The organism is Pseudomonas sp. PvP009 (assembly GCF_017832995.1).
GTDB classification, from domain to species: domain Bacteria; phylum Pseudomonadota; class Gammaproteobacteria; order Pseudomonadales; family Pseudomonadaceae; genus Aquipseudomonas; species Aquipseudomonas syringae.
Genome location: NZ_JAFIBG010000001.1, coordinates 1,415,845 through 1,531,187, shown reverse-complemented (window position 1 = coordinate 1,531,187; position 115,343 = coordinate 1,415,845). Strand labels below are relative to the sequence as shown.

Here is a 115,343-nt window from a genome sequence, read left to right as displayed (position 1 = left end):
CGTGCAGGTGCAGGAACTGCCCGGCATGCTGCTCAGCCCCGGCCTGATCAACGCCCACGGCCATGCGGCGATGACCCTGTTTCGCGGGCTGGCCGATGACCTGCCACTGATGACCTGGCTGCAGGACCATATCTGGCCTGCCGAAGGCAAGTGGGTCGATGAAGACTTTGTGCGTGACGGCACAGACCTGGCCATCGCCGAGCAGCTCAAGGGCGGCATCACCTGTTTCTCCGACATGTATTTCTACCCCAAGGTGGCCGCCGAACGCGTCCACGCCAGCGGCATGCGTGCGCAGATCACCGTCCCGGTGCTGGATTTTCCGATTCCAGGTGCCCATACCACGGCTGAAGCCCTGCACAACGGCATCGAACTGTTCAACGATCTCGCCCATCATCCACGCATCAAGATCGCCTTCGGCCCGCATGCGCCCTATACCGTGAGCGATGAGAACCTGGAGAAGGTCCGGGTAATCGCCGACGAGCTGGACGCCACGATCCAGATGCACGTCCACGAGACCGCATTTGAAGTCGAGCAGGCTGTCGAACAGCGCCAGGAACGCCCCCTCGCCCGCCTCAACCGACTGGGCATGCTCGGGCCGCGCTTCCAGGCCGTGCACATGACCCAGATCAGCGACGACGATCTGGCCCTGTTGGTGGAAAGCAATACCAACGTCATTCATTGCCCGGAATCCAATCTCAAGCTGGCCAGCGGTTTCTGCCCGGTTGAACGACTGTGGCAGGCCGGTGTGAACGTTGCGGTGGGCACCGACGGTGCCGCCAGCAACAATGACCTGGATCTGCTCGGCGAAACCCGAACCGCCGCCTTGCTGGCCAAGGCTGTTGCTGGCTCGGCTACGGCGCTGGATGCACACCGCGCGCTGCGCATGGCAACGCTGAATGGCGCTCGCGCCCTGGGTATTCAGGCCGAGACCGGCTCGCTGGAGATCGGCAAGGCGGCGGACATGGTCGCTTTCGACCTGTCGGGCCTGGCCCAGCAACCGATCTACGATCCGGTATCGCAGCTTATATATGCCACTGGCCGCGATTGCGTGAGTCATGTCTGGGTGGCCGGCAAGCAATTGCTCGACGCTCGCCAGCTGACCCGCATGGATGAACACGCTTTGCGCGACACCGCGATCGCGTGGGGCCAGCGTATTTCCGGTAAAGCCGAATAATTCGATTCGGACCGAACACATGCCAGTCAGGCTTATCTATAACCCTGACTGATGAAAAAGAATTTTGAGTTCAAGAGGGACACCCATGAGCAACGTCGACCGCGCAGAAATCGCCAAATTCGAGGCCCTGGCCCATCGCTGGTGGGACCGCGAAAGCGAATTCAAGCCGCTGCATGACATCAACCCGCTGCGCGTCAACTGGATCGACGAGCGTGTCGGCCTGGCGGGCAAGAAGGTGCTGGACGTCGGCTGCGGCGGCGGCATTCTCAGCGAGGCGATGGCTTTGCGCGGCGCCACGGTGACCGGCATCGACATGGGCGAAGCGCCGCTGGCAGTTGCGCAGCTGCATCAGCTCGAATCGGGTGTCAGCGTCGAGTATCGACAGATCACCGCCGAGGACATGGCCGAAGAAATGCCCGAGCAATACGATGTAGTGACCTGCCTGGAAATGCTCGAGCACGTGCCGGACCCATCCTCGGTGATCCGCGCCTGCTACCGCATGGTCAAGCCTGGCGGCCAGGTGTTCTTCTCGACCATCAACCGTAACCCGAAAGCCTATCTGTTCGCCGTGGTCGGCGCCGAATACATCCTCAACCTGCTGCCACGCGGCACTCACGACTTCAAGAAATTCATCCGCCCTTCCGAGCTGGGCGCCTGGAGCCGTGACGCCGGCCTGCAGGTCAAGGACGTCATCGGCCTGACCTACAACCCGCTGACCAAGCATTACAAGTTGACCTCCGATGTCGGCGTCAACTACATGATCCAGACCCTGCGGGAGGCATGATTGATGCGCCTGAGAGCGGTTTTATTCGACATGGACGGCACCCTGCTCGACACCGCACCGGACTTCATCGCCATCGCCCAGGCAATGCTTGCCGATCGTAACCTGCCTGCGGTGCCGAACAAACTGATCCGCGACGAAGTTTCCGGCGGTGCCAGAGCCATGGTCGCGGCCAGCTTTGCGATGTCACCCGAAGATCCACAATTCGAGGCATTGCGCCTGGAGTTTCTGGAACGCTATCAGCGTGAATGCGCCGTCCACAGCAAACTGTTCGACGGCATGGACGAACTGCTGGCCGACATCGAAAAGGCGGGGCTGATCTGGGGTGTGGTGACCAACAAACCGGTGCGCTTTGCCCAACACATCATGGAGCGGCTCGGCCTGTCGGAACGCTCGGCGCTGCTGATCTGCCCTGACCATGTCACACACAGCAAGCCACACCCGGAACCGATGATTCTGGCCTGCCGGATGCTTGACCTGGACCCGGCCAGCGTTCTGTTCGTAGGCGATGACCTGCGCGACATTGAGTCCGGGCGCGACGCCGGCACAAAGACCGCCGCCGTGCGCTACGGCTATATCCACCCCGACGACAACCCGGATCACTGGGGTGCCGACGTGGTGGTCGATCATCCGCTGGAATTGCGCAAGGTGCTGGATAACGCACTGTGCAGCTGCTAAACGAGGCTTTACATGTTTGATTACTCCGCGCACCCGGAACTGCTCAAGGGCCGGATCATTCTGGTCACTGGCGCCGCTCGCGGCATCGGTGCCGCAGCCGCCAAAGCCTACGCAGCGCATGGCGCCACCGTCCTGCTGCTGGGCAGGACCGAAGCCAGCCTGGCGCAGGTCCATGACGAGATAAATGCAGCAGGCCAGCCGCAGCCGTTGGTCATACCCTTCGATCTGCAAAGCGCCGACCCTGCGCAGTATCAAGCGCTGGCGACCATGATCGAGCGCACAGTCGGCCGTCTTGACGGGCTGCTGCACAACGCCTCGATCATCGGCCCGCGTACCTCAGTGGAGCACCTGCCCGGCGAAGACTTCATGGAGGTCATGCACGTCAACGTCAACGCCACCTTCATGCTCACCCAGGCACTGCTGCCGCTGCTTCAGCGTTCGGAGGATGCATCGATAGCCTTCACCTCCAGCAGCGTGGGCCGCAAAGGGCGCGCACAATGGGGCGCTTACGGCGTGTCGAAGTTTGCCACCGAAGGTCTGATGCAAACCCTCGCTGACGAGCTGGAAGGCGTCAGCACGGTCCGCGCCAACAGCATCAACCCCGGCGCGACCCGTACCGGCATGCGCGCGCAGGCCTACCCTGATGAAAACCCGCAGAACAATCCGGCACCTGAAGAGATCATGCCGGTCTATCTGTACCTGATGGGGCCGGACAGCAAAGGCATCAACGGGCAGGCATTGAATGCCCAGTGAAGGGAAAAGGCCGTTGTGACGAAAAACCGTCACAAAGGCTGTTTCGAGCGGCTTTTTAAGTCAAGGAATTGCCGATCCGGGGCCACTGTCAGAGAGATGGCGTCAGCTAAACCACTGATTTTAATAAGTCTGGCCAAAAATGAACCGAATGGCACCACGTCCCCTCTAACCCAGCCAAGCCAGCAATATGTGCTGAGGAGCGAAGAGATGAATTTTCCTACCCAGACCCATGCAATCGATTTCGATACGGCTGAACTGCAGCGCCTGGGTTTTAGAAATCGACCTGACGCCGTGCTTCCCCCCCCGTCACTGCCCGAGCTGATCTATCAGCTTGGGCGACAATTGCAGACCAGTCTGGAAGCCGAGCGGATACTGACCCTGTTCTTTCAAGGCGTACAACGGTTCCTGCCATTGAGCGGTCTGATGTATCGACATATCGAAAGCGACTTGCACCTGCGTCTGGGCGAGATGTCATCCGACAGCGCCAGTTTTCATCTGCGTCACGAAGGCAAATGCATCGGCGAACTGGAGTTTCAGGGCTCCAGGCCATTCGATACGCGGCAACTGAGCGACCTCGAATCCCTGCTGGTGTGCCTGGTGTACCCGTTGCTGAATGCGCTGCTGTACCGCATTGCTACCCAGACTGCCCTGCGTGACCCGCTGACCAGCACCGGCAATCGCATCGCCATGGATCAGAGCCTGGCCCGTGAAATCGAGATTTCACGTCGCCACAAGCAACCCTTGTCCCTGCTGATGCTGGATATCGACCACTTCAAGAAAGTGAATGATGAATACGGTCATCACACCGGTGACGATGTGCTGAAGACCGTCGCGCAGAGCCTTAAGGCACAACTGCGCAATATCGACCGGGTGTTCCGCTATGGCGGTGAAGAGTTCGTGGTGATTCTTTCCAACACTGGCGCCGATTCTGCCGAACTGATTGGTCAGCGTCTGTGCCAGGCCGTGCGAAATCTCGAGTTTCGCGAGCTTAGCCCGGCATTGACCATGACTGTCAGCCTGGGTTGCTCGACACTGCTGCCGACTGAAACAGCCGACAGCCTGCTGCGTCGTGCGGACAATGCTCTGTACGTCGCCAAGCGCGAAGGCCGCAATCGTATCGCCATGGCAAGCTAGCACTCTCTCCTGCCGTCTCGCCCGTCCTTACGCCTCCAGCGCGGCAACACGTCCTCGCGGCTTGACCCTGTCCATCTGCATGCAACGTTCAAGAAACAGGTACATATAGTCGTAGCTTTTGGTAACGGCCTGACGCAGCTCGGCCTGCAATTGCACACTCGGCTTGCTACCCACCAACGTACAAATAATCTCGAGCGCCTCCCAAGGGTGCGCGTCGTCGTACTGTGCATGCATCTTGAGCCACTTCATGGCTTTCTTGCGTGTCTCTTCAGGAAAGGCTTCGGCGTACACACCGCTGGAGCAGACCACGGCCGACCATTCGCCGGTCGCCCCCTCAATGGCGTAGTTGGTAGCCGCCATCGCCACGGCCAGCGAATCTGACGAGCTGGTCTGCCAGCACCAGTGGCTCAGCGCGTGCAACTCTGGCGCTACCCGCTGATCGTGCAAGTCTTCAAGCGTCACTTCATGGGCCGCACACCAGTTCACCCAGTAGTCGGCATGATTGAGTTCGACACGGATATTGCGCATCAGCCAGCGGCGCGCCATGTCTTCACCCGGGTGACGACCGAAACGGGTCTTGGTGAGATTCTTGGCCATGTACACCGCAAACTGCTCGACGACTGGCCACCCGCCGATCAGGTAGTGACGCATGATCTGCGGACTCAACTTCGCGTCACGCATTTGCTGGTACAACTCGTGCTCGACCACCCGCGCTTTTGCAGCGCTGCAATCCTTGATCAAATGCTGCGCCCAGGCCGGATAACTGCTGGCTTCCATGAGCGGACCGGTTCTTTCGAAAGCGTCGATCACTGGGGTATCTCCTTATGAGGGTTTCAACTGATTAACGTAGCGTTCCTGGCGCGCCGAACATCAGGGGGTCAGGCCGTACGGGCTGAATATAAAGACTCTCGCAAGTGAACAATTCAGGGCGGGAAATCAGATAGCCCTGTGCAAAATCCACGCCCATTTCCTGCAACGCAGCTTCGATCTGCGGCGTCTCAACGTACTCCGCAATGGTGCGTTTGCCCATGACATGACCGATATTGTTGATCACCTCGACCATCGCCTTGTTGATCGGGTTGTCGAGCATGTCCTTTACAAAACTGCCATCGATCTTCAGGAAATCCACCGGCAAATGCTTGAGATAGGCAAAGGACGACATGCCCGAGCAGAAATCATCAAGGGAAAACTGACAGCCCAATCCCTTCAACTCGTTGATGAATCTGATCGCACTTTGCAGGTCGGCAATCGCACTGGTCTCGGTGATCTCGAAGCAGATCATCCCGGGCGATACGGCAAACGTCTCGAATTGCTGTTTCAGGTATTCGAGGAACGTATCATCTCCGATACTCGATCCTGACAAATTTATAGCACATAGCGCCTGTGGCACCTGATGCCGATCATCACTCTGGCACTGAGCTATGACTTTGAACACATTGTGTACCACCCAGCGATCCAGGGTGGTCATGAGTCCGTAGCGCTCGGCGGCCGGAATGAAATTGTCCGGGACGACCATTCGCCCGGACTCGTCGCGCAGGCGCAGGAGGATTTCAATGTGTCGTACTTCACCCGACTCGCCCTTTATCGAAGCGATTTCCTGCGCATAAAGGCAAAAGCGATTCTCGTCCATGGCCATATGCAGGCGCTGTATCCAGGCCATCTCGCCAAAACGCATCGACAGCGTCAGATCATCCACACTGTAGGCCTGGACCCGATTGCGACCTCTTTCCTTGGCCATATAGCAAGCCATGTCAGCGGCCGACAATGATCCTTCCAGAGACGCAGGCGTGTCGCCGAGGTGCACCAGGCCAATACTGACGGTAGCCATGAATGGCCGGCCTTTCCACATGAAATGCAGACGCTGCACCGCCTCGCGCAACGCCTCGGCAATATCGAGCGCCGTTTCGGCGGGACAATCGACCAACAACACACCGAATTCGTCACCTCCCAGCCGGGCCAGCGTGTCGCCGTCACGCAAACCCTGCGGCAAGGCCCGGCAAAGCTGACGCAATAGCTCATCACCCGCCGCATGGCCACCGGTATCATTGACCAGCTTGAACTGATCCAGATCGAGAAACATCAGGCAGTGGCTGCGGCCCTGACCGCAGTCTTCATCGAGCACTCGCTGCAAGCGGCGTTCGAATTCACTGCGGTTGACCAGCCCCGTCAGCGGATCATGGGCAGCCTGCCAGGACAGATCGGCGATGTACTGCTGCTCCTGGGTCATGTCATGCAGCACCAGCACCGCACCACTGATCACGCCTTCGGTGTAGATCGGCGTACCCACCAGCGCGACCGACACCGTGCTGCCATCAAGCCGCTGAATCAGCTTGCTGTTGGCGCTGCCGCCCTTGAGTTTGCCGGTGATGATCTGCTCGACCAGCGTTGACTGGTCCTTCTGATCGTTTTCATCCAGCAGATTGAACAGTGCAGCCAGAGGAAGCCCGCTGGCCTGAGTACTTTTCCAATGGGTGAGGCCCTCTGCGGCAGGGTTCATGTAAACAATGGCGCCGGCCACATCGATGGTGATCACCCCGTCGCCGATAGACTCCAGCGTGATCTGTGCGCGCTCCTTCTCCAGTTGCAGGGCATCGGCAAATACACGCCGCTGAACGATCAGACGTCGCACCCGCAGCAGCGCCAAGAGAATCAGTAACACGGCGGTGACCAGGTTGACCGCTATCAACAGGTTGAGGATCAGCCTGGAGCCTTCGCCCAGTGCATCACTGAAAGCGCGCGCAGCAGGCGTTACGCCTTCATCGATCACATTGATCTGCTCGCGCCATTGGTCGACCTCGGCGGCGCTCACAGCGCCCTGCCCGACCCGCTCATGAATATGACGCGCAAGCTCGTCGAGCTGCATGAGGTAGCCGTCACCCACTTCCCAGAAATGGATGACCTGCTTCATGAAGCTGAAGCTATGGAAATTCAGGTACATCCAGATGATGCCGTTTACATCGTCCGGGTGATTGCCGCCTTGAATGATTCCACTTCTGGCATCGGCCAGCGACGGGTTGGGCTGATCAAGGGCTTTGCGTAGCGCCTGGCCGCCCTGAGGTACGGAAAAGGCTTTTTGATACTTGAGGTAGTCACGCTCATCGTGACGGCTGGCGTACAGGCTCAGGTAGTGAATGGCGTCCTTCTGCCCCTTGGACCAGAGGCTCTCCCCCGCCACATAGCTGCGTACCGCAGACATGGTGTAGAGACTGACGCACCCCAGCAACGCCTGAAACAGGGCGACGGCAATGAAAGGCCACACGATGCCCAACAGACGGGGCTTGGAGAAGGTCCATGCTTGCTTCATGGGTTTCACGTCACCACATGCCTGAATAAACGTCTAGCGCAGAGACTAGGCTAAATTCGCCCGTGATGGCAGGTGATTCTCCCGCAATCGAGCCAACCTGTGCGCTGATCGAGGCTTCGCACATCAGATTTGTTGCAAATGTCCGTACAGTTTGGCGTACAGACCTCCATCGGCAATCAACTGCTGATGGTCACCGTCTTCAACAATACGCCCGCCATCGAACACCAGCACCCGGTCAGCCTGCTTCACGGCCGACAGGCGATGGGCAATGATCAGCGTCGTGCGGCTGCGTAGAAAACGTGCGAGCGCCTGATGCAGGTTGTACTCGGTGGCAGCGTCCAGCGCCGAGGTGGCCTCATCGAGGATCACCACTTTGGGGTCGGACAGCACCATGCGCGCGATGGCCATGCGCTGGCGCTGGCCACCCGACATTCTGACCCCAGAGCGTCCGACAACGCTGTCCAGACCTTGTGGCAGATCGCGGATCGCAGGGTCGAGTTGCGCAACCTCCAGCGCGCGCCAGCAGTCTTCATCGCTGCAGTCACGGCCCATGGTCAGGTTGGCGCGTACGGTGTCATTGAACAGGGCCGGATGCTGCAGCACCACGGCGACGTTCTCACGCACGGTCTCCAGGCCGATATCCTGCTGGCTGACGCCGCCAAAACGGATCACCCCGGTACGGGCCGTATAGAGCCCGAGCAGCAACTGCACCAGGGTGCTCTTGCCGCCGCCGCTGGCACCGACAATGGCGACCTTTTCTCCCGGCGCGATGTTCAGGTTCAACTGGTCCAGCACCAGGTCTTCGCCATAGCCGAAAGTCAGGCCACGCACTTCGACCCCTACTGTTTCCTTGCCCTCGAACGGGTCGGTGCCACCGGCATATTGCGGCTCGTCGGCACGCGCCAGCAGCTCGTTGATGCGCGTCAGAGCTCCGCCGGCTGCGTAGTAGGCGTATTGCAGGTTCAGCAGTTGCTCCACCGGCGTCATCATGAACCACAGGTAGCTGAACACCGCGAGCATCTGCCCAATGGACAGGTCCGAGAACAACACGGTAAGCATTGCCGCGGCGCGAAAGATATCGATACCGAACTGGAACAGCAGCCCGCTGGCACGGCCCGAGGCGTCGCTTTTCCATTGTGAATTGATTGCGTAGTCACGCACTTCCTGCGCGCGCACGCCCAGGCGCCCCAGAAAGAAGCCTTGTCGGTTCCCTGCCCTGACTTCCTGAATCGCATCCAGCGTCTCGCTCAGCGCCTGGGTAAACCGCGATGTGCTGTCGTTCTCCAGCTTCTTGAGGTGCTTGACGCGCTTGCCCAGTTTTACCGTAAGCAGGATGACCAGCGGGTTGAACAGCATAATCAGCAGTGCCAGCTTCCAGTGCATCCACATCAGAATGCCCGCGGTGCCTGCCAGGGTCAGCGTGGCCACCAGCAGACGACTGAGGGTTTCACCGACGAACTTGTCCAGCGTATCCAGATCGGTGACCAGGTGCGTGGTCACCGTGCCGCTGCCCAGGCTTTCGTATTCACGCAGGGAAATGCGCTTGAGCCGCTCGATCAGCCGCAGCCGGATACGATAGACGATGTCCTTGGCCAGCCCGGCGAACAGCCGCGCCTGCAACACATTGAACACCAGCGCTCCGACCCGCAGCACCAGCGTTAACGACAGCATCAGGCCAATGTAGCCCGCCGCCTTTTGCCAGCTGCCAGGCAGTAGGTGATCCATGACCTTGAGCGCAGCATCGCCACGGCCCAGCAACACCTCGTCGACCAGCAACGGCAGCAGCAACGGGATAGGCACACTGCACAGTGTGGCCAGCACCGCGACACCGTTGGCCAGCCACAGGGACTTTTTATGCCGCAAGGCGAGACGACGGATCTCGGCCCAGCTCAATGCATCGCTGCGCGTGGCGTGCGACGGTCGGGCAGCCTCAGTCACCTCATCCTGCACTGGCTGCACGCTCCAGCCATCGACCCAGCAAGGGCGAAAGGCTGCTCAGTGGCTGATAACCGTTGGTCAGCAGCGCCAGCTGACCATTGCGCTCGGCCAGCAGGGTCGGGAAGCCGGCAATGCCCAGATCCTGTGCCCAGGCAAAATCGGCAGCGGTGGCCGCTTGCCGCTGAGGACTTTCAAACTCATCGGCAAATGCCTGACGCGACAGCCCCGTCTGCTCCGCGAGCTCAGCCAGCAATGACGGACGCGTCACGTCACGGGCTTCGCTATAGAAAGCCCGCTGGATGAGTCCGACCAGTTGCCAGGCGCGATCCGGGTCCAGCTGCCGTGCCGCAGTGACGGCCAGGCAGGCAGGTGTAGTGTCGTAGACAAACCCTTCCGGCAGCGCACCTTCGCGACAAAACGGCTGACCGGTGGCCTCTTCTACCGCCTGCCAGTGTTCAAGAATGTAACGACGTTTGGCAGGCTCCAGCGCCGCACCTTCGGAGCGCAGCCCGCCCATCACCAGATGCAGCGGCACGCCCGCCGCCCGAGCCTGTTGCACCAACGCGTCGGCAACCGGGGCAAAGCCCCAGCACCAGGAACACATCGGGTCCATGACATAGATCAGGCGGGCAGACATGGCTCAGGCCTCGGAGGGTAAACGATAGTTGCGACCGATCGGATGAGGCTGGTTACGTGCCTTGGCCAGTTCGATCTGCTTTTGCCGGTCGATGGCGCTGCGACGCGTCTTCTCGCTCAGCGAATCCCAGCAATGCGGACAACTGACGCCCGGCGAGTAATGCTCGCTGGCGCGGTCCTCGGCACTGATAGGCGTACGGCAGGCGTGGCACTGATCATAATCGCCTTCGGTCAGGTCGTGTCGCACCGTGACCCGATTGTCGAACACGAAACACTCGCCGCGCCAGTGACTTTCCTGCTCAGGGACCTCTTCCAGATACTTGAGAATGCCGCCCTTGAGGTGATAGACCTCTTCGAAGCCCTCGCCGAGCATGTAACTCGACGCTTTTTCGCAGCGGATGCCACCGGTGCAGAACATGGCGACTTTCTTGTGTACTGCCGGGTCGAAATGCGCCTTGATGTATTCCGGAAACTCTCGAAACGACGTGGTTTTCGGATCGATGGCGCCCTCGAAGGTGCCGATCGAGACTTCGTAATCGTTGCGAGTATCGATCAGTAGTACTTCGGGATCGCTGATCAGGTCGTTCCAGTCCTTGGCCTCTACGTACGTACCGACGCTCTTGTTCGGGTCGACGCCTTCGACGCCCAGGGTCACGATCTCTTTCTTGAGCTTGACCTTGGTGCGATAGAACGGCTGCTCGTCGCAGTAGGATTCCTTGTGGTCGATGTCGACCAGGCGCGGGTCGTTCTTCAACCACGCCATCAGGCCATCGATGCCTTCGCGACTGCCGGACACCGTGCCGTTGATGCCCTCGTCGGCGATCAACAGCGTGCCCTTGATGCCGTTGTCGATCATCGCCTGCAACAGCGGCTCGCGCAGTTCCACGTAATCGCTGAGGGTAACGAACTTGTACAGCGCAGCCACGACGATCGGCTGAGTCATCGGCTCTTGAGTCATGTATCTCTCCAGTGGCGACCCTCGCAAAGGGCCTACCGGGTAAAAAATTGCGGACCAAAAAAACGCACCGGCCAGGCGGCGCGGTGCGGATTCTAGCAAAAACCGGAGTACAGCAGGCAGCTCGGCGGGGCAATCGCCCCAGCAAGGGGGCCGGATCAGTAAAAAGCCCTGATCAATGCCCGCCGGCACAGGTCGGCGAAGCAGGCGCTGCACCGATCTTCGACCATTCTTCAGGCGTGTAAGTGTGCAACGCCAGTGCATGAAACTCGCCCATGAGCGGGCCCAGCGTGGCGTAAACCTTCTGGTGCCGCTTGACCGAGTTCAGGCCCTGAAACTGATCACTGACCAGAACAGCCTTGTAATGGGTCTGCTGACCACGACTGTGCATATAACTCTCGTCGAGCACTTGCAGGTGATGCGGTTGCAGCAGCGCAAGCGCCGACTCGATTCGTTGTTGCATGGTCATGATGGAAATCGCCTGTCAGGGCTTTTTGGCCGGAGCCGGAGCAGCTGCCTTGGCAGGTTCCAGTTCGGCAGTCATGTCAGCCAGCAGCTTGTTGACGACCGGAACAGCGCTTTCCAGCTTGCTCTGGGTCAGTTGGGCCGACTGCTGAGCCAGCTCAGGCATCTTGGTCATCACTTTCTTGCCCAGTGGCGACTGGTAGAACGCAACCAGATCCTTCAGCTCGCTTTCGGTGAAGTTGGCGGTGTACAGCTTGACCATCTCAGGCTTGAGCTTGTTCCAGCCAATGGCTTGGTCCAGAGCGGTGTTGGCCTTGGCCTGATAGGTTTCAAGCAGGGCTTTTTTCGACGCAGGTGCCTTGGTTTCAGCAAAACGCTGAGCGAACATCTGCTGAACCTGAGCGTAGACCGGAGCGCCCAGGCGATCGGCGTTGGCAAGCTTCAGGAACGTTTCGGCGCTCGCGTTGTGACTGGCGGTGTCGGCGAAGACCTGGCCGCTGGCACAGACCAGGGCTACCGCGGTACAAATGGCACGAAGACGGGTCATCGAGTTTCCTTATCTAGCAAACGAGGCATTACCCCAGGGCCGACCATTCTGCGCTTATCTGGGCTTTTGGCTCAACCCCCGGTTCACCCAGCGGTTAAAAAGCACTGCGCGGGAACCCTGTGGGCATATGGACACCTAACCCTGCAACGTACTTAAAGGAGTAAGACCAGTGAGCCGCACCGAAACCGATAGCATTGGCCCGATCGAAGTCCCCGAAGATGCCTACTGGGGCGCGCAGACCCAACGCTCACTGATCAATTTTGCGATTGGCGACCAGCGAATGCCGCTGCCCGTCCTGCACGCGCTGACACTGATCAAGAAAGCCGCCGCACGGGTCAACGACCGAAATGGCGATCTGCCTGCCGATATCGCCCGCCTGATCGAGCAGGCCGCCGACGAAGTGCTCGACGGTCAGCATGACGCGCAATTTCCGCTGGTGGTCTGGCAGACCGGCAGTGGCACGCAGAGCAACATGAACGTCAACGAGGTGATTGCTGGCCGCGCCAACGAGCTGGCTGGCCAAGGTCGTGGCGGCAAGTCGCCAGTCCATCCCAACGATCATGTCAATCGCTCGCAAAGCTCCAACGACTGCTTCCCGACAGCCATGCACATCGCAACTGCCCAGGCGGTCAAGGAGCAACTGCTGCCCGCCATTGCCGAATTGTCCAGCGGTCTGGCCGAACAGGCCGCGCGGCACATGAAGCTGGTCAAGACCGGGCGCACGCACATGATGGATGCGACGCCGATCACCTTCGGCCAGGAGCTGTCGGGATTTGTCGCGCAACTCGATTACGCGGAAAAAGCCATTCGCGCCGCTCTGCCCGCCGTCTACGAGCTGGCTCAGGGCGGTACAGCAGTCGGCACCGGGCTCAATGCACCCAAAGGGTTTGCCGAGGCCATTGCCGCAGAACTGGCCGCGCTCTCAGGCCTGCCATTCGTCACCGCCCCCAACAAGTTCGCCGCGCTGGCCGGTCATGAGCCACTTGCTGCGCTGTCCGGCGCATTGAAGACGCTGGCCGGTACGCTGATGAAAATCGCCAACGACCTGCGCCTGCTGGGCTCAGGCCCACGTGCCGGGCTGGCAGAAGTCAGACTGCCTGCCAATGAGCCAGGCAGTTCGATCATGCCCGGCAAGGTCAATCCGACCCAGTGCGAGGCCTTGTCGATGCTGGCCTGCCAGGTCATGGGCAACGACGTGACCATCGGTTTTGCCGCCAGTCAGGGTCACCTGCAACTGAACGTGTACAAGCCGGTGATCATTCATAACGTTCTGCAGTCGATTCGCCTGCTGGCCGATGGCTGCAGCAATTTCAACGAGCACTGCATCGCGGGCATGGAGCCGGATGGCGAAAAAATGGCCGAGCACCTGGAGCGCGGCCTGATGCTGGTCACCGCCCTCAATCCGCATATCGGCTATGACAAGTCGGCGCAGATTGCCAAGAAAGCCTACACCGAAGGTCTGACCTTGCGCGAGGCGGCATTGGCGCTGGGTTACCTGACCGATGAAGAGTTCGACGCCTGGGTGCGGCCGGACAAAATGCTCGAGGCAGGCAGTAATGGCTGATGCCAGAAGCGGCGCAACGCCACTGGAAGGTAATGGCAAACGAATCCTGATGGTCTACGGCACGCCGAAGGCCATCAGTTTCTGTCACGCCCTGGGTGACGCCTATGCGCAGACCGCGCGTGGCGAAGGGCACGTGGTGCGGGTCATCAAGCTGGGCGAACTGGACTTCGATCCGATTCTGCACAACGGCTACGATCAGACTCAGACCCTTGAGCCCGACCTGCTCGAAGCCCAGCGTCAGATCCACTGGGCCGAGCATCTGGTCTTCGTCTACCCGGTTTGGTGGGGCGGCTTGCCTGCCTTGCTGACTGGCTTTTTCGACCGGGTACTGACACCCGGGTTTGCGTTCAAGGTGCATGGCCGCAAGCACTCATCCAATGAACTGCTTCGCGGCCGGACGGCGGAACTGCTGGTCGCCATGGACACGCCGCCGCGCTACTTTAAATGGATTTACGGCGCGCCGGCGCACCGCCAGATGGTGCGGACCATACTCGGCTTTTGCGGGATCAAGACCAAACGCCTGACCGAGTTTGCCCCGGTACACAGCGCCAGCGAACAGCAGCGCCAGGAATGGATTATTCAGGCGCAGGGGCTGGGCAGACGCTGATCTGCCCCACCACCCGCACGTCAGGCCTGCGCAAGCCGCGCCTTGAGGCCGGCGACCAGCGAAGGGCCAAGCGCAGTCAGCGCCGACCCGGCCACCACCAGCAGCGCACCGCCGTATCCCAGCATGTTCAACTCTTCAGCCAGCACGTAATCCGGCCACAGCCAGGCGGCAACCGCCACGGCGGTTAGCGTGACCAGGGGCGTCAGCGCCAACGTCGCACTAACCCGCGAAGCCTCCCAGTGCGCCAGCGCTTCGGCGAAGGCACCGTAGGCCACCAGCGTGTTCAGACAGCAGGCCAGCAGCAGCCAGCCTTGCAACGGGCTCAACAGCAACGCCTCGGCAGGGTGCGCCCACGGCGTGAGCAACAACGCGCAAAACAGGTAGATCACCATCATCACCTGCAGCGAATTCCATACCGTCAGGAGCTGCTTCTGACTCAGCCCATAAAACGTCCATATGGTCGAGGCCAGGAGCACCACCAGCACGCCCAGGGTGTAGTCACCCAACGAGGTGAAAAGCTCCACCAGACGCTGATTGAAAAAGAATCCGAAGCCCACCAGCAGTACCATCAGGCCGATACCCTGCCCCAGACTGAAACGCTCCTTGAACAGAAAGATGCTGCTGATCAGCAGAAAAATCGGACCGACCTGAACCAGCAATTGCGTGGTGCCCGGGCTCAGCAGGCGCAAGCCAATGAGGTACAGCACATAGTTGCCGACCAGACCGAACACAGCCAGCCCGACCAGCACCCTGCCCTTGCGCCCCAGCACTTTGAAGCTGGGCAGGCGCTTGACCGACGCCAGCCAGATGAACAACAGCGCACCGGACACAGCCAGGCGGAACCAGGTCACTGTCACAGGATCCATCACCTGCAGCACCTGCTTGAGCTTGATCGGCAAAATGCCCCACAGCAGCGCGGTCAACAGTGACAGACAAAGGCCATAGACCCAGCGACCAGACGAGATATGCATTGCAACTTCCGCAAGAGGGTTAAAACAGAACATTCATTCTAGGCGCTGATCGGCAAAGCAACAGTTACAGCTGGGTGCAGTTAACGGCGCGAATTGTGTTCCTTATCCCTGGCCGCCGTGATTGCGCTGGTAGGTCTCACTGCCCATGGCCTGAATCTGACCTTCGATCAACGCATCGAACGGCTTCAGCAACGCCTCGAACGAGGTGGGTGCTTCCAGCGTCTGCAAGGTATGCACGATGGCCTCGAGCGTCGACAAGGCCTCCGGGCCCGGCGCCTTGCGCAAGCGATAACGCGAAACAGGCACGTCGCCCGGCGTCACCCTTGGCAGCTCGGCGAGCAAGGGGTTGAGGTGCAGCAGCTTGCGCGCCTTGCGCCACGTGCCATCCGGCACGACCAGCAGCATGGGCAGTGAATCCTGCGCATAAGGCGTCAGCGTCTGCGCAGCCTCGCCCGGAAACAGCAATCGAGGCTGATAACCGGGAGGATTCAGAATCCGCTGCAGATCGTCGAACACTTCACCCACCAACAACTGCGCATTGACCAGACCGAGCGCGGCCAGTCGGGCGGTGTTCAAGGCATGGCTGACTTCATCGGGATGCTGCAGGATCAACACTCGCGTGCGACTGTCCAGCTGTGGAATCAGGGCGCACAGACAATGCGTGGCAGGACGCAGACAACGTTCACAACGGGCGCGGGACATCGATGGGTACTCGGTCAATCTCACAAGGTTAAAGAGGCTGCACTGCGCGATGAATCAGCGTTGCCGCAAACCGCCTGTCGAACAGCCAGGCATTTTAAACAAATCAGCCTCCCAACGGCGGAGCAATCCGCAGCCGCAACGGCGATTTGAGCTAGCCTCATGGGTCTGGGCTGGAGAAATGAAGTACGCCTGCTGTATCTGACAAGATCCACATCAGGGGCTTTCATGAATCGCGAAGAAATCAGGCAAAAGGTATTCGACGCCCTGGGTATCATTCTAGTGGACAAGAGCGCCATTCAGGATGACGCAACGCTCGCCGATCTGGCCCTTGATGACGAGGATATCGAGCGCTTTTTCAGCGCGCTGGAGGAAGCCTTCGATTTCACCCTCCCTGAAGCCATCAGAAGACAGGCAACCGCCAGACCAGATCAGTTTGCGCTGGACAGCATCGTCAAGCTGATTTTGCATGAGCTGAAAAAGGAACCGGGAAAGTCAGAGGAAAAGCACGGGCATCAGCATTGAAAGCTGGCCCTTGTATCGGGACGCCCTGTGCGCCCCGACGAAACTCAACATGCGCACTACCCTGTGGCCAGGGTCAGGCGAGAGGCTTACCGGCGTTGGCGGCGACGATCATCGTCGGCACGAACCGGAATGGGTTGCAGTTTTGGGCGTTCTATCAGACCCAATGCAACGCCTACATCGTGGAGCCATTCTTGCAGTTTGCTATTCATAGAGCCCCCTTGAGGGAAATACTCGGCAGTCGATCCGTACTCATCACTCACTAGAGATCATAGAAGCAAATGAACTGTTAGCCGAGTGCAACGAGAAACAATTTTCCCGATGGAGCCAATGTGACATTTGTGCAGGATCGCTTCTAGTCTTTGCGACGGACGGCCTGTTACTGAACATTACGCCGACGAGTCGACCAGACTCAGTCTGGCGGACTGATCAGGCCATCGCGGTCGGTCATCGCCCGCTCCAGTAAATCGGCGGGCAGACTCTTGCTGGCGCGCGCCCCCAGCAGTTTGAGCTGCTCGCTGCGGCTGATCAGGTTGCCACGCCCTTCTGTCAGCTTGTTGCGCGCAGCCGAGTAAGCCTTGTCCAGTTGTTGCAGGCGGTTGCCCACCTCATCCAGATCCTGGATGAACAATACGAACTTGTCGTACAGCCAGCCTGCGCGTTCGGCGATCTCACGGGCGTTCTGGCTCTGACGCTCCTGCTTCCAGAGGCTGTCAATCACCCGCAAGGTGGCCAGCAGGGTCGTGGGGCTGACAATCACGATGTTGCGGTCGAAGGCTTCCTGGAAAAGGTTCGGCTCGGCCTGCAGGGCGGCAGAAAAAGCGGCCTCGATAGGCACGAAGAGCAGAACGAAATCCAGGCTATGAAGCCCTTCGAGACGCTTATAATCCTTGCCCGACAAGCCTTTGACATGGTTACGCAACGACAGTACGTGCTGCTTCAGCGCAGCCTGACCAATGACCTCGTCATCGGCAGACACATATTGCTGGTAGGCCGTCAGGCTGACCTTGGCGTCGACCACCACCTGCTTGTCGCCCGGCAACATGATCAACACGTCAGGCTGAAAGCGTTCGCCGTCCGGCCCCTTGAGGCTGATTTGCGTCTGGTACTCACGGCCCTTTTCAAGCCCGGCATGCTCCAGCACGCGCTCCAGGATCAGCTCGCCCCAGTTGCCCTGGGTCTTCTGCCCCTTCAAGGCGCGTGTCAGGTTGGTCGCCTCATCACTCAAACGCTGATTCAACTGCTGCAGACGTTCCAGCTCCTTGGCCAGGGAAAAGCGTTCGCGCGCTTCGTTCTGGTAACTCTCCTCGACACGCTTTTCGAACGACTGGATACGCTCCTTGAGCGGCGTGAGCAATTGGCCCAGCTGCTGCTGGCTGGTCTCGGCGAAGCGCTGCTCGCGCTCATCGAAAATCTTGCCCGCCAGTTCAGCGAACTGCGCGCGCAGCTCATCCCGGGACCCCTGCAGATCGTTCAGGCGCTGCTGATGGCCATCCTGCTGTTCGCGCAGCTCAGCGTTAAGCGCTGCACACTGCGCATCAAGGCGACGCAACTCTGCCTCTCTGGCGGCACGCTCATGATTCCAGTCCTGTGCCGTTTCGCGCGCGTTATCGCTTTCCTGGCGCAACAACTCGACCTCGCGGCGCAAAGCCGCCAGATCAGCCTGCTTGGCGGCATTGGCCTGACTGAGGTCGCTGACCTCGTCACGGCACGCATCCAGCTGGGCGTTGAGACCTTCCTGCGCCATTTGCGCCATGCTCAAACGCTCATCGAGCAACGCGCTCTCGGCCTGACGAGCGGCCAGACGGCGCTGCAGATGCCAAAGCAGGCCCAGCAAGGGCAACGCTGCTGCGCCAAGCCCCAGTAACAGGCTGTTCAGGTCCAGTGCCATTAAAGACTCCATGCGGGCTGAATAATAAAGGCCAGCGGCAGATTGAGTAGAGCGTGATAGTGCAGCAGAAACATCATCTCGGGTGAGACGGGATCAACAGGCGGGGGCAAATCGGGGGAACGGATTGTACGCGCTTTCAGCACGGCACACAGCCCCTATTAGGGGGACATTTGCGCGGGACAATCCACAGAAGCTGTGGATAACTCAGTGGACAACCGCCCTTTAACTTCCGCAAACGCAAGCAGCATGGGGCCTGCGCTCAAACTGACGATTTTTTCACCAGCTAAAAAAAACGATGTTTTTCATTGACTTAATAATTCACCATCATAAATCAAACCCTTAGCTTCGCTTGTGACAGTGATGTCGCAGCTTGTGGCGCTAATGTGCACAACTCCTCATCAAGGCTGTTTTTGGTCATTTCATGCATCATTTATTGCGCGCCCGAACGCATCGCATTCTCAATGAATACAAGGCTTTCAGCAGGTTTTCGGTTTCTGGTTCGACATCGATGACGAGGCATTTTGCGCATTATTCAGGGCAATGAAAGCAACACAGGCGACAAATTGCACATAGTGCGGTCCAAGCACTGCCAAAAATGCTCCCCATCCTAATGAACCAAAGATTCAGTGAAGGAATCCATGAAGGAGATCGCCAAGTTCTTCCTGCTGTTGTTGGCTGTTTGCTTCGTCGCCCTGGCAGTCAGTATCGTGCTGCCACCCCCGGACGGCGGCGTGTTCGCCTACAGCGTGCTGCTGTCAGCGATCGCCCTGATGCTGATCATCTGCGGTGACCTGAGCAGCGGGCGCATCAACGCGACAGGCGACATCATGCGCGCCATCGAAAGCCGCAGGTCGCTGCGGCTTACTGTCACCGCCTACGTGCTGGGCTGCTCGATGGTTGCGTCAATCACCGTACTGATCTATAGATTGGCCGGGCACTGGTGAAGTTTTATACACTGCCACTTGCAATGTCCAGATGAGGCGGGTAATATCGCCGCCGTTAGTACCAAGCTGAAAATCAATTCCGGTCGACAAGTCCCCCGACAGACACTCCTCCATGCGACGAGAATGTTGGCAACAAGGGATCGACCACCTCGATGGTTTCCAGACATGAACCTTTCGCGCTGATGCACCATTTGGGGTGACAGTGCAGTCATGGCCCTCATGGTCTGCTTCAACCAGCCTGCAATTGATCAGGATCTTCACCCGGAGCGTAGAACCTTTGCTCCTGTTGTGTTGCCTGCCCTCCTAAGTACCTACCGGTCAGCCAGAGCGCCATACGATAAAGCGCGCTTCAACTGCCTGTCTTTGTTCCAGTCAGGTTCTCCGCCCAGCCAGGCTTTTGTATCAAATGTCGGCCCGCGTTTACTGGAATCTTTATTTTTGCACGGTATTGTTCCGTGTTGCTTCAGGAAACACCTTGAATATGAATACTCAGACTCAACATGCAATTCACACATTGACCAACGCTTTTGCCCCAATGAACTGCCTGATCATGGCCGCTCGCAAAGGCTGCTTCAGTTTCACCATCGTCAATGAACACGGCATCGCCCGCCACAGCGAACGCCTGTACCCCGATCAGTACGCCAGCGCCGAACCGCTGCAGGCCGTGATCGAGCGTACCCGTCAGGCCCTCATCGCCTGACGAAAACGTTGCACCGCAAGCCAAAAGCCCCGCACTGCAAAGGCGGGGCTTTTTTTATGCGCGCGTTATAACAGTGTCATTATGCGACGATAAGGCTCTGGAACTGCGCTAATTCGAAGCTCCTACTCCCTCGGCAGGATTGTCCTACAAGAATAGCTCTAAATCGGGCTCCTCAGCCTATAGCGCGCCGTCGAAAATGTTGGTAATTTTCGACCGGTGAACAACAAGGAGTTCTAATAATGAAAATAATGACAAAAGCACTGAACCGGACAACGCTTGGACTCGCACTGGGTCTGGCCTCTTCTCAACTGCTCGCTGCCGGCTTTGCCCTCAACGAACAAAGCATCAGCGGCATGGGCACCGGCTTTGCAGGTCGCTCCTCGTCAGCCGATGACGCAAGCACCGTATTCGGCAACCCTGCCGGTATGTCCCGCATCAAACGCGAACAAATCAGCGTGGGTGCAGCTGCAGTGATCGCCAAGACCGATATCGACAATGGCCGTGGCACATTTGGCGGCAGCAACGACGGCGACATGGTTCCGGTGGTCGGCGTACCCATGGGCTATTACGTCAAACCAATCGATGATCACTGGGCATTTGGTCTGGGCGTGTACGTACCGTTCGGCCTGGTCACCGATTACGAAAAAGGCTTCGCTGGCCGCTACTGGGGTGACAAGAGTCACGTCCAGGTCGTGACCTTCCAGCCGACTGTCAGCTATGCATTCAATGACAAGGTGTCCATCGGTTTCGGCCCGACGATCAACCGTATCGACGGCGAGCTGACGTCCGCTACATTGAATGGAAGAAGCCCGGGCCTCAACGACGGCAAGGTAAAGATCGAAGGCGATGACACCGCAATCGGCTTCAATGCCGGTATTTTGGTGCAGGCTACCGACACCACTCGCCTGGGCCTGACTTACCACTCCAAGGTCGATTACAAGCTCAAGGGCAAGACCAAGATCGAAGGTTCGGGTTTCGGACCTTTCGGCGGTCAGAAGTATGACGCTTCGCTCGACATCTCCACGCCTGAGTCCGTGGACTTCTCCATCACCCAGCAGATCGACGAAAACTGGACGGTCTATGCCGGCAGTACCTGGACTCGCTGGAGCCGACTGCAAGACATCACCGTCAACAACGATGGCGTCCCTGCCCTGCTGGGCGGTTCTGCCGGGCCGATCGGCACCATCAGCGAAGAACAGAACTGGCACGACACCTGGGCCCACGCCATCGGTGCTTCGTACAAGGTCAATAAAGAGTGGACGCTGCGCACCGGCTTCTCCGTTGATCAGTCGCCGACCAACAACGTCAACCGCTCCCCACGCATCCCGACGGGCGATCGCAAGATCATCAGCTTCGGTGCAGGCTGGAGCCCGACCGACGACCTGACCATCGACGTGGCGTACTCGTACCTGCGTGAAGACGAAACCAAGATCCGCGACTCCAGCGCGACCAAAGGTTCGTACAGCGCCGACTACCGCAACACCGCTCACGGCCTGGGCACTTCGGTTACCTATCGCTTCTGATAAGCAACTGCCAGGCTGAAAAAAAGCCCGCAACCAGTGATGGTTGCGGGCTTTTTAGTACGTGCCTGGTGCGCTCAGATCTGCATTGATTGACTACCGCACAGATACTCCACGTCATTGACTGACTATCGTGACGACGCTCAGCGTCGGCATGCAGTTCTGGACGCTCTGCGTCCTCTATGTGGCGCTCCGCGTCACACAAGGGCTCTGCGATGCCAGGTCGATTCAGACAAGACTCAAGCCGCCCTTTTTTGCCCCCTAAGGCTTAGACGCAATCGCCTTCTCAATGGCTGCGATCAGCTCAGGATCATCCGGCTTGGTCATGCTGGAGAAGTTGGCGATGACCTTGCCCTGGCGATCGACCACGTACTTGTAAAAGTTCCAGCGCGGCGCACTGCTTTGCTCGGCCAGCACCTTGAACAAATGGGTCGCATCATCACCGCGCACGGTCTGCGGCTCGGTCATGGTGAAGGTCACGCCATAATTGACGTAGCAGACCTTGGCAGTCTCCTCACCATCCTTGGCTTCCTGTTTGAAGTCATTGGACGGCACGCCCAATACTTCGAGCCCCTGCCCCTTGTAGCGCTGACTCAGCGCTTCAAGGCCTTTGAACTGCGGGGCGAAGCCGCAGAAGCTGGCAGTATTGACCACCACCAGCGGCTTGCCGGCAAAGCGCTTGCACAGGTCGATGTTTTCCTTGGCGCGCAGCTTGGGCAACTCGCCTTGCAGCAACGGCGGGCAGTCGGCGGCCATTGCAGCACCGCTCATGGCCAGCAGCAAAAGAGGGATCGAAAAAAAGCGAATGTTCATCATGACGGCCCTGAATATTGTTTTGGTCTGCCGACACGCTACCCCATGCAGGAGCGTCTGCCTAGCAAGCGCCCATTCCCAATTGCAATGCGCCCAGCCCGACATGCTGCCAGGCCCACCAGAGCAATCCCAGCACCACGGCGCCCACCAGCAGCGCCGCCAGCAGAGGCCAGCGCCGACTCATGCCAGACCGCCCTGCGCCTGCAATCGTGCCACCGGCCGCTCGCGCACCGGCCAGTTGAGCGCCGCGGCGAGCAGACTCAGGAGTATCGAGACTTGCCAGATCAGGTCGTAGCTACCGGTGCGGTCATACACCAGCCCGCCCAGCCAGCCACCGAGGAAGGCGCCTAGCTGGTGAAACAGGAAGACAATGCCGCCCAGCATCGACAGGTTGCGCACACCGAACAGTGTCGCGACCGTACCGTTGGTCAGCGGCACGGTCGACAACCACAGCAAGCCCATCGCCACGCCGAACAGATACGCTGTGGTCTGACTCAAGGGTATCCAGAGAAACAGCACGATCACCACCGCACGCAACAGGTAAAGCACGGTCAGCAGTCGGGGCTTGGACATGCGTCCGCCCAGCCAGCCTGCGGTGTAGGTGCCAAAGATATTGAACAGGCCGATCAGGGCCAGCACCGTAGTGCCGACCTTGGCGGGCAAGTGCTGATCCACCAGATAGGCCGGCAAATGCACGCCAATGAACACCACTTGAAAGCCGCAGACAAAGAACCCCAGCGCCAACAGCCAGAACCCCGAATGCGAGCACGCCTCACGCAGCGCCTCGCCCAGGGTCAATTCGACGCCGGTGGATACGCTCGGCGTATCCTTGAGCATACCCACCAGAGGCAGGATCAACGCCACCATCACGCCCAGCACCAGCAAGGCACCGGACCAGCCCAGCCAACTGATCAAGCCCAATGTACCGGGCAGCATGGCGAACTGACCGAATGAGCCGGCTGCGCTGGCGATCCCCATGCCAATGCTGCGTTTTTCCGCGGGCAGCGCTCGCCCCACGACACCGAGGATGACCGAAAACGATGTGCCGGACAGACCGATACCGATCAGCAGACCGGCGCTCAGTGAAAGGCTGAGGGAAGAGTCGGCGGTACTCATGCACAACAGACCCGCGGCATACAGCACACCGCCGACGAAGACGACTTTCGCCGCACCGAATCGATCGGCCAGCGCCCCGGCGAATGGCTGTGCCAGGCCCCACATCAGATTCTGCAGGGCAATGGCAAAGGCAAAGACTTCACGTCCCCAGCCAAACTCGGCGCTCATGGGTGCCAGAAACAGACCGAAGCCGTGCCGCGTGCCCAACGAAAGCGCAAGAATCAGCGCACTCCCCAGCAGAACCCAGCCACTGGTACGCCAGATCGATGTCATGGTTAAGCTCCCTGCGCTTTGTGTTACATGGTTTTACCCGCGATTCGCGAAGCTACGCGCTGCCGGTAAAAGCTGTCAACAAAGCGATGTGCAGGGTCTCAAAGCAGCGCCAGCGTCAGCAGCACCGCCAACTCCAGCAGCTCAAGCAGTGCCCCGGCTGTATCACCGGTGCATCCGCCCAGACGTCGCATCATCAGCTGCCGCAACCAGAAGAAGCAGGCGGCGCAGACCAGCAATACCATTACCCCTGACCAGCCGGCGAGCAGCACGCACGCAATGGCAGTGGCGAGCAAAACCTTGCGTCCAGGGCCACGCGACAGATGATCGGCCAGCGCCTGCCCCAACCCTCCGGAACGCACATACGGCGTCCCCAAAAACAGCCCAAGCATGGCAGCGCGCCCGATTACCGGTGCCAACAGCAGCCAGACACTGGCATGGCTCTCGATCAGCGCCAGAATCGCGGCAAACTTGAGCAGCAGCACCAAGACCAGCGTGACCACGGCGATAGGCCCGCTGCGTGGATCTTTCATGATCTTCAAGGTGCGTTCACGGTCACCGAAGCCGCCCAGCCAGGCGTCAGCACTGTCGGCCAGACCATCCAGATGCAGGCCGCCGCTGAGCAATACCCAGGCAGTGAGTACCAGCGCGGCGTGCAGCATCAGCGGCGCACCACTGAGCAGCGTATTGAAACCCAGCAGCAGGGTGCCGAACACCGCCCCCACCAACGGGTAGAACAGCAAAGAACGCCCCAGCTCTTCGGGACGCGGCATACCGGGCAGCCTGATCGGCAGGCTGCCAAGAAATTGCAGAGCGATCCAGAACGGCAGCATCTCAGATCTCCGTGAGTACGCGATCAGCAGCGACCTGAATCGACAACAGCGCGCCATGCCCGACCACCACCTGCAACAGTTGCTCACGCGGCAAACCACGCGCCTGCGCCACCAGCAGGCGCATGACACCACCATGACTGACCAGCAACACGCGCTCACAGGCATAAGCCTGATGCAGACGCTCAACGGCACTCAATACGCGGTTCGAGAAATCCAGCACCGGCTCACCGTTGGGAGGTGTGAAGGCGTAGGGATCCGCCCAGAACAGCCCCAGGCCCTCGGCATCGGTCTCCATGAGTTGCGCAGGGCTGTGCCCTTCCCAGTCACCGAAATGCAGCTCCTGCAAACCCGGCTCCAGGTGCAGAGGCAACGACAAGCGCTGCGCCAGCTCTTCGGAGAAACGGGCGCAACGTTGCAGCGGCGAGCTGACAATCCGCGTCCAGGGGCCGCCACCCGCCACTGCCGCACGCATCTGCTGCCAGCCAGACTCGGTCAGAGCATCGTCGATGCTGCCGCGCAGGCCGCCGCCCAGTTCGGTTTCGCCATGACGCAACAAGTCCAGGTGCAAGGTCATGCGGGACGATCCGCCACAGCCGCTTCGGCAAACGTCGCCATGCCGTTGTGCAGCTCGCACGCCAGGCGCACCAGCGGCACCGCCAGTGCGGCACCGCTGCCCTCGCCCAAACGCAAACCGAGGTCCAGCAACGGTTCGGCCTGCAGCGTTTCCAGCAGATGCCGATGGCCCGGTTCGGCGCCCCGATGACCGAACAGCAGCCAGTTACGGCAGGAAGGGTTCAGGCGCACCGCCACCAGCGCGGCCACGCTGCAAATGAAACCGTCGACCAGTACCGCAATTCCTTCCTGCGCGCAGGCCAGGTACGCACCAGTCAGTGCGGCGATTTCGAAGCCGCCCAGGCAGAACAGGCTGCTCAACGGGTCACCCGCCTGCTCGGCGTGCAATGCCAGTGCGCGCTCGATGACGTGGGTCTTGTGCTGAATACCCTCGGCATTCAGCCCGGTGCCCGGTCCGACCAGCAATGGCGCGGCGCACTCCAACAGTGAGCAGGCGACTGCGCTGGCGGCTGTGGTGTTGCCGATGCCCATCTCGCCACCGATGAACAGTTCGGTGCCGACAGCCTTGGCGCGCAATACGCTGTCACGCCCGGCCTGCAGGGCGGCGAGCCCCTGCTCGACACTCATGGCCGGCCCCTGGGCAAAATTGGCGGTGCCCGCGCCAATGCGCAGATGGCGCACCCCGGGCAGATCCATTGGCGACACGGTGCCCAGATCGACCACGTCCAGTTGCGCGGAGAGCTGACGCGCCAGCACGCTGATCGCGGCGCCGCCGTTGACGAAGTTGTGCAGCATCTGACCGGTGACTTCCTGTGGGTACGCCGACACACCTTCAGCGACGACACCATGATCAGCGGCGAAAATCGCGATCCACAGTTGATCCGCGGCCGGACGCTCACGTCCCTGCAGACCGGCCAGCTGTACCGCCAAGCGCTCCAGTTGCGCCAGCGAACCGGCGGGTTTGGTCAGTTGCTGCTGACGGGCCAGTGCCGCCTCGCGCATCGGCACATCAATGGCCTGTGCGGGCTTGAGCCACCAGGAATTACTCATAGCGCGGTTCCTTTCAACGTCAGGGGCAAGCCGGCAACGGTCAACACGACACGCTGGCAACGCTCGGCCAGCGCCTGATGCAACAGGCCGGCTTCATCGACATAGCGACGGGTCAGTTCGCCGAGCGGCACGACGCCGAGCCCGGTTTCGTTGCTGACAAAAATGATTTCACCCGGCAGCCCGGCAAGGCTGTCGAGCAGGGATTCACGTTCTTGAAGCAGGCGCTCGGGGTTGTCGAGCATCAGTAGATTGGTCAACCAAAGGGTCAGGCAATCGACCAGCAGGCAGCAATCGGGCGCCGCGTTTTCGCGCAGCACCCGCGCCAGTTCGATCGGCTCTTCGACCAACCCCCAGTGCTCGGGACGGCGTGCGCGATGACTGGCAACACGCTGATTCATTTCGCCGTCCAGAGGCTGACTGGTGGCGATGTACGTCACCCTCAGCGCGCTGTCGGCGGCCAGTTTTTCCGCCAGACGACTCTTGCCGGAGCGCGCGCCGCCGAGGATCAATTGCAGCATTCAGTTCGCCTCCAGGCCACACAGTTCACGAAGCAATGGACCGTCCAGGTGCTTTTCCACCAAGTCCGCCAGACGTTCGATGTCGCGCTCGCGCAAGGCGTGATAATCGACGGCCTGCACGTTCGTCAACCCCGCCCAGCGCAGCAACGCGCTACAGGCAGCAGGTGATTCGAACAGGCCGTGCAGGTAAGTCCCCAGCACCTGGCCGTCGGCACTCTGCGCACCATCGCAACGCCCGTCGTCCAGTTGCACGGCAGCCTGCTCCAGCGCCGGCCCTGTCGTTACCCCGGCATGAATTTCGTAGCCACTGACCTCGGCGTCTTCCAGGGTCAGACGACCGCGCACATTGCGCAGTTGCTTTTCCGCTTCCAGTACCGTGCTCATTGCCAGTAGGCCAAACCCTGGGCTGGACCCGGCTGCGCCTTCCAGCCCGAGTGGATCGTGTACCTGCTCACCGAGCATTTGCAGGCCACCGCAAATCCCCATCAGCTTGCCGCCATAACGCAAATGCCGCTCGATGGCGGTGGCCCAGCCATTGTTGCGCAGGTAGTTGAGATCGCTGCGCACACTCTTGGAACCGGGCAGAATGATCAGGTCCGCAGGAGGAATCGCCTGGCCGGGACCGATGAATTGCAGATTGACCTGAGGGTGCAGGCGCAACGGATCGAAATCGGTGTGATTACTGATGCGAGGCAGCACCGGGACCACCACGTTCAGCACATGCTCGACCTTGTCGGTCTGACGCTGGTCCAGGCCGTCTTCGGCCTCCAGGTGCAGATCCATCACGTAGGGCAGCACGCCAACCACCGGCTTGCCGGTGCGCGCTTCCAGCCAGTCCAGGCCCGGCTGCAACAAGGCGATGTCGCCGCGAAAACGGTTGATGATGAAACCCTTGACCCGCGCCTGCTCGCTGGGCGACAGCAACTCGAGCGTGCCGACCAGATGGGCAAACACCCCGCCACGATTGATGTCGGCAATCAGCAGCACCGGGCAGTCGACCGCCTCGGCAAAGCCCATGTTGGCGATATCGTTGGCGCGCAGGTTGATCTCGGCCGGAGAACCCGCACCCTCGACCACAATCACCGGATAGCTCTCACCCAGGCGCCGATGCGATTCCAGCACTGCCTGCATGGCGATCTCTTTGTAGCCGTGATACGCCACCGCGTTCATGGTGGTCACGGCGCGGCCGTGAATGATCACCTGCGCGCCGGTGTCACTGTTGGGCTTGAGCAGCACCGGGTTCATGTCGGTGTGCGGTTCGAGGTAGCACGCCTGGGCCTGCACGGCCTGTGCGCGACCGATCTCGCCGCCGTCTGCCGTCACCGCGCTATTGAGCGCCATGTTCTGCGGCTTGAACGGCACAACCTTGACGCCCTGACGAGTCAGCCAGCGGCACAGGGCCGTCACCAGGGTGCTCTTGCCGGCATCGGAAGTGGTGCCTTGTACCATCAGCGTGCTCATGGGTATTCCTTGCGGTATTCAAGCAGAACATCGTGCAGCCGCAGCCAGTCGGCCTCGTCGCAGGGCAGACCGAAACGCAGACTGGACGACTCGGAGCTGTCACCCTTGAACAGGCGCAGCAGCACGCCACGCTGCGCACAAAACTCATAGAGCGTCTGCGCTTCAGGGGTAACCAGCCATTGGAACAGCGCGCAGCCGCCTTGCGGGCTCAGACGGTAGCGGTCGAGCAACGCCACCAGCCGCTCGCGGGCCTGCTCACAGCGCTCACGCTGGCGCGTCTGCCCCTGCTGATCGCTAAGGCACACCTGACCGATGATCCGGGTTGGCCCACTGACCGACCAAGGCCCGATTTCCTGCGCCAGCATCCTCAACAGCACCGGCTCGGCCATGACAAAACCAAGCCGGACGCCGGCCAGGCCGAAAAACTTGCCAAACGAACGCAGGACAATCAGTCCGCTGCGCCACGTCTCGGCCGCCAGGCTCATGCCCGGCGTGTTATCCATGAACGCTTCATCGACGACCAGCCAGCCACCGCGCTCGGCCAGTCGCGCATGCCACTCCAGCAGGCGCTCGGCGCTCAGGTGCAGGCCGGTCGGGTTGTTGGGGTTGACCACCACCAGCACGTCCAGGCTGTCGAGGAAGTAGTCGACCTCCTGCTCACCCACCTCACGGACCACGAAGCCGTTCTTGCGCCAGGCATGCGCGTGCTCTGCGTAGCAGGGCGACAGTACGCCAACCCTCCCTCCGCTGCGCACCCGTGGCAGCGCCTGAATCGCAGCCTGCGAACCAGACACCGGCAATAACCGGGACACGCCGTAATAAGTGCAGGCCGCCGCTTCCAGACCATCGTCAGTCTCGGGCAACCGCGCCCAGGCACGCGTCGGAATCTCCGGGATGGGCCACGACCAGGGCGCGATCCCGGTGGACAGGTCCAGCCAGTCGGCCAGAGGGATACCGTAATGCTGCGCCGCAGCGCGCAACCGCCCGCCGTGCTCAAGCATAAAATTCAGCTGCCACGCAGATGACCAGCAGCCATAACCAGACGCCGCGCTGCACCAGTTGCCAGCCGCGATCGATCGAGTCCGCATCGGCAGGCGTACCCTCACCCAGTTGCGGACGCTGATGCAGCTCGCCGTGGTAGATCGCCGCGCCCCCCAGTTCGACGCCCAGCGCGCCTGCGCCAGCGGCCATTACCGGGCCGGCATTCGGACTGTCCCAGGCCGGAGCCTGCGTACGCCAGCAACGCAGCGCCAGTCGGGTCTTGCCCAGCAAGGCGTAGGTCAATGCCACAAGACGTGCGGGAATATAGTTGAGCAGATCATCGATCTTCGCCGCAGCCCAGCCAAAACGCTCAAAGCGCTCATTGCGGTAACCCCACATGGCGTCCAGCGTATTGCTCAGCCGGTACAGCACCACGCCGGGCGCGCCAGCCACCACGAACCAGAACAGCGCCGCGAACACCGCATCGCTGCCGTTCTCCAGCACCGACTCGGTGGCTGCGCGGGCGACTTCGGTAGCGTCCAGCTCAGTGGTCTGGCGACTGACCAGATAACCGACCCGCTGACGTGCTTCGACCAGATCATCACTGCGCAGCGCTTGCGCCACCGGCTGAACGTGCTCACCCAGGCTGCGCATGCCCAGCGCGCAATACAGCGCCAGAATATCGAACAGCCAGCCCACGCCAGGCAACCAGCTCAGCAGCGTGGCCAGCAGCGTCAGCGGTACAACGGTGATGACCCAGGCAGTAACGCCATGACTGCGCCAGCCACGGCCGCCACTGTTGAAGCGCTGCTCGACCCGACTGGCGAAGTTGCCGAACGCCACTAGCGGATGCCATCGTTTTGGCTCACCGAGCAGCGCATCCAGCGCGACTCCGGCGACGCTCAACAGCGCCACACTCATTGACTCACTCCCCATTGATTCTCGTACAGCAGCTCATGCAGCGGACGCGCCTGCGCCCAGCCTTCCATCACCAGCATTGGCGCAGGATAAAATTCCTTGACCGGGCCCAGACAAATGATCGCCAGCGGCTTGGCGCCGTCAGGCATGCCCAGCAGTTCGGCCAGCGCCTCGGGGTCGAACAGCGACACCCAGCCCATGCCCAAGCCTTCTGCACGCGAGGCCAGCCACAGGTTCTGGATCGCGCAGGACAGCGAGGCCATGTCCATTTCCGGCAAGGTGCGACGGCCGAAAATGTGCTGCTCTCGCCCTTCCATCAGCGCGGCGACCAGCACTTCTGCACAGTCGTTGATGCCTTCGACCTTGAGCTTCATGAACTCGTCGGTTCGCTCACCCAGCGCCTCGGCGGTACGGATACGCTCTTCCTCTACCTGCGCCTGCATCCTGCCGCGCAATAACGGGTCGCTGATGCGGATGAAGCGCCACGGCTGCATCAGCCCGACGCTGGGAGCCTGGTGCGCGGCCTCCAGCACGCGTGCCAGCAGTTCGGGCGCGACCGTGCCGCCGATGAAGTGGCGCATGTCGCGACGTTCGGCGATGGCGCGGTACACCGCAGCCCGCTCTTCGGGGCTGAACGCTTGCTCGGTCATGGTTTGAACAGCGCCGCTATCGCCCGAGGGCAGGACGGAAAATAGAAATGCACGTAGGACGCGGTCAGGCGACCCAGGCGATAAACCGCTTCTGCGCCGCGTCCGCCATTGGGGCTGACGCCGCGCGCGATCGGCTGCAGCTCGGTGCTGGTCAGCGAATGATGATAAGTGTGACCGTGCAGCGTGCCCTCGGGTAACTCGACGGCTTGCAAGGCCAGCGCAGCCAGACGCTTCTGCATGACGGCTTCACCGGACAGCAAACCGACCAGTTCGGCACGCACGCCCTCGACATCGGTCAAGGCTTCGAGCAAATAGAGCATGCCGCCGCACTCGGCCAGAATCGGCTTGCCGGCAATATGGTGAGCCCTGATCAAAGCCTGCATCGCGCCATTGGCGGCCAGCGCGACGTGGTGCAGCTCCGGGTAACCACCTGGCAGGTACAGGCTGTCGGCGTCGGGCAACTCGCGATCATGGATCGGCGAGAAGAAACTCAGCTCGGCACCCATGTTCCTCAGCAGGTCCAGACTCGCGCCATACAGAAAGGCAAAGGCCTCGTCGCGCGCGATGGCGATGCGTACGCCGCGCAGCAGCGGCTCGACCTGAACCGGGTCGGGCGCAGTGAAGGTCACGGCCGGCGGCAAGGCCACCTCACAGGTGCTGGCAAGCGCCGCAGCCGCCATGTCCAGACGCACGTCCAGATCGTTGAGCTCACTGGCCTGGACCAGCCCCAGATGGCGGCTGGGCAGTTCGAAGCCGACTTCCCGGGACAGTGCGCCGTACCAGCGCAGGCCTTCGGTCAGGCTGTTCTCCAGCAATTGCGCATGGCGTACCGTGCCGACGCGATTGGCCAGCACGCCGGCGAACGGCAGATCAGGCTGATAGCGCGCCAGGCCCAGCGCCAGTGCGCCAAACGTCTGCGCCATGGCCGTGCCGTCGATCACACCGAGTACCGGCACGCCAAAATGCCGGGCCAGGTCGGCGCTCGACGGCGTGCCATCGAACAGGCCCATGACCCCCTCGATCAGAATCAGGTCCGCCTCATCAGCCGCTTCCCACAACAAGCGACGGCTTTCATCCGCACCGACCATCCACATGTCCAATTGATAGACCGGCGCGCCACTGGCCCGCTCGAGAATCATCGGGTCGAGAAAATCCGGGCCGCACTTGAACACCCGGACCTTGCGCCCCTGGTTGCGGTGCAGGCGTGCCAGAGCAGCGGTCACCGTGGTTTTGCCTTGCCCGGAGGCAGGCGCAGCGATCAATACTGCCGGGCAATCACGCGGGGCTCTCATTGCAATGCGCTCAATGATGAAGGGGTCACAGCTCGATACCTTTCTGCGCGCGAATACCGGCCTGGAACGCGTGCTTGACCACGCCGATCTCGGAAACGGTATCGGCCAGGTCGATCAATTCGGCTTTGGCACCGCGGCCAGTCACCAACACATGCTGCATCGGCGGACGTGCCTGCAGGTCGCTCAGCACCTGTTCGAGGTCGAGGTAGCCATGTTTGAGGGCGATGTTCAGTTCGTCGAGCACCACCAGCCCAATGGCCGGATCGCGAAGCATTTCCTGAGACACGGCCCAGGCGGCTTCAGCGGCGGCGATGTCACGCTGGCGATCCTGGGTTTCCCAGGTGAAGCCCTCGCCCATCACGTGATAGCGCACCTGCTCGGGGAAACGGCGGAAAAACATTTCTTCGCCGGTGCTGTTGCGGCCCTTGATGAACTGCACCACACCACACTGCATGTCGTGGCCCATGGCCCGGGCGAGCATGCCGAATGCCGAACTGCTCTTGCCCTTGCCATTGCCGGTCAATACCAGCAGCAGGCCGCACTCGTTGGGCGAGCTGGCAATACGCTGGTCCATGAAGGCTTTCTTGCGCTGCATGCGCGCCAGATGGCGTTCGTCGCGTTCGGGGGATTCGTTCATCTGGGTTCTCCGCTCGGGGCAGGCGACAACAGACGGAAGGACAGCACTGGACAGCACGGCAACGCCCTGCACAGAACATCACCCTCCGTGATGTCATTGAATGATTCAGGCCGGTCTCCGGGCTCATGAGCGGGTCACCCCGGCTGCGCGCCTTCCCATGTCGAAACACAGTGGCGTCAGGCACAGCCTTGACTCATTTACCGTTGCGGGGGCAGCGCCGGGATCGGATCTGTCGACCCACACCGGCTTCCCTGTTTCACTCTGCCAATCGAGGATTGCAGAGCACCTGAAACAAACCGCGAAGGGTAGAGGGTTGGACCGGGAGCGTCAATCGACACCGTCGCCGCGGAACGTTATTGAACCTAGCGGGTTGGCGGTGCCTCTATCAGTTACTGGACCACGCCTTTGTTAATGGAGATCGATCATGTTCAAACTCAGACCCCACTACGCAGTGTTGCTGCTGGTCGCCGGTGGCCTCGCTGCCTGCGGCGAGTCGTCGAGCCTGCAAGTCTCGGATGGAACAGGCCCCTCGCCCAAGCTGCCGGAGCCCAACAAGACGCTGATTCCGACCGTCAACATCGCACCCGCCGTAGGCTGGGAAAAAGGCGCCAAGCCGGTCGCCGCGCCGGGCACACAAGTGGCTGCGTTCGCCGAGAACCTCGATCACCCGCGCTGGCTGTATGTATTGCCCAACGGTGACGTGCTGGTGGCAGAGACCAATTCGCCCGCCAAACCGGATGACTCCAAAGGCATTCGCGGCTGGGTGATGGAAAAAGTCATGGGCCGCGCCGGTGCCGGTGTGCCCAGCGCCAACCGCGTTACCTTGCTGCGCGACGTGGACAAGGACGGTGTGGCAGAGACTCGCACGGTTTTCCTGCAAAACCTCAATTCGCCGTTCGGCATGACCCTGGTGGGCAACAAGCTGTATGTCGCCGACACCGACCGCCTGATCAGCTTCCCGTATGAATCCGGGCAGACCTCGATCAGCGCGCAAGCGACCAAGGTCGTCGACCTGCCGGGCGGTACGCTCAATCACCACTGGACCAAGAACGTCATCGCCAGCAAGGATGGCAGCAAGCTGTACGTGACCGTGGGCTCCAACAGCAACGTGGCCGAGAACGGCATGGACAAGGAAGAAGGTCGTGCGGCGATCTGGGAAGTGGACGCGGCTACCGGTAACCACCGGATCTTCGCTTCCGGCCTGCGCAACCCCAACGGCATGGATTGGGAACCGAAGACCGGCAAACTGTGGACGGCGGTCAACGAGCGCGACGAGATCGGCAGCGATCTGGTGCCTGACTACGTGACCTCGGTGCAGGACGGCGCATTCTACGGCTGGCCTTACAGCTACTACGGCCAACACGTCGACGAGCGCGTCAAGCCGCAGAACCCGGCACTGGTCGCCAAGGCGATTGCCCCGGATTACGCAGTCGGTCCACACACCGCCTCGCTGGGCCTGGTGTTCGCCGACGGCAAGACACTGGCGGCACCGTTCAACGAAGGTCTGTTCATTGGCCAGCACGGCTCGTGGAACCGCAAACCGCACAGCGGCTACAAGGTGGTGTTCATTCCATTCAGTGGCGGCAAACCCAACGGCACACCGGTCGATGTGTTGACCGGTTTCCTCAACAAGGATGAAAAAGCCATGGGTCGTCCGGTTGGCGTAGTCAATGACCAGCGCGGCGGATTGCTGGTGGCCGACGATGTCGGCAACAAGATCTGGCGCGTGACATCCGCCAAGGCTGCTCAGTAACGCCGAGCGTAGAGGTTTGACGCAGAGCGTCGCACGATAGTTGAGATCATCGCTCCCTACGCTCCAGCACTCGGCGTTACACACAAGTCCTGGAGAGCCCGGAATACGTGCCTTTCAGGGCTCTGCCCGAAGGGCGTAGGAGCGAACTTGTTCGCGAAGGCGGTGTTTCAGAAGATGCATTTTCGGCGGTCATACCGGCCCTTTCGCGAACAAGTTCGCTCCTACGGCCTACGGCCAGAATCAAAAGCAGACTTAGGTGTGACGTTGAGCGCTCCGCGTGGGCGTGGGCATGCAGTTCTGGACGCTCTTAAGCGCGCGCAGAGCAATCAGCGCGAAGCGCTTAAGGCCGATTCTGCGCCAGGCTGGCGGGCTGAATTACGCGCTTGGCGTTGAGGTAGGCTCTCTGCCAGTAAGGCTTGTCGAGGCTGTCGAGCTTGACCGTGCCGCCGGTGGCAGGTGCATGCACGAAGCGGCCTTCGCCGACATAGATCCCGGCGTGGGACACCTGAGAACCGCCCGATGTGGCGAAGAACACCAGATCACCTGACTGCAATTGCTCGCGACGAATATTCGGTGCGCCCATCACGATCATCTCGCGCGTGGAACGCGGCAGGGAAATGCCCGCCGCATCACGATAGACATAACCTATAAGACCGCTGCAATCGAAACCGGAGTCAGGCGTGTTGCCGCCCCAGCGATAAGGCGTGCCAACCAGCCCCAACGCACGAAACAGCACGTCTTCGGCAGCCGGAGAGAGAATCTGGGGAGGTGCAGTGACCACCGGACGCTGAACGATCCGGGGCGCTTTGGGCGGAGGCGGCGCACTGGCGCAGGCACCGAGCAACGCAGCAACAGAGATGACTAACAGCCGCAACGCAATCGACATAACCACAACAACCCATCCGGATGCGGCTTACGCTGCCGAGAAGCTCAAAAACGCAGAAAGACCCGAAGGTCTTGTACTGCGCGTTCTATTTATTTACGCCGCTTGGACGCGGTCTTGACTGTAGTCGAAGTCATCGCCGTTGTCTGCGTTACTTCAGGTGTCGATTTTACTGCAACAGTACCTGGGGCCATCGCCAGAGGCCGCTTGGCCTCGATGAAGGTCTTGCTCCAGTAGGCGTCATCGAGGCTGTCGATGCGCACACCGCCGCTGCGGCGACTGCTGGAGTGGATGAACTGCCGATTACCGGCGTAGATCGCTGCGTGGCTGACCTGACCGCGACCGCGGGTACTGAAGAACAGCACATCGCCCGGCTGAAGCTTGTTGCGCGCCACCAGAGGTGCGTTGACGTTGATCATTTCACGCGTGGAACGTGGCAGGCTCATGCCGGCCTCTTCGCGAAACAGATAACCGATGAAGCCGCTGCAATCGAAACCCGAAGAAGTCGACGTGCCGCCGAACTTGTAGCGTGTGCCGATCAGCGACTTGCCACGCTCCAGGATGCTGTCGGCCAAGGCCGGCAGTTGGTAAGACTTGTTATCAGCGAACTGGGACAGTTCGTCTTCGGTAGCGAGCTCGTCCTGCAGGACTGCCGCGTCGGCGCGACGGGCTGCGGACTGGGCGTTGGCGTTGATTGCGCTCTGATAGCGTGGAACTGGCTGGGCCTGTTCCTGCTGTGCGACCGGCATATTGGCCGAGCAACCGAAGAGAAATGTAACGAGTGCGAGAGGCACGAGGGGTGCGAAGCGAACAACTTGCATGGGCACAACCGTGGCTGACTAGTTAAGATGGCGAGACTATGCCTTTTATGAAGGTGATTTGCAAATTCAATCGAACTAGATGTGACTTATGAGTTCGGCCATGACATGTGCCGCGCGGTACGGTAAAAAGACGTCCATCTGAGCGCTGTGATCCGTCGGCTGCGGATTGATTTCTGCGGTAAAACCCCCGGAAACCCTGGTGCGAATGACAGGTTCGTGAATGTAGGGGAAGCTTGCGGTGGTGCCGATACTCAGGACCGCGTCATAGCCTTTAGCCAGCTCTTCATGCAGTGTTTCCAGCGCTTTTTCGGGGAGCATTTCCTGAAAAAGAACGACGGACGGTCGCAAAATGCCACTACATGCCGGGCATAAGGGGGGCAAAGGGCGCTGCAAGTGCTCGCTCAATTGAGAATCCTCAGCACCGCAGGATTGGCAAAACAGTGGCGAGAGTTGCCCGTGAATTTCGATCAGGCGCTCCGGCGGACTGCCCGCCGCGCGATGGTAACCGTCGACGTTCTGGGTCAGCACCCAGCACTCGGGTTTGATGCGCTGCAACTGGGCGATGGCGTAATGCGCGACATTCGGCTCGCCACCCAGGCACGCCTTGCCCAGTTCGGCTATGTATTTCCAGCACAGCTCAGGGTCACGACGCAGCATGGGCCCGGACAGGGCCATTTCGATAGGCAGGCCATCGTCGGTCTTGCCATTGTAGAGCCCGCCCACGCCACGATAGGTCGGCAGCCCTGAATCGGCAGACAGCCCCGCCCCGGTGATCACCAGAATCCGCCGTGCATGGCGCAACGCAGCCGCCGTCTGCATCAACAGCGCCTGATCTACCACCCGAGGGTCTCTTTAAGAAAGGGAATGGTCAGCTTGCGCTTTTCCTGGAGTGACGCCTGATCGAGGCGCTCGAGCAATTCGAACAACGCGCTCATGCTGCGTGTACCACGCGTCAGGATGAAATGCCCGACATCGTCGGTCAGGTGCAGGCCACGCCGTGAAGCACGCAGTTGCAAGGCGCGCAGTTTGTCTTCGTCGGACAGCCCGCGCATCTGGAACACCAACGCCATGGTCAGGCGCGATTTCAGGTCGGGAAGCTTTACCGGCAGTTCGCGGGGCGATTTGGATGCGGCAATCAACAGGCGACGCCCGCTGTCACGCAGACGATTGAACAGATGAAACAGCGCTTCTTCCCAGTCCGGCTTGCCGACGATCGCCTGCAGGTCGTCCAGACACACCAGCTCATATTGCTCCAGATGATCGAACAGCTCGATGCCTTCATCTATCACTTCGGCCAGCGGCAGATACACCGCAGGCTCGCCAAGCTGTTCGAAACGCAGGCAGGCAGCCTGCAGCAGGTGCGTGCGCCCTACCCCGTCCTTGCCCCACAGATAGATGAGGCTTTCGGTCCAGCCAGCGTCGGCTTCGCACAGCCGCTCGACATAGCCGAGTGCAGCGGCGTTGGCGCCTGGATAGTAATTGACGAAAGTGGCGTCATCACGCAGACGCACACTCAGGGGCAGCTGAATCGGTTTCATGCTGACTAACGGCTCATGCAAACCGTCAAGGGCCTCTGTGTAAAGAGCGCAAAGTTTATACCCGTGACGCTGGTCGCACAATGCGACAGACCTCAAGCAAAATCAAAGGTTTGCGTCAGGGTGAGTAAAGCGCCGCCCAGTACGGGGCGTTTGAAGGGGGGCATGCCCTCAAGGCATCAGCCTCTTCACCGGTCGGCGAAGAGGCTTGCGTCGACCTTACAGCTCCGGATCTTCCGCGCCTGCGTAGATTTCCGAGTCCTTGTACAGATCATGCATGTGACGCACCAGCACCATGATCACCGCAGCCACCGGCAGGGCGAGCAGAATGCCGGTAAAGCCGAACAGCTCGCCACCTGCGAGAATCGCGAAGATGACCGCGACCGGGTGCAGGCCTATGCGATCACCGACCAGCAATGGCGTCAGCACCATCCCCTCCAGGGCCTGACCGATCATGAACACCGCCACAATCCCCATCATCGGGTACAGGTCACCGCCAAACTGGAACAGCCCGGCCACCAGCGCCGAACCGATACCGATCACGAAACCCATGTAAGGCACGATGGCCGCCAGACCGGCAATGACGCCGATCAGCAGGCCCAGTTCCAGCCCGACCAGCATCAGACCGGCCGCGTAGATCACGCCAAGGCCGACCATCACCAGCAACTGACCGCGTATGAACGCGCCCAAGACTTCATGGCACTCGCCCGCCAGCTTGACGATTTGCGCTTCACGCTGACGAGGCAGCAGGCCACGAATCTTGCCGGTCATGATGTCCCAGTCGCGCAGCAGGTAGAAACACACCACGGGAATCAGCACCAGGTTGGTCAGCCAGCCGATCAGCGCAAGGCTGGACGCAGTAGCCTGGGACAGCACGATAGAGACGATGTCCCCGGCCTGGCCCATATGCTCGGAGATGGCTGCCTTGATCTTGTCGAACTTCCAGAACCCGTCTGCCAGCCCGAACTTGGCCTGAACCCACGGCAACGCCGCGTGTTGCAGCCAGTCGAGAATCTGCGGCGCCAGTTCGTAGAGGCGGAACAACTGCTTGGCCAGCATCGGTACCAGAATCAGCAGCAACGCCATCAGCACCAGCGTGAACAGCCCGAAAACGACCACTACGCTCAGGGTTCTGGACAGTCCGGCGCGCTCCAGTCGATCCACCAGCGGATCGCCCATATAGGCCAGTAGCAATGCCACCAGAAAGGGAGTGAGGATTGGGTGCAACAGCACCACGAATGCGACCAGCAAGGCCAGGCCGCCGATCCAGAACCAACGCCGCATATCAGTCATCAATATCCCTCAAGCCAATAGAAAAGCGTTCTTGCCGGGTTACCAGCGGAAATAAAGCTGTGGCGCGGACGCCGGAACAATCATCGGTGCGGGCGCAGGTGCCGCAACAGGAGCAGCTCCATTGGCTGGCGCCATCGGCGCAGTTGCATCGACAGGCGCAGCAGGCGGCGTTGCGGTAGCGGCTGCCTCGGCTGCAGGCACTTCCTGCAATTTGGCCAGCGACAACTGCGAGCGTAGCTGATCGGTGCTGCCACTGACCTCAAACACCACTTTATCGCCTTCGACAGAACTCAGACGCACGCCGAACGGTTCGAGTAACTGGAGCAGTTGCGCATAGCGCTCCAGCGTCATGCCCTGAACCTGGATCAGCATGCCGGTCGACGCACCTGGCTTGGCAACGAAGCGCGGCGCCAGACGCTCGCTTACCGAGAGCAGCACCGCATCGGCCAACGCCTCGGAGGTGGCACCGGTTGCGCTGCCCTGTTCGCGCTGATCACCCAGCCACAAGCGCCATTTGCCCTGCCACTGACCGCCATCTTCACTGGCGTGCACGGCCAGTATCGCGTCAGCGCCATAGCGCTCGGAGGCTTCCTTGAGCGGCGCAGGGTCAGTGCCCTCCAGGGTTTTCGCGTTACCGATACCCTGCTCGCTCAAATCAGCCAGCGGCAGGCGCAGTGGCAGTCCGCGGTGCTGAGCGGCCTGGCGCAAGGGTTCGGCGGCGGCCTGACCGTCGCCGACCAGATTCGAGCCTTCCACCGAGTCATTCAGCCACCAGCCGAGAATCGATGGGCGATTACTGCCCCAGATCGACAGACCCGCATCGTGCAGCGCACGGTCGGTGGTTGCCGGATCGAAGTCGACCAGCAGGGTTTCCGGCGGTCCGGCCTCGTAGCCGAACTGGCTAATGATCTGCTGCGGGTCTTTGCGCAGCGCGGCGATGGCCGAACCCTGCACGGCCTTGGCGTCGCCGGTCAGGCGCAGCACCAGGGTTTCGACGGCGGCCTGCGTGGCCCGCGTGCGCTCATCGGGCGACTGGCCATTGACCGGCTCGCGAACCTGATAAAGGTTGCTGACCGTTTCGGCAAGGCTGGGAAGGCTGATCAGGGACAGACAGCCGATTAGAAGAATTCTGGAAAAACGCATGGACAGTTCCCGAACGGAAAAAAGTAAAAAGAAGCTGTTTCAGCAGGCGTACAGGTCTGGGACAGACGTGAGCCACCTATCATTCAGTTCGCGCATAAAGTACACCCTAAACGTCCAGGCTCGCACTGACAGGCCACCGGGTTGAGGTTTATTTGGTGCAACACCGCCCTGTTGTCGGCGCAAGGATGGCCCCTGATGAGCAAGCCTGATAAAATCGCGCGCCTTCGCAGACCGGCAATCGCCATGGCCCCAACATTACCACCGCATGACAGCGCGGTGCTGAACGGGCCCTAACGCAGCGGTCGATACCTCCGAATCCCCCCTAAAGGCCTGGATTTTCTATGAGCAAGCAACCCTCCCTGAGCTATAAAGACGCCGGTGTAGACATCGACGCCGGTGAAGCATTGGTCGAACGCATCAAGAGCGTCGCCAAGCGCACCAAGCGTCCGGAAGTCATGGGCGGCCTGGGAGGCTTCGGCGCCCTCTGCGAAATCCCGGCCGGCTACAAGCAACCGGTTCTGGTTTCCGGCACCGACGGCGTGGGCACCAAGCTGCGTCTGGCGCTGAACCTGAACAAGCACGACACCATCGGCATCGACCTGGTCGCCATGTGCGTCAATGACCTGGTGGTCTGCGGTGCAGAGCCGCTGTTCTTCCTCGATTACTACGCCACCGGCAAACTGAACGTCGACACCGCCGCTCAGGTCGTCACCGGCATCGGCGCCGGCTGCGAACTGGCCGGTTGCTCGCTGGTGGGTGGCGAAACCGCTGAAATGCCGGGCATGTACGAAGGCGAAGACTACGACCTGGCAGGCTTCTGCGTCGGCGTGGTGGAAAAGGCCGAGATCATCGACGGCTCGAAAGTTGCTGCCGGTGACGCCCTGCTCGCCCTGCCATCGTCCGGCCCGCACTCCAACGGTTACTCGCTGATCCGCAAGATCATCGAAGTGGCAGGCGCGGACATCGAGAACATCCAGCTGGACGGCAAACCGCTGACCGAACTGCTGATGGCGCCGACCCGCATCTACGTGAAGCCGTTGCTCAAGCTGATCAAGGAAACCGGCGCTGTCAAGGCCATGGCCCACATCACCGGTGGCGGCCTGCTCGACAACATTCCACGCGTACTGCCTGAAGGCGCTCAGGCCGTGGTCGACGTCGCCAGCTGGCAGCGTCCGGCCGTATTCGACTGGCTGCAGCAGCAAGGCAACGTTGCGGAAAACGAGATGCACCGCGTGCTGAACTGCGGCGTGGGCATGGTGATCTGCGTCGCTCAGGAGCACGTTGAAGCGGCACTCAAGGTGCTGCGTGAAGCGGGCGAGCAGCCTTGGGTGATCGGCCAGATCGCCACCGCTGCCGAAGGCGCAGCACAGGTCGAGCTGAAAAACCTCAAGGCGCATTGATGCCAGCCATCTGCGACGTCGTGGTGCTGCTGTCCGGCACCGGCGGCAACCTGCAAGCGATGATCGACAGCTTCAAGGACGAGGCCAGCCCCGTCCGCATCCGCGCGGTGATATCCAACCGCGCAGATGCGTTCGGCCTGCAACGCGCCCGGGACGCAGGCATCGAAACCTGCGTACTGGATCACACCGCGTACGAAGGTCGCGAGACCTTCGATGCAGCGCTGATCGAACGGATCGACGCCTTCCAGCCACAGTTGGTCGTACTGGCCGGGTTCATGCGCATTCTCAGCGCGGGGTTCGTTCGCCACTATCACGGCCGTCTACTGAATATTCACCCTTCCCTGCTGCCGCGTTACAAAGGCTTGCACACGCACAAGCGTGCGCTGGAAGCCGGCGACACCGAGCATGGCTGCAGCGTGCATTTTGTTACCGAGGAACTCGATGGCGGCCCACTGGTCGTACAGGCAGTTATTTCGGTACAGTTGCACGACACGCCCGCAACGCTCGCGCAACGGGTCCATGTTCAAGAGCACCGTATTTACCCACTGGCCATTCGCTGGTTTGCCGAAGGCCGACTGAGCCTTGGTGAACAAGGTGCGTTACTCGATAGCCAGTTACTCCCGGCCAGCGGCCATCTGATTCGACATTAGGAGATACTATGCGTCGCGCTCTGCTCTTCGCTTTCGCTCTGCTCGCATTGCCTGCCGTACAGGCCGCAGACCTTCAACCCTTCTCCGCCAGCTACACCGCCGACTGGAAACAGCTGCCTATGAGCGGTACGGCTGAACGCAGCCTGGAAGCCGGCGCCAACGGCACCTGGACCTTGAGCTTCAAGGCCTCGATGATGATCGCCAGCCTGACTGAAGTCAGCACACTGAAGGTCGACAAGGACACCCTGCTGCCGCAGACCTACAGCTTCGAGCGCAGTGGCCTGGGCAAATCCAAGAAGGTCGATCTGGCGTTTGACTGGAACACCAAGTTCGTCACCGGCACCGACCGTGGCGATGCGATCAAGCTGCCGCTCAACCGTGGCATCCTCGACAAGTCCACCTATCAGCTGGCGTTGCAACATGACATCGCTGAGGGCAAGAAGAGCATGAGCTATCAGGTTGTCGACGGTGATGAAGTGGACACCTACGACTTCCGCGTGCTGGGTTCGGAAAAAGTCACCACCAAGACAGGCCAGGTCGATGCGATCAAGGTCGAGCGCGTGCGCGACCCGACGCAAAGCAAGCGCACCACCGTGCTGTGGTTCGCCAAGGACTGGGATTACCTGCTGGTCCGCCTGCAACAGGTCGAAACCGACGGCAAGGAATACAACATCGTCTTGCTGGACGGCACCGTCAACGGCAAGGCCGTCAAAGGCAGCTGATTGCCCTGACCACCCGCACCACAGAGCCCCGCTTTTTAGCGGGGTTTTTTATTAGCTGAAGGCATGCGACGCAGAGCGCCGCACGATAGTCGCGCCAGCACCGGCCCCTTCGTGAGCAAGCTCACTCCCACGCCCTTCGGGCAGAAGCGCAGAGCATCGGGCACGATAGTTGAGGTTATCGTTCCGCACGCTCCAGCGTGGGAATGCAGTTCGCGACGCTCTGCGTCGCAAAGAGGACGCGGAGCGTCTGGAACGGCGTATCCAGGCGCGTTCGGACGAGCCGACAGCGCACCCGAAGCACATGAAACATCCTTCATTTTGCCACCACTGCGCTGTAAGCCTCGTCAAGCAAGGGCTGCAGAAGATCGATCAATTTCTGACCACTGGGGAACCTGAACAGGCTATTTACTTAGGCAGCTAACAAATCCTATAAAAGAGTCCTGCGACACATCGCCGCAGTATCCAGAGGCCTAACCATCAAGGCCATCAAAGTCAGGAGCTTACTACTATGACTGTCAGAGTTACTGAACGCGACGACGCCCACCTCTCTCACGAAGCCGTTGCCGACGGCATCCAGATCTGGGATGTGCACCAACAGGACCAACTTGTCGGCATGTTCCACGTTGAGTCCGATGCCCTTCGCTATAAGGAAGAGCTGGAAGCGCTGGAAAGCCAGGGCAACCACTGAACAATTCCAAGAACAGAAAAAGACAAAACCCGCTGAATGCGGGTTTTGTTTTGACAACTCAATGACAGCGCCGTGGGCTTACCACATCAGATCGTCAGGCACCTGATACGCCGCGTACGGGTCGTCTGCATCCGGCGCTTCGGTCGGGGTGTTGAGCAGCACAATACGGCGCGGGTCACGCTCCTGGATCTTCAGCGCAGCCTCGCGCGGAATGATCTCGTAACCGCCACCGTGGTGAACGATGGCCAGTGAACCGCTGCTGAGCTTGTTGCGCACCATGGCGTTGACCGGAATGCGCTTGACCTTCTTGTCGTCAACGAAGTTGTAGTAATCCTCGGTGATCAGCTTGGGCAGGCGCGACACTTCGATCAGTTGCTTGACCTGAGCAGTACGGGCCTTCTGCTCGACCTTCTCCTGCTGCTGACGGTTCAGCTCCTGATCACGCTTGGCCTTCTCGGCCATGGCCTCCTGGGCCGCACGCTTTTGCGAGTCATCGGCCTGCGCCTGACCCTTATGCACCAGACGCTGCTCTTTCTGCTTTTCTTTGCCGACCTGCTTGGCCTGCTTTTGGTTGACCAGACCTGCCTTGAGCAACTGATCGCGAAGGGAAAGGCTCATTGTCTACTCACTTATACCGTTACCGCACACTCAGCCGCAGCCGGGTGTGCTCTTTTCCTGACGTTTGGCTTCGCCCCACAACGCGTCCATTTCTTCGAGCGAGCACGCTTCGATAGGACGCTGCAGGTGGCGCAAAGCCTGTTCAATGAATCGGAAGCGTCTGTCGAACTTGCTATTGGCCGAGCGTAGCGCAGTTTCCGGGTCGACCTTAAGATGTCGGGCCAGGTTGACGACGCTGAACAGCAGGTCGCCGACTTCCTCGGCAATGCCCTCGGCGTCATTGTCGACCATGGCCTCAAGAATTTCATCGAGTTCTTCACGCACCTTGTCGACCACCGGCAAAGCCGCAGGCCAGTCGAAACCCACCTGCGCCGCACGCTTCTGCAGTTTGGCCGCACGACTCAACGCCGGCAAGGCCCGAGGCACGTCGTCGAGCAGCGACAACTGCTCGGGAACGCCAGCCTTTTCGGCACGCTCCTCGGCCTTGATTTCGTCCCAGCGAAGGTTGACCTGCTCGTCGGTCAGGCGCGGCGTTTCTGCCGGCGCGTACAGCTCGCCGGTCGGAAACACGTGCGGATGGCGACGCAGCAACTTGCGGGTAATACCGTCGATCACATCGTCGAATTCAAACCGGCCTTCCTCTTTGGCCAACTGCGCATAGAAGACCACCTGAAACAGCAGGTCTCCCAACTCGCCTTTCAGATGGTCGAGGTCGCCCTGTTCAATGGCATCGGCCACTTCATAGGCTTCTTCCAGCGTGTGCGGCACGATGCTGGCGTAGTTCTGCTTCAGGTCCCACGGGCAGCCGAACTGCGGATCACGCAGCCGGGCCATGAGGTTGAGCAGGTCTTGAACTGTGTACATGGGCTTCCTTCGGTCGCAGCGGTTTAGCTTCAAGCTGCAAGCCACCGCAATCTGCTTTAGCTTGCAGCTTACAGCTGCCCCTAGGGCGTCCTGTTCCTGCGCGTTTCAATGATGTTCGGCAACTGGGAAATACGCCCCAGCAATCGCCCCAGCGCGTCCAGACCCGGAATCTCGATGGTCAGGGACATAAGCGCTGTGTTGTCTTCCTTGTTCGAACGGGTGTTGACCGCCAGCACGTTGATCCGCTCGTTGAGCAGCACCTGGGTGACATCCCGCAGCAAGCCGGAACGGTCGTAGGCGCGGATGATGATATCCACCGGATAGGTTAGCACCGGCACCGGTCCCCAGCTGACCTGAATGATCCGCTCGGGCTCGCGACCGCCCAGTTGCAGCACCGAAGCGCAATCCTGACGGTGAATGCTGACGCCACGACCCTGGGTGATATAACCGACGATGGCATCGCCCGGCAGCGGCTGACAGCAGCCGGCCATCTGCGTCATCAGGTTGCCCACGCCCTGAATCTGAATATCGCCACGCTTGCCGGGCTTGTAGCCGGTGGCCTTGCGCGGGATCAGCTCCAGTTGTTCATTGACGCGATCAGGCTCGACCTGCTGCTGAGCCAGATTGACCAGTTGCGCCAGACGCAGATCGCCTGCGCCCAAGGCCGCGAACATGTCATCGGCAGTCTTGTGATTGGCCTTGTCCGCGAGCTTGTCAAAATCGACCTGTGGCAACGCCAGGCGCGCCAGTTCGCGTTCGATCAGGGTTCTGCCGGCAGCGACGTTCTGGTCGCGGGCCTGCAATTTGAACCAGTGAACAATCTTGGCCCGCGCCCGTGAGGTGGTGATGTACCCCAGGTTCGAGTTCAGCCAGTCGCGGCTCGGCGTACCGTGCTTGCTGGTGATGATTTCGACCTGCTCGCCGGTCTGCAGGCTGTAGTTGAGCGGTACGATTCGACCATTGATCTTCGCACCCCGGCAGTTGTGGCCGATTTCGGTGTGCACCCGATAGGCGAAGTCCAGTGGTGTCGCGCCCTTGGGCAGGTCAATGGCGTGGCCGTCCGGGGTGAAGACGTAGACGCGGTCAGGCTCGATATCGACCCGCAGCTGATCGGCCAGACCGCCGATGTCGCCCAGTTCTTCATGCCATTCGAGCACCTGACGCAGCCAGGAAATCTTCTCTTCATAATGATTGGAGCCGGATTTGACGTCGGTGCCTTTATAGCGCCAGTGCGCACACACGCCCAGCTCGGCCTCTTCATGCATGGCGTGGGTGCGGATCTGCACTTCCAGCACCTTGCCTTCCGGCCCGATCACGGCGGTGTGCAGCGAGCGATAGCCGTTTTCCTTGGGGTTGGCGATGTAGTCGTCGAACTCTTTGGGAATATGCCGCCACAAGGTATGCACGATACCCAGCGCGGTGTAGCAATCGCGCATTTCCGGGACCAGCACACGCAGCGCACGCACGTCATAGATCTGGCTGAAGGCCAGGCCCTTGCGCTGCATTTTGCGCCAGATGGAATAGATATGCTTGGCACGCCCGCTGATGTCAGCGGTCACGCCGGTGGCCTGCAGTTCGTTGTCGAGCTGGGACATGACGTCGCTGATGAAGCGCTCGCGGTCCAGCCTGCGTTCATGCAGCAGCTTGGCGATCTGCTTGTATTGATCAGGCTCCAGGTAGCGGAAGGACAGGTCTTCCAGCTCCCACTTGATGTGACCGATGCCCAGACGGTGGGCCAGCGGAGCATAGATGTCGAAGACTTCGCGGGCCACACGGTTGCGTTTTTCGTCGTCGGCGTTCTTTACCGCACGAATCGCGCAGGTACGTTCGGCCAGCTTGATCAGTGCAACACGCACGTCGTCGACCATCGCCACCAGCATCTTGCGCAGGTTTTCGACCTGCGCCTGACTGCCGAGCACCAATGACTGACGAGGGCTGAGACTGGCGCTGATCGCGGCCATGCGCAGCACGCCGTCGATCAGCTTGGCGACCGTTGCGCCAAAGCGCTGCTCGACTTCAGGCAGCGCAATGAGACCTTCACGCACGCCACGGTAAATGACCGCAGCGACCAGCGAGTCCTGATCCAGCTTGAGGTCAGCCAGGATCTCCGCGATTTCCAGACCGGTCTGGAAACTGGAGGTGCCCTCTGCCCAATGATTCTTGTGGGCCTTGTCGGTCTGCTCGGCTTCCCGGGCAAATTCACAGGCCTTTTTCATGACTTCCCGGTCCAGGACCAGGTCGACGCTGACAATATGATCGAGCCACGCGTCGAGATTGATACTGCCGTCTGTGTTTATCGGCTGGTTCGCTCTCACCTGTACCATGCTGCTTACCTTCCCTACGGCGCGATGAATAGCGCCATCAGTCGCCAGCCTTCTGAGCGAATGCCACTTGCCGGGCAAGCAAGGACCGGCATTCGCGGGCCAGTCGGATTAAATGAGATTCCTTGTCAGCAACGACCTCGTTCCAGTGAACGCTGCTCACTTACTCATTTCAAATAAAGCCATCGCCTCGACATGCGCCGTCTGCGGAAACATATCGAGGATTCCGGCACGTTTTAACCGGTAGCCCTGACGGATCAGTTCGACCGCGTCACGAGCCAAAGTTGCCGGATTACATGAAACATAGAGCAGTCGTCGGGCCCCCGTCTTTCTGATCTGACGGACCACTTCAAAGGCCCCATCACGCGGTGGGTCCAAGAGTACCGCAGAAAACCCTTCTGCCGCCCAGTCGGTATGTGTCAGCGGCTGCGAAAGATCCGCCTGAAAAAACTGCACATTGTGCAGATCATTACTCATTGCGTTGACGGCTGCACGCTCGACCATGGTCGCAACGCCTTCAACCGCCACCACTTCCCTGGCCAGACCCGCCAGCGGCAAGGCGAAATTGCCCAGACCACAGAACAGGTCCATGACACGTTCGTCTTTTGCAGGCGCCAGCCATTGCATAGCCTGCTCGATCATCGCGGTGTTGACCGCCGCGTTGACCTGAATGAAATCTCCCGGTCGCCAGGCCAAGTGCAGGTTCCACGGCTCCAGCCGGTAGCCCAGCGTATCGCCAGGGCTGGCCGGTTGGGGCTCGCCGTCACCATGCAGCCACAGCTGCGCGCCATGCCTGGAGCAAAACGCTTGCAACAGCGCCAGATCGGCCTCGGCAAGCGGCGCGGTGTGGCGCAACAACACGGCAGTCGCCACACCACTGAACAGCTCGACATGACCCAGCGACTGCGGCTTGCTGAAACTTTTCAGCATGCCAGGCAACTCATTCATGATGGGTTGCAAGGCCTGTACCAGCACCGGACAGTGTTCGATGCTGACGATGTCCTGGCTGGCGGCTGCGCGAAACCCCACCTCCAGCCTTTTGGCCTTGGCATCCCAGCGAACCGCGACCCGCGCGCGTCGGCGATAGGCCAGCTCGGCACCGCTCAAAGGTGCCCCCCATTCATCCGGCACAACATTCGCCACGCGCAGCAACTGCTCGGCGAGCATGCGCTGTTTCAGGGCAAGCTGTTCTTCGTGGGGCACATGCTGAACACTGCAGCCGCCACAGCGACCGAAATACTCACAGGCCGGAGCGCGACGCATGGCGCTGGCGGTGAAGACCCGCTCGGTGCGCGCCTCGACGACCTTGCCGCGCGCATTGAGCACGCGCGCCTCGACCTCTTCGCCTGCCAGACTGCCGGCGACAAACCAGGTTTTGCCCTCGAGAAAGGCGATACCGCGACCGTCGTCGGACAGCCGCTCGATGGTCAGCCGCTGCTTTTTACCGGTAGGAATCTGTACGGTTTTAACGCCGCCCGCAGGCTGAAAGCGCAAACCTCTTTCATGCTTGGCCATCAGTTGGGCGAATCATAGACGCCGGTCGACAGGTAACGGTCGCCTCGGTCACAGATGATCGCCACAATCACGGCGTTTTCGACTTCCTTGGAAATACGCAACGCCCCGGCGACCGAACCACCGGACGACACGCCACAGAAGATGCCTTCTTCGCGGGCCAGTCGACGCATGGTGTCTTCGGCTTCGGTCTGGCCCATGTCGATGATGCGGTCGACACGGTCCGACTGATAGATTTTCGGCAGGTATTCGTACGGCCAGCGGCGAATACCGGGGATCGAGGCGCCCTCCATCGGTTGCAGGCCGACGATCTGTACGTCCGGATTCTGCTCCTTGAGGTAGCGCGAGGTGCCCATGATGGTGCCAGTGGTGCCCATCGAACTGACGAAATGGGTCACGGTACCGCCCGTCTGCCGCCAGATTTCCGGACCGGTGGAGGTGTAATGCGCTTCAGGATTGTCGCCATTGGCAAACTGATCGAGCACTTTGCCGCGCCCTTCGGCCTGCATGCGCTCGGCCAGATCGCGAGCACCTTCCATGCCCTGGTCCTTGCTGACAGAAATCAGCTCGGCACCATAGGCGGTCATCGCGGCCTTGCGTTCGGCACTGGAGTTGTCCGGCATGATCAGAATCATCCGGTAGCCCTTGATCGCCGCGGCCATGGCCAGCGCGATCCCGGTATTGCCGGAGGTGGCTTCGATCAGTGTGTCACCCGGATGGATCTGGCCGCGCAACTCGGCGCGGGTGATCATAGACAAGGCCGGGCGGTCTTTTACCGAGCCAGCGGGGTTGTTACCTTCGAGTTTCAACAGGAGGGTATTGCTGGTGTTACCCGCCATGCGTTGCAGACGCACCAGCGGGGTGTTGCCGACGCAATCGGCAATGGTTTGATACTGCAGGGTCATGGCGTCTTCGCAATCCAGACTGCGGGGGGTGCCTATCATAACGGCAAACGGCCAAAGCCCATATCACGCAAAGTGCGCTGCTTATTCCCAAAAAGAATAAACGCTGATTTTTCCACTGCCGCCCCTCCCTGCACAGAGAGTAAGGTGCCCATGCCGATGGTAAATGGCTAAACTCATTCCCTTGTGCCGATACAGCAAGGCAGCCGATGCCTGATATCGACGGACTGATACATGTTGCCGGAGGAAGAGCGTGCTGACCAAGCTGGGTATAAAAGGCCGTGTGCTGCTACTGACTATTTTGCCTGCCAGCCTGATGGCGGCGACGCTCGGTGGTTATTTCACCTGGATGCAGTTGAGCGAACTGCAAAGCCAACTGCTGCAACGCGGCGAAATGATCGCCCAGGATCTGGCGCCGCTTGCCGCCAATGCCCTGGGGCGCAAGGATAAAGTGCTGCTCAGTCGCATTGCCACCCAGACGCTGGAGCAGGCCGACGTGCGCGCCGTGTCGTTTCTCGACACCGATCGAACGGTATTGGCCCACGCCGGGCCTACCATGATCAGCCCGTCGCCGATTGGCAGCGCCTCGCAGTTGCTTAGTTCCACCGGCACCGACGCCACGCGCTACCTGCTGCCGGTATTCGGCAGTCAACGCCATCTGACCAGCCCGATCATCCCTGCCGAAGCCGATACCCTGCTGGGCTGGGTCGAGCTTGAAATCTCCCATAACGGCACGCTGCTGCGCGGTTACCGAAGCCTGTTTGCCAGCCTGCTGCTGATCCTGACCGGGCTGGCGTTTACCGCGACCCTCGCGGTACGCATGAGCCGCACCATCAACGGGCCGATGAGCCAGATCAAGCAGGCGGTTTCGCAACTCAAGGACGGCAATCTGGAAACCCGCCTGCCACCGCTGGGCAGCCGGGAGCTGGACGAGCTGGCGTCGGGCATCAACCGCATGGCGGCGACGCTACAGAACGCGCAGGAAGAACTGCAACTGAGCATCGATCAGGCAACCGAGGATGTGCGACAGAATCTGGAGACCATCGAAATCCAGAACATCGAACTCGATCTGGCACGCAAGGAAGCGCTTGAAGCAAGCCGGATCAAGTCCGAATTCCTGGCCAACATGAGCCATGAAATCCGCACGCCGCTGAATGGCATTCTGGGCTTCACCCATTTGCTGCAAAAAAGCGAGCTGACCCCCCGCCAGTTCGACTATCTGGGCACCATCGAAAAGTCCGCAGACAACCTGTTGAGCATCATCAACGAGATTCTCGACTTCTCGAAGATCGAGGCCGGCAAGCTGGTGCTCGACAATATTCCGTTCAACCTGCGCGATCTGTTGCAGGACACCTTGACCATCCTCGCCCCGGCGGCGCACGCCAAACAGCTGGAGCTGGTCAGTCTGGTGTACCGCGATACGCCACTGGCGCTGTCCGGTGACCCGCTGCGTCTGCGGCAGATCCTGACCAATCTGGTCAGCAACGCGATCAAATTTACCCGCGAAGGCACGATCGTCGCGCGCGCCATGCTCGAGGACGAAACCGAAGAGCACGCGCAGCTGCGCATCAGCGTGCAGGACACCGGGATCGGCCTGTCCAGCCAGGATGTGCGGGCACTGTTCCAGGCCTTCAGCCAGGCCGACAATTCGCTTTCGCGTCAACCGGGTGGTACCGGGCTGGGGCTGGTGATCTCCAAACGCCTGATCGAACAGATGGGCGGCGAAATCGGTGTCGACAGCACGCCGGGCGAAGGTTCGGAATTCTGGATCAGCCTGAAACTGCCCAAGGCCCGTGAAGACAAGGAAGAATCACTCAATATTCCGCTCGGAGGCCTGCGCGCCGCAGTACTTGAACATCATGACCTGGCGCGTCAGGCGCTGGAGCATCAGCTGGAAGACTGCGGCCTGCAGACCATCGTGTTCAATAATCTGGAAAACCTGCTCAACGGCGTGACCGCAGCGCACGAAACGCCAGCAGCCATCGATCTGGCGGTACTGGGCGTGACGGCGCTGGAAATCTCTCCGGAACGGCTGCGCCAGCACATCTGGGACCTGGAAAACCTCAACTGCAAGGTCATGGTGCTGTGCCCGACTACCGAGCACGCGCTGTTCCAGCTGGCGGTCCACGATGTCTACACGCAACTGCAGGCCAAGCCCGCCTGCACCCGCAAACTGCAAAAAGCCCTGTCCGAGCTGATCGCGCCGCGAGCGGTGCGTACCGATATCGGCCCGCCACTGTCGAGCCGCGCACCGCGAGTGCTGTGCGTGGACGACAACCCGGCCAACCTGCTACTGGTACAGACCCTGCTCGAAGACATGGGCGCTGAAGTGGTCGCTGTCGAGGGCGGTTACGCGGCGGTCAATGCGGTACAGCAAGAAGCGTTCGATCTGGTGTTGATGGACGTGCAGATGCCCGGCATGGACGGCCGGCAGGCCACCGAGGCGATCCGCGCCTGGGAAGCCGAACGCAACCAGAGTTCGCTGCCGATCGTAGCCCTCACCGCGCATGCGATGGCCAATGAAAAGCGCTCACTGCTGCAAAGCGGTATGGACGACTACCTGACCAAGCCGATCAGCGAACGGCAACTGGCGCAGGTGGTGCTCAAGTGGACCGGGCTGGCGCTGCGCAACCCTGCGCCGGAACGCCAGAATGAAGCGCTTGAGGTGCATGTCGGGCCGCTGGTGCTGGATCATGAAGAAGGGTTGCGCCTGGCGGCAGGCAAGGCGGATCTTGCCGCCGACATGCTGGCCATGCTGCTGGCTTCCCTGGATGCCGACCGCGAGGCCATTCGTGCGGCGCGTGCCAGCCAGGATGTGCACGCGTTGATCGAACGCATCCACCGTCTGCACGGCGCAACGCGGTATTGCGGCGTTCCTCAACTGCGCAGTGCCTGCCAGCGCGCCGAAACCCTGCTCAAGCAAGACGCTCCGCACACCGAAGAGGCCCTGAACGATCTGGACAAGGCCATCATTCGCCTGGAAGCCGAGGCGCGGGTCATGGCTTGAGCGTGCGGCGGGACACCTTTCGTGCCTGACGCTCCAGCGTGGGCGGAGCATGTTAGGATGCGCGCAATTTTGGAGGACCCATGGTCGAACACGATTTTCGCTACAGCATGCTTAACCCTCAGCACACGCTGACCGAATGCCGAACTCTGGCGCCCGGTCGCTATCAGGTCACCGGCAACGGCGGCTCGATTCACGACAACGACCAGTTGTTGGTGACCATCAAAGGCAGTAAAAGCCTGCACATGCGCCTCACCGTCGAGAAAGTCCGGCACCTGATCAACCCGCCCGGCCAGTGGATTGCGGTGGCCAAAGGCCCGGTATTCGACGAGTTGGCAATTCATCAGTGGAAAGTGAATTGCGACAGCTGCGCCGCCGAACTGAACTTCGAGTTCATGGTAGAGAGCAAGCTGGGCGTCAAGGCGCAGAAACCGGCCGCTACCGCGCGCATCGCGGAGCTGGGCTGGAAAACCGATGGCGAGAAGCACTTCTGCAAGAAGTGTCAGGAGAAAGCGGCATGAAACAGTTTGCGCTCCTGAGCCTGATCGGCGGCGCGCTGCTGGTTGGTTGTACTGCTGACCCGCTGCCGATCCAGCAGGATCACAGCTATGTAACCGAGTGGATCGGCGAGCGTCCGCTGATTGATAACAGTCGCTTGACCATGACGCTGGGTGCCGATGGCCGTGCGTATGGCAATGCGGGCTGCAACCATTGGTTTGCGCCCTATACGCTGAACGATCACAGCATCAGTTTCGGTCCGGTGGGCAAGACGCGCAAGATGTGTGCGCCGGCGTTGATGGAGCAGGAGCAGCGTTTTATCAAGGCGATGAGCAGTGTTCAGCGCTGGGATATCTCGCCCATCGAGCAGTTGCGTCTGTGGCCAACGCAGGGCAAGCCGTTGCGTTTCTGGCTGGAAGATAGCTGATTGTAACTATCGTGCCGAAGCTCAGCGTAACTTGCGACGCAGAGCGTCTAGAACTGCATTCCCACGCTGGAGCGCAGGGAACGATCACTATCGTGCGACGCTCCGCGTCGCATGCCGTTCTGGACGCTCCGCGTCCTCGTTGCTACGCCAAGCGTCGAAAATCGATCCGATCAGCCCTCGCCACGCAGTGTCTTGAGCTTCTGGATCACGGTCGCGGCCGATTGTTCGCCGAGCAGTTGTTCGCGCATCTTGCCCTTGTCGTCGATGATGTAGGTCACCGGCAGTGCCTCGGAGGGCGGCAGGCTGTATTGCTCGGCCGGGTCCTGGGCGAGCACGGTGAATTTGATGCCCAGTGCATTGGCAGCGCTTTTCAGTTCGTCGCCCTGCAGGTTGTCGAAGTTGACCCCCAGCACGGTGACTTTCTGGTCCTTGAGCTGCTCGGACAATGCATTGAACTCCGGAACCTCGGTGCGGCAAGGGCCACACCATTCGGCCCAGTAGTTGACCACCAGCCAGTGCCCCTTGATGCGCTCACTGGCGACCTTCTGGCCATTCTGATCATTGCCCAGGTCCACGCCACATCCGCTGAGCAGCAAACTGCCGAAAAGTATTACCGCTGCTGTTAATCGCCTTGCCATTTGCTTGTTTCCTCGCCCCGTTCAACCTGCAATTACTTATACCCAAGCCACGACTATTGACCATTCGATATGTCGGACAGTGCCATCGCTGGTTAGAATACGCCACCCCACACAAGATGCGACGTGCAAATGACCGATCTGACGCTGTATCACAACCCGCGCTGCAGCAAGTCCCGCGGCGCGCTGGAACTGCTTCAGGCCCGCGGCCTGACGCCGGACATCGTCCTGTACCTGGAAACCCCGCCCGACGCCGACCGTGTGCGCGACCTGCTCGGCAAGCTGGGCATCGGCGCCCGGCAACTGCTGCGTACCGGCGAGGACGATTACAAGCAACTCAATCTGGCCGACCCGAGCCTGAGCGACGAGCAACTGATCGCCGCCATGGCCGCTCACCCCAAACTCATCGAACGACCGATTCTGGTCACTGGCGACAAGGCTGTCATTGGCCGCCCACCCGAGAACATTCTGGAGCTGCTGCCGTGAGCACACCCTACATTCTGGTCCTCTATTACAGCCGCAACGGCTCCACCAGCGAAATGGCCCGGCAGGTTGCCCGCGGCATTGAACTGGGCGGCATGGAAGCGCGGCTGCGCACCGTACCTGCCGTTTCCGCCGACTGCGAAGCGACCGCCCCCGAGATTCCGGAAAGCGGCGCGCTGTACGCGACCCTCGATGACCTGAAAAACTGCTCCGGCCTGGCGCTGGGCAGCCCGACGCGCTTCGGCAACATGGCCGCGCCGCTGAAATACTTCCTCGACGGCACCAGTAACCTGTGGCTGACCGGCGCGTTGGTCGGTAAACCCGCCGGCGTCTTTACCTCCACCGCCAGCCTGCACGGTGGTCAGGAAACCACGCTGATGTCGATGCTGCTGCCCCTGCTGCATCACGGCATGCTGATCATGGGCCTGCCCTACAGCGAATCGGCGCTGCTGGAAACCACCGGCGGTGGCACGCCCTACGGTCCCAGCCATCACGCCGGTGCCGATGGCAAGCGCGCGCTGGACCGTCATGAAACCGACCTGTGCCGCGCCTTGGGCCAGCGTCTGGCCAGGACCGCGGTGCAACTGGACGCGCCGCGCAGCTGAATCGGCAGAGCGCCGGATGCTTTCAGTTAAATCGTAAACTTGCAGGGCAAGGGTCGGTCTGAACCCTTGTCCTGCCTGTTGAATTTCTTTGGAGAACCGATGCACGACTACAAATGGCTGAACGAGTATTGCCTGAATCGATTCGGCTCCGCCAAAGCTCTGGAAGCTCATCTGCCCTCCCCCAAGACACCCAGACAACTGCAAGCCATCAGCGCCGACCGCTACCTGTCGACCATGGCCCTGCGGGTTTTCCGCGCAGGCCTGAAACACAGCCTGGTAGACGCCAAGTGGCCAGCGTTCGAAGAAGTGTTTTTTCGCTTCGACCCGGAGAAAGTCGTGCTGATGGGCGCCGATCACCTGGAACGGCTGATGCAGGATGCGCGCATCATTCGTCATCTGGGCAAGCTCAAGAGCGTGCCGCGCAATGCGCAACTGATTCTGGACATCGAGCAGGAGCATGGCAGTTTCGGCAAGTTCATCGCCGAGTGGCCGGTCGATAACATCACCGGCCTGTGGCAGTACATCGCCAAACACGGCAACCAGATGGGCGGCCTGTCAGCGCCGCGCTTTCTGCGCATGATCGGCAAGGACACCTTCATTCCGACCTGGGATGTGGTTGCCGCCCTGAACGCGCAGGATATCGTCGACCGTGTGCCGAGCAGCAAACGCGATCAGGCGATCGTGCAGGACGTCTTCAACCAGTGGCACGCAGAAAGCGGTAGGCCGATGTGCCAGCTGTCAGCCATGCTGGCGTTCACCGTCAACCACTGAGTGCCGTCAGATATTGACCACATTGACGAACCGCGACGCAGCGGTTTCGTCGATGCGCAGGTTGCTGAAGTCGAACAGGTTGCGGTCGGCCAGCTGCGAGGGCTGCACGTTCTGCAAGGCGCGGAAAATGCTCTCCGTCCGGCCAGGCGTCTTGCGCTCCCAGTCCTGCAGCATCTCCTTGACCACCTGACGTTGCAGGTTTTCCTGCGAACCGCACAGGTTGCACGGGATGATCGGAAACTGCTTTAGGTCCGAGTAGGCCTGAATGTCCTTTTCATGGCAGTACGCCAACGGACGAATCACCACGTTACGGCCATCATCGGCACGCAGCTTGGGCGGCATGGCCTTGAGCGAGCCATTGAAGAACATGTTGAGAAAGAATGTCTCGACGATGTCGTCGCGGTGGTGCCCGAGCGCCATCTTGGTGGCACCGATCTCGTCAGCGAAGGTGTACAGCGTGCCGCGACGCAGCCGTGAACACAGCGAGCAGGTGGTCTTGCCTTCCGGGATCAATTCCTTGACCACTGAATACGTGTCTTTCTCGACGATGTGGTACTCGATACCCAGCTCTTTGAGGTAGGCAGGCAGCACGTGCTCGGGAAAGCCGGGCTGCTTCTGGTCCATGTTGACCGCCACGATGTCGAACTTGATCGGCGCGACCTTCTGCAGGTGCATCAGCACATCGAGCATGGTGTAACTGTCCTTGCCGCCGGACAGGCAGACCATGACCTTGTCACCCTCTTCGATCATGTTGAAGTCGGCAACCGCTTCGCCGGCCAGCCGACGCAGACGTTTCTGCAATTTGTTCTGATTGACTGAAAGGGTGCCCATTTATGGAAATATCCGCTGACGATAGCTTGAGAAAAGCCGGACATTTTACCCGTAACCGACCATTCGTTAAATATGCTGCGCCTGTACTGTTCAGACAGGCGACCACGCTGAATCAAAAATGACCACCGGGCAGTTGGCCTGTTCAGAGCTTAGCCACATTGCGGCATACTTGGCGCAATGGAGAACCCTAAAGCATGCCCGAACAACTCAATTCACGCGTCGAGACCTGTTACCAACAAGCCGAAGCCTTCTTCAAGCGCACCTTCAAACGCCCGGTGGTCAGTTTCCAGTTGCGCGGTCAGAAGGCCGGTGTCGCTCATCTGCATGAAAACCTGTTGCGCTTTAACCCGCAGCTCTACAAGGAAAACGCCGAAGACTTCCTGCGCCAGACCGTGCCCCACGAGGTCGCGCACCTGATCGCCCATCAGTTGTTCGGTGGCAGCATCCAGCCACATGGCGAAGAATGGCAATTGATCATGCGCGGCGTCTATGAACTGCCGCCCAATCGCTGCCACACCTATGCGGTCAAGCGGCGTAGCGTGATCCGTTACATCTACCGCTGCCCGTGCCCGGACAGCGACTTTCCGTTCACCGCGCAGCGTCATGGCATGGTTCGCAAGGGGCGGCGCTACCTGTGCCGTCGCTGCCGCGAGCCTCTGGTGTTCAGCGGCGAGACGCGCACGGAATAATCCTCCGGCAAACTGCAGGCATAAAAAAACCCATCCGAAGATGGGTTTTTTATGGCCTGAGGGTTATCAGACGGTCTTGGTGGTGTTCACCGCAGCGGCCGGAGTCGGGCCTTCGGCAACGCCGAGGTCGTCTTCAGGGCGGGTTTCCAGAATGGCAGAGCCACCGGAAGTCAGCTCGGACTGCAGCTTGTCGGTGTCCAGCTCGCCGACCCACTTGGCAACCACAACGGTAGCAACAGCGTTACCGACCAGGTTGGTCAGGGCGCGGGCTTCGGACATGAAGCGGTCGATACCCAGAATCAGCGCCAGACCTGCAACCGGCAGATGGCCTACAGCCGACAGGGTCGCAGCCAGTACGATGAAGCCGCTACCGGTTACGCCAGCAGCACCTTTGGACGACAGCAGCAGCACCAGCAACAGGGTGATCTGGTGCGTGATGTCCATATGCGTGTTGGTTGCCTGAGCGATGAACACGGCGGCCATGGTCAAGTAGATCGAGGTACCGTCCAGGTTGAACGAGTAGCCCGTCGGGATAACCAGACCGACCACAGACTTCTTGGCACCCAGGCGCTCCATCTTGATCAGCATGCGCGGCAGGGCGGATTCCGAAGAAGAAGTACCCAGTACGATCAACAGCTCTTCACGGATGTAGCGAATCAGCTTGAAGATGCTGAAGCCGTGAGCGCGGGCGATAGCGCCCAGTACAAACACGACGAACAGCACGCAGGTGATGTAGAAGCAGATCATCAACTGACCCAGCTGCACCAGCGAGCTCACGCCATAGGCACCGATGGTGAAGGCCATGGCACCGAACGCACCCAGCGGGGCCAGCTTCATGATCATGTTGATGATGTTGAACATCACGTGGGCGAAGCGATCGATGAAGTCCAGAACCGGCTTGCCGTAGGCACCCAGGCGATGCAGCGCGAAGCCGAAGATCACCGAGAACATCAGCACTTGCAGGATATCGCCGTTGGCAAACGCGCCGACGATGGTGTTCGGAATGACGTTAAGGATAAAGCCGACGATGCTCTGATCCTGACCGGCCGTAACGTAGGCGGCGATCTTCGAAGCGTCGAGCGTGCTGACGTCGATGTTCATGCCGGCACCCGGCTGAACAACGTTGACTACGATCAGACCTATCAGCAACGCAATGGTCGAAACAACTTCGAAGTACAGCAGCGCATAGCCGCCAGTCTTGCCGACCGACTTCATGCTCTGCATGCCAGCGATACCACTGACGACGGTACAGAAGATGATCGGAGCAATGACCATCTTGATCAGTTTGATGAACCCGTCACCCAGCGGTTTTAACGCCTTGCCGGTGTCCGGGTAGAAGTGACCGATCAGGATACCGATGACAATCGCAACGATTACCTGAAAATAGAGGGATTTGTAGATGGGCTGACGAGTCGTCATTGCAGTTTTCCTCAAGGGCGTCGTCGGCATCTTCACCTGATGCGCGCGAGCCTATAAAGCGCTAACCCTCCTGCACTGGAGGGATTTGTTTTGTCGAGCTGCGCAAGGCAGGTCTCTGCCATGTAGATAGCAATAGGCGTGCCATGGAGTCATTTTGACATCAAAACCCCGCTGTATAAGGCGCACACTGGTAACGGTAGCCGGGATCCGAGAGGACAGGTGGCGGTTTTCCGCCGTATGATGGGAAAAACTGGCACACAGTGGCGGGTATCCGCCTTCTTTTCTGTGGTGACTGGAGTGATCGGTGACGCGTAGAGGTGTGACGCAGAGCGTCACGAACGGCATTCCCATGCTGGAGCGTGAGGAACGATAGGTGTGATAACACTATCGTGCCAATGCTCCGCGTTGGCATGCCGTTCTGGACGCTCTGCGTCCGCTCTTGAAACTGGGGCGAATCACACCCTCACTGCGCCAGAAAATGAATCCTGAACGCCGCTCCCCCCATTGGGGAATCGCCCAGCGTCAATTGCGCGCCGTAGCTTTCGATGATGTCCTTGACCACCGCCAGGCCGATGCCTTGCCCGGGGTTCTGGCGGTCCAGACGCTCGCCGCGTTCGAGAATGCGCGCACGCTGGCTCTGCGGGACACCGGGGCCGTCGTCTTCGACGCACAGTTCATCGCCGGTCGTCGAGCGCGTGAAGCTGACGCGCACTTCACTCAGGCACAGCCGATAGGCGTTTTCCAGCAGGTTGCCGAGCATTTCCAGCAACGCGCCCTCTTCCATATGCACCTGGCAGTGCTCGGGCAGGTCCAGCGTGGCCTTGACCTGTTTGTCGCGATACACCTTGTCCAGCGTGTTGCACAGGCTTTCAACCACGGGTCGCAGCATCACGTGATGCCGCACCAGACCGCTCTTGCGCAGGCTGGCCCGTTGCAGTTGATAGCCGATCTGCTGGCTCATGCGTTCGATCTGCGATTGCAGCACCCACGCCTGCTCGACATCCTCGGGGCGCTTGGCGATGTTCTCGCTTACGCCTTGCAAAACCGCCAGCGGGGTTTTCAGGCTATGCGCCAGGTCGTCCAGAGAGTCGCGGTAACGGATCCGCTGCTCGCGCTCGCTGCGTAGCAGGCGGTTGAGCGAGTCGGTCAGGCGCAGCAGTTCGCTGGGGTGTTCCTCGCTGAGGCTGTCGCGTACACCGGATTCCACCTGATCCAGTTCCTGGCTCAAGCCGCGCAGGGCCCGCAGCCCCCAGGTCAGGCCCATCCACAGCAACCCGAGCAGCACCGCCAGTGCTGCGCCAAAGCCCAGATAAAGCTTGCGGCGCAGACCGTCGATGGTTTCCTGATAGCCGCGCAACGGTTGCACGGCAACGATACTGAACGCGGCATTGCGCCCGCCGAGCAGCCGGATCTCGACGTCATAGACGAAATACTCATCGCCATTGATTTCCTTGATCTTGGTGAACTCGCTGCCCTGCCCGTCGTATTGCGGGCGGTAGTCGATGTTCTCGCCTTCGGTCGACAACGAGCGCCAGACCATCTGCCCCTGGCGGTTATAGATGTAGCCCAGCAGACGGCTGCCGGGCAGATTGAATTGTTCGCCCGGCAACACCGAGGGCATCAACAGATGGTCGTTTTCGACGCGAGCCGCCGAAATCATGGTGGTGACATCAGAAGCCAGGCGTTGCTCGATCGCTCCGCGTAGCGCCAGGCTGAACGCCCCCTGCAGTGCAGGCAGCATCAGCAGCATGAAGATCACCGCCAGCGTGGCGGCGCCCAGCATCAAGCGCAGGCGAAGCGAACGAATCACGTACAGCGCTCATTGAACAGATAGCCCATGCCGCGCACGGTTTCGATAGGTTTGAAGGCCACGCTGCTGTCCAGCTTGCGACGCAGACGACCGACCAGCACTTCGATCACGTTCGGGTCGCGCTCGTCGTCATCGGGGTACAGCTGCTCCATCAGGCGCTCCTTGGGCACCACTTGCTGATGATGGAGCATCAGGTACTCAAGAATGCGGTATTCGTAGGCCGTCAGCGCCAACGGCTGCTCGGCCAGTGCGGCGTGCTTGCGATTGAGGTCCAGCAACAGCGGACCAGCCGTTATTGTTGACTGGATGAAGCCGCTGGAACGCCGTAACAAGGCGTTCAGCCGTGCCTCCAGCTCTTCGAACTGGAAGGGCTTGACCACGTAGTCGTCAGCCCCGGCCGCCAGGCCTTCGACCTTGTCCTGCCAATTGCCGCGCGCGGTCAGGATCAGGATCGGAAAGGCCTTGCCTAGTGCACGCAGCTGGCGAATCAGGTCAAGGCCGCCGATGCCCGGCAGGCCCAGATCGATCACCGCCAGGTCGTGATTGAATTGCGCGACCTGATACAACGCCTCTTCGGCGTTGGCCACCGCTTCCACCACATGCCCGGCTTCGGTCAGACGGGTTCGCAGGTGGTGGCGCAGCAGTGCTTCATCCTCAACTACCAACAACTTCATGCAGCTCTCCCAGGCACAATCGCAGCCTCAAGACAAAGAATGAAACGACATCGTCGCATCAGTACTCAACAGGCGGGCGCTGACGGGCACGTGTTGTGTCACATCATAGCTGCCCAGCAGGATTTCGCGGCTGACAGGCGCACCATTGTGAGTGCCCGTCAGGCTGCCGTAAACCGGTGGCGAATAAAGCGTCCCCACCGAGACGTTGGAATGCGCCTGCTCCCCGAGCGCGTGTCCCCAACTGTTGGTATCGTCAAGCTTTTCGCTGGTCTTGCTGAATTCGATACGGGCCACGTCAAGCCGACCATCACCCGCCTGCACCGCAGCACTGCCACCCAGAAAAGCCAAGGCCAGGAAAAACTTGTTGAGATTCAACATATCGACTCCTTTTGCGCTCGGGGACGCTGTCAAGGTATGGGCCAACAGTAATCGCGCCGGGCTGAACCCCGACTGAACACTGCATGAACCGGCGCTGAACAGTCATCCACACCCTGTGCAGCAGAATCGGCTATGGTTGTTTGCGACTTAAAAACATCAACAAGGAGCTGACCATGCGTGTGTGGATTGCAATGATCATGATGGGCCTGACCGGCCTCGCCCAGGCGGCGATCAAGACCGAGCAGATCGATTATAAAAGTGCCGACGGCACCAAGCTGGTGGGCTATTACGCTTACGACGACGCTGTAAAAGGCCCGCGCCCTGGCGTCCTGGTGGTTCACGAATGGTGGGGCCTGAACGACTACGCCAAGCGCCGCGCCCGCGATCTGGCTGCTCTGGGTTACAGCGCGATGGCCATCGACATGTACGGCGAAGGCAAGAACACCGAGCACCCGAAAGACGCGATGGCCTTCATGCAGGCCGCGCTGAAGGACAGCGATGCCGCCGACAAGCGTTTTGACGCCGGGCTGGAGCAATTGAAGAAGCAGCCACAGACCGATCCGAAAAAGATCGCAGCGATCGGTTACTGCTTCGGCGGCAAGATCGTGCTCGACGCAGCACGCCGCGGTGAACCGCTGCTGGGCGTGGTGAGTTTCCACGGCGCACTGGTCACCAACACTCCTGCAAAACCGGGCATCAAGGTGCCAATGCTGGTCGAGCACGGCGCCAAGGACAGCATGGTCACCCCTGAAAACGTCACCGCGTTCAAGAAGGAAATGGACGACGCCAAGGCCGACTACAAATTCGTCAGCATCGACGGCGCCAAACACGGCTTCACCAACCCCGACGCCGACCGCCTGAGCCACGGCGAACACGGCGGCCCGGACATCGGCTACGACAAGGCCGCCGATGAGAGCTCCTGGGCGGACATGAAAGTGTTTTTCAAGAAGATATTTGGTTGAGCCATAGCTGACACTGCGCGTCCACCCGAGTCTGGGAGGACGCGGAGCGTCCGGAAAGGCATGCGACGCACGATAGTTGCGATCATCGTTCCGCACGTTATGCGTCAATACCAGCGCTGAATATCGATCAAACCGCTCCGCCCCTCATAATCGCGGGCACTGGAGTATCTCCAATGCTCACCTACATCCACATAACCTCTCTTTACCGGGTTATCGTGAATGTAATCGAGCTTCTGCCGCATAACTTTTTCATTCCACACAAGCTCGGCATGAGCCCCTTCCTGCCAGACCTGATAAACCCTGTCACTCTTGTGCAGGCGTTTGACGAACCGCAGACGCTCCAGCGTGCTCTCGGCATTGGCGTTCTCGAGTGCTTCGATTATCTGTCGAGCCGTAAAAGACTTGAAACTGCTCACACATTTGTCCAAGGCGGGTGCTTGGGCGACGAAGTGCAAGTGATTTTCCAGAACGACATACCCGAATAGCTGCAGGCCTTGATGAGCCTGTTGATAGCGCCAGGCGTTCAACAGAATGTCTACCAGAACAGGCCGGGTAAAAAGCGGTAACCACTCCACCACCGTACAGGTCAGAAAATGAGGTTTTTCAGGTTCGGTGATGGTGTATCGACTCCGGCCCATGTGTTCATCCTTGAATCATCAGAGGCGCGAAAGGTACATCGCTGCTTGGTAAGTACGGAATGATGAAAGTGTGACGAGTTTTTTTGCCCTTCATCGCCAAGAGGACGCAGAGCGTCCGGAAAGGCATGCGACGCAGAGCGTCGCACGATAGTTGAGGTTATCGTTCCGCACGCTCCAGCGGGAATGCAGTTCTCGACGCTCTGCGTCGTCAAGAGGACGCAGAGCGTCCAGACAGGCATGCGACGCAGAGCGCCGCACGATAGTCGAGGTGATCGTTCCGCACGCTCCGGCGTGGGAATGCAGGTCTCGACGCTCTGCGTCGTCAAGAGGACGCAGAGCGTCCAGACAGGCATGCGACGCAGAGCGCCGCACGATAGTTGAGGTTATCGTTCCGCACGCTCCAGCGGGAATGCAGTTCTCGACGCTCTGCGTCGTCAAGAGGACGCAGAGCGTCCAGACAGGCATGCGACGCAGAGCGCCGCACGATAGTTGCGATCATCGTTCCGCACGCTCCAGCGGGAATGCAGTTCTCGACGCTCTGCGTCGTCAAGAGGACGCAGAGCGTCCAGACAGGCATGCGACGCAGAGCGCCGCACGATAGTTGCGATCATCGTTCCGCACGCTCCAGCGTGGGAATGCAGTTCTCGACGCTCTGCGTCGTCAAGAAGACGCGGAGCGTCGGTACGATACTTACTGTGCCCTTCCCTCCAACCCATTACCCCGGCAAAATGCCGCCCATGACTCGACTATCCCACCTCCCCATCTGCTGCCCGGAACTGATCCGGCATTGGCCGCTGCCGCAAGCCTTGCCGGGAGCGTTACTGGTGAGTGGACATTTTGATCCGCTCAAGCTGGTCGACGGCGACTTTCAGCGTTGTGAGCTGCAAATGCCCGCGAGCATTCAGCGCTCGGTCGCCAAGCGCCAGACTGAATTCCTCGCCGGTCGTCTCTGCGCCCGCGAAGCCATGCGCCAACTGGATGGCCGCCTGCATGTCCCTGCAGTGGGCGAAGACCGTGCGCCGATCTGGCCCGCTGATGTCTGCGGTTCGATCACTCACAGCACCGGCTGGGCCGCTGCCGTGGTTGCGCATAAGCAGCAGTGGCGCGGGTTGGGGCTGGACACGGAAAACCTGCTGAGCCACGACCGAGCCTCGCGGCTGGCCGGGGAAATTCTGACGGCGGCCGAGCTGGCAGAGATGGCGGCAGGTCCGGAAGATCAGATCGCACTGCGCGTGACCCTGACCTTTTCGATCAAGGAAGCGCTGTTCAAGGCGCTCTACCCCATCGTGCACAAGCGCTTCTACTTCGAAGACGCGCAACTGCTGGAATGGTCCGCCGATGGCCACGCCCGATTACAACTGCTGATCGACCTGTCCAGCGAGTGGCATGCGGGCAAGGAGCTGGACGGTCAGTTCAGTGTGCAGGACGACCACCTGTTGAGCCTGGTCGCCGTCGAAGGTTGATCAGCCGGGCAGCGGACAATGTTCGCAACGTCCAACCCACTCGACCCGATGACTCAGGCAGCACACACGCCGTTGCCTGCGAGGTTCACCGCCCTGCGCCTGCGGCACATAACGCACGGCCTGGAACAGAGGATTGGCGCGCCCGTCCGGCCTTTTCTTCTCGCTTAACAGCGCCCGCCCGGCAGCCAGCGACGCATCACTGCAGGTGGCCAGTTGCGCAAGGCAGCCTTCCAGATAATCCCCGGCGCTGCTCCATAACACCGCGGCAGACAGTCCGCCATAAGCGCTCAGAGAAGTAATGAAGGGCTGCAGATTGTCATCGAGCAACCCGGCAAAGCGCTGAAACGGATCAAGCGGCATACCTCGCCAGACGCGTCCCTTCCCCGCCAGCCTGACACCGCTCGGCACGCCTCGCTCATCCAGCGCCAGCGCCACCTGCCCAAGCTGCAACGGCCAATGCCAGTCATGCACCAGGCTGGCGACCAGCACCGGCGGAATCAGTTGCATGAAGTAAAACTTGGCCCACTGCGACACCAGCACAGGCAATTGATCAGGCATCAGCTGCGGCCCGTAAACAGTCAGCAGCAGTTGATCAAGACGCTCGGGGCGCAGCAGATCAGGCAACGTCATCAACGGGCGCGCGTCATCCGCCGTCAGTAACGTCCGCCCGAATCGCGCAAATGGCCCGGCAAACAACGGCAAGCTCATCGCGGCACCTGCGTGCGCGGCCAAGACAGGCTGAAGCATGCTCCGCCCAGGCTGACGCTATGCCCGATCAGCGCGCGGCCTTCATGCCAATGGATGATCCGCCGCACGATCGACAGGCCCAGCCCATGCCCGCCCGAGGCTCGGGTGCGGCTGTCATCGATGCGCATGAAAGGCGTGAAAATCTGTTCCCACGCCTGCTCCGGAACGCCAGGACCATCGTCGTCCACATCGATACGGCACTGCTGCGCCTCCAGCCGATAGCTGATACGCACCTCGTTATCGGCATGGCGCAGCGCATTGCTCACCAGGTTCTGCATGGCGCGATGCAGGTAGCGCGGCTCGCCCTCGACCCAGGCAGCCTCGCCCTCTTCGGCCCTCAGGCATTCGCCCCGCGAAACCCTTACGTCGGCGCGCAATGGCGCCAGTTCGGCGATCACCTGATCGATCAGCGCATCCAGATCGACACGCTGGAAGTTCAAGGTCGGCGCGCCCTGCTCAAGACGCGCATAGGTGAGCATCTCATCGACCAGCTTGTCGAGGTCCTGGATATCGCTGTCCATACCGATCATGTATTTGCGACGCGCCTCGGGAGTCGCGGCGTCGCTGACCATCTCCAGACCGAAACGCAGACGCGCCACCGGCGTACGCAACTCGTGGGACACCGCGCGCACCAGTTCGCGCTGGATCATCAATGAGCGCTGCAGGTGTTCGGCCATGCTGTTGAACGCCGCTGCCACACGCCCCACCGAGTCGGAGCCCTCGGTCGGCACGCGGGTTTGCAAACTGCCCTGAGCAATCTGCGTGGCCGCCGCTTCCAGCTCCAGCACCCGTCGCTCCAGACGCCGCACCAGCAAGTACACCACCAGACCGATCAGACACAGCCCCATCAAGGCGATCAGCAGCAGCCAATGCAACGGATAAGGGTTCATCTGGTACAGCGGACCGATTTCCAGCACCCAGTTGGTGTCGACGATCCCGGCCAGCACGCGGATCGAATCGCCGCCCTTGCCCAGCGCCATGACCGTATCGCCCTCATAGACGCGGCGGCGCTGGTCATCGTCCAGATCCGCCTGATCCAGCGCCAGCAGGTGCAGGTCGAAACCGAACCCCTTGTCGCTGCGCAGGGCCTGCAGGCGCGCCGGTTGCTCGTCGACGGGAAAGCGCACCAGTTCATCGATCAGCAGGTAAATAGTGGCTCTCGCCAACTGTTCGGTGATCTGCTGCACTTCGCCGGTCAGCAACAGCGGCTCCTTGTCGCTCAACTGACGATAAACCCTGGCAGCGTGCGGCCCGATCTGTTCGACCACCACCTTGCCGCGCGCCAGTTGGCCCAGTGCGCTGCTGTCGAGGTGAGCCTGCTCAAGGGTTTGCAGGCTCAGGGGAATGCCCAGCAGGCGCTCCCAGATCGCCAGGGCGCGGCGCCGTTCGATGCCGTCGAGCGGCACCAGATTGTCGGCCATGATCGTAAAGGTGCCGTGAGCCAGGCGCTCGCGGTACTGCTCGCCGCGCGACTGATTGAGCACATGCAGGGCCAGCACACCGAGCAGCGCGACCAGCACCAACACGCCCAGTACGCCACCGTAGATGCGCAGAAAGATCGAATTCATCAGGTCAGCCGCTGAACACGTGGCCGCTGATGTCCTGCGCGGCTTCGGGCACAAACAGATAGCCCTTGCTGCGCACGGTCTTGATCAGACGCGGATGAATGGGGTCGTCGCCGATTTTCGGGCGGATACGCGAGATACGCACATCGATGGAGCGATCCTGCCCGTCGTACCCCACGCCGCGCAACGCGGTGAAGATCTCTTCGCGGGACAGCGTGCGCCCGGCGTTGGCCACCAGCAGCCACAGCAGGTCGAACTCGGCACCGGTCAGCTCGATGCTCTGCTCGCGCAGCCAGGCCTCACGCAGTGCGTTGTCCACCACCAACGGGCCGAACACCAGACGGCGCAACTCGGCAGCCGGCACCTGCGGCGCTTCACTGCGGCGCAGCAAGGCTTTGATACGCGCCAGCAGCACGCGCGGATGCACCGGTTTGCAGACGAAATCGTCGGCGCCGGTGTCGAGTCCTTCTATATGGTCGGTGTCATCGGTGCGCGCGGTGAGCATCAGAATCGGTCCGTCGTAACGGTCACGCACGCTGCGGCAGATGCTGAAACCGTCCTCGCCGGGCAGCATCAGGTCGAGAATCACCAGATCCGGCTGCTCGGCGATGATCCGCGCCGCCGCCAGCGCGCCGTCGCCTTCGATGCTCACGCGCATGCCGTGGTTCTGCAGGTAGTCGCTGGTCAGTTCGGCCAGTCGCTGGTCATCCTCGACGATCAGCACGCGCCAGGTGTGTGGTTCCACAGCCATCTTTCCTTGTCGTTATCGACCGCTTTTTGTTTTTGCAACGCAGGGGTTGCGGCACCACGTCGCAGGCCAGTGTAGCAACCCTTGCGCGGATCACACGCCACCGCACGCGGCATAGCACATGACATGCCAGAACGGCCTTGCAGCAGCGTTTTTTTGTGATAGGGTTCGCGCCCTCAAAAATCATCAGTACATCGCCAGTGCCTACAAAAATCGGTGACAAACGGTCACGATCCAGTAGTTATGCGGCCTACACGCACGGTGTGCGATTCATACACAAACTACACACACTTTATCCACAAGCGGTGCGTTGCAATTCATGTCCAAAACGCATTATCTTGTAGCCCAGCGACGAGGCACACCCTACATGTGGGGTTTTGAATAAAAACGCCAGCACAACTCAAATGGGAAATTCAAGCATTTTTGTTGCGTCTGAGGGGTTGAACTTCAGGCCAGTTTAGGCACCAAGACGCTCGCGCATGAGCCAGAGCCATCCCGTACACGTTTTGCAACATCGAACACGCACTCTTGATCAGATTTTCGAAGGATCGGGCATAGCCCGGTCCTTTTTGGCTTCAAAACCTGGAAGCGGCGACAGACCCCCGCTTTCACCTTCGTTTTGGAGCCCTTTGGTCGCCTCTTGCGACTGACTGCTCTAAACGAAATGGTGGGCAGCAATGCCCGAACAAACTTAAAGAACGTGGAGTCACACATGCAAACAGACACAACTCGCGAGAACTCGCCGACCGGCGCGCCGCAGGCAAGCCAGACCCAGCAGGATCTGTCTGCCACTGCCCCCGGTCAACTGCGCGTGATCAAGCGTAACGGTACTGTCGTTCCCTACACGGACGACAAGATCACCGTTGCCATCACCAAGGCGTTTCTTGCAGTTGAAGGCGGCAATGCTGCTGCCTCGTCGCGCATCCATGACACCGTTGCCCGCCTGACCGAACAGGTCAGCGCGACGTTCAAGCGTCGCATGCCTTCGGGCGGCACCATCCACATCGAAGAAATCCAGGATCAGGTCGAACTGGCGCTGATGCGTGCCGGCGAGCAGAAAGTAGCTCGCGACTACGTCATCTACCGTGACTCGCGCGCCAAGGAGCGTGCCGTTCGCGCCCCCGAAGAGCAGGTCCAGGCTCACCCGTCGATCCGCATCACCCGCGCCGACGGCAGCTTTGCGCCGCTGGACATGGGCCGCCTGAACACCATCGTCACCGAAGCGTGCGAAGGCCTGGCGGAAGTCGACGCCGACCTGATCCAGACCGAAACCCTGAAAAACCTGTACGACGGCGTGGCGCTGAAAGACGTCAACACCGCGCTGGTCATGACCGCCCGTACCCTGGTCGAGCGCGAGCCGAACTACTCGTTCGTCACCGCCCGCCTGCTGATGGACACCCTGCGCGCCGAAGGCCTGGGTTTCCTCGGTGTCGCCGACAGCGCCACCCACCACGAAATGGCCGACCTGTACGCCAAGGCGCTGCCTGCCTACGTCACCGCCGGTATCAAGTTCGAACTGCTCAACCCTGTACTGGCCGAATTCGACCTCGAAAAACTCGGCAAGGCGATCAACCACGAGCGCGACCAGCAGTTCACCTACCTGGGCCTGCAAACCCTGTACGACCGTTACTTCATCCACAAGGATGGCGTGCGTTTCGAACTGCCGCAGATCTTCTTCATGCGCGTGGCCATGGGCCTGGCAATCGAAGAGAAAGCCCGTGAAGACCGCGCCATCGAGTTCTACAACCTGCTGTCGTCGTTCGACTACATGTCGTCGACCCCGACCCTGTTCAACGCCGGCACCCTGCGTCCACAGCTGTCCAGCTGCTACCTGACCACCGTGCCGGATGACCTGTCGGGCATTTACCACGCGATCCACGACAACGCCATGCTGTCCAAATTCGCAGGCGGTCTGGGCAACGACTGGACGCCGGTTCGTGCGCTGGGCTCGTACATAAAGGGCACCAACGGCAAGTCGCAAGGCGTCGTACCGTTCCTGAAAGTGGTCAACGACACCGCCGTTGCGGTTAACCAGGGCGGCAAGCGCAAGGGCGCTGTCTGTGCCTACCTGGAAACCTGGCACATGGACATCGAAGAGTTCATCGAGCTGCGCAAGAACACCGGTGATGACCGTCGTCGTACCCACGACATGAACACCGCCAACTGGATCCCTGACCTGTTCATGAAGCGCGTCTTCGACGACGGCCCGTGGACCCTGTTCTCGCCATCCGAAGTACCGGACCTTCACGACCTGACCGGCAAGGCCTTTCAGGAGCGTTACGAGTACTACGAAGCGCTGACCGAATACCCAGGCAAGATCAAACTGTTCAAGACCATCCAGGCCAAGGATCTGTGGCGCAAGATGCTCTCGATGCTGTTCGAAACCGGCCACCCTTGGCTGACCTTCAAGGACCCGTGCAACCTGCGTAGCCCGCAGCAGCACGTGGGCGTGGTTCACAGCTCGAACCTGTGCACCGAGATCACCCTGAACACCAACAAGGACGAGATCGCGGTCTGCAACCTGGGCTCGATCAACCTGCCGAACCACATCGTCGACGGCAAGCTGGACACCGACAAGCTCAAGCGCACCGTCGATGTAGCCGTGCGCATGCTCGATAACGTGATCGACATCAACTACTACTCAGTACCGCAGGCCAAGAACTCCAACCTGCGCCACCGTCCGGTCGGCCTGGGCATCATGGGCTTCCAGGACGCGCTGTACCTGCAACACATCCCGTACGGTTCCGATGCTGCCGTGCAGTTCGCCGACACCTCCATGGAAGCGGTCAGCTACTACGCGATCCAGGCGTCCTGCGACCTGGCCGACGAGCGCGGTGCCTACGAGACGTTCCAGGGTTCGCTGTGGTCCAAAGGCATCCTGCCGCTGGATTCGCAACAGATCCTGATCGAGCAGCGTGGCGAGAAGTACATCAGCGTCGACCTGAAGGAAACCCTGGACTGGGCGCCGGTTCGTGCCCGTGTGCAGAAAGGTATCCGTAACTCGAACATCATGGCCATCGCACCGACCGCCACCATCGCCAACATCACTGGCGTGTCGCAGTCGATCGAACCGACCTATCAGAACCTCTACGTGAAATCGAACCTGTCCGGCGAATTCACCGTGATCAACCCGTACCTGGTTCGCGACCTCAAGGCCCGCGGCCTGTGGGACTCGGTCATGATCAACGACCTGAAGTACTACGACGGTTCGGTACAGCAAATCGAGCGCATCCCGCAGGAGCTCAAGGAGCTTTACGCGACTGCCTTCGAAGTGGACACCAAGTGGATCGTCGACGCGGCAAGCCGTCGTCAGAAGTGGATCGACCAGGCTCAGTCGCTGAACCTGTACATCGCTGGCGCTTCGGGCAAGAAGCTGGACGTGACCTACCGCATGGCCTGGTACCGTGGTCTGAAAACCACTTACTACCTCCGTGCCCTGGCCGCGACCAGCACCGAGAAGTCCACCGTCAACACCGGCAAGCTCAACGCAGTATCGAGCGGCGGCCACGGCCCGGACGACTCGGCGATCACCGCCCCGCGTCCAACCGAAGCAGCACCGGCCGGCCCGGCCCCAGTGCCAAAGGCTTGCGCAATCGACGAGCCGGATTGTGAGGCTTGCCAGTAAGGCAACCCACCTCGCCCCCACAGCGCGTTTAGAACTGTGGGAGCGAGCTTGCTCGCGAAGAGGCCGGTAAGGGAAACCTACCCTTACCGCCCGCCTCCTGACCCAAAGGCCTCAAAAGCCAAAAATTCATGTTCCTTGCGCGCAACACCTTAAAAGCAAGCAACACCCCCTCTGGATCCAACAGGCCAGTCCACCCGACTGACCCTCAAGCAGGAGAAGTACACCATGCTGAGCTGGGACGAATTCGATAAAGAAGACGGCGAAGTAGTCGCCAAAGCGACCAACGCCGGCCACGCCAACGAAGCCAACATGGACCGCCTCGACAGCGCCGGTGGCCTGGCTGCACAAGAAGCCCGCGCCGTTACAGCCGCCGACTCCGCTGCCCTGATCCGCGCCAAGAAAGCGCTGGACGCACTGGACGTCGCTGAAGGCCTGGCCGAGCTCGAAGGCGCCAGCGCCCGCGTCGCCGTTGACGAAAAAATGATGATCAACTGCCGCGCCGACCTCAACCAGCTCGTACCTTTCAAGTACGACTGGGCCTGGCAGAAGTACCTGGACGGTTGCGCAAACCACTGGATGCCGCAAGAAGTCAACATGACCGCCGACATCGCCCTCTGGAAAAACCCGGAAGGCCTGACTGACGACGAGCGCCGCATCGTCATGCGCAACCTGGGCTTCTTCTCCACTGCCGACTCGCTGGTTGCCAACAACCTGGTGCTGGCCGTGTACCGCCTGATCACCAACCCGGAGTGCCGCCAGTACATCCTGCGCCAGGCCTTCGAAGAGGCGATCCACACCCACGCCTACCAGTACTGCATCGAATCGCTGGCCATGGATGAAGGCGAGATCTTCAACATGTACCACGAGATCCCATCGGTCGCCAAAAAGGCAGCCTGGGGTCTGAAATACACCCGTTCGATCTCCGATCCGAAGTTCGAAACCGGCACCGTCGAAACCGACAAAGAGCTGCTGCGCAACCTGATCGCTTACTACTGCGTACTGGAAGGCATCTTCTTCTACTGCGGCTTCACCCAGATCCTCTCCATGGGCCGCCGCAACAAGATGACCGGCGTCGCTGAGCAGTTCCAGTACATCCTGCGCGACGAGTCCATGCACCTGAACTTCGGCATCGACGTGATCAACCAGATCAAAATCGAAAACCCACACCTGTGGGATGCCGAGATGAAAGAAGAAGCCACGCAGATGATCCTGCAAGGCACCCAGCTGGAAATCGAATACGCCCGCGACACCATGCCCCGCGGCGTACTCGGCATGAACGCGGCGATGATGGAGGACTACCTGAAATTCATCGCTAACCGTCGCTTGAGCCAGATCGGGCTGAAGGAAGAGTATCCTGGGACGACTAATCCGTTTCCTTGGATGAGCGAGATCATGGACTTGAAGAAAGAGAAGAATTTCTTTGAGACGAGAGTGATTGAGTATCAGACGGGTGGGGCTTTGAGCTGGGATTGATGCACCTTTACGTGGAGTCGCATTAAAAGCTGAAACCGTCTCATCAGAATCTGATGAGACATCAGCTTATGGTCTAAGCGACCCGTTCATGAAGTCGTGACTAACCAATAAATGGCTTCAGGCAGCAAATGAAATTGGCATAATAAAGGGCTACTTACAGGATGCCCTTTATTATCTGAGTATCAAGCTAATCAAATTAGCTTAGCCCTCGCCGCAAACCTACATCATCCACTCAAAAACACAAAATGCCGACGAGTGCTTCTTCGCGCCTCTCAGAATAGCTCAAACCTCGCTAGGTGGAGCTGAACGCTGACGGGGAATTCCTAAGCGCTGACGCCGCTCCCATAAGCATTTCCTACTTACCCCCAGCTTGCTAGCCAGCTGAGTCTCTGTCATGTGGCCTTGGTGTTCCAGAACAAAGTGTTGGAAATAGTCCTCCAATGAAAGACCATCAGCCGGCTCATGTTCTGCGCTGTCCTGCTGCGTGGTGACAGAAATAAAGTCCTCATCCAGCGCGCTCATATCAATGTCAATGCCAAGCGCGTCCGCAGATATCTCTGAGGTTTCGCACATGATAACCGCCCGCTCTACAGCGTTCTGCAACTCCCGAACATTCCCCGGCCAGGAGTAACGCAAAATTGCACTCTCTGCACTTGGAGAGAATTTCAAACCAGTGCGCGCAGCACGTACACTTTGGCTAATGAGAAACGCTCGGGCAATTTGAAGGACGTCCTCGCCTCTTTCACGTAGAGGTGGAAGTACCAACGCAATGACATGAAGACGGTAGTACAAATCTTCACGAAATTGACCTACCCTAGCCATACTTTTGAGGTCTCGATGCGTTGCAGCTACGACGCGGACGTTTACCTTTTGTGATTGCACTGAGCCGACGCGACGAATTTCTCCCTCTTGAAGCACTCGCAAAAGCCGCGCTTGAGCTTCAAGTGGCAACTCCCCAATTTCGTCAAGAAATAATGTTCCGCCATCAGCAGCCTCGACTAAGCCCGCCCGTCCCGCGCCGGCTCCAGTAAAAGCACCTTTTTCATGACCAAACAGCTCGGACTCAATCAAGCTTTCCGGGATTGCAGCGCAATTAACGGAAACTATTGGTGCCTTAGCTCGCCGCGATAAATTGTGTAGCGCCTTAGCAACTAGCTCCTTTCCTGTACCAGACTCACCCTGAACTAGTACATTAGAATCAGTCGGCGCGACCTTAAAAATCTTTCCAAAAAGCTGCTGCATAGGTGGGCAGGACCCGATAATTCCGATATCCACCTTGCTGCTCAGGTGATCAACCTGGCCACCCCCGCTATCTATCATAGACCGATCGGCGCAGCGCTCAGACTCAAAGCTTTTTTGATCTGAGAGGATGCGAGAGATCGCTTGGAGCAATTCGTCGTGATCAAAGGGCTTAGCAATATAGTCAACTGCTCCCATCTTCATTGAATCCACTGCGGAGCGGAGGCTGGCATAGCTCGTCATAATCAGCACAGGCTTACCTCGACCGAGCTTAATCAGTTCCGTCCCAGGAGCGCCAGGCAGGCGAAGGTCACTAACAATCAGAGCGAATGATGGGATATCATATCGCTCCTGAGCGTCCGCCACCGAGCCCGCCTCACTGACCTTGTAATGGTTTCGTTCCAGAAGACGGACTAGGGCTGAACGAATGACAGCCTCGTCCTCAACGATCAGGATACGGTTCATCTAGACCTCGCAAAGTCATGGCTCGAATATTGCTTAAAATGTGAAATATTCGTCTCTATGGGCTTAAACGTCGCTCGCTCCGCGCGATTGAGGAGCTTATAAAGTAGTTATAATGAGGCAATATGGCGACATTGACTACCGTAGTAATACAAAAGTAACGAATCGGTAGGCCGCCGCGCTCATGCAAATTATCTGACCGTATCAAATTTTCTGTACTTATCACTTTATGGTCTTACAAAACCTAAGCCAGAGCAAAATCTGTATACCTTAAACCTGCCTGGAAGAAAATATGTGGTGACATAAGGAAATCCTAAATCACAAAAAATCAGGCTTACCCAAAAAGCCGCGCTTTTGAGCACGATAACTCAGGGAGAAAAGAATGCGACGTTTGGTCACTCAATCACGTGATGACAACTATAAATCAGCTAGAGATTATCAAGACGTATTCCAAGAGATAACCAAGCAAATTTTTGTTACAGGGAACGGTCCTCATAAGTTTGTGCTCACTAACCCCATCGAAACACCCGGTAGTAGAGCGCAAGCTTGGGGTGGCTACTTGGCCGCCAGCCATCCAGTAGCAATGACGATCAAGGTAATTGACAGCCGAGGAATCAATAAAACACAAAATGTGGAGCTGGAAAATAACTGGAGACGCATCGGAGATCTGATTCCTAATGTATACGGTAACGAATTTAAGCTTTCTCTGGAATGGAGCGGCCAAATCCAAATTGATGTGTGGGGATTGACTAGCGGATCGCCACTTTCGTCCATCGATGGCGAAGCCCTACAAGACATATCCCAAATCGATTCGCTCCATATAATCCCGGAAACTTTTTACTTGCAACACAATACAGCAATAAATATGGATATTGATACGAATGATTCTACACACTTCAGCTTAGAAGACGGCAGAATTATAAATCTAAAAAAGTGCTCGTATTGTGCGCGCCAGCTTCCAATCGACCCCAATCGATTAGGAGCATTAGCCTTCCACAAACATAACGCAAAAAAAACAATGCACCAAAATGAGTGTAGAGCATGTAAAAAATGGCGCATAAATGACGCCTTGAATAGCACTAGGACTCCGGATCAGCTGCACGAATCGTCAGTCATAACGCGAGAGCGGAAATTCTTTTTACGTGAGCCGGAACGTCTATTGGAAATCAAAGAGCGCACGGGTGCAGGATTACGAAGTCAAGTCTGGGAGAGATTTGAAAGAAAATGCTTTAGGTGTCAAATTAAAGTTGCCCTGGATGGTTTCCATCTTGATCATACAAGGCCACTCGCATATTTATGGCCCATTGATGAATTTGCAACTTGTCTTTGCTCAGGTTGCAACAATGAAAAGAAAGATAAATTTCCTGTAGATTTTTACACTTCAGACCAAATATCTCGGCTTTCTCAGATAACAGGATTACCCGTAAGCGACTTGAACAAAAAATCTCTCAACGAGCCAGAACTTAATCGCATGCTCGCAGACCTACCAAGGTTTGCACATGGCTGGGAGCCACGCACTTTCTTCGCTATCGCGCGAAAGGTGAGTGAGTTAAACCCTTCAATAAATATCATTCAAATATTGAAACAGCAAGATCCGACTTTATATGAAAAAATAGAAAAGGAATACTCGCAACGCCCACCAGAGGTCGCTCTAGACCAACTAGAGTAGCCCTTCTTAAAGGAGCAAAACTAGTGGTAGCTAACTACATAGACGCTACCACTAACTCACATCATTGGTTCTTTACATAAAAAAGTAAATGATTATACTTTGTCATCCCCTTGTCCTTTATACCGTGTTTTTGCGCCTGACTTACATCCTCTTTAATTTCATAAACCAAGTTAAATTTTGCAGCTGCTAGATTTGCGATATCGACATCGAGCCGTTTCCCCTTTCCGTCTCCACTACCAATATGTATGATTAGAGTACCGGAAGGTTTCAGCAGCGCAGCAGCTTGATCTATAAATTCGGCATAACACTCCGAAGATTTAATTTGCTGACGCTCGAGAAATCCAAGACTTCGCTCATGAAAGTCAACCTCAGACCAACCGCAAAACCAAAGTCTAAGCCAATTCGGACGATCGAATCTCATCCCTAAAAACGGAGGCGACGTAATTATTGCATCAAACAAACCAATATCTTTTGAATTCAGGTCTCTGAAATCCCCGTACAATCCAACTCCAGGCAAAAACTCATTTGGTAATGGGGTTTTCAACGCAGTCGATATTTTGTTCCTTACCTTCTCATACACACTTTTATATACAAACTCTCCAGACGGGCTGAATGGTGTTATCGGATGCGAAGTTCGGGAGAGTGCATACGGCCTGTTCCCGTGCAGAACATGTAAAAGTGATGCCCAAGCAAAATTTTCTTCTTTACTAACGTACGATCCCTCTAAGAAAAGATTGCGCGCCTTCAAAACCTCTCTCAGAGTATCGGGATGATAATACTCACACACTTTACCATTGAGCCCAAAATGTGCTGCATCAATATCACTACTTGATAATTCTACTTCTTCAATTTTTAGCCAAAGATTCTGCCAAGCGGAAAGCGCCTCCTCTAGAGTTGGAGGATCAAGCTTCGCAGTTGCGACTGTTGCTGGAAAAGGGCTTTTATCATTAGATACAGCCTCACGCCCCTGTAGCGCGGCTTCAAAAGGAATCGTACCAACACCGCCAAGCAAATCAAGCAGCCGACCTCCTTCAGGAACAAACTCCTTAACGAGCCAGTGAGCCATCGCAGGCTTTAACTTCCCCTGATACGAACAGAGCGAATGTAGTGCATGCCCCCAGTTTCTCTTTGAAAACGCCCCATTTTGAAAGGGCATATCCTGATGGAATCTAGCTGCGGCTTGATGCAGAGATTTTTCTTTACTTAGCACTATCGGTTCCCGGCTGAAATCATTGGCTTTGAAAAGACAATCTCTACCTGCTTTAGCTCAGTTTTATCACGTGAGTGTCTTCTAGCAATTACACATTCGGCGTCTACATTAAACCCAGCGGCTTTAGCAACATCTACCAGTAAAATATCAGTTTTAACATGAACACCGTAGAATTTTGAGTCCCCTATATCAAGCACGAATTTTCCGCCTGGCACGAGCCCTTTGAGCACTTGAGAAAACATCATATACATGTCCGAAAAATAATGCCGCACCAGCCGAGGAATACGGCTATCGGTTGCGACAGCCAAAAGCTCATTAACTACAAGCTCGACGGCGGGAAATATTAAATCGTCTGGTTTATTCTTCGTAACATTACTTATTCCGGCGGTAATAGCCTGCCGATTAAACCCACTCAAATCTTTTTCACTACTAATAAAGCCTGCAAGCCAAAGTTCAATCTTCGTATTCCTAAAGTAATTGGTTCCATTTAAATATGGAGGAGAAGTCAAAGCAAACTCAAATCTGCTTTCAAAATCATCCGAGATACTCATGGCATTCGCAGATACCATGACAGTGGAAACTAATTTATTAGGCATAGCCGCGACGTCACTGCACATACGTATTACACTGTCAGCAACGAATGCTTTTACATCTACAACCCTATTTTTGTATTCATCCGGCCTGCGACGTCTTAGATCCGCACGACGCGTCATATTTGAAGATTTTACTGTATTGGCGGCACAGGCGAGAAGTAGCAGGTTCTTCGCATGCGGATGAACGCTCTCGTACTCTAGAGCAATATTTCGCGCGCAAAGTAGCTCTCGAACATCAGTTAACTCAAAAAAATCTCTGTTAGGAAACGCTTGCTCATAACTAGAAATATCGACCTTTCGCACCATTTTCTCGAAATCTTTTGAGCGTATCTTGCCGATGAAATCTTTACAAACATCGTGAAAAAAATTCTGATTTGAACTAGCCCAAATCGAGCTATTCACCTTCGTCTCAGTGACGAAAGCCATGAAGGGATTTATCTCACTATAGTAGGATTGCACACCTAGCCTAGAAGCGGCCAAGCATGTAGTACCTGACCCGCCAAATGGATCATAAACATTGCCTGGCTGGAATCTATCTAGAATACCCGTAATATATTTGGCAGAAAACCCCTCTACATATGGGTACCATCCAAACGCGCCCTGCTTCATACTATCTTTAAAAGTGACACCAAGCTCAAGCTTTCGTTCAAACGCTAGTTCTACTTTAACTTCGGAGGCCGGCTCACCAATCTCAAACTCTATGTGACGTTGTTTGGGCTCTACTGGTAAAAACTCACTCATTTCCTCCTCCGCTGACTATTTGCCCGGCACTAACTGGTAGCTTTGGGGTTTGATCATTATGCACAACATTATCCATATCGGAAATTTTCCCCGATCCGACATAGACCTGAGCCGACTCTAAAAACCATTCCTTTAGTGACTTAGCATCTTTGGCGAGAGCTGAATATAACTCTCGTTTAAAGGACGGATCGATTTCTATGACGATCCTACCACTGCTACCAATACTCATCGTATACGCACCAACAATGTTATTTATGTCACATTACACGAAACCGTAGTAGCGTTGCAAGCAGGTGAGTCTGTCTTAGACCTTGATTTTCCTACTTTTTCCCTTGCTCTGATCACCCCGTAACGGAGACGGCCCTCGCGCGCATCGTTGCGCTATCGCCAGCCGCAGGGTCTGAACAAGCGTCTTTTTACTGGTACCGTAGGCAGTTGACGCTAACCTGGGCTCTAGGGTTAGGACCCTTTTGCTGAATCGCAAGACTTCCCTCGGACTCAGGGGGCAACCTCAGAGCGCCATCAGTGCCGCAGTATCAAAAACCAAAAAGTTCTGATGCTGGGTGCGAGCCGTCCAAGTATTACAATACCAGCTGCATGACCGGACCAAGAAGGTGGTGAGCAACATCCGCTTCCAGAATTTACTACCGGGGCTGATCGCCTCATAAGTAATCCAGAACATTCAGGTTGCCTTGCTCGAAAGGAGCAATCTGGAGGGGCTTTACCAAACACGCGGCGCGCAGTACCCGCTCGTTGAAAAGCCTGGCTGGCCTGTAGGACGAACAGCAGATAAGGCTGAAGTGTAGTAGTCGATGAAAAGATGATTCAGCGTTTAGAAAACGCACTCCCCACCAATCAGCAGATCAAACCCCAGGGGACCCAATGAGCAAGAAAACGGTGTCACCTAAGATAAAGCGGACGCCACTTTTCTGTCTTTAAAGGCACTCGAAAATAAGGTGCGTCAAATTTCTTTAGGGCTAGGGCTCTACTCTAGTTGTCACATACGGGTAGATCGAGGTCAACATAAGCAAACAACGGCAAGTCATACAAATCACCGAACAGCTGAAAGATCTTCGCAGAGGCGTTGATCAATTTTTTTACACTGCCAGCCTGATGAGTCAGGTTTATACGCTTGTTGTGGTCTCGACTCATAGCACTTAACGCCTTATAGACCCGTGCGTCCGGCACGCAGCAAAACTCGCCTGGAATTGATGGATAAAGCTGACAGCGCAACTCTCGCATAACCAGCGGGATCTTTATCAGCATGCTTTTTTGGCCGGTCCCCAAGCCTTTTAATGAACGCATAAAGTCGAAAAACGCAGCGTAATGGCTAGTCGTAATCATGACGGCGATGGCACGTTTGATGCCGTCCCAGTTGTGGGCAAGGACTTTCACACTCGCGTAAACATCTTTCCTGAAACTGACCTGCTTTCTGGTGTCGGGACGAAGGCACTGACCTAAGGTCTGCACGATGGAAGCCTTACGTTTACTGCACTCTATTTCGACAAACGCGTCGTTTGTCCATAAAGCGGGTGTGTCTTTGTGAGCGAGCTTCATCCAGGCCACAAAATAGACGGCATTCTCCCAAGGGCCTGTCCGAGACCAGGCCACCGCCAAGACAAATAGGAGAAACAGATCCTTCTCCTCTCGTAGATCCAGCTTCAGTAAACGACCATCCAACAGAGGAATTTTGAAGTCAGCAACCCATCCCCGATAACTTCCAGCCTCGTTGAGATTGGCATAGGCAAGGTTCGGCGACGCGGCTTTGAAGCGGTCGATCAACCATGCGGCCGCCTTCGTTTCTTCATTTCCAGGCACAGTGATCGTGGGTGCCTGAGTCTGTTCGTAGCGAGGATTGGAAATCACACTCAGCCCAGCGCAACGATACCCGGTTGATGGACATTTCATTTCTACGCGGTCAAAACGACCAGTAGCAAGCAACTGATCAACCACTTGCGTTTCAGCTTGCATCTGGTCTTTTCGGGTGGCTCCATTGGTTCTAATCCAGTAATCCAACGAGTCCGGCTTCCTGTGATCGGTCAACCCTACTTTGATGGGACCCAACACCATGGAACCACCCAATCCCTCTACTTTTGTAACCAAGGCGTCAATGCCGAATGAGCCGCCGTCTCTCAACGTAATCATTACGCGTCCTTAATTTTTTCATTTAATCCACTGTTGAACACTAGGGTCATCAGTGGATTTCCAGGTAAACCAGGGTTTCCCTTTACTAGCACTACATCAACCTTCGCGGCACTTCAACCGCGTCTCGCATACCGCCCCCACCTCAAGTGGGTCCGGTACACCCTTCGGCTCATTCAAAACGCAATCCTCAGCTTTGTTCTAGCGCGGCGGCCGCTTCCCGCTGAATTTGCGCGTACCCAATGAAAGGCTTCAACGACCAGCGTGCTTGGGCAAACTTGATGAACCGCTGCTCTTGATGGTCATTCAGCTCGCCATGAAGGTCGTGATAAAAATTGATCGTCCGCCTTCTGCCATCGAAACTTTTAATCAGTGAATGCGTGTCGAAAGCCATTTTTCGAACTTGATGAAGTTCTGTAGGCGGTTCTTCCCCCAGTCCCTCGCAGTAGCGTGGAAGCTTGTCTTCCAGATCATCGTTGTTTCCCTGAATGTTCAGGCGCAGTTCCAGTAAGACAAAATTGCCTAGACGGCGCCGCTGGTACTTATCTTGTTTACGGTTGTTTTCCCCCTCACGACTTCTATTTTCAGTAGCCCAGAGGTGCTCCACCGAGTAATAGTCTGAGGTTTTACCCTCCGAAACCCCGAGAAGAATTTTATCAATTTGAATCGTTTTTCGCGGTTGGAGCTTCGCCTCGTAGTTCATGAGGAAGTACCGCAAGCCACGCCATTTGTAAAAATCGTCGGGGCTGTCAGGGTCAAGAGAGAAGGACTTAATAAACCGGTGATCCGCAGCTAGCCAATGGATAAAATTAACGAGCCCGTATTCCAATGCATCCTCATCGGTTTCCAAACAGATGTGCCCAACCTTAAGCTCTTCGGGGGTAAGCGCGGCCAAAAGCCCAGAGTGGTAGTAATGCGCCGCATACCAATAGAGATCGCCTTGTCCGGTGTCATTACGTGACGTCATGTTCCGCGCCATGTAGACCCGAAAATTGAGGATCTCCAACAACCGAAGCAGTTTATGCAGGCGCTCGCCCGAGCCCTGCAATTTGATCACCATCGCCAGGAACAACGGCATAATGGACGCATGACGTGCCTGCGCGCGGATTTGATCAAGAAGCACCACTATCTCAGGCTCTAAACCTGCGTGATCACGCCCATACAGACGTTGATACCAGAGCGCGGCGGTTTTCATAAACTGCACAAAGGCCGCAATTTTTTTGATCACCGGCTCGCGGGGTAAATCCTCATTCAGACAGCTGTCGAGGTTTACTCGCTTTTTCAGCTCTTCATAACCGTATTGGCTATCGGTTTTATTCAGTTTGAAATGGACGACCAGGCAGTAACGAAGAAATGCACTTTCGTCGCCGACTGAGGTTTTGCCAGCGATGTTCAAGGCCCTGAGGATTTCTGACCAATCCTGATCGATTGTGTCCCTGAGCGAAGCCGCAGAAAGCTTCACACAGCAGTAAATCAAATAGTTTTTAACCTTTTCCAACTCGCTAAGCGGTTTTCCCCTGTTGTTGATGACCTCGAACATGATTCCCGTTTCAGCATCTTCTTCAGGCGCGAACACCAGAAAGCCGAGCCGGGACTCAAGGATATCCCTGATCCGCTGTGGCTCAATTCCCAAAGCGATTTTGTCCTCAAGCCACTTCTTAATCGAACCTCGGGCGCCGAGTAATCGTTGATGCGCCTCAAGTTTAATCGGACTGTTATCGAGGTTACCTTCAGCCATCACCACACGTTCGAAAAACGACCGTGTATCCGAGTTCAAGCGCAACACAGCACGATCATTGCCAAGCTCACCACGGCGTAAATACAGCGCGGAAAACGCTGCCCGTTCTTCGATGGGCAGCGACTCGCAAAGCAGGTACAGAAAAATGGCAAGTGTGGTCAGCCGCTGCTGGCCATCCACGACGTGGAAGGCGTTGTCTGCCGCATGTTTCGGACGACTGAGGACGAGTGTGCCGGTGTAATGACGTAACGCGGCGCCATCTTGCATCAGATGATCGACGTCCTTGAGCAGTTCATCGACCTGCTTTTTGTCCCACGCGTAGCCACGCTGATAATCCGGAATGGTGAAAAACCGGTCCGAAAAGATGCTCGGCAGCGTCAGCAGTTGAGCGCCAAATCCTTGTGTGGTCATTGCGGTGTATCGCTCCTTGAATGGGGGGGGCGTGCAGAGAACGTGAGAGATCACGTGCCCACTCAACGCCATCAGTAACCTTAAGCTTGCTGGATCCGCCAACGACTGATTGATCATCGTAAGCAGTAAAATCGGCCCGGTTGAGCAACCCCGACGTTGCGGGCGAACCATGATGCCACTATGCCGCTATCGCACTCAGCGGTAAATTTTTATTACGGATTGGGTTCAGGTGTTCGCTAGATGCGCCAGCCCAGCCGCGACCAATACGATTTCCCAGCGGGCGAACGTCAATCGGCAATGACTGTGAAACACGCCGCTTGACGGTCAATGCAATTCAACCAGGGCTGGGTAGTGGGCAGTCGAACCGTTGTGCGCCTAACACCGCTTCGGTTAAACGCCGGATGATTGCAAGGCGTTGCGCAGCCGCCGGCCCGCGCCCGGCCCTAGGGTTTGATCCCTCCCCCCGCCGACTGATAGCCTAAACCCCACAGGCCATTCCCAAACACCGAGGCTCGATGCGGTGACCGACTCCCAGTTGCTGGCGATACTCCAGGCGGAGAACGCGCGGTTAATTGCCTTACTCGATGCGCACGGCATCGACTGGCAACCGCCTGTCGAACCTACCCGTATCCCCGTGGCGCCCGTTGATACGTCATCCGCCCTGGACACCCGTAGCAAGCTCGCCCTCTTTCGTAGCTTGTTTAGAGGGCGTACCGACATCTACCCGCTGCGCTGGGAAGGCAAAAGCGGCAAGTCCGGCTATGCACCTGCCTGCGCGAACGAGTGGCGTCCGGGGATCTGCGAGAAACCACGGATCAAATGCGGCGACTGCCACCAGCGCCAACTGCTGGAGGTGACCGACGACGTTATCTTTCGCCATCTGGCAGGCGCGGTAGTGGTCGGTGTCTATCCGTTGCTCAAGGATGATACTTGCTACTTTCTGGCCGTCGATTTCGACGAGGCCGAATGGCGCGATGACGCCCGCGCATTCGTGGAGTCCTGCAAGGCCCTCGGTGTGCCCGTCGCCTTGGAAGTCTCACGCTCGGGCAACGGCGCGCATGCCTGGATCTTCTTCGAGGACAAGGTACTGGCCAGCGATGCACGCCGTCTCGGGGCCGCCATCATCAGTCATGCCTGTGAACGCACGCGGCAATTATCGCTCAGCTCCTACGACAGGTTGTTTCCCAACCAGGACACCCTGCCCAAAGGCGGTTTCGGCAACTTGATCGCGTTACCGCTGCAAAAACGCTCCAGGGCACAGCATCACAGCGTCTTTGTCGATGACGCTCTGGTGCCCTATGCCGATCAGTGGGAGTTCCTCGCCACACTCCAACGCATGAACCCCGAGCGCATCCACCCCGTCATTACTCAGGCCACGGGCAACCGCGACCCCGTCGCCGTTGCCTACGTCGATGAAGACGAAGGTGCCCAGCCATGGAAAGTCCCCTCGCCTCGACCACAGAAGCCCAACGGCCCGATGCCTGCCACCCTGAGCATCACCCTGGCGAACCTGATCTACTTTGAAAAGGCCCAGCTGCCTCAACCCTTGGTCAACCAGTTGATCCGCCTCGCGGCGTTTCAGAATCCCGAGTTTTACAAAGCGCAGGCCCTGCGCCTGTCAGTGTGGAACAAACCCAGAGTCATTGGCTGCGCGCAGAATTTTCCCCAACATATCGCCTTGCCACGTGGCTGCTGGGACGCCGTGCAGGCGCTGCTGGCGGAGTACAAGATCACGCCACTGGTGGAAGACGAGCGTTTCGCGGGCTATCCGTTGGATGTCAGTTTCCTCGGCACTCTGCGTCCTGACCAGGAAACGGCCGTTACCGCCATGCAAGCACATGACACCGGTATCCTCTGCGCGCCAACGGCCTTCGGTAAAACCGTGAGTGCCGCAGCGCTCATTACCAGGCGGCGTGTGAATACCTTGGTGCTTGTGCACAGGACCGAGCTGCTCCGGCAGTGGCAAGAACGCTTGCAGGCGTTCCTCGGCGTCGGCAAAGAAGTCGTCGGCACCTTGGGCGGCGGTAAGCCCAAGCTCACCGGCCAGATCGATATAGCTGTCATGCAATCGCTGTCGCGCAAAGGCGAGATCAGTGACCTTGTGAAAAATTACGGCCAGATCATCATTGACGAATGCCATCACCTGTCGGCGGTGTCTTTCGAAGCCTTGTTGCGCAGTTCGCCCGCGCGTTACGTGCTCGGGCTGACGGCGACCCCGATCCGCCGCGATGGGCAGCAGCCCATCATTTTCATGCAGTGCGGACCTATCCGCCATACCGCCGCGCGCCCAGCCAGCGCCCCTCATGATTTGTCCGTGAGCCCTCGCATACTGTCCGACCCCGTCATCGTCCCTGAGGGCTCGGGTATCCAGGAAGTATTCAGGCGATTGGCAGATGACTCACAGCGCACGGCCACCATCGTTTCTGCTGTGGTGCAAGCTTACCGCCAAGGCCGAAAAGTCCTGGTGCTTAGCCAGCGCACAGAGCATGTTGATACGCTAGATGTTGCGCTCAGGGAGCAGGTCGCGAATCTTTTCACGCTCCATGGCCGCATGCCGAAGAAACGGCGGGCGTCGCTGATCAGTACATTGGAGTCTCTGCCCGAAGATGCGCCTCGGGTGCTCTTGGCCACCGGTACGCTCATTGGCGAAGGGTTCGATCACCCTGCACTTGATACCTTGGTGCTGGCCATGCCCATTTCCTGGCGCGGCATCCTCCAGCAGTACGCGGGACGCCTGCATCGCCTACACACCGCCAAGTCCGACGTACAGGTGATTGATTTCGTAGACGAGGGTAACGTCGCCGTGTTGAGAATGTGGGAGAAGCGCAAGGCCGGTTACAAAGCCATGGGCTATCGACTGGTCTATTCATCCAACACACTGTCGCTGCTGTAGGCCTGTCGCGTGAAAGGAAAGAACTGGCATCAGCCCGATTGAAGAACTGCCATCTGAACGAACCGACGTCCGCTACCCTGATATCGGTTTCGAACTGAGATTCGACTCGCTGAAAGGACCTTCGCAATGCTGGAACAGTACGACCGAGCCAAACTGTTGGATGAGGTTTGGACAGAAGCGGTGACGATAGTCGCACCGCGCTACCAGCTCTCTGACGTAGGCCTTAAGAAACTCTGTGGACGGCTACAGATCCCAACCCCGCCTCGGGGCTACTGGACACGACTGAAGGCTGGCAAGTCGGTGCCGCCGCGCCCCAAACTTCGCGAATACGTTGGCCACCCGATGAACCTATTACGCACGCAGGCCCCGCACACCGAGGTTGAGCCCAAGCCCATGGATGAGCGGCTGGTGCCGCTGCTGGCCTTCGAGCGAGCACCTGGCAACCAGATTATCGTCCCTGATCAAGTGAAGCGTTGGCACCCGATGACCAACGCTGCCCGCGTTGCGTTGAAGAAACCCGTCATTGATTCACGCGGCCAGCCCAGCACGCGCGCGCCTGCGCTAAGTATTTGTGTCTCGCCCTCCTTGCAGGATCGCGCGCTAAGGCTCGTGGATACCCTCCTCAAAGCACTGGAAACACGTGGCTATCGTATCGAGCAGAGCAAAAAGCAGGTCGACATCCTGATCATGGGCCGAGGCTATCATCTGCGCGTGTTCGAACCCTGCAAGCGCAGCCCATATGTGCCAACGCCAAAACAACTGGAGGACAAGGCTCGCGGGCGCTGGAGCTACTGGCCTAATTGGGCATATCAACCGACAGGGAAACTCCAACTGCTAATAAATGAAGGGTATGCAGGCAAAGTTATCGACTCGCCGAGCCTCCCGGTCGAGATGCAATTGAACAAGCTGCTTGAACAGGTCGTTACAAACGCTGTCGGAGCGCTGGTGAATGCAGAGCAGCATGCCATCGCCGATGAAAAGCGTCGCCATCTGCGCGAAAGCGCTGCCGCGCGACAACGCATACAGAATGACGAACGAAAACGCTTAGCAGCCCTAGAGTCCGATGCACAGAACTGGCGCCGCGCCCAGGTCATCCGCGACTATATCGACGCCCTTGAGCGCAAGTCGCTATCGGCAACCCACGGCATAGAGCACATGAGCTATTTTCAATGGGCGCGCGCCAAAGCCGATTGGCTAGATCCACTGGTACGAAATGTGACCGATCTACTGGACGAAGATATAAAGATCCCCTATTAGGCAGCACTTTCATGACTGATGAAACGAAAAAAACCGAAGATTCGATACATACATTTGACGAGATAGTCGCGTTGAAAGACGCACAACAGCGCCAAAAACAGGAACACTTGCGCGAATGGCGCTTGCGCTATGAAGCCTTAGATGAAGAAACGCGAAAAGCGCTCGACGAAAAAATTAAAATCTATTGCGACAGCATTAGCGTGCAATTTGGAAAATCTCGACCGTTTCATCCGCGCAGCCGCTAAGCGTATATGAGTGATTTGTACGCCCTCTCCCATTATTTAACTTCTACCGTAACGCATTTATTTTGCGTAACACCCCAGTGTTACGCAAAATAAACGCGTTACACGAGAACATCGTTTGCTCCTCGTAATAAAGTCAGCACCGCTAGAAGTGGCGCCCTTCGACAGCGAAAGCAATATGCAAAATTTGCATATTGCCTCCTACCGGTCAGTGTTATGTACAAATGGATAGTGCTCCGCTCCCTCGGTGTCAGGAGAGGTTTCCGTCTAGGAGGCTACTCCTACCGCACATTTTGAGCCACATCGGCCAAATGAGGTCTCGTCGGACGGAACCATCGCTCACTGAAATGAAAAGTGGAACAGGGACTCAGTTTCGCCACTCGGAGCTGATGGCGAACATGACTAACTCAACCAGGCAGCTCAAAGGCACTCCCTGGCCAAACCATTAACGCCAATCCCCACTCAGAAACCCACCCATATTAGGTGCAAACCATGTTCTCGATACCGTTTCTCCCAAGGATCGCGGGCCTGCATGAAACTGCCGCCGCGGGTTAATCGCCACCACGCATGCCCCCCCATAGCCGGTGCCAGCCGCGCAAGCCAAAAAACATCGGCAGCAGTGATTTCGAAAAAAAATTTGCACGCTTTCACTCGGGCAATGAAAGCAAGAAGATCAATTTAACATTATGATATTTATAGTTTTTATTTAACTTGTCAGCCACATAAACATTTTTTGTCAGCACCATTGACACGTCAATAAAAATGTGAGTTTACGAATAAAAAAGCTTTCACTATGATGCCCGAAATTCCCATTTTGGACGCATCTCATGAGACCACCTACCGCCTTCGAGCAGAGCCGAACCCGGACACCAAGCCGCATCCTGAAGAAGGGAAAATACGGCAAGCACATCACCCATTTTCCATCCTTCAAAAACAAAAAGGTCGTGGTTTGCGAAAGCGAGCTTGAAGCGGATTTCTGTGTCTGGCTCGAATATGAAGATCAGGTGGTGGCCTATGCCCCTCAGCCCGGAACCTTCTCGTTTGCCATGGAAGACCGTGCAGTTCGGTATACCCCCGACTTTGAAATCAGCTATGGCACTGGCGAAATCAGATACGTCGAGATCAAGCCCGATCATATTGTCGAGGACGCCAGCTATCTCCGGAAAATAGGCGAGTTCAGAAAGGTTTGTGAGCAAGCAGGCTACGGATTCGACCTCATCACGGAACGGGAAATTCGCATTCAACCAAAGCTGAGAAATCTCCAAAATCTCTATAACCGAATGCATCTGGTCACGGACACGGAGTTGAACTACGTCCTCGACAGCCTCAAGCAAACATCCATGTCTGGCAGTACCGTGCGCTCACTGTTGGCGCTACCGTATCCACCCTCGATGAAATCAATCGCCAAGGGCGTATTTAATCGGCTGATTTCGGCTGATCTCGACCAGCTATTTACGCTGGAGTCACGCGTTTCATCATCGGCTAACGGGGGCCGCACGCTATGTCTAATGCCATAGTCAATGAACGTTACCGCTTGAATGGCGCGGAATTTGAAGTCGTATCGACCGATTTGAAATACGCTCAGTTCAGTGCCGTCATCGGACAACGGCAAGTATCGTTTACCCACTTCCAGGTGAGCGAAATGATAGCGAATGGAAGCTTGGTCAAATCTCAATGCGCACCTATCGACCAGAGCAAAGCTCCAATTCTTTTGAGTATGAGCACGGCTGAAAGAGCGGAGCATGACAGGAAAACTGGATATACCGTAGGCGCGCTGCTAGCGCTTGGCAACCGCCTGCCTCGTGACGCAGCGCAAGCCTATATCAGAGAGCACGCGGAACAAATTGGGGACTCTTCCCCCCCTAGCTATTCGACATTGTACAACTGGGCAGCAAAATATAGGCAATCCGGCAACAGCCCCTTGGGACTTATAAAGAACAAACACTACCAACTGCCACGTGGAAAAAAACTGGACAACAAAACGATCGAAATTGCAGAAGACATCATTAACCAGCACTATCTGATCAAAGAACGCCCGAGTGGACAACTCGCTTATAACATACTGATAACTCACATCGAAAAAGACAATGAGCATCGCCCTTTAGATGAGCAAATCAAGCCGCCCTCACGTGCGACGTTTTATCGTATGTTGTCCGCAATTGACGCATATAAATTCAACATCATGCGCGAAGGCCGAGCATACGCTGAAAAAATAAATAAATATGGACGTAGCATCCAGAGGCCCCATCACATGTACCAGAGAATAGAAGCAGACACTCAACAAATTGACATTATCGCTGTGGACACGAACGGAAATGTCATCGGCAGGCCCTACCTGACCGCATTTATCGAGTGCAAAAGCAAGATGATTATTGGGTGGGAACTTTCAATGACGCCACCTTGCGCGGCGAAAACAATGAAAGCCCTCAAGATGTCGCTGCGCAGTGATAACCCTATAGCGGGAAAAGGGGAAACATACTACATTGACAATGGATCAGAATTTCTTAATGACTCATTTTTCAATTTCTTCAGTATATATGGCTCGAAGGTATTACCGCTGCCACCTGGGAAGCCCGATCAAAAAAGCTTTATTGAGCGATTTTTCTTAACTTTGAACCTGACAATTATGCATCACGCCAAAGGTACGACTAAATCCAATCCGACAGAACGTAGAGATTATAACTCCGAAAAAAATGCGTGCCTGACCGTAGAGAGCATCAGATTAGTATTCACACGCTGGCTCGACGAGTACTACCATGAAAACCCTCAGAAAGGCGTATCCGTAGCCCCACGAAGTGCTTTTGAGAAGGCCATGATGACGGAGCTGCCGCCCGACACCTACGCAATTGAACAGCTAGATATTACTTGCCGCAAAACCAAAGCAAGAACAATTTCAAACGGCAGGATCACAATGTTCAACCTTCAGTGGTACGGCCCTGGACTAGCAAGATTGAATGACAAAGCCCGAAAGCACAACTGTAAACCTTTGGTGCATTACGACGAGTCTGACCTATCAACCGTGTGGTTATCCATACCGCAAGAACCTGGGGTAATGGTTCGAGCAGATGCTGTAGACCCTGATTATCAAAACAACCTAACGCTTTACGAACACCAACTGGCCTGTGACGCAATTGACAAAGAAGGCCTGACTTTTAGCAAGAAAAAAGCAGCTCGCGCGCTAGCAAATATTTACCTTAACCTAAGTGAACTAGAATACAAAAAACCTAAAAAGCAAAAACAACAACGACCGATCACTTTGGCAACTCAGGATGATGAAGGTGATGCAAGAGCAGAACTCGAAGACGATGTATACCATACCCAGACAGATTTGAATGTCACCGAGATGAAAAATATAGAAGACTCCGATGATGACTTAGAAACCTTTAAACTAGAGTAATTCATATGACTCCTGCAATTGAAAATAAAATGACAGAGTTTTCCAAGCATATTGTTGTTCACTGCTATTATAAAGACGCGTTAGAAAAAATACATAAAAGCATCATAACGACCGCTACTCGCCGTGAGCCTTCATCTGCGCTACTGACGGGACTCTCCGGAGTTGGAAAATCAACAGTCTGCAAATATATAGTACAACAAATCGGTGGTCGGAAGGAAATAGAGACCGAGTGGGGTATCATTGAAACCGTCCCTGCATTTTATTGCGAACTACCAGCTGGGCCTACACTGAAATCCCTGACTATGGGTATGCTAGCTCAATTAGGGTGCGTACATCTAAATGGCGACGCCACGGCCTTACTTTATCGATTGATCACCCTCTTAAAGACCTGCCAGACCCAGGTCATCCTACTAGACGAGTTTCATCACTTGCTGGGAAAAGGGGCCGAAAAAACGAAAGGTCTCGTTTGCGACTGGGTTAAAACGCTTATGAATCGAACACTGATACCCGTGGTCATAGCGGGTACACCAGAGTGTGAATCAATCGTAGACGAACACCCACAGCTTGCCCGACGGTATCCATTCAGAACAAATCTGCGGCCTCTCGAATACACGTCGCTGGAGAATCAGTCAAATTACTTGAAGGTCCTAAAATCACTGGGCGCACAAATTAACAAGATCGGCGAGTTCTCGGAGTCTATCTATCTCACCGACCAAGCGTTGGCGGCCAGAATATTTGTTGCCAGTGGCGGCAATATGAATTCGCTTCGACAGTTGCTTCACGAAGCCTTCCGGATTGCGCTAGAAAGAAACACAAGCACATTTTCTGAGAAAGACCTTGCAGCATCCTATGACTCGCAATGCCTAGAGGGAGCCTTAGTAAAATTCAAAAATCCCTTTGCATTGGATAATCAAGAAGTCCGGGGTATCATTTCGAGGAACTCACGATGAATGTCTTGAGCTTTGTACCCCGCGCACGTCCTGAGGAAAGCCCTCGTAGCCTGCTTATCAGAGCCGCATACCATAATGGCTTTAAGTCTGTCACCAAAATGATCGCGTCGTTACAGCGCGAGAGCAACGCACGACCATTCGATTGGCAGCTGCACCACTCAAGCATGGCCAAACTATTCGAGACACTTGATCCAAAAACAACTACTCCCCTGCCATTTTACCGCAGCACGTCTGAGGTTACGCGCGGCGCGCCGGTGTATATCAACAACATTGCCGTGCCTCTGACGCTGCTTAAGACGAAAAAACATTTAATTTGCCCTGAATGTTTATTAGAAGGCTGGCAGAAATATATTCAGGACTTCGACATTATAGACGCCTGTCCATACCATGACTGTGCCTACATTGATCACTGTCCGTCTTGCGAGCAAGAGATAACATGGACTGACTGCAATGGAGCATTGTGTAAATGCGGTTATGATTTGCGGAATAGCCCACAACAGCCTAAGCATTCACAGCTCTCGACTAGCCTTCTTTCTATTTTTAGAAATAAAGATCAAGAGAGCTTCGACTCATTCTTAATCAACCTCCAAGTACTCAGATACTATTACAAAATCAACGACGAAGAAAAGAAACACACAGCTGACCTTGCAGTTAGCATAGCTGACAGTCCTAACTGCGAAAAAATCACAGCTGCTATTTGTCACTCGATCGATGAGCACGAGCCTGCACCAAACCTATTTTTTATTGCCCCATGGTTACTATCTAGCGATGAAGAGGTCCGACAGATTGCCAACAACTTAATAACTAAACCGCTCACGCCATCCAAAACACAACAAAATCGCAATCCTAGAAAAGCACTATGGCTACGCCGAGATGAGCTGGCAACCATTGGAGTAAACCAACTCAAACTACAAACCCTTATACGTTCAGGACTAATAACGAAAGTTAAAATAAAAACAAATACGCCTTTCCAATATCATTCACACAATTGGGCTGCCGTTGAAGCTTGGCTGGGGTCAGCCGGTACTCAAAAAATTGCTACAGGAATCCCATCTCACTTTGACGTAGAGCGCGCTGCTCTGCATCTGGACGTCTATCCTGAGGTTGTCAGGCGAGCAGTCAAGGCTGGATTTATCGCTAATAATTTGAAAACAGGAGCTTTTGGAAAAATGCTTTTGGATGCCAACGAGGTGTCTGCATTTCATAACAGATACATTTTCGTCGGACCACTTGCAAAGCAGCTCAACACACCAAACACTACACTGACAGCACGTCTGACAACGGTAGGAATTATGCCAGTCTCGGGTCCAACTGTGGATGGAGCGCTGGTCACAATTTACGAAAGACGCGCACTTGAAGAGTCGAGAGTCGCGAGAGCTTTGGAAGCCGAAACCTACTCAAATAAGGCGGGCCGCAGACTACACAAATTGATGCCTAACGACACACATATCAGCTCCACCGAGACCGCAAGAATTTTAAATATCGAAATTCAACGGTTGAAATATCTAGAACGGATGGGCTTTCTTGTGCAAGAGATACCAGCAGAATTTCTATGCGAAAATCGGCGTTTTTTTACTAAAAAATCTGTCCTCTCGACAAAAAACAAATTAGATCGCTGTGTAACAATTGATTCCCTATCCCGTGAGTTCGAGATCCCATCGCTTACCTTCGCACGTCGTTTCATAAAAAGCGGTTACGTGTCCCCCATAGTGATCGGTAAGTGTCAATTAATCTGTGAAAAAGATGCAATTCAGATTCGCAAAAACCTCGAACTGTACTGTAGTTGCGATCAGGCGGACAAATTCCTGAAGGCGCCGATAGGACATGCATCCAATCTAATTTCCACAGGTCGGATCCGGGTCGTTCCAGTTTCCGAATCCAAGATCACTACTGTCCGACTCATCTGCTGGGCGGATATTCAAGCACTAAGCGTAGCTCTCTAAGCTTTATCCCGTTTCAGTCTCATACTCCCTCCTTTTCACTCACCCCGGTCTACACTCGGGGAGTTGACACAACCTCATTAAAAAATATAATATCTACTAATAATCAGCAATACAAAACGCAGCTCTATTGCCCCCACTAAATTTGATGCATTTTAATACTGTAGAAAATTCATTTTTAATTGAGAAAAGCATCATACATTTTAGTTTTTATTGAGATGGCGTTTTAAACTTCATGAGACACAACGGTTGTCCTCCAATGAATACGGATAGCCCGTTTCAGCTTTTATTGAGACTCCACGCTTTAAAGTATAGTTCACTATGAAGCCCCGCTAACCCGGGGCTTATTTTAAAAAAACAAACTATAAAAAATAGAATATGCATACTGAAAAACTGATCACTATATTAACAGACATAGAAAAACTAACCAAAAAACAACCAGACTTTCTAAAGCTAATTGAAAACCTAGACACTATCCATCAGGAACTTCCAAAAATACTTGCCCAACTACTAATAACAACAAACCCAAATAACTTGAGGGCCGAAGCTCACGAAAAACACAACTTACTGTTGACCAAAGTAAATAACAGCTTAAGGAAATCTAGATTTAGCACAATTACCAAGGCTGCCCACGAGATAGAAGAGCTACTACACCTACAGGAAGTATCTTTTTTTGATAGTGCAGCATTCAATATAAAAAATATTATAGATGCAATTGACGATCACCTAAGCAATCCAAACATAGAAACCTCACTTAAACTCATCAACTCAGCACACGAACTAAAAAACTCTCTTTTAGAAATAAAAGCTTGCAAAAAACTATTATTGGAGACTACAGCAAAAGAACTTTCCATCGAAAACGAAGAAAACGAAACATTCAAGATATACTTTCCACAATATATTTCACTAAGTCAATTCACAGCAAAAACAGATGCTTTAAACTCTATCATAGAAGAATGCTGCAACTTAGTCGGACTTAGTGTACAAGAAGCAGCTGTAGAAATTAAAAAAATCGAGTCGGGAAGTTATTTTGCTAAAATATCAGCAAATCCACTAGTGGTAATACTTTTAACTACGATCATAAACAATGGATCCAACTACTTTTTCAAAGAGCTTGAAAATAATAATACCACCCCACTAAGAGAGTCATCCGATATAATCGATAAGCTCTTGAAGATTAGGGAAACACTTGCCACGAACGGGCATGACGTCAAAAATATTGACGAAAACATAAAGAAATCCTCCTTAATAATATCAAAACAGCTAGAAAAACTGCTAGAAAATACTCAGCAAATCGAAGTTAACGACCACACAATCCAAGCTCGAAACTACGATCAGCTGCCTATCGAAGTAAAAAAACAGCTTAATAACGGTCAAACTCAAGCTAAGATTGAGAATCTGGAGTAGCCAAATAAATAAAGCGTATCAAAAACTAAACACCCTTCTGCAGTGTAAACTTTCGAGGAATGCCTTTTCTCAAATGGAAAGGCTAGAAAAATTAACTCCAAATTATTTTAAAAACACACTTTCCCAAACACTTTCCAAACACGTTCTCAAAATAATTACTTTGCCCCCCCCAACTAAAGCTCTTATATTTATCAACCTCAGTTTTGGGCAACCAGAATTGCAAAACCCTCCTAAAAATATTTAAAATTTAAAGCTTGTAATCTACCTATTTGCAAATCAAACGGCACCACCCACAACCTCAACCCCTCTGAAAACTCAAAAACCGGCAACGCCTCCTGAAACGAAGCCCGCTTCGGATAAATCAGCACCAAATCCCCCTGCCCGCCCAGATATTTCTGTCCATACGCAAACAGCTGGTAAAAATCCGCCTGGCTCAGACCATAATTTTTGCCACCCAACTCGCTTTCCAGTCGCTTCCACTTGGTGTCCAGAACCCAGCTCTTCTCCCCGTGAGTAATCATCAAGTCAGGCCGTAGCTGAAAGACCTTTTTGCCCTGATGGGTGCACAGATACTCACTGCTGCGCTGGGTATGCAGCGTTGCATCTGGCGGCAGTGACTCCCTCAGGCACGCAGCCACGTAGCGTTCGAACAGCTTCTCCATCGGGAACAGCAAGCTCATGCCCTGCCATTCGCCCGCAATCGCCAGTGGTGTTTGCTGTTGGATGATGAGTTCGCACCACGGCTTCACAGGCTGGTAGTGGGCCATCAGCCGATCGTGGCGCCACTGTTTGAAATCTTGAGCGGTGTCTCGGCTGCTTGGGATCTCTAGCAACAGTGAGCGCAGTTCGTGGGAGAGACGCCAGTTACTGGGGTCTTGGGTTGTTTTGCAGACGATATCTAACGCTGTTTTGAGTAGGCGGTTCTCGGCCCGGTCGGGCAGGAATACGTCGTGACGAATTTGGAAGTGGTGCTGTCGGCCAGGAGGTTGGCGCATTTGGCGGGCGGTGTTGAGTTGGCCGCGCAAATATCGCTGTTCCTCTTCGACTCGTTGGTAGTCGAAGCGAAGGCCGCGTTTAATGAGGTGGTCGAGCGCATCAAGAAAGCTGCTCATCACCCATTCAGTCAAGGGCGCGTCGAAACGCTGTAAGGCGGTAGCGCCGACCTTACGGGTAGGCAGGTCTAATGACTTTTGAATCATGCGCCTGAGCAACGCGCGGCTTTGCTGGATGCAGTCACCTTGTTCAAAATGCTTGGGCAGGATTTCGATACGCGTACCGCAGGGTGTTTCCAGCGCGCCAACGTAGTTGTCGAGTTTAAGCCAGCGGCGGCCTTCGACTTGAACCAGTGCTGCACCCGCTTTGCTAAAGCGGGAACTGGTTTCGCAGAGCCAGTCGAAAGCCGAGGGCGATACCTGGGCTACGTCGAGCGTCGGGCTAAGAACATTGCTGGTTGTCAGCCGAGCATATTCTCGGACCGTTACGGTGGTTTTCACCTTTGCTGTTCGCTCAGGAATTTAATGATCTTGCGCCCGAGGTCCCGCGTGTTCAGCGTGATGCCCGACGCTGATGTAATAGGTAGGCCATGTTTGCTGGCAATCTCTCGCAAATGTGGCTTGGCAGGTTTGACCTGCTGGCCTCCACGATAGACCTCAATACTGCCATTGGCGGCTTGTCGTATGTCTACGCCTTCCGTTCTGACGGTCTTGGCTTCCAGCGGCGCGCTGACGCTCAGGTTGTGATCGATCACCCCCAGATATGACTCGATATTGTCGAATGCAGGCAGATTCACTTCCCAACGCTCGTTGTTCTGCCCGACTGTGACAGCATCTCCAAACAGCACGCTGAGGTCTTGGCTCGGCTGGATCAAGAATCTATTTTCTGGAGCCTTGCGTTGATCGTTGAGGACCCACTGGATACGCTGCCAATCTTCGAAGAAGTACTCCTGAAGTAGCGGCAGGATTTGCTCTCGAAAAATGCCTGCCAGGCGCCCCAATGTTGGATCGCTTTCGAGAGGCATGAAATACGCGTGCCCCAGGCAATGATCTTGATCGAGCAGGACGGCTATACGCTGGTTCATCACACTGAGCAATTCGTCGATAGCGATGCCATCAACCTCTATATCTTCAAGCAGCTCCGGGTTAGGCGGCACCTCGATGAACGTGAAGCGACGACGCAGGGCAATATCAAGTGCGGCCAATGATCGGTCAGATGTGTTCATGGTGCCGATCAAGTGAATGTTGCCGGGGATGCTGAAGCGCTCCTTCGAGTAAGGCAGCGTAACTTCGAGAGCCTCTGATGCGCCCGCACGCTTGGAAGGTTCAATGAGGGTGATCAGCTCGCCGAAGATGCGCGAGACGTTGCCTCGGTTGATCTCATCAATGATCAGCACTTTGGCATCGGTATGCTGAATAGGGGCAGGCTCAAATAAGCCCTCCTCGTTCCTACCCAGCATGTGTTCGACCATCGACGGCAGGAAATTCTTGTAGCCATTTACCAAGAACGGATCAAGGATGGAGCCCGGCACTTTCTTGTCCCAGCGACCATTGCCCAGTTCTTCGATAGTGAAGGTGCCGGCGTCCACATAAGAAGCGAGCGTATTTAGCAGACTCATGCCTATGGGGAGGTGCTTACCTTGAGGCTTCTCTATCTCTACGACATCAGGCGTGGCGCGGGTCACTTTGTAGCCTGTGCCGTAGCGATCACCGACTTTGAATGCTCGGTATTTTCCGCTCAGTTCACTCGCAATTGACTCGCAGAGGCTTTTGAAAACGCCAGATACCACCTCGTAACGGATCTGGCCTTGCTCATCAGTCGTAGCGCGAAGCCCTTCAACAAAGTCTTCATAGCTGAAGCTCTGATGAAAGGTCACAAAGCGCACGTCGCCTGCTGCGAGCAGCTCGTCGAAACGAGCTTTTAGCGCTGACCGATTACCGGCATTTTTTGCAAGAAAAGGCTGATCCAGGATCTGCAACGTCGCTTCGACTGTGGCGTAGGTTTTCCCCGTACCGGGCGGACCGAAGAAAATCTGATTGAGCGAAGGCATTACCGAACGTCCCTGTAGGAAAAGTCCGACAACAGTATCTAGATTGCCAGCATGGGTAAAGCGAAGCGTCGGTAGTGTCGTGTTTATGTAGCAGCCCTGAGAATGCGACGCAGAGCGTCGCGAACTGCATTCCTACGCGGAGCGTTGGAACGATATGGGTTGCTGAGCCCGATACCTCGCCTGAAGATCGGAAACCCCTGACAGCCCCTCCCTCTCCTGTCCGATATCGACACGTTGCCAGCGCCGGTATCGTATGCGCCGGTGCCTAAGAAACACCCAACGTAGATGCAGTGAGTTCACGCATAGCTTCAGATTCCAATCGTTCTAATCAAACGGGAATCTCGGCTTTGCTGATCCGCTCAGTTGGGGTTTCTTACGCCCGCTCTGCGTTGGTCTTTAACGTCATTTCAGCTCATACGTAGAGGTCAGCATGTTAAACAATCTATTCCGGGGCAGTGCTCGTCAGGCACAAGAGGTTTTTGCCGGCTTCACCCCAACCCCCTTCCACCGCCACAACCGCCAGCTCATCGCCCTCCTCCTCGAAAACCAACCCTGGTTCAGTGCCCGTGATCTGGGTCGCATGATCGGCTGGCCGTTGAACGAGCGGACGCTGCGCAAGCTGGACGCTGACCAGCACCGCATGATCTCGCTCGACCTGCACGGCGAAGCACAGTCAGAGCTGATGGTCAGTGAGTCGGGGGCGTACGCGATGATGGTGCATCACTACCATGCGGAGAATCGCGGGTTGCGGCAGTGGCTTACCCATGAGGTGGTGCCTGCGTTGCGGGATGGGCAGGTGCCGTTCGATGACTGCACGCCGAACCTGAGCATGCTGCAGTGGCCGGGGTTGTCGGTGAGTATGTTGCACTGGCACAGCGAGCCGTGGATACGGTTGCGGGATATGCCGATGCTGTTGGCGCATCCGCAGATGCAGGTTGAGGCGCGTCCGCGCAGTTTGGGCAGGCCTTGGTGGCGGGCGGTGCTGCCTGCCTCTCGGCTGGGTTGAATGCGTGGTGATGGCCGTGCCATGTGGGTGACGGCCATTGTGTCTCGTCGGATCAGTCTTTCAGGCGGCGTCGGTAGTCGTTGATCATTTCTTTGGTGACGTCCTCCTTGTAGCAAATCGGTTCCTCACCACCTTCACGGCTATACGCACTGCGCTTGCCGCATCGGCTGCCGTTACGCGCAGAGTTGTAAGGGCAAGGACAGTTGCCGGAGTAGCCATCGATGGATTCCTGGATGATGGCTTTGACGATTGAGGCGTCTGTTACCTGGGTTTCTCTGGCGTTTGCGGAGAAGGCACAGAGGAATGCGAGTATGGCAACGAAGCCTGTCCCTGTCTTTTTCATGGCTATTCCTTAGCGAGTGCAGACGAGTGTCTGTTGCAAGGTTTTACCATGATGTTAATGAGCCATCAAATTTTGTTTGTTGAGGTGATTGTTGGGGGTTTGGGTTGTTCGGTGAGAACAACTTTGTGGGAGGTTTGAATAGCCCGACTTTGAGACTTGGTTTGCAGAGGATGTATCGCACGCACAGGTTTTACTGCCGGTTCCCGGCAGATCGCGAACAAGTTCGCTCCTATGCCCTGCGGGCAGAAGCGTTGCCCGGTGCGTTTCACGGTATTTGGCCAAAAGCTTGGATTCGTGAGTTATCAGGCCGTGATGGCTTGGATGTGACGCGGAGCGGTGGGCATGCTAGGTGTCTAGAGCCTGCGGGGCCACTACACCCCGCAGGCATCCCCCATCAGAACTGCCAATCCAGCGACAGACCCACACCGTGGGTTTTATCCCGCGCACCCAGCAAACCGTTGTAGTCCAGGTTGATGCGTGCGTCCCTGCCCAGGGCCAGGCTGGCGCGGGCGCCGACTATGGCGGCGTCGCGGTCCATGGAGACGCTTTGCACGTTGAAGCTGTTGCCGGCGCTGGCGAAGGCCAGGTGTTGTTCCGACGAGGTGTCGCTCAGGTTGTGCTGCCAGCCGAGGGTGGCGGAGACGTCGAGTTTTTGTGTGTCGTTGAGGTTGAAGCGGTTTCCGGCGCGCATGCCCAGGGTCGAGAGCACGGTGTCGCGTGTGTCGTCGCTGCCTTTGAGGGCTGTGGCGCCGCCTTTTTCGGTGAAGCTGTCGCTGTCGAAGTGGACGTAAGCCAGGTTGGCGAATGGCTCCAGTGCCAGCGGTTGCAGGTTCAGGCGGTAGGCGGCTTCGGTGAACACCTGGCTCGACTGGGCGTCGCGCTTGACCTTCTGACGGTCGGAAAACGCGCCGAATTGCAGGTCGCGTTTCACATCGATGCGGTGCCAGCTGTGCGATGCGCCTGCGGTGAGGCGCAGTGCGCCCTGTTCGTGGCCGATGTAGGCGCCCAGGTGGTAGCTGTCTGCCGAGGCCCGCGAGTGGGTGTCGTCGCCCAGGCTCAGCGAGGTGTCGCTGTAACCTGCCATCGCGCCCAAACGGGTGTGCTCGCTGATCAGGCCGTCGACGCCTGCCAACAGGCCACCCAGCGATGAGGTCGAGCTGGCGCTGTCACTGCTGCCACTGTTTTTGCCCCAGGCACCCAGCGCCTTGACCCACACCGAGCTGTCTTCAGTGCCGGGTGCTGGCTGGTCGTACAAGCCTTCTACGCGCAGACGATCACCCACGGCGTCGCGCAGTTGGCGGCTGTCGTTGATCAGCTGTGTAGCGATGGCCGGGTGCACTTCGCCCGACAGTTGGGTGAATGCACGGCGTGCGCTGGCAGCGTCCTGGCTGAGGATGACGCTCTCATAGACCGAGTTGCCCGCACTCAGTTGCTCGATGGCCTGAGCCACGCTGCGCTGGTTGGACGTTTGCGCCGCGCTGGCGAAGCTGTCGCCATTACGTGCAAGGGCCAGTGTCACGCCTGTACCGGTATAGGCCAGGTTGCCGTCCAGGAAGGCGTAGTTATCGGTCACCGAGCCGAACTGACCCTGAACGCCGCCAGTCGCCTGCAGCACGTTGAACTGCTGACCGACCACGCTGCGGGTCTGGTTGCTGCTGAGCAGCGCGGGGTTGTCGTTTTCCAGGGACAGGGCCATGTTGGCGCCGCTCACGGTCGCGGTGCCGCCGACCACGATGCGGTCGCTGGCGGTGGGCGAGAATTCAACCGCGTAGGTCGAGCCCGGAGCCAGGTTGAGGTCGCCCGCCACTTGCAGCGTGCCGATGGAGTTGCCCGGCGCGACGGTGCCGCCCTGGTTGGCGGTCAGCGCTGCGACACTGCCATTGCCACCCAGTATGCCGCCGTTATTGACGGTGACCGCAGAGGCCAGCGAGCCGTTGATGGCCAGACGACCTTGATTGACCAGCGTCGGGCCGCTGTAGCTGTTGGCGCCAGTCAACACCAGAGTGCCGATGCCTTGTTTGGTCAGGCCGCCGTGACCGGAGATGTTGTTGCTCCATACGTCCAGCCCGCATTGCGGCCCGCTGCAGGTGCGTTGGGTCGGTTTACCGGCATCGACAATCGCACCGACACCAGGCAGGTCAGCCACGAACTGGCTGTCGCCGTAGGCGCCGTCGATACGGAACTCGGCAGGAATATCCGCTTCGGTGACGAACATGCTCGGGCCGTTGACCGCTTTGCCGAGGTTGATCATACCCCAGCCGTACAGCGCATCGACGCCCGGCGCGCCGAGGTCGGTGGCGGTAGTTTTCAGGACGTCGGCGACCTGCGCGCCGGTCATGTACGGGAAGCGCTCCATCAACACAGCCATGCTGCCTGCGACGTGAGGCGCAGCCATCGAAGTGCCGTTCTTGTTGGCCCAGCCGACGGTCAGGTCTGCCAGGCTGGTGCCGTTGAGCACCGAGCTGTAGATGCGCGTGCCCGGTGCCGAGACGCAGAAGCTGGCGGTGTAGCCACAGCGCGACGAAAAAGTGCTCAGCGTGTAGGGCGTGGTAGCGGCCGCTGCGGCATCCGGATTTTGTTGCAGGGCGGCGACGGTCAGCCAGTTGGGGGCGATCTCCGGTACGAAGTAGCCGAGCCCGGCCATCGCGTCGGGGTTGTTGAGGTTGTAGTCGTTACCTGCTGCGAAGATAGTCACCACGCCGCTGCGTGCGGCGTCGATCGCGCCCTGATACGCGCCACCCGGACGCGTGCCGAGGATCTGGCGAATCTGGTCGAACTGCACTTGCGCGTCCTGCACGGTGAAGTGCGGGAATGCCGGATCGCGCCCGCCTTTGTCGAAACGGTCCGTGATGCCAATGCCCCAACTGTTGTTGATGACCCGCGCGCCGCTGTTGACCAGCGCGTTCCAGCCTGCCTGATACACCGCGCCGTCGTTGCCCAGTACGATGCCGTCTTCCGGGCCCGGGTCGCCGTTGTCGGCGCTGATGATTTGCGCGTTGTAGGCCACGCCGTGCATCGGCCCGCCGTCGCGATTGCCACCGGCAATGCCGCCGACGTGGGTGCCGTGGTTACCGAGTTTGCCGCCGGAGTCCAGGCTCGGTGCGCCGTCGTAGCGGAAAGCGTCGCCCGCCTTCACCGGGATGTACGGGTCGGTGTACTCGCGGATGCCGCTGGTGACCAGATTGACCACCTTGTTGGGGCTGTCGAATTCCGGATGCGGGGCGTAGACCGGCTGGTCGAAGATGCCCAGTTTGATGTCCTTGCCCGAGTAGCCTGCGGCGTAGGCCTGATCGGCGTTGATCGCGCCCAGGCCCCAGTCGGCATTGAATTCGGCACTGCGCCAGCTGGCGGCATTGCCCGCCTGCCCTGCTTCCACATACGGTGCGGCATGAGCCACGCCCAGTGTCGCCAGGTAACAGGCGAGCGCGCCGCAGGAGGCGCGATTGACCGCTCGAATGGCTTGTCTCAGGGGTTTGACAGAGGTGTGTCGGGTACTGAATGCATCTTTCATGAAAATTACCGTCCTTAGTTAACGCGCACGAATCTCCGCGCGCATGCATCTGCATGCGCGTCGTTCTTTTGGGTTTAGGGTTGTCTACTGCTTAGAACTGCCAGTTCAGACTCAGGCCGACACCGTGACTTTTCTCACGACTGGCCAGCTGGCCGCTGTAATCGAGGCTGATCCTTGCCTCCTTGCTCAACGCCAGACTGGCGTGAGCACCGACCAGCGCGGCATCGCGCACCAGCGGCGAGCTTTCTATAGCGAAGCTGCTGCCACCGGAGGCAAATGCCAGATGCTGTTCGGAATCGGTGTTGCTCAGGTTGTGCTGCCAGCCGAGGCTGCCGGACAGGTCGACCTTCTGACGGTCGCTGATCGCGATGCTCTTCAGGGCACGCAGGCCGAGGGTACTGAGTACCGCATCACGGTTGTCGCTACCGGCAGACAGCGCTGCAGCGTCGCCCTTCTCGGTGAAACCATCGGTGTTCAGGTGGACGTAGGCCAGATTGGCGAACGGCTCAAGCGTCGCGGGTTGCAGGTGAATGCGATACGCCGCCTCGGTGAACACTTGGGTGCTCTGCGCATCGTGTTTGGTTTTCTCCTTGCCCGCTGCGCCGCCGACCTGCACGTCGCGTTGCGCGTCGATGCGATGCCAGCTGTGTGCGGCGCCCAGGGTCAGGCGCAGCGCACCGATTTCATGGCCGAGGTACGCGCCCAGATGGTAGCTGTCCACCGACGCCCTGGAGTGCGTGCCGGAGCCCATGTTCAGCGAGCTGTCGCTGTAGCCTGCGACGACGCCCAGACGGGTGTCATCGGCAAGGTTGCCATCGACACCGGCCAGCAGCCCGCCAATCGAGGAGGTGTAACCCGCAGTGTCGTCGCGCGAGTCGGTCTTGCCCCATGCGCCCAGGGCTTTGAGCCAGACGTTGTCTTGTGCGGCAGTGTTGCCATCGGTGCCGAACACGCTGGCACCCAGACGCTCACCCACCGCATCCCGAACCTGACGGCTGTCGTTGATCAACACGCTGCCGATGGCCGGGTAAATTTCACCGGACAATTGCTGGAAGCTGTCGCGTGCCGAGGCAGCGCTCTGGGTAAGCAGCAGGTTTTCATACACCGCATTACCCGCGCCGAGTTGTTCGGCGGCAGTCGCCACAGCAGCCTGGTTGGGGGTTTGCGCGACGCTATTGAAAGCGGCAGTTTGCTCGACGTTCAGTGCGACCGCGTTGGCTGCGTAGTCGAGTCGGCCACCGAGGAAGGCGTAGTTGGAGGACACGCTGCCAAACTGGCCATTGATGCCATTGGCCGCTTGCAGCACGTTGTACTGGCGACCTACCACGCTTTGGATCGGAGCAGAACTCAAGGCCACAGGCGTTGCATTCTCCAGCGCCAGCGTCATGTTCGCGCCTGACACCGTGGCGCTGCCTGTAGCGACGATGCGGTCACTGGCAGTTGGGGAAAGCTCCACGGCGTAGGTCGAACCCGGCTCGAGAGTCACATTGCCATTGACCTGCAATGTACCGATGGAGTTGCCCGGCGCGACGATACCGCCGTTGCGCGCTGTCAGCCCGCCGATCTGGCCATTGCCGCCCAGCGTGCCGCCAGCATTGACCTGCACGGCTGACACGAGCGATCCATTGACCGACAGCAAACCGCCATTGACCAGTGTGTCACCGCGATAGGTATTGGCGCCCTCCAGAATCAGTCGACCCGCGCCGGATTTAATCAAGCTGCCTTGGTACTGACGCTGTGCCGCTGCGGCGGCGCGAGCAGTGCCGGTGGCATAATCGGCCTGATCCTGCTGGCTGGCGGTGCTGGCAACGCCGTTCTGCCAGCCTTTACTGATCAGCGTCCGCTGCCAGGTGGCCTGCTCGGCGCTGTCCTCGGCCTGACGCTGGATCAGCGCCTGATCGGAGATATTATTGCTCCACACATCAGTCAACCCTGCACCCAGATTAGCGTCGAAGGTGCCGAGCAATTGGCCCGGACCGCGCATTGCCCGCTCCAGGTTGGCCACACCCCAGCCGACGCTGTTGGTCGGTGCCTGAGTAATCGAACCGTCGAGCTGGGTGGCGGTGGTCAGCAGCACTTGCAGCGCCTGCTCGTTGGTCATGTACGGGAAGCGCTCCATCACCAGCGCCAGCGCGCCAGTGGCATGCGGCGCGGACATGGAGGTGCCTGATTTGATGCCGTAACCGCCACCCGGCACGGTGCTGTTGACCAGCCGACCGGGCATGGTGATGCACCAGTACTTGGACAGGCCGCACTGGTTGTAGCGTTGACCGTTGCTGCTGTCGAGGCCAGACACGGCCAGCCAGTGGCCTTCAAGATCCGGCTCGAAAAAAGGCAGCGAAGCCCGCACGCTGGCGTTGGCGTAACCGGTGTTGCCTGCACTGAAAACGTTGATCACGCCCTTGCGCGAGACATTCGCCGCTTCGTCCAGCCAGGTGCCGCGGTTGTAGTGCTGAGCGTAGGCAGCGCGCACGCCCGCTTCGGTGGCGTAGGTCACGTCAGCCGGCTGGCTGCCCCAGCTGTTGTTGATGGCGCGCACGCCGGCATCCGCCAAGGCGCCATACACCGCTTTGAAGTACTGCGGGTCGGGGTTAGGGCCGAACAGGAAGCTGTCGTTCTGATTGGTGTTGCCGACGTAGATCTGCGCGTTGTACGCCACGCCATGCATCTCCACACCATCGCGCGCCGCGCCCATAGTGCCGGTAACGTGTGTGCCGTGGGTGTCGTTGTTCGGGTTGATGGCACCGGTGATGCTGAACGGCGAGCCGTTGACGTAGGTACCGGTAGCGGTGACGGCGTGGTAGCGGGACGGCGTGGCTTCCGGATGGGACGGGTCGAAGCCCGAGTCCAGCGCACCGATTTTGACGCCAGCCCCGGTGATGCCAGCGGCGTAGGCCTGATCAGCCTGGATACGGCCCAGACCCCAGTCGCTCTGGAATTCTGCCGAGCGCCAACTGGCAGCGTCACCCGGCTTGCCCTGCTCGACATAGTCAGCATAAGCCGAGCAGCCAAACGTAAAAGACAGCGCGCACAGCGCGCCGGTTGCTACAGGCTTGAACGAATAACGGACAACACTCACGCACTTCGACTTTTGCATCCCTGCACACCTGATACTGGTTGGCTCTTGATTGAGCGATTCCAGAACATAGTCCGCAGTGTAAAACTTGGCAACAGTTTTATTTCAATTCTGATACAAAGGTTAAGACATAAGGAAAACGCATCGCAGGACATATACATAGCTGATAGGCGCTTGAATCTATTGAGTTTATTTTGGATTTTATTATGCCGTTGAATTATTGCGTAGTGGCCATTTAATTGCATCCGACGTGTTTTTCTTGTGCCCTACCCACTGTTTCCAGTAACAGTTGCCAACAGCGTTATTTGTCTGAGGGCGCCAAAACTTGTCCGGCAATAATAAATATTCATTCGGAGATTCACGGAAAAAGATGACGCAGAGCGTCATGAACGGCATGCCCATGCGGAGCGATGGGCACGATAAGTGGTGGTTTGGGCCTTGCTCACCATCGTTCCCACGCTCCGTGGTAATGCCGTTCAGGACGCTCTGCGTCCTATCCAGGGAATGGCCTGCCTAGCGGCTGAACCGTTCTGCCAGACTGTGCAGGTAGTGCGCCATTTCTTCCAGCTCGCTGCTGATCTGCGAACCTTGCTGCGCCTGACTGGCGCTTTCGTCGCAGAGTTGCGCAATGCGGGTGATTTGCTGGCTGATGGTTTCCGCGACGTGGCTCTGCTCTTCAGACGCCGATGCCATCTGCTGGCTCATGCCAGTGATGCGGGTCACGGACTGGCTGATGCCATCCAGCGCCTTCTGCACGGCTTCAACGCTGGCGACACTCTCCTGAGAAATCTGCTCGCCTTTGCTGGCGGTCTGTACCGCACGGTCGGCGCCATCACGCAGCGAGGTGATGATTTGCTGGATCTGCTCGGTCGACGACTGCGTGCGAGACGCCAGCGAACGTACCTCGTCGGCCACCACCGCAAAACCACGCCCCTGTTCACCGGCACGCGCCGCTTCGATAGCCGCGTTGAGCGCCAGCAGATTGGTTTGCTGGGCGATGGACGTGATCACATCGACCACACTGCCGATCGATTGGGTCGCGTCAGCCAGTTCCCCCACGGCGTTGCCAATGTCGGTAACCGAGGTCGCCATGTGCCGAATCGCCAGCAGGCTTTCATCTGCCAGCCCACGCCCCTGTTGCGCGAGCTTGTCGGCCTCCTCGGCAGCATGGGCAGTGTTCTGCACGTTGTGGGTGACTTCCTGAATGGTCGCCGCCATCTGGTTGATGGCCGTGGCTGACTGATCGGCCTCACTGCGCTGCTGATCCAGCGACTCGGCCTGGCGAAGGGACAATTGCGCTGACCGGCCCGCATGCTGGCGCACGCTCTCGCCGGTATCCGCCAGACGCGTCAAGGCCGTCTGCAAGCGCGCTTCTTCGCTGAGCATGGCCAGGTCGAGCTGGGCCTGCGGGCCGCGATTATCGCTGTAGGTCAGCGCAATCAATGCACTGGTGAAGGCCTTGGGGTGTTCTTCAAGGGTTTCGCGGATGCTGCGGCGCTGACGCACTTCAAGAAAAACGCCCAACACAACCATCACAATCGGGATCATGATGATCGACGGCAAATCGTCGAGCAGGTAAACACCCACAGCCAGCGCAAGCGCGCAGAGGATCATCGGTAACTGGCGAATCAGGTGATAGGCCGCCGAGCTGCTGGAGGACACTGCCGACTTGCCAGCCCGCAACCGCGCATACAGCGCTTCAGCGCGACGCACCTGATCGCGGGTCGGCAGCGAGCGCACCGACTCGTACCCGACGATCCGGCCGTTTTCGTAAACCGCCGTCACATAAGCGCTGACCCAATAGTAATCACCCTGCTTGGAGCGGTTCTTGACCACCCCCATCCACGGCTTGCCCTGTTTGATAGTTTCCCACATATGCGCGAACACCGAGGCTGGCATGTCCGGGTGGCGCACCAGATTGTGCGTCTGCCCGACCAGCTCTTCGCGAGTAAAACCGCTCAGGGTGACGAAGGCGTCGTTGCAGTAAGTAATGTGGCTGTTAAGGTCGGTGGTGGAGATCAGGCGTTCAGAGGCCGGAAAAGTCCGCTCAGTCTGCGTGATAGGCATGTTGACGCGCATTAGGAATCACTCCGTGATAACGCTGATACTCCGGGCAGATGCTGAAGGTGTAGCACAGCCTTTCAAAGTGACAACCGATAGTCATGATGCACTGTTATCGCCCCCAAGACTCAGGGCTTTAACAACGGTTGGGGATTACGTCACTCAAGAAACGGCAGGAATGAGAGCGGCGTAAGGTGTTTGCGCCGCAACGAGGATGCCTGCACCATGCGGCACCTGATCGCATCCCGACCCAAGGCACAGACCCAAGGCAACCCCATGGCACACAACACGACCTCTGCGCTGCAAGCACTTATCAAGAAACTGCGCGGGTTATTGAGCCGGGTTGCGGGAGGCACACCGAACCGGCAACAGCGCCCGGAGCCCGCTACGCCTGCAGCGCAATTGCCTGAACCGCAAGCGCCAGTCAGAACCCGCCGCGCCAACCCTGGCAAAAAGCCCCACAAACCTGCGCCGCCAACACCCACGGCAAAGCCGGCGGCGCCTGCGTGCCCGCACTGTCGGAAAACCATGGTGATCAAGGTGGCGCGCACCGGCAAGAACGCCGGGGAATTCTGGGGTTGTGTGGCCTATCCGAAATGCCGGGGGATCCGACCGATCTTTCGCTGAACGCAGGACCGGTCGCCCCTTACACGCTGCGCTTAGCTGATGTTGGCCAACAGCTCGCGGGCCATGCGCCGATGCTCCTCATCGGACTCGTCAATGATCTGCTGGAGGATTTCACGGGCCGATTCGAGATCGCCGTCCTCAATCAGCACTTGCGCCTGATTGATCTGGCTGAGCGGCGGTTCTTCCAGATCCAGCAGGTCGAAATCAGCGTCATCGTTCATGAAGCTGTCGAGGAAATCGTCACTCAGGCCGTCGGCGGCAGATGGCGCAAGTACTTCGACTGGCTCAACCACCTCGGGCTCGGAGAAATCACTGAGGAACTGTTCGTCCGAGAGCTCGAAGACTTCCGGCAACTGGGTCAGGTCCGAAGAAAAACCGGGGTCGACTTCAGCCGGCGCTGGTGTAGCGGCAGGCTTGGCGCGCGTCGGCGGGCTGTCGAACGGGTCGACCAGATCCCAGTCGGCGTCCATCGACAGGTCATCCAGGTTCAACTGAAACTCATCGGCGTGCTGCGGGTTGAGCGCCGCAGCGGCGCTTTCATCCAGCTGCGCGGCGGGTTGTGGCTCAGCTTCGGGCTGCAGGTAGAGCTCAGGTTCAGGCTCGGATTTATCGAAAGACAATGTGCTGGCTGCCACCGCGACAGCCGGGACGACCGCCGCAACAGGAGCGATCTCGGCAGCCTTGAGCTGCGGGAAGCGATCGCGGATGTCCTGAATGGTCTGCGGATCGACGCCGTGCTCCAGCGCAGCCTGTTCTTCGCGAACGAAACCAGTGCCGTCGCCCTGTTCCGCCAGCAACTCCAGCAGGCGAATGCGAATGTCATCGCGTTCGGGCTGGGTTTCCAGGGCGCTGCGCAGAATACCCATCGCCTCGGTGAAGCGTCCGTAGGCGATGTAAATGCTCACGCCATCCAGCGCATCCGGAGCAGCGCCAGGCGAGCGTTGTGCTGGCGATGGCTTGGCCGGTGCCGGCGTCGATGAGCTCTGCACCAAGGGCTGCGGCGCAACAGCGGGCACTTCGAACACCGGAAGCATGGATGCCTGAGCGGGCTTGATCAGTTGGTCATCCGGGGTGGCGGCGGGCGCCGCTGATTCCTTGCGCTGCTGACGTCGTTTCGAATAAGCAAACGCCACCAGCAAAAGCACGATCAATACGGCAGCGATTAGTATCGGCAGGCTGAGGAATGAATCGCTGCCCGATGCAGCAACAGGTTGAGCAGGCGCGGCAGGCGCAACTGCAGGTGTCGCAGGTGCTGGCGTGACTGTTGCCGGTGCAGCTGGCGTGGCAGCGGATTGCGCAGCGGCCAGATCACTGCGCAAGGCGATGATCTGTTTGTCCTTGCCACTCATCTCTTCCTGCAATTCCTGCGTCTGCGCCTTGAGCGCCTCCAGTGACTGAGTCAATTGCTGGTTTTCGATGGCAGCGGCCGACAACTGCTCGGCGGTACGCTGCAATTCGACAGGCTTTGGCGAAGGCGCCGTAGCGCTTGCGGCAGGCGCTGCGGCGGTCGGCAGCACTGCAGCGTCCGGCAGCAACAGGTCCTGGCCAACTTTAAGCGCAGACCCGGCGCCTGCGGCGAAGATTTGCGGGTTGAGCGAACGAATACCGTCCGCCAGCTGGCTTGCCGACACCTTGTTGCCAGGTCCCTGCAAGCGGCTGGCGATACCATTGAGCGTGTCGCCACTGGCCACCGTATAGCGTTTGCCCTGCACGGCCGCCGGTGGCGCGACCGGCATGCGGCTTTCCGAAGCGGAGGTCGCCGAGCGCTGCTGGTTGCGGCTGCGCGTGGCGGCCAGGCCTTGCGCCGAGGTGGCAGGATCGAGCAGCAGCGTGTATTCGTGCAGCAAATCGCCATTCGGCCGCGCCAGCTGGACGAGAAAACTCAGGTAGGGTTCGGTGACCGGCTTGCTGGAAACCACCCGGATCACGCCGCGGTCACCACGCAGAACCGGCGTGAAGCGCAGGTCATTGAGAAAGAACACGCGCTCTATTCCGGCCTTGGCGAACGCTTCGGGTGATGCGAGCCGGGCGACCACGTCTTCATTGCTCAGACCGCCGGTTTCCAGCAGCTGGATCTCGGCATTCAACGGCTGGTTAAGCGCCGAGTGCAAGGTGATTTCACCCAGGCCCAACGCAGATGCCAGCGTGGAGCAGGTCAGCAACGAAACCGCCAACACGCCCTTGCCAAACGCCTCGCGCGCCTTGCGGCCTGCACCTTCGACAGCAGCCAGTGAACTCTTCAGCATGCGAACCCTTATGGAAACCACGGCAGGCTTCTCACGTAATCAGATGGACGTCAGTATCCGTTTAACGATTATGGTTGAGAATGCGCAGCTTCGTCTCAGGATCTTTCGAGATTGGCGAGAATCTGCGAATGCACACGCATGCTGACGCGCAGATCCTCTTCGCTCACGCCCTCGAACAACTCGATACGCAATACATTGGCGATGTTTTCAATTTTTTCGATCAGGGGCAATGCCGTGTCACTGAGCAGGATCTTTTTTGCACGTCGATCCTCAAGCACCGCCTGACGTTGCACCAGGCCCTGCTTTTCAAGACTGTCGAGCAAGCGCGCCAGGGTGGGGCCTTCTACGCCCACACTCTGCGCCAGCTCGCGCTGGGTGGGCGGCTCGGTGAAGCGCGCGAGGTGCAGCAGGACCAGCCAGCGAGCCTGAGACAGGCCAAGATCGGCCAGCCTGCGATCCAGCTCCGCACGCCAGCCTCGCGTGAGGTGCCCGAGCTGCATCCCGAAACGATGTTCATCAGTCATTGGCATAAGGAAACTCGTGATTAAAACTAATTATTAGCGAGCTAAGCATGGTCCTTATGTTCAAGCAAGCACGGGACGGTGACGCTCCGTCGCACGCCGTTATACCTCAAACTCCGATTGCAGCGCTGCACGTACGCAATACAACACACCCTCCGGCACCCGCCCGGCAAACTGCTCGGCAATCGCCGACACCGGCGGCAGTTCCCCTTCTCCATCGAGAAAGGCATCCTGCACTTCACCCAGCAGGTCCTCCGGCAAGTCCAGCGCCTGCTCAATGGATAACTGCTGCTTGCCGATGGCTTCGGCCAGCAGGGTGTAGACATTCTTTTCCGAGCACTGCAACTGACCGGCGATCTGCGTCGGGGTCATGCCTGCGCGCGCCAGGCTGATCAGTTCGTGACGCACATCGGCAACCACCCGTGGTGCCTCGGCCTTGCCGCTGAGCACTTCGAGAAAGGCTTCGCCATAACGCTCCAGCTTGCGCGCACCCACACCGCTGACCTTGGCCATCTCGGCCATCGATCCGGGTTTGCTGCGCAGCATTTCCAGCAGGGTCGAGTCCGGGAAAATAACGTAAGGCGGGACACCGTGCTCTTCGGCCAGCTTGCGCCGCAGGGCACGCAGGGCTTCCCACTGCTCGCGCTCTTCGCCACGCACCAGTTGACTGGCCGGGCTGCCGGAACTGCTTCTCGATGTGGTTTGTGGCTTGAGGTCCTGGCGCAGTTCCAGAGAAACTTCGCCACGCAGCAAAGGGCGGCATGTTTCGCTGAGGCGCAGGCCGCCATAGCCTTCAAGGTCGATGTCCGCCAGACCGCGCGCAACCAGTTGGCGGAACAGCGAGCGCCACTCGGACTCGGTGCGCGCTTTACCGACGCCGAACACCGACAGGTGCTGATGACCGAAGCTCTCTACCTTGTCGTTGGACTTGCCGAGCAGCACGTCGACCAGATGGCCGACGCCATAACGCTGGCCGGTACGGTAGATGGCCGACAGCGCCTGACGCGCAGGTTCGGTGGCATCCCAGGTCTGCACGCCATCGACGCAGTTGTCGCAATGGCCGCACGGGTTGGGCATGTCTTCGTCGAAATAGGCCAGCAGGGTCTGCCGACGGCAACGGGTTTCTTCGCACAGGGCCAGCATCGCATCGAGCTTGTGCTGCTCCAGCCGCTTGTGACGCTCGTCGCCTTCGGAGTTCTGCAGCATCTGCTTGAGCATCAGCACGTCTTGCAGACCGTAGGCCATCCAGGCATCGGCGGGCAGGCCATCACGCCCTGCCCGGCCGGTTTCCTGGTAATAAGCCTCAAGCGATTTGGGCAGGTCCATGTGCGCGACAAAACGCACGTTGGGCTTGTCGATGCCCATGCCGAACGCAATGGTGGCGACCATGATCAGCCCTTCCTCGTTGAGAAAGCGCTTCTGGTTGGCCGCCCGGGTTTCGGACGGCAGACCCGCGTGATAAGGCAGCGCGGGGTAGCCGTTGTCACTGAGAAAAACGGCGACCTCATCGACCTTCTTGCGTGACAGACAGTAAACGATACCGGCGTCGCTGCGGCGCTCGGAAAGGAAGGCCAGCAACTGTTTGCGCGGCTGTTCCTTGGGCACGATGCGATAGAAGATGTTGGGCCGGTCGAAGCTGGACAGAAAGCGCTCGGCGTTCTGCAGGTGCAGACGCGTGACGATTTCTTCGCGGGTGCGCTTGTCGGCGGTGGCGGTCAGCGCGATGCGCGGTACATCCGGAAACAGCTCGGCCAGTTGACCCAGTTGCAGGTATTCCGGGCGGAAGTCATGACCCCATTGCGACACGCAGTGCGCTTCGTCGATGGCAAACAGGGCGATCTTGAGGTTTTGCAGGAATGACAGCATGCGTGGCTGAACCAGGCGCTCCGGGGCGAGGTAAAGCATTTTGACTTCGCCCAGACGAATGCGATTGGCCAGTTCGCGCTGCTGCTCGGCGCTGAGGGTCGAGTTGAGTGCAGCGGCCGACACGCCCAGTTCATCCAGCGTGGCAACCTGGTCGTCCATCAGCGCGATGAGTGGCGACACAACCACGCACAGCCCGTCGCGCAACAGCCCTGGTACCTGAAAACACAGGGACTTGCCGCCACCGGTGGGCATCAGCACCAGCGCATCGCCACCGCTGGCTACGCGCTCAATAATGGCACCCTGGCGACCACGAAAGCTGTCGTAACCGAAGATGTCTTTAAGTACGCGTTGTGCCTGCTCAAGCATAAAAAACCCCGGAATATCCTGCTGCACTGCAAAACGGGGGAGTATACCCGAGCGCTCGGGAGCAATGGATGACTGGGACATGAGCGGTCGAAATTAACTGCAATTGGCCTGCGCGCTGGCGCCACGGACGCTCAGGGCCTAGAATCCAGCATCGTTTATATTTTCAAGGTAGCGCTTCCATGTCCTTCGCTGAGCAATTAACCCGCCTGCAAGTCTTCCTCGATGCAGATGAACTGCACGAAGAAGCACTGGACTACGTGGCCGCGCATGGCTACCTGACCGCCTTGTCAATCTGCGCTGAAGAGGTGCCGGAGCGCGAGTGGATCGACGCGCTGTTCTCCGAGCCGCCGCAGTACTCCAGCGAAGCGCAACAGACAGAAGTCGAAGCGACGCTGATTGCCCTCAAGGCACACATTGCCCGCCAGCTGGCTTCGGACGAAGAGTTCGAGCTGCCGTGCGATCTGGACCTGGGCGACGACCCTGATGATTCCGACCTGCGCGGCTGGTGCATCGGCTTCATGGAAGGCGTGTTCCTGCGTGAAAACGCCTGGTTTGAAAGTGCCGAGGAAGAAGTCAGCGAAATGCTCCTGCCGATCATGGTCGGTTCGGGCCTGTTCGACGAGCAGCCGGAGTTCGCCGACATCGCCCAGGACGCCAACCTGATGGACGACATGATCGTGCAGATCCCTGAAGCGCTGACCGCCCTGTACCTGCTCTGCCAGGCACCGGACGAAAAGCCGGCGATCCTCAAGCCCCGCCATCACTGAGTCGGCGCCTATGGCGCAAGGCTCACCGCGCACCAGCCGTCACCGGTCGGTGCGCTATCTGCTTGTAGCGGTAGGCTGGCTGAGCGTGATATTGGGCGTGGTCGGTATTTTCCTGCCGGTGCTGCCCACCACGCCTTTTCTGCTGCTGGCCGCGGCCTGCTTCGCGCGCAGCTC

General features: G+C 58.1%; 100 protein-coding genes and 1 riboswitch (2 of these 101 only partly in view). Of the genes, 40 read left to right on the top strand and 60 right to left on the bottom strand.

Annotation, left to right across the window (positions count from 1 at the left end; genetic code table 11):
* From JOE29_RS06730 to JOE29_RS06710, 5 genes are all read left to right on the top strand, one after another.
* Nucleotides 1-1,174 carry the 3' portion of a TRZ/ATZ family hydrolase gene (locus JOE29_RS06730; protein ID WP_003424754.1) on the top strand. The gene continues 158 nt to the left of window position 1, outside the view, so the window shows 1,174 of its 1,332 coding nt (coding positions 159-1,332); the start codon falls outside the window, past its left edge; it ends in the stop codon at nucleotides 1,172-1,174.
* 85 nt (nucleotides 1,175-1,259) lie between these two features.
* Nucleotides 1,260-1,958 (top strand): bifunctional 2-polyprenyl-6-hydroxyphenol methylase/3-demethylubiquinol 3-O-methyltransferase UbiG, encoded by a 699-nt coding sequence (gene ubiG / locus JOE29_RS06725; protein WP_003369710.1) that lies wholly within the window; start codon nucleotides 1,260-1,262, stop codon nucleotides 1,956-1,958.
* A gap of 3 nt (nucleotides 1,959-1,961) precedes the next feature.
* Entirely contained in the window at nucleotides 1,962-2,633 is a 672-nt protein-coding gene (mupP, locus tag JOE29_RS06720) for an N-acetylmuramic acid 6-phosphate phosphatase MupP (protein ID WP_210080004.1), read from the top strand.
* A 12-nt stretch (nucleotides 2,634-2,645) separates the two neighbouring features.
* Nucleotides 2,646-3,386 (top strand): YciK family oxidoreductase, encoded by a 741-nt coding sequence (locus JOE29_RS06715; RefSeq protein ID WP_024648749.1) that lies wholly within the window; start codon nucleotides 2,646-2,648, stop codon nucleotides 3,384-3,386.
* Nucleotides 3,387-3,593: 207 nt separating this feature from the next.
* Nucleotides 3,594-4,520: a GGDEF domain-containing protein gene (locus JOE29_RS06710; protein ID WP_003424751.1), complete on the top strand. Its 927-nt coding sequence runs from the start codon at nucleotides 3,594-3,596 to the stop codon at nucleotides 4,518-4,520.
* 27 nt (nucleotides 4,521-4,547) lie between these two features.
* Here the strand turns inward: JOE29_RS06710 and JOE29_RS06705 are convergent, their stop codons facing one another.
* The 7 genes from JOE29_RS06705 to JOE29_RS06675 form a co-directional block, all read right to left on the bottom strand.
* Entirely contained in the window at nucleotides 4,548-5,330 is a 783-nt protein-coding gene (locus tag JOE29_RS06705; protein WP_003314645.1) for an iron-containing redox enzyme family protein, read from the bottom strand.
* Nucleotides 5,331-5,361: 31 nt separating this feature from the next.
* Nucleotides 5,362-7,824 carry an EAL domain-containing protein gene (locus tag JOE29_RS06700; protein WP_074997899.1) on the bottom strand — a complete coding sequence of 821 codons (2,463 nt, stop codon included), beginning with the start codon at nucleotides 7,822-7,824 and terminating at the stop codon, nucleotides 5,362-5,364.
* Between the two features lie 123 nt (nucleotides 7,825-7,947).
* Nucleotides 7,948-9,774 (bottom strand): ABC transporter ATP-binding protein, encoded by a 1,827-nt coding sequence (locus JOE29_RS06695; RefSeq protein ID WP_058444712.1) that lies wholly within the window; start codon nucleotides 9,772-9,774, stop codon nucleotides 7,948-7,950.
* Nucleotides 9,764-10,399, bottom strand: a complete 636-nt coding sequence (locus tag JOE29_RS06690) for a DsbA family protein (RefSeq protein WP_044312335.1) — start codon at nucleotides 10,397-10,399, stop codon at nucleotides 9,764-9,766. The genes JOE29_RS06695 and JOE29_RS06690 overlap by 11 nt, the downstream gene beginning before the upstream one ends.
* A 3-nt stretch (nucleotides 10,400-10,402) precedes the next feature.
* Nucleotides 10,403-11,341, bottom strand: a complete 939-nt coding sequence (locus tag JOE29_RS06685) for a rhodanese-related sulfurtransferase (RefSeq protein WP_003424746.1) — start codon at nucleotides 11,339-11,341, stop codon at nucleotides 10,403-10,405.
* Between the two features lie 187 nt (nucleotides 11,342-11,528).
* The gene (locus JOE29_RS06680; RefSeq protein WP_044312336.1) at nucleotides 11,529-11,822 is read right to left on the bottom strand and encodes a BolA/IbaG family iron-sulfur metabolism protein; all 294 of its coding nucleotides are present in this window, start codon (nucleotides 11,820-11,822) and stop codon (nucleotides 11,529-11,531) included.
* Nucleotides 11,823-11,837: 15 nt separating this feature from the next.
* Nucleotides 11,838-12,365: a DUF2059 domain-containing protein gene (locus JOE29_RS06675; RefSeq protein ID WP_003314637.1), complete on the bottom strand. Its 528-nt coding sequence runs from the start codon at nucleotides 12,363-12,365 to the stop codon at nucleotides 11,838-11,840.
* A 169-nt stretch (nucleotides 12,366-12,534) separates the two neighbouring features.
* Between JOE29_RS06675 and JOE29_RS06670 the strand changes: the two genes are divergently transcribed.
* Nucleotides 12,535-13,929, top strand: a complete 1,395-nt coding sequence (locus tag JOE29_RS06670; protein WP_003342769.1) for a class II fumarate hydratase — start codon at nucleotides 12,535-12,537, stop codon at nucleotides 13,927-13,929.
* Nucleotides 13,922-14,536, top strand: a complete 615-nt coding sequence (locus JOE29_RS06665; RefSeq protein ID WP_003342771.1) for an NAD(P)H-dependent oxidoreductase — start codon at nucleotides 13,922-13,924, stop codon at nucleotides 14,534-14,536. The genes JOE29_RS06670 and JOE29_RS06665 overlap by 8 nt, the downstream gene beginning before the upstream one ends.
* 20 nt (nucleotides 14,537-14,556) lie before the next feature.
* On the opposite strand, the gene JOE29_RS06660 is transcribed toward JOE29_RS06665, so the two are convergent.
* The gene (locus JOE29_RS06660) at nucleotides 14,557-15,507 is read right to left on the bottom strand and encodes a DMT family transporter (protein WP_210079158.1); all 951 of its coding nucleotides are present in this window, start codon (nucleotides 15,505-15,507) and stop codon (nucleotides 14,557-14,559) included.
* A gap of 102 nt (nucleotides 15,508-15,609) precedes the next feature.
* Complete coding sequence (locus JOE29_RS06655; protein WP_057406734.1) at nucleotides 15,610-16,209, bottom strand: DTW domain-containing protein; 600 nt, start codon at nucleotides 16,207-16,209, stop codon at nucleotides 15,610-15,612.
* A 225-nt stretch (nucleotides 16,210-16,434) separates the two neighbouring features.
* On the opposite strand from JOE29_RS06655, the gene JOE29_RS06650 reads away from it, so the two are divergent.
* Nucleotides 16,435-16,731, top strand: a complete 297-nt coding sequence (locus JOE29_RS06650; RefSeq protein WP_003342779.1) for a hypothetical protein — start codon at nucleotides 16,435-16,437, stop codon at nucleotides 16,729-16,731.
* An 86-nt stretch (nucleotides 16,732-16,817) separates the two neighbouring features.
* Here the strand turns inward: JOE29_RS06650 and JOE29_RS25580 are convergent, their stop codons facing one another.
* The gene (locus JOE29_RS25580) at nucleotides 16,818-16,940 is read right to left on the bottom strand and encodes a PA1414 family protein (RefSeq protein ID WP_003418154.1); all 123 of its coding nucleotides are present in this window, start codon (nucleotides 16,938-16,940) and stop codon (nucleotides 16,818-16,820) included.
* A 200-nt stretch (nucleotides 16,941-17,140) separates the two neighbouring features.
* Nucleotides 17,141-18,505 (bottom strand): DNA recombination protein RmuC, encoded by a 1,365-nt coding sequence (gene rmuC / locus JOE29_RS06645; protein ID WP_210080003.1) that lies wholly within the window; start codon nucleotides 18,503-18,505, stop codon nucleotides 17,141-17,143.
* A 752-nt stretch (nucleotides 18,506-19,257) separates the two neighbouring features.
* Here rmuC and JOE29_RS06640 point away from each other — a divergent pair.
* The 3 genes from JOE29_RS06640 (at nucleotide 19,258) to JOE29_RS06630 (ending at nucleotide 21,786) form a co-directional block, all read left to right on the top strand.
* Nucleotides 19,258-19,563, top strand: coding sequence for a hypothetical protein (locus tag JOE29_RS06640; RefSeq protein WP_003314630.1), 306 nt, complete (start codon nucleotides 19,258-19,260; stop codon nucleotides 19,561-19,563).
* 481 nt (nucleotides 19,564-20,044) lie between these two features.
* Nucleotides 20,045-20,263: a hypothetical protein gene (locus JOE29_RS06635; RefSeq protein WP_002554588.1), complete on the top strand. Its 219-nt coding sequence runs from the start codon at nucleotides 20,045-20,047 to the stop codon at nucleotides 20,261-20,263.
* 248 nt (nucleotides 20,264-20,511) lie between these two features.
* Nucleotides 20,512-21,786: an outer membrane protein transport protein gene (locus JOE29_RS06630; protein WP_210080002.1), complete on the top strand. Its 1,275-nt coding sequence runs from the start codon at nucleotides 20,512-20,514 to the stop codon at nucleotides 21,784-21,786.
* 258 nt (nucleotides 21,787-22,044) lie between these two features.
* Here the strand turns inward: JOE29_RS06630 and JOE29_RS06625 are convergent, their stop codons facing one another.
* The 13 genes from JOE29_RS06625 to cobO form a co-directional block, all read right to left on the bottom strand.
* Entirely contained in the window at nucleotides 22,045-22,596 is a 552-nt protein-coding gene (locus tag JOE29_RS06625) for a glutathione peroxidase (protein ID WP_024693802.1), read from the bottom strand.
* 61 nt (nucleotides 22,597-22,657) lie between these two features.
* Nucleotides 22,658-22,780, bottom strand: coding sequence for a hypothetical protein (locus JOE29_RS25575; protein WP_003314627.1), 123 nt, complete (start codon nucleotides 22,778-22,780; stop codon nucleotides 22,658-22,660).
* The gene (locus JOE29_RS06620) at nucleotides 22,777-23,976 is read right to left on the bottom strand and encodes an MFS transporter (protein ID WP_161780156.1); all 1,200 of its coding nucleotides are present in this window, start codon (nucleotides 23,974-23,976) and stop codon (nucleotides 22,777-22,779) included. Before JOE29_RS06620 ends, JOE29_RS25575 begins: the two co-directional genes overlap by 4 nt.
* A gap of 107 nt (nucleotides 23,977-24,083) precedes the next feature.
* Nucleotides 24,084-24,815 (bottom strand): adenosylcobinamide-GDP ribazoletransferase, encoded by a 732-nt coding sequence (locus tag JOE29_RS06615; protein ID WP_210079155.1) that lies wholly within the window; start codon nucleotides 24,813-24,815, stop codon nucleotides 24,084-24,086.
* 1 nt (nucleotide 24,816) lies between these two features.
* Entirely contained in the window at nucleotides 24,817-25,389 is a 573-nt protein-coding gene (cobC, locus tag JOE29_RS06610) for an alpha-ribazole phosphatase family protein (protein WP_210079153.1), read from the bottom strand.
* Nucleotides 25,386-26,438, bottom strand: coding sequence for a nicotinate-nucleotide--dimethylbenzimidazole phosphoribosyltransferase (cobT, locus tag JOE29_RS06605; RefSeq protein WP_210079151.1), 1,053 nt, complete (start codon nucleotides 26,436-26,438; stop codon nucleotides 25,386-25,388). The genes cobC and cobT overlap by 4 nt, the downstream gene beginning before the upstream one ends.
* Nucleotides 26,435-26,956 (bottom strand): bifunctional adenosylcobinamide kinase/adenosylcobinamide-phosphate guanylyltransferase, encoded by a 522-nt coding sequence (gene cobU / locus JOE29_RS06600; RefSeq protein ID WP_003344890.1) that lies wholly within the window; start codon nucleotides 26,954-26,956, stop codon nucleotides 26,435-26,437. The genes cobT and cobU overlap by 4 nt, the downstream gene beginning before the upstream one ends.
* Complete coding sequence (locus JOE29_RS06595; RefSeq protein ID WP_024693798.1) at nucleotides 26,957-28,417, bottom strand: cobyric acid synthase; 1,461 nt, start codon at nucleotides 28,415-28,417, stop codon at nucleotides 26,957-26,959.
* Nucleotides 28,414-29,418 carry a threonine-phosphate decarboxylase CobD gene (cobD, locus tag JOE29_RS06590; RefSeq protein WP_003314621.1) on the bottom strand — a complete coding sequence of 335 codons (1,005 nt, stop codon included), beginning with the start codon at nucleotides 29,416-29,418 and terminating at the stop codon, nucleotides 28,414-28,416. Before cobD ends, JOE29_RS06595 begins: the two co-directional genes overlap by 4 nt.
* The gene (cbiB, locus tag JOE29_RS06585; protein ID WP_003344887.1) at nucleotides 29,411-30,319 is read right to left on the bottom strand and encodes an adenosylcobinamide-phosphate synthase CbiB; all 909 of its coding nucleotides are present in this window, start codon (nucleotides 30,317-30,319) and stop codon (nucleotides 29,411-29,413) included. Before cbiB ends, cobD begins: the two co-directional genes overlap by 8 nt.
* Complete coding sequence (gene bluB / locus JOE29_RS06580) at nucleotides 30,316-30,966, bottom strand: 5,6-dimethylbenzimidazole synthase (protein WP_003393740.1); 651 nt, start codon at nucleotides 30,964-30,966, stop codon at nucleotides 30,316-30,318. The genes cbiB and bluB overlap by 4 nt, the downstream gene beginning before the upstream one ends.
* Entirely contained in the window at nucleotides 30,963-32,258 is a 1,296-nt protein-coding gene (locus tag JOE29_RS06575) for a cobyrinate a,c-diamide synthase (protein ID WP_044312344.1), read from the bottom strand. The genes bluB and JOE29_RS06575 overlap by 4 nt, the downstream gene beginning before the upstream one ends.
* Before the next feature lie 25 nt (nucleotides 32,259-32,283).
* Nucleotides 32,284-32,895 (bottom strand): cob(I)yrinic acid a,c-diamide adenosyltransferase, encoded by a 612-nt coding sequence (gene cobO / locus JOE29_RS06570; protein WP_003393737.1) that lies wholly within the window; start codon nucleotides 32,893-32,895, stop codon nucleotides 32,284-32,286.
* A gap of 90 nt (nucleotides 32,896-32,985) precedes the next feature.
* A riboswitch (cobalamin riboswitch) is annotated at nucleotides 32,986-33,200 on the bottom strand.
* A 119-nt stretch (nucleotides 33,201-33,319) separates the two neighbouring features.
* On the opposite strand from cobO, the gene JOE29_RS06565 reads away from it, so the two are divergent.
* The gene (locus tag JOE29_RS06565; RefSeq protein ID WP_099315159.1) at nucleotides 33,320-34,648 is read left to right on the top strand and encodes a sorbosone dehydrogenase family protein; all 1,329 of its coding nucleotides are present in this window, start codon (nucleotides 33,320-33,322) and stop codon (nucleotides 34,646-34,648) included.
* A gap of 340 nt (nucleotides 34,649-34,988) precedes the next feature.
* Here the strand turns inward: JOE29_RS06565 and JOE29_RS06560 are convergent, their stop codons facing one another.
* From JOE29_RS06560 to JOE29_RS06535, 6 genes are all read right to left on the bottom strand, one after another.
* The gene (locus tag JOE29_RS06560; RefSeq protein WP_003404277.1) at nucleotides 34,989-35,534 is read right to left on the bottom strand and encodes a C40 family peptidase; all 546 of its coding nucleotides are present in this window, start codon (nucleotides 35,532-35,534) and stop codon (nucleotides 34,989-34,991) included.
* Between the two features lie 89 nt (nucleotides 35,535-35,623).
* A complete protein-coding gene (locus JOE29_RS06555) occupies nucleotides 35,624-36,352 on the bottom strand; it encodes a C40 family peptidase (protein WP_004416752.1) in 729 nt (242 codons plus the stop codon).
* Nucleotides 36,353-36,427: 75 nt separating this feature from the next.
* Nucleotides 36,428-37,192 (bottom strand): NAD-dependent deacylase, encoded by a 765-nt coding sequence (locus JOE29_RS06550; protein WP_017279529.1) that lies wholly within the window; start codon nucleotides 37,190-37,192, stop codon nucleotides 36,428-36,430.
* Complete coding sequence (hda, locus tag JOE29_RS06545) at nucleotides 37,186-37,890, bottom strand: DnaA regulatory inactivator Hda (protein ID WP_003369632.1); 705 nt, start codon at nucleotides 37,888-37,890, stop codon at nucleotides 37,186-37,188. The genes JOE29_RS06550 and hda overlap by 7 nt, the downstream gene beginning before the upstream one ends.
* A gap of 216 nt (nucleotides 37,891-38,106) precedes the next feature.
* Complete coding sequence (locus JOE29_RS06540) at nucleotides 38,107-39,180, bottom strand: AI-2E family transporter (protein WP_003404282.1); 1,074 nt, start codon at nucleotides 39,178-39,180, stop codon at nucleotides 38,107-38,109.
* A gap of 39 nt (nucleotides 39,181-39,219) precedes the next feature.
* On the bottom strand, nucleotides 39,220-40,323 hold the full coding sequence (locus JOE29_RS06535) for a DUF2066 domain-containing protein (protein ID WP_210079141.1): 1,104 nt from the start codon (nucleotides 40,321-40,323) through the stop codon (nucleotides 39,220-39,222).
* A 341-nt stretch (nucleotides 40,324-40,664) separates the two neighbouring features.
* Here JOE29_RS06535 and purM point away from each other — a divergent pair, with 341 nt between their 5' ends.
* From purM to JOE29_RS06515, 4 genes are all read left to right on the top strand, one after another.
* Nucleotides 40,665-41,723 carry a phosphoribosylformylglycinamidine cyclo-ligase gene (purM, locus tag JOE29_RS06530; RefSeq protein WP_003344863.1) on the top strand — a complete coding sequence of 353 codons (1,059 nt, stop codon included), beginning with the start codon at nucleotides 40,665-40,667 and terminating at the stop codon, nucleotides 41,721-41,723.
* On the top strand, nucleotides 41,723-42,373 hold the full coding sequence (gene purN, locus JOE29_RS06525) for a phosphoribosylglycinamide formyltransferase (RefSeq protein WP_057405932.1): 651 nt from the start codon (nucleotides 41,723-41,725) through the stop codon (nucleotides 42,371-42,373). The genes purM and purN overlap by 1 nt, the downstream gene beginning before the upstream one ends.
* 8 nt (nucleotides 42,374-42,381) lie before the next feature.
* On the top strand, nucleotides 42,382-43,095 hold the full coding sequence (locus tag JOE29_RS06520) for a DUF3108 domain-containing protein (protein WP_003305121.1): 714 nt from the start codon (nucleotides 42,382-42,384) through the stop codon (nucleotides 43,093-43,095).
* Nucleotides 43,096-43,603: 508 nt separating this feature from the next.
* Nucleotides 43,604-43,783 carry a hypothetical protein gene (locus tag JOE29_RS06515; RefSeq protein WP_002554613.1) on the top strand — a complete coding sequence of 60 codons (180 nt, stop codon included), beginning with the start codon at nucleotides 43,604-43,606 and terminating at the stop codon, nucleotides 43,781-43,783.
* 78 nt (nucleotides 43,784-43,861) lie between these two features.
* Here the strand turns inward: JOE29_RS06515 and JOE29_RS06510 are convergent, their stop codons facing one another.
* The 5 genes from JOE29_RS06510 to cysM form a co-directional block, all read right to left on the bottom strand.
* Nucleotides 43,862-44,401 (bottom strand): DUF2058 domain-containing protein, encoded by a 540-nt coding sequence (locus JOE29_RS06510; protein ID WP_003314606.1) that lies wholly within the window; start codon nucleotides 44,399-44,401, stop codon nucleotides 43,862-43,864.
* Nucleotides 44,402-44,431: 30 nt separating this feature from the next.
* Nucleotides 44,432-45,265, bottom strand: coding sequence for a nucleoside triphosphate pyrophosphohydrolase (gene mazG / locus JOE29_RS06505; RefSeq protein WP_024960047.1), 834 nt, complete (start codon nucleotides 45,263-45,265; stop codon nucleotides 44,432-44,434).
* Between the two features lie 80 nt (nucleotides 45,266-45,345).
* Nucleotides 45,346-47,589, bottom strand: a complete 2,244-nt coding sequence (gene relA / locus JOE29_RS06500) for a GTP diphosphokinase (protein ID WP_004416742.1) — start codon at nucleotides 47,587-47,589, stop codon at nucleotides 45,346-45,348.
* Between the two features lie 156 nt (nucleotides 47,590-47,745).
* Nucleotides 47,746-49,101 (bottom strand): 23S rRNA (uracil(1939)-C(5))-methyltransferase RlmD, encoded by a 1,356-nt coding sequence (gene rlmD / locus JOE29_RS06495; protein WP_210079138.1) that lies wholly within the window; start codon nucleotides 49,099-49,101, stop codon nucleotides 47,746-47,748.
* Nucleotides 49,101-50,003, bottom strand: coding sequence for a cysteine synthase CysM (gene cysM / locus JOE29_RS06490; RefSeq protein WP_210080001.1), 903 nt, complete (start codon nucleotides 50,001-50,003; stop codon nucleotides 49,101-49,103). Before cysM ends, rlmD begins: the two co-directional genes overlap by 1 nt.
* Nucleotides 50,004-50,253: 250 nt before the next feature.
* Between cysM and JOE29_RS06485 the strand changes: the two genes are divergently transcribed.
* The 3 genes from JOE29_RS06485 to JOE29_RS06475 all read left to right on the top strand — a co-directional run bounded on the left by JOE29_RS06485 (nucleotide 50,254) and on the right by JOE29_RS06475 (nucleotide 53,929).
* On the top strand, nucleotides 50,254-53,007 hold the full coding sequence (locus JOE29_RS06485) for a response regulator (protein WP_024649972.1): 2,754 nt from the start codon (nucleotides 50,254-50,256) through the stop codon (nucleotides 53,005-53,007).
* Between the two features lie 80 nt (nucleotides 53,008-53,087).
* Nucleotides 53,088-53,525 carry a hypothetical protein gene (locus JOE29_RS06480; protein WP_003314595.1) on the top strand — a complete coding sequence of 146 codons (438 nt, stop codon included), beginning with the start codon at nucleotides 53,088-53,090 and terminating at the stop codon, nucleotides 53,523-53,525.
* Nucleotides 53,522-53,929 carry an META domain-containing protein gene (locus JOE29_RS06475; RefSeq protein ID WP_003314594.1) on the top strand — a complete coding sequence of 136 codons (408 nt, stop codon included), beginning with the start codon at nucleotides 53,522-53,524 and terminating at the stop codon, nucleotides 53,927-53,929. The genes JOE29_RS06480 and JOE29_RS06475 overlap by 4 nt, the downstream gene beginning before the upstream one ends.
* Nucleotides 53,930-54,099: 170 nt before the next feature.
* Here JOE29_RS06475 and JOE29_RS06470 read toward each other — a convergent pair whose 3' ends face one another.
* Complete coding sequence (locus JOE29_RS06470; RefSeq protein ID WP_004416738.1) at nucleotides 54,100-54,567, bottom strand: TlpA disulfide reductase family protein; 468 nt, start codon at nucleotides 54,565-54,567, stop codon at nucleotides 54,100-54,102.
* 129 nt (nucleotides 54,568-54,696) lie between these two features.
* On the opposite strand from JOE29_RS06470, the gene arsC reads away from it, so the two are divergent.
* The 3 genes from arsC to JOE29_RS06455 all read left to right on the top strand — a co-directional run bounded on the left by arsC (nucleotide 54,697) and on the right by JOE29_RS06455 (nucleotide 56,423).
* Complete coding sequence (arsC, locus tag JOE29_RS06465; RefSeq protein WP_210079125.1) at nucleotides 54,697-55,050, top strand: arsenate reductase (glutaredoxin); 354 nt, start codon at nucleotides 54,697-54,699, stop codon at nucleotides 55,048-55,050.
* The gene (wrbA, locus tag JOE29_RS06460; protein ID WP_003418197.1) at nucleotides 55,047-55,652 is read left to right on the top strand and encodes an NAD(P)H:quinone oxidoreductase; all 606 of its coding nucleotides are present in this window, start codon (nucleotides 55,047-55,049) and stop codon (nucleotides 55,650-55,652) included. Before arsC ends, wrbA begins: the two co-directional genes overlap by 4 nt.
* Before the next feature lie 99 nt (nucleotides 55,653-55,751).
* Nucleotides 55,752-56,423, top strand: a complete 672-nt coding sequence (locus JOE29_RS06455) for a DNA-3-methyladenine glycosylase I (RefSeq protein WP_003314590.1) — start codon at nucleotides 55,752-55,754, stop codon at nucleotides 56,421-56,423.
* Between the two features lie 6 nt (nucleotides 56,424-56,429).
* Here the strand turns inward: JOE29_RS06455 and ttcA are convergent, their stop codons facing one another.
* The gene (ttcA, locus tag JOE29_RS06450; protein ID WP_046270442.1) at nucleotides 56,430-57,254 is read right to left on the bottom strand and encodes a tRNA 2-thiocytidine(32) synthetase TtcA; all 825 of its coding nucleotides are present in this window, start codon (nucleotides 57,252-57,254) and stop codon (nucleotides 56,430-56,432) included.
* 194 nt (nucleotides 57,255-57,448) lie between these two features.
* Here ttcA and JOE29_RS06445 point away from each other — a divergent pair, with 194 nt between their 5' ends.
* Nucleotides 57,449-57,943: a SprT family zinc-dependent metalloprotease gene (locus JOE29_RS06445; protein WP_003314586.1), complete on the top strand. Its 495-nt coding sequence runs from the start codon at nucleotides 57,449-57,451 to the stop codon at nucleotides 57,941-57,943.
* A gap of 66 nt (nucleotides 57,944-58,009) precedes the next feature.
* On the opposite strand, the gene JOE29_RS06440 is transcribed toward JOE29_RS06445, so the two are convergent.
* From JOE29_RS06440 to JOE29_RS06425, 4 genes are all read right to left on the bottom strand, one after another.
* The gene (locus JOE29_RS06440) at nucleotides 58,010-59,362 is read right to left on the bottom strand and encodes a dicarboxylate/amino acid:cation symporter (protein WP_003393718.1); all 1,353 of its coding nucleotides are present in this window, start codon (nucleotides 59,360-59,362) and stop codon (nucleotides 58,010-58,012) included.
* A 463-nt stretch (nucleotides 59,363-59,825) separates the two neighbouring features.
* Nucleotides 59,826-61,172 (bottom strand): ATP-binding protein, encoded by a 1,347-nt coding sequence (locus tag JOE29_RS06435; protein WP_004416732.1) that lies wholly within the window; start codon nucleotides 61,170-61,172, stop codon nucleotides 59,826-59,828.
* The gene (locus JOE29_RS06430) at nucleotides 61,169-61,846 is read right to left on the bottom strand and encodes a response regulator (protein ID WP_003314580.1); all 678 of its coding nucleotides are present in this window, start codon (nucleotides 61,844-61,846) and stop codon (nucleotides 61,169-61,171) included. The genes JOE29_RS06435 and JOE29_RS06430 overlap by 4 nt, the downstream gene beginning before the upstream one ends.
* Before the next feature lie 27 nt (nucleotides 61,847-61,873).
* Complete coding sequence (locus JOE29_RS06425) at nucleotides 61,874-62,224, bottom strand: hypothetical protein (RefSeq protein WP_003344838.1); 351 nt, start codon at nucleotides 62,222-62,224, stop codon at nucleotides 61,874-61,876.
* 173 nt (nucleotides 62,225-62,397) lie between these two features.
* Here JOE29_RS06425 and JOE29_RS06420 point away from each other — a divergent pair, with 173 nt between their 5' ends.
* On the top strand, nucleotides 62,398-63,186 hold the full coding sequence (locus tag JOE29_RS06420) for a dienelactone hydrolase family protein (protein ID WP_003393714.1): 789 nt from the start codon (nucleotides 62,398-62,400) through the stop codon (nucleotides 63,184-63,186).
* Between the two features lie 104 nt (nucleotides 63,187-63,290).
* Here JOE29_RS06420 and JOE29_RS06415 read toward each other — a convergent pair whose 3' ends face one another.
* The gene (locus JOE29_RS06415; RefSeq protein WP_210079123.1) at nucleotides 63,291-63,824 is read right to left on the bottom strand and encodes a transposase; all 534 of its coding nucleotides are present in this window, start codon (nucleotides 63,822-63,824) and stop codon (nucleotides 63,291-63,293) included.
* 737 nt (nucleotides 63,825-64,561) lie between these two features.
* Between JOE29_RS06415 and JOE29_RS06410 the strand changes: the two genes are divergently transcribed.
* A complete protein-coding gene (locus tag JOE29_RS06410) occupies nucleotides 64,562-65,287 on the top strand; it encodes a 4'-phosphopantetheinyl transferase superfamily protein (RefSeq protein ID WP_198699077.1) in 726 nt (241 codons plus the stop codon).
* On the opposite strand, the gene fhuF is transcribed toward JOE29_RS06410, so the two are convergent.
* The 3 genes from fhuF to JOE29_RS06395 are packed head-to-tail and all read right to left on the bottom strand — an operon-like array spanning nucleotide 65,288 to nucleotide 68,344.
* On the bottom strand, nucleotides 65,288-66,034 hold the full coding sequence (gene fhuF, locus JOE29_RS06405; protein WP_099315155.1) for a siderophore-iron reductase FhuF: 747 nt from the start codon (nucleotides 66,032-66,034) through the stop codon (nucleotides 65,288-65,290). It lies immediately after the preceding gene.
* Nucleotides 65,992-67,602, bottom strand: coding sequence for an ATP-binding protein (locus JOE29_RS06400; protein ID WP_210079121.1), 1,611 nt, complete (start codon nucleotides 67,600-67,602; stop codon nucleotides 65,992-65,994). The genes fhuF and JOE29_RS06400 overlap by 43 nt, the downstream gene beginning before the upstream one ends.
* Before the next feature lie 4 nt (nucleotides 67,603-67,606).
* Nucleotides 67,607-68,344: a response regulator gene (locus JOE29_RS06395; RefSeq protein WP_210079119.1), complete on the bottom strand. Its 738-nt coding sequence runs from the start codon at nucleotides 68,342-68,344 to the stop codon at nucleotides 67,607-67,609.
* 715 nt (nucleotides 68,345-69,059) lie between these two features.
* Between JOE29_RS06395 and JOE29_RS06390 the strand changes: the two genes are divergently transcribed.
* Together JOE29_RS06390 and JOE29_RS06385 are read left to right on the top strand one after the other, a co-directional pair.
* Entirely contained in the window at nucleotides 69,060-71,972 is a 2,913-nt protein-coding gene (locus tag JOE29_RS06390; protein WP_003418215.1) for a ribonucleoside-diphosphate reductase subunit alpha, read from the top strand.
* 225 nt (nucleotides 71,973-72,197) lie between these two features.
* Nucleotides 72,198-73,445 carry a ribonucleotide-diphosphate reductase subunit beta gene (locus tag JOE29_RS06385; RefSeq protein ID WP_002554639.1) on the top strand — a complete coding sequence of 416 codons (1,248 nt, stop codon included), beginning with the start codon at nucleotides 72,198-72,200 and terminating at the stop codon, nucleotides 73,443-73,445.
* Nucleotides 73,446-73,727: 282 nt separating this feature from the next.
* On the opposite strand, the gene JOE29_RS06380 is transcribed toward JOE29_RS06385, so the two are convergent.
* Nucleotides 73,728-75,149, bottom strand: coding sequence for a sigma-54 dependent transcriptional regulator (locus tag JOE29_RS06380; RefSeq protein ID WP_210079117.1), 1,422 nt, complete (start codon nucleotides 75,147-75,149; stop codon nucleotides 73,728-73,730).
* Between the two features lie 379 nt (nucleotides 75,150-75,528).
* Here JOE29_RS06380 and JOE29_RS06375 point away from each other — a divergent pair, with 379 nt between their 5' ends.
* Entirely contained in the window at nucleotides 75,529-76,815 is a 1,287-nt protein-coding gene (locus JOE29_RS06375; protein WP_210079115.1) for a hypothetical protein, read from the top strand.
* A gap of 61 nt (nucleotides 76,816-76,876) precedes the next feature.
* On the opposite strand, the gene JOE29_RS06370 is transcribed toward JOE29_RS06375, so the two are convergent.
* The 5 genes from JOE29_RS06370 to JOE29_RS06350 all read right to left on the bottom strand — a co-directional run bounded on the left by JOE29_RS06370 (nucleotide 76,877) and on the right by JOE29_RS06350 (nucleotide 83,650).
* Nucleotides 76,877-78,025 carry a hypothetical protein gene (locus tag JOE29_RS06370; RefSeq protein ID WP_210079113.1) on the bottom strand — a complete coding sequence of 383 codons (1,149 nt, stop codon included), beginning with the start codon at nucleotides 78,023-78,025 and terminating at the stop codon, nucleotides 76,877-76,879.
* Nucleotides 78,025-79,359: a hypothetical protein gene (locus tag JOE29_RS06365; protein WP_210079111.1), complete on the bottom strand. Its 1,335-nt coding sequence runs from the start codon at nucleotides 79,357-79,359 to the stop codon at nucleotides 78,025-78,027. The genes JOE29_RS06370 and JOE29_RS06365 overlap by 1 nt, the downstream gene beginning before the upstream one ends.
* On the bottom strand, nucleotides 79,352-79,588 hold the full coding sequence (locus JOE29_RS06360; RefSeq protein ID WP_210079109.1) for a hypothetical protein: 237 nt from the start codon (nucleotides 79,586-79,588) through the stop codon (nucleotides 79,352-79,354). Before JOE29_RS06360 ends, JOE29_RS06365 begins: the two co-directional genes overlap by 8 nt.
* A gap of 761 nt (nucleotides 79,589-80,349) precedes the next feature.
* On the bottom strand, nucleotides 80,350-81,504 hold the full coding sequence (locus JOE29_RS06355) for a hypothetical protein (RefSeq protein ID WP_210079107.1): 1,155 nt from the start codon (nucleotides 81,502-81,504) through the stop codon (nucleotides 80,350-80,352).
* 187 nt (nucleotides 81,505-81,691) lie between these two features.
* Nucleotides 81,692-83,650: a DUF262 domain-containing protein gene (locus JOE29_RS06350; RefSeq protein ID WP_210079105.1), complete on the bottom strand. Its 1,959-nt coding sequence runs from the start codon at nucleotides 83,648-83,650 to the stop codon at nucleotides 81,692-81,694.
* A 520-nt stretch (nucleotides 83,651-84,170) separates the two neighbouring features.
* Here JOE29_RS06350 and JOE29_RS06345 point away from each other — a divergent pair.
* From JOE29_RS06345 to JOE29_RS06310, 8 genes are all read left to right on the top strand, one after another.
* On the top strand, nucleotides 84,171-86,543 hold the full coding sequence (locus tag JOE29_RS06345; RefSeq protein WP_210079102.1) for a DEAD/DEAH box helicase: 2,373 nt from the start codon (nucleotides 84,171-84,173) through the stop codon (nucleotides 86,541-86,543).
* A 126-nt stretch (nucleotides 86,544-86,669) separates the two neighbouring features.
* Complete coding sequence (locus JOE29_RS06340; RefSeq protein ID WP_210079100.1) at nucleotides 86,670-87,800, top strand: hypothetical protein; 1,131 nt, start codon at nucleotides 86,670-86,672, stop codon at nucleotides 87,798-87,800.
* An 11-nt stretch (nucleotides 87,801-87,811) separates the two neighbouring features.
* Nucleotides 87,812-88,045 carry a hypothetical protein gene (locus JOE29_RS06335; RefSeq protein WP_210079097.1) on the top strand — a complete coding sequence of 78 codons (234 nt, stop codon included), beginning with the start codon at nucleotides 87,812-87,814 and terminating at the stop codon, nucleotides 88,043-88,045.
* A gap of 824 nt (nucleotides 88,046-88,869) precedes the next feature.
* Nucleotides 88,870-89,559: a TnsA endonuclease N-terminal domain-containing protein gene (locus JOE29_RS06330; RefSeq protein ID WP_210079095.1), complete on the top strand. Its 690-nt coding sequence runs from the start codon at nucleotides 88,870-88,872 to the stop codon at nucleotides 89,557-89,559.
* A complete protein-coding gene (locus JOE29_RS06325) occupies nucleotides 89,544-91,439 on the top strand; it encodes a DDE-type integrase/transposase/recombinase (RefSeq protein ID WP_210079084.1) in 1,896 nt (631 codons plus the stop codon). The genes JOE29_RS06330 and JOE29_RS06325 overlap by 16 nt, the downstream gene beginning before the upstream one ends.
* A 5-nt stretch (nucleotides 91,440-91,444) precedes the next feature.
* The gene (locus JOE29_RS06320) at nucleotides 91,445-92,389 is read left to right on the top strand and encodes a TniB family NTP-binding protein (RefSeq protein ID WP_210079082.1); all 945 of its coding nucleotides are present in this window, start codon (nucleotides 91,445-91,447) and stop codon (nucleotides 92,387-92,389) included.
* Nucleotides 92,386-94,332 carry a TniQ family protein gene (locus tag JOE29_RS06315; RefSeq protein WP_210079070.1) on the top strand — a complete coding sequence of 649 codons (1,947 nt, stop codon included), beginning with the start codon at nucleotides 92,386-92,388 and terminating at the stop codon, nucleotides 94,330-94,332. Before JOE29_RS06320 ends, JOE29_RS06315 begins: the two co-directional genes overlap by 4 nt.
* Nucleotides 94,333-94,707: 375 nt before the next feature.
* Nucleotides 94,708-95,736, top strand: coding sequence for a hypothetical protein (locus JOE29_RS06310; protein ID WP_210079059.1), 1,029 nt, complete (start codon nucleotides 94,708-94,710; stop codon nucleotides 95,734-95,736).
* 230 nt (nucleotides 95,737-95,966) lie between these two features.
* On the opposite strand, the gene JOE29_RS06305 is transcribed toward JOE29_RS06310, so the two are convergent.
* Nucleotides 95,967-97,229 (bottom strand): McrC family protein, encoded by a 1,263-nt coding sequence (locus JOE29_RS06305; protein WP_210079057.1) that lies wholly within the window; start codon nucleotides 97,227-97,229, stop codon nucleotides 95,967-95,969.
* Nucleotides 97,226-98,779: an AAA family ATPase gene (locus JOE29_RS06300; RefSeq protein WP_210079055.1), complete on the bottom strand. Its 1,554-nt coding sequence runs from the start codon at nucleotides 98,777-98,779 to the stop codon at nucleotides 97,226-97,228. The genes JOE29_RS06305 and JOE29_RS06300 overlap by 4 nt, the downstream gene beginning before the upstream one ends.
* A 430-nt stretch (nucleotides 98,780-99,209) precedes the next feature.
* On the opposite strand from JOE29_RS06300, the gene JOE29_RS06295 reads away from it, so the two are divergent.
* The gene (locus JOE29_RS06295) at nucleotides 99,210-99,785 is read left to right on the top strand and encodes a Bro-N domain-containing protein (protein ID WP_099315152.1); all 576 of its coding nucleotides are present in this window, start codon (nucleotides 99,210-99,212) and stop codon (nucleotides 99,783-99,785) included.
* Nucleotides 99,786-99,837: 52 nt separating this feature from the next.
* Here the strand turns inward: JOE29_RS06295 and JOE29_RS06290 are convergent, their stop codons facing one another.
* The 4 genes from JOE29_RS06290 to JOE29_RS06275 all read right to left on the bottom strand — a co-directional run bounded on the left by JOE29_RS06290 (nucleotide 99,838) and on the right by JOE29_RS06275 (nucleotide 108,794).
* Nucleotides 99,838-100,128 (bottom strand): hypothetical protein, encoded by a 291-nt coding sequence (locus JOE29_RS06290; protein WP_100073556.1) that lies wholly within the window; start codon nucleotides 100,126-100,128, stop codon nucleotides 99,838-99,840.
* 394 nt (nucleotides 100,129-100,522) lie between these two features.
* Nucleotides 100,523-103,639, bottom strand: a complete 3,117-nt coding sequence (locus JOE29_RS06285; protein WP_210079047.1) for an autotransporter serine protease — start codon at nucleotides 103,637-103,639, stop codon at nucleotides 100,523-100,525.
* A 91-nt stretch (nucleotides 103,640-103,730) separates the two neighbouring features.
* The gene (locus tag JOE29_RS06280; protein ID WP_074952064.1) at nucleotides 103,731-106,736 is read right to left on the bottom strand and encodes an autotransporter serine protease; all 3,006 of its coding nucleotides are present in this window, start codon (nucleotides 106,734-106,736) and stop codon (nucleotides 103,731-103,733) included.
* A gap of 492 nt (nucleotides 106,737-107,228) precedes the next feature.
* The gene (locus JOE29_RS06275) at nucleotides 107,229-108,794 is read right to left on the bottom strand and encodes a PAS domain-containing methyl-accepting chemotaxis protein (protein WP_003429486.1); all 1,566 of its coding nucleotides are present in this window, start codon (nucleotides 108,792-108,794) and stop codon (nucleotides 107,229-107,231) included.
* Between the two features lie 258 nt (nucleotides 108,795-109,052).
* Between JOE29_RS06275 and JOE29_RS06270 the strand changes: the two genes are divergently transcribed.
* Nucleotides 109,053-109,403: a topoisomerase DNA-binding C4 zinc finger domain-containing protein gene (locus tag JOE29_RS06270; RefSeq protein WP_074997151.1), complete on the top strand. Its 351-nt coding sequence runs from the start codon at nucleotides 109,053-109,055 to the stop codon at nucleotides 109,401-109,403.
* A gap of 32 nt (nucleotides 109,404-109,435) precedes the next feature.
* On the opposite strand, the gene JOE29_RS06265 is transcribed toward JOE29_RS06270, so the two are convergent.
* From JOE29_RS06265 to recQ, 3 genes are all read right to left on the bottom strand, one after another.
* Nucleotides 109,436-111,649 (bottom strand): FimV/HubP family polar landmark protein, encoded by a 2,214-nt coding sequence (locus JOE29_RS06265; RefSeq protein ID WP_210079039.1) that lies wholly within the window; start codon nucleotides 111,647-111,649, stop codon nucleotides 109,436-109,438.
* Between the two features lie 95 nt (nucleotides 111,650-111,744).
* Nucleotides 111,745-112,179, bottom strand: a complete 435-nt coding sequence (locus JOE29_RS06260; protein WP_003363288.1) for a MarR family transcriptional regulator — start codon at nucleotides 112,177-112,179, stop codon at nucleotides 111,745-111,747.
* A 93-nt stretch (nucleotides 112,180-112,272) separates the two neighbouring features.
* Nucleotides 112,273-114,402 (bottom strand): DNA helicase RecQ, encoded by a 2,130-nt coding sequence (gene recQ, locus JOE29_RS06255; RefSeq protein ID WP_024961117.1) that lies wholly within the window; start codon nucleotides 114,400-114,402, stop codon nucleotides 112,273-112,275.
* A 179-nt stretch (nucleotides 114,403-114,581) separates the two neighbouring features.
* Here recQ and JOE29_RS06250 point away from each other — a divergent pair, with 179 nt between their 5' ends.
* Nucleotides 114,582-115,169 (top strand): YecA family protein, encoded by a 588-nt coding sequence (locus JOE29_RS06250; protein ID WP_003314545.1) that lies wholly within the window; start codon nucleotides 114,582-114,584, stop codon nucleotides 115,167-115,169.
* A 10-nt stretch (nucleotides 115,170-115,179) separates the two neighbouring features.
* A protein-coding gene (locus tag JOE29_RS06245; protein WP_024648675.1) for a YbaN family protein crosses the window boundary here: on the top strand, nucleotides 115,180-115,343 show its 5' portion. Its footprint extends 250 nt past the window's final position; 164 of the gene's 414 nt are visible here — the first part of the coding sequence; its start codon is at nucleotides 115,180-115,182; its stop codon lies off the right edge, out of view.

Coding starts and splice junctions, on each gene's coding strand:
- JOE29_RS06625 (WP_024693802.1), bottom strand. CDS start 22,596: ATGAACATTCGCTTTTTTTCGATCCCTCTTTTGCTGCTGGCCATGAGC.
- JOE29_RS06380 (WP_210079117.1), bottom strand. CDS start 75,149: ATGAACCGTATCCTGATCGTTGAGGACGAGGCTGTCATTCGTTCAGCC.
- JOE29_RS06280 (WP_074952064.1), bottom strand. CDS start 106,736: ATGCAAAAGTCGAAGTGCGTGAGTGTTGTCCGTTATTCGTTCAAGCCT.
- JOE29_RS06685 (WP_003424746.1), bottom strand. CDS start 11,341: ATGACTCAGCCGATCGTCGTGGCTGCGCTGTACAAGTTCGTTACCCTC.
- JOE29_RS06250 (WP_003314545.1), top strand. CDS start 114,582: ATGTCCTTCGCTGAGCAATTAACCCGCCTGCAAGTCTTCCTCGATGCA.
- cobU (WP_003344890.1), bottom strand. CDS start 26,956: ATGCTGCAATTGATCCTCGGCGGCGCGCGCTCCGGCAAGAGTCGTCTG.
- cysM (WP_210080001.1), bottom strand. CDS start 50,003: ATGACCCTGCAGTATCAAACCATTGCCGATTGCGTCGGCAACACCCCG.
- cobO (WP_003393737.1), bottom strand. CDS start 32,895: ATGAACGAATCCCCCGAACGCGACGAACGCCATCTGGCGCGCATGCAG.
- JOE29_RS06355 (WP_210079107.1), bottom strand. CDS start 81,504: ATGATTACGTTGAGAGACGGCGGCTCATTCGGCATTGACGCCTTGGTT.
- JOE29_RS06690 (WP_044312335.1), bottom strand. CDS start 10,399: ATGTCTGCCCGCCTGATCTATGTCATGGACCCGATGTGTTCCTGGTGC.
- JOE29_RS06285 (WP_210079047.1), bottom strand. CDS start 103,639: ATGAAAGATGCATTCAGTACCCGACACACCTCTGTCAAACCCCTGAGA.
- JOE29_RS06615 (WP_210079155.1), bottom strand. CDS start 24,815: ATGCTGCCGTTCTGGATCGCTCTGCAATTTCTTGGCAGCCTGCCGATC.
- cobC (WP_210079153.1), bottom strand. CDS start 25,389: ATGACCTTGCACCTGGACTTGTTGCGTCATGGCGAAACCGAACTGGGC.
- JOE29_RS06520 (WP_003305121.1), top strand. CDS start 42,382: ATGCGTCGCGCTCTGCTCTTCGCTTTCGCTCTGCTCGCATTGCCTGCC.
- JOE29_RS06470 (WP_004416738.1), bottom strand. CDS start 54,567: ATGGCAAGGCGATTAACAGCAGCGGTAATACTTTTCGGCAGTTTGCTG.
- JOE29_RS06710 (WP_003424751.1), top strand. CDS start 3,594: ATGAATTTTCCTACCCAGACCCATGCAATCGATTTCGATACGGCTGAA.
- JOE29_RS06315 (WP_210079070.1), top strand. CDS start 92,386: ATGAATGTCTTGAGCTTTGTACCCCGCGCACGTCCTGAGGAAAGCCCT.
- mupP (WP_210080004.1), top strand. CDS start 1,962: ATGCGCCTGAGAGCGGTTTTATTCGACATGGACGGCACCCTGCTCGAC.
- JOE29_RS25580 (WP_003418154.1), bottom strand. CDS start 16,940: ATGAATAGCAAACTGCAAGAATGGCTCCACGATGTAGGCGTTGCATTG.
- hda (WP_003369632.1), bottom strand. CDS start 37,890: ATGAAACCGATTCAGCTGCCCCTGAGTGTGCGTCTGCGTGATGACGCC.
- JOE29_RS06475 (WP_003314594.1), top strand. CDS start 53,522: ATGAAACAGTTTGCGCTCCTGAGCCTGATCGGCGGCGCGCTGCTGGTT.
- JOE29_RS06290 (WP_100073556.1), bottom strand. CDS start 100,128: ATGAAAAAGACAGGGACAGGCTTCGTTGCCATACTCGCATTCCTCTGT.
- relA (WP_004416742.1), bottom strand. CDS start 47,589: ATGGTACAGGTGAGAGCGAACCAGCCGATAAACACAGACGGCAGTATC.
- JOE29_RS06640 (WP_003314630.1), top strand. CDS start 19,258: ATGAAGGAGATCGCCAAGTTCTTCCTGCTGTTGTTGGCTGTTTGCTTC.
- JOE29_RS06440 (WP_003393718.1), bottom strand. CDS start 59,362: ATGACGACTCGTCAGCCCATCTACAAATCCCTCTATTTTCAGGTAATC.
- JOE29_RS06455 (WP_003314590.1), top strand. CDS start 55,752: ATGCACGACTACAAATGGCTGAACGAGTATTGCCTGAATCGATTCGGC.
- JOE29_RS06425 (WP_003344838.1), bottom strand. CDS start 62,224: ATGTTGAATCTCAACAAGTTTTTCCTGGCCTTGGCTTTTCTGGGTGGC.
- ttcA (WP_046270442.1), bottom strand. CDS start 57,254: ATGGGCACCCTTTCAGTCAATCAGAACAAATTGCAGAAACGTCTGCGT.
- JOE29_RS06365 (WP_210079111.1), bottom strand. CDS start 79,359: ATGAGTGAGTTTTTACCAGTAGAGCCCAAACAACGTCACATAGAGTTT.
- mazG (WP_024960047.1), bottom strand. CDS start 45,265: ATGTACACAGTTCAAGACCTGCTCAACCTCATGGCCCGGCTGCGTGAT.
- JOE29_RS06660 (WP_210079158.1), bottom strand. CDS start 15,507: ATGCATATCTCGTCTGGTCGCTGGGTCTATGGCCTTTGTCTGTCACTG.
- JOE29_RS06415 (WP_210079123.1), bottom strand. CDS start 63,824: ATGGGCCGGAGTCGATACACCATCACCGAACCTGAAAAACCTCATTTT.
- JOE29_RS06275 (WP_003429486.1), bottom strand. CDS start 108,794: ATGCGCGTCAACATGCCTATCACGCAGACTGAGCGGACTTTTCCGGCC.
- purN (WP_057405932.1), top strand. CDS start 41,723: ATGCCAGCCATCTGCGACGTCGTGGTGCTGCTGTCCGGCACCGGCGGC.
- JOE29_RS06680 (WP_044312336.1), bottom strand. CDS start 11,822: ATGACCATGCAACAACGAATCGAGTCGGCGCTTGCGCTGCTGCAACCG.
- JOE29_RS06270 (WP_074997151.1), top strand. CDS start 109,053: ATGGCACACAACACGACCTCTGCGCTGCAAGCACTTATCAAGAAACTG.
- JOE29_RS06700 (WP_074997899.1), bottom strand. CDS start 7,824: ATGAAGCAAGCATGGACCTTCTCCAAGCCCCGTCTGTTGGGCATCGTG.
- JOE29_RS06385 (WP_002554639.1), top strand. CDS start 72,198: ATGCTGAGCTGGGACGAATTCGATAAAGAAGACGGCGAAGTAGTCGCC.
- JOE29_RS06330 (WP_210079095.1), top strand. CDS start 88,870: ATGAGACCACCTACCGCCTTCGAGCAGAGCCGAACCCGGACACCAAGC.
- JOE29_RS06400 (WP_210079121.1), bottom strand. CDS start 67,602: ATGAATTCGATCTTTCTGCGCATCTACGGTGGCGTACTGGGCGTGTTG.
- JOE29_RS06260 (WP_003363288.1), bottom strand. CDS start 112,179: ATGCCAATGACTGATGAACATCGTTTCGGGATGCAGCTCGGGCACCTC.
- JOE29_RS06360 (WP_210079109.1), bottom strand. CDS start 79,588: ATGAGTATTGGTAGCAGTGGTAGGATCGTCATAGAAATCGATCCGTCC.
- recQ (WP_024961117.1), bottom strand. CDS start 114,402: ATGCTTGAGCAGGCACAACGCGTACTTAAAGACATCTTCGGTTACGAC.
- JOE29_RS06295 (WP_099315152.1), top strand. CDS start 99,210: ATGTTAAACAATCTATTCCGGGGCAGTGCTCGTCAGGCACAAGAGGTT.
- JOE29_RS06540 (WP_003404282.1), bottom strand. CDS start 39,180: ATGACTGATATGCGGCGTTGGTTCTGGATCGGCGGCCTGGCCTTGCTG.
- JOE29_RS06390 (WP_003418215.1), top strand. CDS start 69,060: ATGCAAACAGACACAACTCGCGAGAACTCGCCGACCGGCGCGCCGCAG.
- JOE29_RS06575 (WP_044312344.1), bottom strand. CDS start 32,258: ATGAGAGCCCCGCGTGATTGCCCGGCAGTATTGATCGCTGCGCCTGCC.
- JOE29_RS06325 (WP_210079084.1), top strand. CDS start 89,544: ATGTCTAATGCCATAGTCAATGAACGTTACCGCTTGAATGGCGCGGAA.
- cobT (WP_210079151.1), bottom strand. CDS start 26,438: ATGAGTAATTCCTGGTGGCTCAAGCCCGCACAGGCCATTGATGTGCCG.
- bluB (WP_003393740.1), bottom strand. CDS start 30,966: ATGACCGAGCAAGCGTTCAGCCCCGAAGAGCGGGCTGCGGTGTACCGC.
- cobD (WP_003314621.1), bottom strand. CDS start 29,418: ATGCTTGAGCACGGCGGGCGGTTGCGCGCTGCGGCGCAGCATTACGGT.
- ubiG (WP_003369710.1), top strand. CDS start 1,260: ATGAGCAACGTCGACCGCGCAGAAATCGCCAAATTCGAGGCCCTGGCC.
- JOE29_RS06595 (WP_024693798.1), bottom strand. CDS start 28,417: ATGAGCACGCTGATGGTACAAGGCACCACTTCCGATGCCGGCAAGAGC.
- JOE29_RS06335 (WP_210079097.1), top strand. CDS start 87,812: ATGACTGATGAAACGAAAAAAACCGAAGATTCGATACATACATTTGAC.
- JOE29_RS06300 (WP_210079055.1), bottom strand. CDS start 98,779: ATGCCTTCGCTCAATCAGATTTTCTTCGGTCCGCCCGGTACGGGGAAA.
- JOE29_RS06410 (WP_198699077.1), top strand. CDS start 64,562: ATGACTCGACTATCCCACCTCCCCATCTGCTGCCCGGAACTGATCCGG.
- JOE29_RS06535 (WP_210079141.1), bottom strand. CDS start 40,323: ATGCGTTTTTCCAGAATTCTTCTAATCGGCTGTCTGTCCCTGATCAGC.
- JOE29_RS25575 (WP_003314627.1), bottom strand. CDS start 22,780: ATGAGTCGGCGCTGGCCTCTGCTGGCGGCGCTGCTGGTGGGCGCCGTG.
- JOE29_RS06715 (WP_024648749.1), top strand. CDS start 2,646: ATGTTTGATTACTCCGCGCACCCGGAACTGCTCAAGGGCCGGATCATT.
- JOE29_RS06565 (WP_099315159.1), top strand. CDS start 33,320: ATGTTCAAACTCAGACCCCACTACGCAGTGTTGCTGCTGGTCGCCGGT.
- JOE29_RS06265 (WP_210079039.1), bottom strand. CDS start 111,649: ATGCTGAAGAGTTCACTGGCTGCTGTCGAAGGTGCAGGCCGCAAGGCG.
- JOE29_RS06420 (WP_003393714.1), top strand. CDS start 62,398: ATGCGTGTGTGGATTGCAATGATCATGATGGGCCTGACCGGCCTCGCC.
- JOE29_RS06480 (WP_003314595.1), top strand. CDS start 53,088: ATGGTCGAACACGATTTTCGCTACAGCATGCTTAACCCTCAGCACACG.
- JOE29_RS06650 (WP_003342779.1), top strand. CDS start 16,435: ATGAATCGCGAAGAAATCAGGCAAAAGGTATTCGACGCCCTGGGTATC.
- cbiB (WP_003344887.1), bottom strand. CDS start 30,319: ATGAGTGTGGCGCTGTTGAGCGTCGCCGGAGTCGCGCTGGATGCGCTG.
- JOE29_RS06635 (WP_002554588.1), top strand. CDS start 20,045: ATGAATACTCAGACTCAACATGCAATTCACACATTGACCAACGCTTTT.
- JOE29_RS06555 (WP_004416752.1), bottom strand. CDS start 36,352: ATGCAAGTTGTTCGCTTCGCACCCCTCGTGCCTCTCGCACTCGTTACA.
- fhuF (WP_099315155.1), bottom strand. CDS start 66,034: ATGCTTCAGCCTGTCTTGGCCGCGCACGCAGGTGCCGCGATGAGCTTG.
- JOE29_RS06430 (WP_003314580.1), bottom strand. CDS start 61,846: ATGAAGTTGTTGGTAGTTGAGGATGAAGCACTGCTGCGCCACCACCTG.
- JOE29_RS06560 (WP_003404277.1), bottom strand. CDS start 35,534: ATGTCGATTGCGTTGCGGCTGTTAGTCATCTCTGTTGCTGCGTTGCTC.
- JOE29_RS06445 (WP_003314586.1), top strand. CDS start 57,449: ATGCCCGAACAACTCAATTCACGCGTCGAGACCTGTTACCAACAAGCC.
- JOE29_RS06675 (WP_003314637.1), bottom strand. CDS start 12,365: ATGACCCGTCTTCGTGCCATTTGTACCGCGGTAGCCCTGGTCTGTGCC.
- JOE29_RS06515 (WP_002554613.1), top strand. CDS start 43,604: ATGACTGTCAGAGTTACTGAACGCGACGACGCCCACCTCTCTCACGAA.
- rlmD (WP_210079138.1), bottom strand. CDS start 49,101: ATGGCCAAGCATGAAAGAGGTTTGCGCTTTCAGCCTGCGGGCGGCGTT.
- JOE29_RS06320 (WP_210079082.1), top strand. CDS start 91,445: ATGACTCCTGCAATTGAAAATAAAATGACAGAGTTTTCCAAGCATATT.
- JOE29_RS06655 (WP_057406734.1), bottom strand. CDS start 16,209: ATGTCCCGCGCCCGTTGTGAACGTTGTCTGCGTCCTGCCACGCATTGT.
- purM (WP_003344863.1), top strand. CDS start 40,665: ATGAGCAAGCAACCCTCCCTGAGCTATAAAGACGCCGGTGTAGACATC.
- JOE29_RS06665 (WP_003342771.1), top strand. CDS start 13,922: ATGGCTGATGCCAGAAGCGGCGCAACGCCACTGGAAGGTAATGGCAAA.
- arsC (WP_210079125.1), top strand. CDS start 54,697: ATGACCGATCTGACGCTGTATCACAACCCGCGCTGCAGCAAGTCCCGC.
- JOE29_RS06350 (WP_210079105.1), bottom strand. CDS start 83,650: ATGACCACACAAGGATTTGGCGCTCAACTGCTGACGCTGCCGAGCATC.
- JOE29_RS06630 (WP_210080002.1), top strand. CDS start 20,512: ATGACAAAAGCACTGAACCGGACAACGCTTGGACTCGCACTGGGTCTG.
- JOE29_RS06310 (WP_210079059.1), top strand. CDS start 94,708: ATGCATACTGAAAAACTGATCACTATATTAACAGACATAGAAAAACTA.
- JOE29_RS06340 (WP_210079100.1), top strand. CDS start 86,670: ATGCTGGAACAGTACGACCGAGCCAAACTGTTGGATGAGGTTTGGACA.
- JOE29_RS06375 (WP_210079115.1), top strand. CDS start 75,529: ATGCGACGTTTGGTCACTCAATCACGTGATGACAACTATAAATCAGCT.
- JOE29_RS06510 (WP_003314606.1), bottom strand. CDS start 44,401: ATGAGCCTTTCCCTTCGCGATCAGTTGCTCAAGGCAGGTCTGGTCAAC.